This window comes from Pontibacter anaerobius (assembly GCF_026241195.1).
Taxonomy (GTDB): domain Bacteria; phylum Bacteroidota; class Bacteroidia; order Cytophagales; family Hymenobacteraceae; genus Pontibacter; species Pontibacter anaerobius.
On the sequence record NZ_JAPFQO010000007.1, the window covers coordinates 1 to 115,343 of the forward strand.

104 protein-coding genes and 2 tRNA genes (1 of these 106 running past the window's edge) are annotated in these 115,343 nt (G+C 52.8%); 39 read left to right on the top strand and 67 right to left on the bottom strand.

What is annotated here, in order from left to right:
- Window positions 1-161 precede the first annotated feature (161 nt).
- Together OO017_RS10675 and OO017_RS10680 are read right to left on the bottom strand one after the other, a co-directional pair.
- Window positions 162-2,519: an ABC transporter permease gene (locus tag OO017_RS10675; protein WP_266052478.1), complete on the bottom strand. Its 2,358-nt coding sequence runs from the start codon at window positions 2,517-2,519 to the stop codon at window positions 162-164.
- A 223-nt stretch (window positions 2,520-2,742) separates the two neighbouring features.
- Window positions 2,743-4,077: an alanine/glycine:cation symporter family protein gene (locus OO017_RS10680; protein ID WP_439651308.1), complete on the bottom strand. Its 1,335-nt coding sequence runs from the start codon at window positions 4,075-4,077 to the stop codon at window positions 2,743-2,745.
- Window positions 4,078-4,282: 205 nt separating this feature from the next.
- Here OO017_RS10680 and OO017_RS10685 point away from each other — a divergent pair, with 205 nt between their 5' ends.
- The 3 genes from OO017_RS10685 (at window position 4,283) to OO017_RS10695 (ending at window position 7,661) form a co-directional block, all read left to right on the top strand.
- Window positions 4,283-5,554, top strand: coding sequence for a cation:proton antiporter (locus OO017_RS10685; protein WP_266052480.1), 1,272 nt, complete (start codon window positions 4,283-4,285; stop codon window positions 5,552-5,554).
- A gap of 57 nt (window positions 5,555-5,611) precedes the next feature.
- Window positions 5,612-6,202 (top strand): alpha-ketoglutarate-dependent dioxygenase AlkB family protein, encoded by a 591-nt coding sequence (locus tag OO017_RS10690; RefSeq protein ID WP_266052481.1) that lies wholly within the window; start codon window positions 5,612-5,614, stop codon window positions 6,200-6,202.
- Between the two features lie 67 nt (window positions 6,203-6,269).
- Entirely contained in the window at window positions 6,270-7,661 is a 1,392-nt protein-coding gene (locus tag OO017_RS10695; protein WP_266052482.1) for an FAD-dependent oxidoreductase, read from the top strand.
- An 83-nt stretch (window positions 7,662-7,744) separates the two neighbouring features.
- Here the strand turns inward: OO017_RS10695 and OO017_RS10700 are convergent, their stop codons facing one another.
- Window positions 7,745-9,001: a PorT family protein gene (locus OO017_RS10700; RefSeq protein WP_266052483.1), complete on the bottom strand. Its 1,257-nt coding sequence runs from the start codon at window positions 8,999-9,001 to the stop codon at window positions 7,745-7,747.
- 221 nt (window positions 9,002-9,222) lie between these two features.
- Between OO017_RS10700 and OO017_RS10705 the strand changes: the two genes are divergently transcribed.
- Entirely contained in the window at window positions 9,223-9,723 is a 501-nt protein-coding gene (locus tag OO017_RS10705; protein ID WP_266052484.1) for a DUF4168 domain-containing protein, read from the top strand.
- A 79-nt stretch (window positions 9,724-9,802) separates the two neighbouring features.
- On the opposite strand, the gene OO017_RS10710 is transcribed toward OO017_RS10705, so the two are convergent.
- From OO017_RS10710 to OO017_RS10725, 4 genes are all read right to left on the bottom strand, one after another.
- Complete coding sequence (locus tag OO017_RS10710) at window positions 9,803-11,365, bottom strand: hypothetical protein (protein ID WP_266052485.1); 1,563 nt, start codon at window positions 11,363-11,365, stop codon at window positions 9,803-9,805.
- Window positions 11,366-12,225: 860 nt separating this feature from the next.
- The gene (locus OO017_RS10715) at window positions 12,226-13,314 is read right to left on the bottom strand and encodes an amidohydrolase family protein (protein WP_266052486.1); all 1,089 of its coding nucleotides are present in this window, start codon (window positions 13,312-13,314) and stop codon (window positions 12,226-12,228) included.
- Between the two features lie 105 nt (window positions 13,315-13,419).
- Window positions 13,420-13,965, bottom strand: coding sequence for a GNAT family N-acetyltransferase (locus OO017_RS10720; protein WP_266052487.1), 546 nt, complete (start codon window positions 13,963-13,965; stop codon window positions 13,420-13,422).
- A 3-nt stretch (window positions 13,966-13,968) separates the two neighbouring features.
- Entirely contained in the window at window positions 13,969-14,508 is a 540-nt protein-coding gene (locus OO017_RS10725) for a 3-hydroxyanthranilate 3,4-dioxygenase (protein WP_266052488.1), read from the bottom strand.
- A gap of 112 nt (window positions 14,509-14,620) precedes the next feature.
- On the opposite strand from OO017_RS10725, the gene OO017_RS10730 reads away from it, so the two are divergent.
- The 4 genes from OO017_RS10730 (at window position 14,621) to OO017_RS10745 (ending at window position 18,607) form a co-directional block, all read left to right on the top strand.
- Window positions 14,621-15,409, top strand: a complete 789-nt coding sequence (locus OO017_RS10730) for an SDR family oxidoreductase (RefSeq protein WP_266052489.1) — start codon at window positions 14,621-14,623, stop codon at window positions 15,407-15,409.
- A 231-nt stretch (window positions 15,410-15,640) separates the two neighbouring features.
- Window positions 15,641-17,083 (top strand): aldehyde dehydrogenase, encoded by a 1,443-nt coding sequence (locus OO017_RS10735; RefSeq protein WP_266052490.1) that lies wholly within the window; start codon window positions 15,641-15,643, stop codon window positions 17,081-17,083.
- 236 nt (window positions 17,084-17,319) lie between these two features.
- Window positions 17,320-17,622 (top strand): hypothetical protein, encoded by a 303-nt coding sequence (locus OO017_RS10740; protein WP_266052491.1) that lies wholly within the window; start codon window positions 17,320-17,322, stop codon window positions 17,620-17,622.
- A 121-nt stretch (window positions 17,623-17,743) separates the two neighbouring features.
- Window positions 17,744-18,607 (top strand): RelA/SpoT domain-containing protein, encoded by an 864-nt coding sequence (locus OO017_RS10745; protein ID WP_266052492.1) that lies wholly within the window; start codon window positions 17,744-17,746, stop codon window positions 18,605-18,607.
- A gap of 8 nt (window positions 18,608-18,615) precedes the next feature.
- On the opposite strand, the gene OO017_RS10750 is transcribed toward OO017_RS10745, so the two are convergent.
- From OO017_RS10750 to OO017_RS10765, 4 genes are all read right to left on the bottom strand, one after another.
- Window positions 18,616-19,422 (bottom strand): YybH family protein, encoded by an 807-nt coding sequence (locus OO017_RS10750; RefSeq protein ID WP_266052493.1) that lies wholly within the window; start codon window positions 19,420-19,422, stop codon window positions 18,616-18,618.
- A 198-nt stretch (window positions 19,423-19,620) separates the two neighbouring features.
- Window positions 19,621-21,852 carry a S9 family peptidase gene (locus OO017_RS10755; protein WP_266052494.1) on the bottom strand — a complete coding sequence of 744 codons (2,232 nt, stop codon included), beginning with the start codon at window positions 21,850-21,852 and terminating at the stop codon, window positions 19,621-19,623.
- A 709-nt stretch (window positions 21,853-22,561) separates the two neighbouring features.
- Window positions 22,562-24,103, bottom strand: coding sequence for an OmpP1/FadL family transporter (locus tag OO017_RS10760; protein ID WP_266052495.1), 1,542 nt, complete (start codon window positions 24,101-24,103; stop codon window positions 22,562-22,564).
- Window positions 24,104-24,130: 27 nt separating this feature from the next.
- Complete coding sequence (locus tag OO017_RS10765) at window positions 24,131-25,387, bottom strand: leucine-rich repeat flightless-interacting protein (protein ID WP_266052496.1); 1,257 nt, start codon at window positions 25,385-25,387, stop codon at window positions 24,131-24,133.
- Between the two features lie 195 nt (window positions 25,388-25,582).
- Here OO017_RS10765 and proS point away from each other — a divergent pair, with 195 nt between their 5' ends.
- The 3 genes from proS (at window position 25,583) to floA (ending at window position 28,725) form a co-directional block, all read left to right on the top strand.
- Window positions 25,583-27,061 carry a proline--tRNA ligase gene (gene proS / locus OO017_RS10770; protein ID WP_266052497.1) on the top strand — a complete coding sequence of 493 codons (1,479 nt, stop codon included), beginning with the start codon at window positions 25,583-25,585 and terminating at the stop codon, window positions 27,059-27,061.
- Between the two features lie 184 nt (window positions 27,062-27,245).
- Entirely contained in the window at window positions 27,246-27,719 is a 474-nt protein-coding gene (locus tag OO017_RS10775) for an NfeD family protein (protein ID WP_266052499.1), read from the top strand.
- Window positions 27,720-27,729: 10 nt separating this feature from the next.
- Complete coding sequence (gene floA / locus OO017_RS10780; protein ID WP_266052500.1) at window positions 27,730-28,725, top strand: flotillin-like protein FloA; 996 nt, start codon at window positions 27,730-27,732, stop codon at window positions 28,723-28,725.
- Between the two features lie 63 nt (window positions 28,726-28,788).
- On the opposite strand, the gene OO017_RS10785 is transcribed toward floA, so the two are convergent.
- The 5 genes from OO017_RS10785 to OO017_RS10805 all read right to left on the bottom strand — a co-directional run bounded on the left by OO017_RS10785 (window position 28,789) and on the right by OO017_RS10805 (window position 32,639).
- Window positions 28,789-29,196, bottom strand: a complete 408-nt coding sequence (locus tag OO017_RS10785) for a hypothetical protein (protein ID WP_266052501.1) — start codon at window positions 29,194-29,196, stop codon at window positions 28,789-28,791.
- 83 nt (window positions 29,197-29,279) lie between these two features.
- On the bottom strand, window positions 29,280-30,398 hold the full coding sequence (locus OO017_RS10790) for a redoxin family protein (protein ID WP_266052502.1): 1,119 nt from the start codon (window positions 30,396-30,398) through the stop codon (window positions 29,280-29,282).
- A 162-nt stretch (window positions 30,399-30,560) separates the two neighbouring features.
- Window positions 30,561-30,731 (bottom strand): hypothetical protein, encoded by a 171-nt coding sequence (locus tag OO017_RS10795; protein WP_266052503.1) that lies wholly within the window; start codon window positions 30,729-30,731, stop codon window positions 30,561-30,563.
- Between the two features lie 64 nt (window positions 30,732-30,795).
- On the bottom strand, window positions 30,796-31,542 hold the full coding sequence (locus OO017_RS10800) for a PKD domain-containing protein (protein ID WP_266052504.1): 747 nt from the start codon (window positions 31,540-31,542) through the stop codon (window positions 30,796-30,798).
- Between the two features lie 248 nt (window positions 31,543-31,790).
- Window positions 31,791-32,639, bottom strand: coding sequence for a hypothetical protein (locus tag OO017_RS10805; RefSeq protein ID WP_266052505.1), 849 nt, complete (start codon window positions 32,637-32,639; stop codon window positions 31,791-31,793).
- Between the two features lie 97 nt (window positions 32,640-32,736).
- On the opposite strand from OO017_RS10805, the gene OO017_RS10810 reads away from it, so the two are divergent.
- Together OO017_RS10810 and chrA are read left to right on the top strand one after the other, a co-directional pair.
- Window positions 32,737-33,720, top strand: coding sequence for an isopenicillin N synthase family dioxygenase (locus tag OO017_RS10810; protein WP_266052506.1), 984 nt, complete (start codon window positions 32,737-32,739; stop codon window positions 33,718-33,720).
- An 82-nt stretch (window positions 33,721-33,802) separates the two neighbouring features.
- Window positions 33,803-34,972, top strand: a complete 1,170-nt coding sequence (gene chrA, locus OO017_RS10815; RefSeq protein ID WP_266052507.1) for a chromate efflux transporter — start codon at window positions 33,803-33,805, stop codon at window positions 34,970-34,972.
- A 90-nt stretch (window positions 34,973-35,062) separates the two neighbouring features.
- Here chrA and rfbA read toward each other — a convergent pair whose 3' ends face one another.
- The 6 genes from rfbA to prmC all read right to left on the bottom strand — a co-directional run bounded on the left by rfbA (window position 35,063) and on the right by prmC (window position 41,440).
- Window positions 35,063-35,932, bottom strand: coding sequence for a glucose-1-phosphate thymidylyltransferase RfbA (gene rfbA / locus OO017_RS10820; RefSeq protein ID WP_266052508.1), 870 nt, complete (start codon window positions 35,930-35,932; stop codon window positions 35,063-35,065).
- 16 nt (window positions 35,933-35,948) lie between these two features.
- Window positions 35,949-36,974 carry an SDR family oxidoreductase gene (locus OO017_RS10825; protein ID WP_266052509.1) on the bottom strand — a complete coding sequence of 342 codons (1,026 nt, stop codon included), beginning with the start codon at window positions 36,972-36,974 and terminating at the stop codon, window positions 35,949-35,951.
- Window positions 36,975-36,995: 21 nt separating this feature from the next.
- Complete coding sequence (gene rfbB, locus OO017_RS10830) at window positions 36,996-38,045, bottom strand: dTDP-glucose 4,6-dehydratase (protein WP_266052510.1); 1,050 nt, start codon at window positions 38,043-38,045, stop codon at window positions 36,996-36,998.
- 2 nt (window positions 38,046-38,047) lie between these two features.
- Window positions 38,048-39,082 carry a UDP-glucose 4-epimerase GalE gene (gene galE, locus OO017_RS10835; RefSeq protein WP_266052511.1) on the bottom strand — a complete coding sequence of 345 codons (1,035 nt, stop codon included), beginning with the start codon at window positions 39,080-39,082 and terminating at the stop codon, window positions 38,048-38,050.
- 12 nt (window positions 39,083-39,094) lie between these two features.
- Complete coding sequence (locus tag OO017_RS10840; RefSeq protein WP_266052512.1) at window positions 39,095-40,384, bottom strand: nucleotide sugar dehydrogenase; 1,290 nt, start codon at window positions 40,382-40,384, stop codon at window positions 39,095-39,097.
- A 201-nt stretch (window positions 40,385-40,585) separates the two neighbouring features.
- Window positions 40,586-41,440, bottom strand: coding sequence for a peptide chain release factor N(5)-glutamine methyltransferase (gene prmC, locus OO017_RS10845; protein ID WP_266052513.1), 855 nt, complete (start codon window positions 41,438-41,440; stop codon window positions 40,586-40,588).
- A 227-nt stretch (window positions 41,441-41,667) separates the two neighbouring features.
- Here prmC and ribD point away from each other — a divergent pair, with 227 nt between their 5' ends.
- Both ribD and OO017_RS10855 read left to right on the top strand, forming a co-directional pair.
- Window positions 41,668-42,699: a bifunctional diaminohydroxyphosphoribosylaminopyrimidine deaminase/5-amino-6-(5-phosphoribosylamino)uracil reductase RibD gene (gene ribD, locus OO017_RS10850; protein ID WP_266052514.1), complete on the top strand. Its 1,032-nt coding sequence runs from the start codon at window positions 41,668-41,670 to the stop codon at window positions 42,697-42,699.
- A gap of 73 nt (window positions 42,700-42,772) precedes the next feature.
- Entirely contained in the window at window positions 42,773-43,255 is a 483-nt protein-coding gene (locus OO017_RS10855; RefSeq protein WP_266052515.1) for a free L-methionine (R)-S-oxide reductase MsrC, read from the top strand.
- 199 nt (window positions 43,256-43,454) lie between these two features.
- Here the strand turns inward: OO017_RS10855 and OO017_RS10860 are convergent, their stop codons facing one another.
- The 4 genes from OO017_RS10860 to OO017_RS10875 all read right to left on the bottom strand — a co-directional run bounded on the left by OO017_RS10860 (window position 43,455) and on the right by OO017_RS10875 (window position 47,483).
- Window positions 43,455-44,138: a phosphatidylserine decarboxylase family protein gene (locus tag OO017_RS10860; RefSeq protein ID WP_266052516.1), complete on the bottom strand. Its 684-nt coding sequence runs from the start codon at window positions 44,136-44,138 to the stop codon at window positions 43,455-43,457.
- Between the two features lie 117 nt (window positions 44,139-44,255).
- Entirely contained in the window at window positions 44,256-45,530 is a 1,275-nt protein-coding gene (locus OO017_RS10865) for a Glu/Leu/Phe/Val family dehydrogenase (protein ID WP_266052778.1), read from the bottom strand.
- Window positions 45,531-45,635: 105 nt separating this feature from the next.
- A complete protein-coding gene (locus OO017_RS10870; protein ID WP_266052517.1) occupies window positions 45,636-46,463 on the bottom strand; it encodes a phosphatidate cytidylyltransferase in 828 nt (275 codons plus the stop codon).
- 54 nt (window positions 46,464-46,517) lie between these two features.
- Window positions 46,518-47,483 (bottom strand): CPBP family intramembrane glutamic endopeptidase, encoded by a 966-nt coding sequence (locus OO017_RS10875; RefSeq protein WP_266052518.1) that lies wholly within the window; start codon window positions 47,481-47,483, stop codon window positions 46,518-46,520.
- Window positions 47,484-47,536: 53 nt separating this feature from the next.
- On the opposite strand from OO017_RS10875, the gene dusB reads away from it, so the two are divergent.
- The 3 genes from dusB to OO017_RS10890 all read left to right on the top strand — a co-directional run bounded on the left by dusB (window position 47,537) and on the right by OO017_RS10890 (window position 51,866).
- Entirely contained in the window at window positions 47,537-48,532 is a 996-nt protein-coding gene (gene dusB / locus OO017_RS10880) for a tRNA dihydrouridine synthase DusB (protein WP_266052519.1), read from the top strand.
- A 308-nt stretch (window positions 48,533-48,840) separates the two neighbouring features.
- Window positions 48,841-49,683 carry a DMT family transporter gene (locus OO017_RS10885; RefSeq protein ID WP_266052520.1) on the top strand — a complete coding sequence of 281 codons (843 nt, stop codon included), beginning with the start codon at window positions 48,841-48,843 and terminating at the stop codon, window positions 49,681-49,683.
- Between the two features lie 194 nt (window positions 49,684-49,877).
- A complete protein-coding gene (locus OO017_RS10890) occupies window positions 49,878-51,866 on the top strand; it encodes a Na+/H+ antiporter NhaC family protein (RefSeq protein ID WP_266052521.1) in 1,989 nt (662 codons plus the stop codon).
- A gap of 72 nt (window positions 51,867-51,938) precedes the next feature.
- Here OO017_RS10890 and OO017_RS20030 read toward each other — a convergent pair whose 3' ends face one another.
- Together OO017_RS20030 and OO017_RS10900 are read right to left on the bottom strand one after the other, a co-directional pair.
- The gene (locus OO017_RS20030; protein WP_266052522.1) at window positions 51,939-52,877 is read right to left on the bottom strand and encodes a GNAT family N-acetyltransferase; all 939 of its coding nucleotides are present in this window, start codon (window positions 52,875-52,877) and stop codon (window positions 51,939-51,941) included.
- 101 nt (window positions 52,878-52,978) lie between these two features.
- Window positions 52,979-54,160: a sensor histidine kinase gene (locus OO017_RS10900; RefSeq protein ID WP_266052523.1), complete on the bottom strand. Its 1,182-nt coding sequence runs from the start codon at window positions 54,158-54,160 to the stop codon at window positions 52,979-52,981.
- Between the two features lie 113 nt (window positions 54,161-54,273).
- Between OO017_RS10900 and hemA the strand changes: the two genes are divergently transcribed.
- Entirely contained in the window at window positions 54,274-55,557 is a 1,284-nt protein-coding gene (gene hemA, locus OO017_RS10905) for a glutamyl-tRNA reductase (RefSeq protein ID WP_266052524.1), read from the top strand.
- Between the two features lie 126 nt (window positions 55,558-55,683).
- Here the strand turns inward: hemA and OO017_RS10910 are convergent, their stop codons facing one another.
- The gene (locus OO017_RS10910) at window positions 55,684-55,992 is read right to left on the bottom strand and encodes an ArsR/SmtB family transcription factor (protein ID WP_025608763.1); all 309 of its coding nucleotides are present in this window, start codon (window positions 55,990-55,992) and stop codon (window positions 55,684-55,686) included.
- A gap of 121 nt (window positions 55,993-56,113) precedes the next feature.
- Between OO017_RS10910 and OO017_RS10915 the strand changes: the two genes are divergently transcribed.
- From OO017_RS10915 to OO017_RS10925, 3 genes are read left to right on the top strand one after another with little or no spacing between them, the layout of a single operon-like run.
- The gene (locus tag OO017_RS10915; RefSeq protein WP_266052525.1) at window positions 56,114-57,187 is read left to right on the top strand and encodes an anhydro-N-acetylmuramic acid kinase; all 1,074 of its coding nucleotides are present in this window, start codon (window positions 56,114-56,116) and stop codon (window positions 57,185-57,187) included.
- Window positions 57,188-57,244: 57 nt separating this feature from the next.
- Window positions 57,245-58,477 (top strand): Glu/Leu/Phe/Val dehydrogenase dimerization domain-containing protein, encoded by a 1,233-nt coding sequence (locus tag OO017_RS10920; protein WP_266052526.1) that lies wholly within the window; start codon window positions 57,245-57,247, stop codon window positions 58,475-58,477.
- Between the two features lie 15 nt (window positions 58,478-58,492).
- Entirely contained in the window at window positions 58,493-59,671 is a 1,179-nt protein-coding gene (locus tag OO017_RS10925; RefSeq protein WP_266052527.1) for a mechanosensitive ion channel family protein, read from the top strand.
- 337 nt (window positions 59,672-60,008) lie between these two features.
- On the opposite strand, the gene OO017_RS10930 is transcribed toward OO017_RS10925, so the two are convergent.
- Window positions 60,009-62,519: an AsmA-like C-terminal region-containing protein gene (locus tag OO017_RS10930; protein ID WP_266052528.1), complete on the bottom strand. Its 2,511-nt coding sequence runs from the start codon at window positions 62,517-62,519 to the stop codon at window positions 60,009-60,011.
- A gap of 187 nt (window positions 62,520-62,706) precedes the next feature.
- Here OO017_RS10930 and OO017_RS10935 point away from each other — a divergent pair.
- Window positions 62,707-62,781 (top strand) — tRNA-Val (locus OO017_RS10935).
- A gap of 184 nt (window positions 62,782-62,965) precedes the next feature.
- Here OO017_RS10935 and coaE read toward each other — a convergent pair.
- The 8 genes from coaE to OO017_RS10975 form a co-directional block, all read right to left on the bottom strand.
- Window positions 62,966-63,562, bottom strand: coding sequence for a dephospho-CoA kinase (gene coaE, locus OO017_RS10940; protein WP_266052529.1), 597 nt, complete (start codon window positions 63,560-63,562; stop codon window positions 62,966-62,968).
- Between the two features lies 1 nt (window position 63,563).
- Window positions 63,564-64,445, bottom strand: a complete 882-nt coding sequence (locus tag OO017_RS10945; protein ID WP_266052530.1) for a YbbR-like domain-containing protein — start codon at window positions 64,443-64,445, stop codon at window positions 63,564-63,566.
- A gap of 98 nt (window positions 64,446-64,543) precedes the next feature.
- Complete coding sequence (gene yajC, locus OO017_RS10950; RefSeq protein WP_266052531.1) at window positions 64,544-64,852, bottom strand: preprotein translocase subunit YajC; 309 nt, start codon at window positions 64,850-64,852, stop codon at window positions 64,544-64,546.
- A gap of 38 nt (window positions 64,853-64,890) precedes the next feature.
- Complete coding sequence (locus tag OO017_RS10955; RefSeq protein ID WP_266052532.1) at window positions 64,891-65,436, bottom strand: DUF1573 domain-containing protein; 546 nt, start codon at window positions 65,434-65,436, stop codon at window positions 64,891-64,893.
- A 20-nt stretch (window positions 65,437-65,456) separates the two neighbouring features.
- Window positions 65,457-66,455 carry an isocitrate/isopropylmalate dehydrogenase family protein gene (locus OO017_RS10960; protein WP_266052533.1) on the bottom strand — a complete coding sequence of 333 codons (999 nt, stop codon included), beginning with the start codon at window positions 66,453-66,455 and terminating at the stop codon, window positions 65,457-65,459.
- Between the two features lie 2 nt (window positions 66,456-66,457).
- Window positions 66,458-66,763 (bottom strand): YtxH domain-containing protein, encoded by a 306-nt coding sequence (locus OO017_RS10965; protein WP_266052534.1) that lies wholly within the window; start codon window positions 66,761-66,763, stop codon window positions 66,458-66,460.
- 86 nt (window positions 66,764-66,849) lie between these two features.
- A complete protein-coding gene (gene nusB / locus OO017_RS10970) occupies window positions 66,850-68,022 on the bottom strand; it encodes a transcription antitermination factor NusB (protein ID WP_266052535.1) in 1,173 nt (390 codons plus the stop codon).
- 194 nt (window positions 68,023-68,216) lie between these two features.
- A complete protein-coding gene (locus OO017_RS10975; protein WP_266052536.1) occupies window positions 68,217-69,317 on the bottom strand; it encodes a Glu/Leu/Phe/Val family dehydrogenase in 1,101 nt (366 codons plus the stop codon).
- 157 nt (window positions 69,318-69,474) lie between these two features.
- Here OO017_RS10975 and OO017_RS10980 point away from each other — a divergent pair, with 157 nt between their 5' ends.
- Both OO017_RS10980 and OO017_RS10985 read left to right on the top strand, forming a co-directional pair.
- Entirely contained in the window at window positions 69,475-71,259 is a 1,785-nt protein-coding gene (locus OO017_RS10980) for an ABC transporter ATP-binding protein (protein ID WP_266052537.1), read from the top strand.
- 136 nt (window positions 71,260-71,395) lie between these two features.
- On the top strand, window positions 71,396-71,806 hold the full coding sequence (locus OO017_RS10985; RefSeq protein WP_266052538.1) for a hypothetical protein: 411 nt from the start codon (window positions 71,396-71,398) through the stop codon (window positions 71,804-71,806).
- Window positions 71,807-71,817: 11 nt separating this feature from the next.
- Here OO017_RS10985 and OO017_RS10990 read toward each other — a convergent pair whose 3' ends face one another.
- From OO017_RS10990 to OO017_RS11020, 7 genes are all read right to left on the bottom strand, one after another.
- On the bottom strand, window positions 71,818-72,429 hold the full coding sequence (locus OO017_RS10990; protein ID WP_266052539.1) for a TetR/AcrR family transcriptional regulator: 612 nt from the start codon (window positions 72,427-72,429) through the stop codon (window positions 71,818-71,820).
- Window positions 72,430-72,519: 90 nt separating this feature from the next.
- Window positions 72,520-73,038 carry a GyrI-like domain-containing protein gene (locus OO017_RS10995; protein ID WP_266052540.1) on the bottom strand — a complete coding sequence of 173 codons (519 nt, stop codon included), beginning with the start codon at window positions 73,036-73,038 and terminating at the stop codon, window positions 72,520-72,522.
- Window positions 73,035-74,804 carry an ABC transporter ATP-binding protein gene (locus tag OO017_RS11000; protein ID WP_266052541.1) on the bottom strand — a complete coding sequence of 590 codons (1,770 nt, stop codon included), beginning with the start codon at window positions 74,802-74,804 and terminating at the stop codon, window positions 73,035-73,037. Before OO017_RS11000 ends, OO017_RS10995 begins: the two co-directional genes overlap by 4 nt.
- 753 nt (window positions 74,805-75,557) lie before the next feature.
- Window positions 75,558-76,865, bottom strand: a complete 1,308-nt coding sequence (locus tag OO017_RS11005; protein ID WP_266052542.1) for a cystathionine gamma-synthase family protein — start codon at window positions 76,863-76,865, stop codon at window positions 75,558-75,560.
- Window positions 76,866-76,893: 28 nt separating this feature from the next.
- Entirely contained in the window at window positions 76,894-77,643 is a 750-nt protein-coding gene (gene truA / locus OO017_RS11010; RefSeq protein ID WP_266052543.1) for a tRNA pseudouridine(38-40) synthase TruA, read from the bottom strand.
- A 76-nt stretch (window positions 77,644-77,719) separates the two neighbouring features.
- Window positions 77,720-78,121 carry a hypothetical protein gene (locus tag OO017_RS11015; protein ID WP_266052544.1) on the bottom strand — a complete coding sequence of 134 codons (402 nt, stop codon included), beginning with the start codon at window positions 78,119-78,121 and terminating at the stop codon, window positions 77,720-77,722.
- A gap of 211 nt (window positions 78,122-78,332) precedes the next feature.
- A complete protein-coding gene (locus OO017_RS11020; RefSeq protein WP_266052545.1) occupies window positions 78,333-79,532 on the bottom strand; it encodes a thiolase family protein in 1,200 nt (399 codons plus the stop codon).
- A gap of 67 nt (window positions 79,533-79,599) precedes the next feature.
- On the opposite strand from OO017_RS11020, the gene OO017_RS11025 reads away from it, so the two are divergent.
- On the top strand, window positions 79,600-80,100 hold the full coding sequence (locus OO017_RS11025) for a DUF4293 domain-containing protein (RefSeq protein WP_266052546.1): 501 nt from the start codon (window positions 79,600-79,602) through the stop codon (window positions 80,098-80,100).
- 625 nt (window positions 80,101-80,725) lie between these two features.
- On the opposite strand, the gene OO017_RS11030 is transcribed toward OO017_RS11025, so the two are convergent.
- The 4 genes from OO017_RS11030 to OO017_RS11045 form a co-directional block, all read right to left on the bottom strand.
- Window positions 80,726-81,481 (bottom strand): proline and serine-rich protein 1 family protein, encoded by a 756-nt coding sequence (locus tag OO017_RS11030; protein ID WP_266052547.1) that lies wholly within the window; start codon window positions 81,479-81,481, stop codon window positions 80,726-80,728.
- A gap of 522 nt (window positions 81,482-82,003) precedes the next feature.
- Window positions 82,004-82,210 carry a hypothetical protein gene (locus OO017_RS11035; protein ID WP_266052548.1) on the bottom strand — a complete coding sequence of 69 codons (207 nt, stop codon included), beginning with the start codon at window positions 82,208-82,210 and terminating at the stop codon, window positions 82,004-82,006.
- A gap of 12 nt (window positions 82,211-82,222) precedes the next feature.
- Entirely contained in the window at window positions 82,223-82,900 is a 678-nt protein-coding gene (locus OO017_RS11040; RefSeq protein WP_266052549.1) for an outer membrane beta-barrel protein, read from the bottom strand.
- A 265-nt stretch (window positions 82,901-83,165) separates the two neighbouring features.
- A complete protein-coding gene (locus OO017_RS11045; RefSeq protein WP_266052550.1) occupies window positions 83,166-84,335 on the bottom strand; it encodes an AIR synthase related protein in 1,170 nt (389 codons plus the stop codon).
- A gap of 151 nt (window positions 84,336-84,486) precedes the next feature.
- Here OO017_RS11045 and OO017_RS11050 point away from each other — a divergent pair, with 151 nt between their 5' ends.
- Window positions 84,487-85,044 (top strand): hypothetical protein, encoded by a 558-nt coding sequence (locus tag OO017_RS11050; protein ID WP_266052551.1) that lies wholly within the window; start codon window positions 84,487-84,489, stop codon window positions 85,042-85,044.
- 684 nt (window positions 85,045-85,728) lie between these two features.
- On the opposite strand, the gene OO017_RS11055 is transcribed toward OO017_RS11050, so the two are convergent.
- From OO017_RS11055 to OO017_RS11070, 4 genes are all read right to left on the bottom strand, one after another.
- Complete coding sequence (locus OO017_RS11055; protein WP_266052552.1) at window positions 85,729-87,678, bottom strand: CHU_0125 family OmpA-like outer membrane integrity protein; 1,950 nt, start codon at window positions 87,676-87,678, stop codon at window positions 85,729-85,731.
- A gap of 28 nt (window positions 87,679-87,706) precedes the next feature.
- Window positions 87,707-88,189: a hypothetical protein gene (locus OO017_RS11060; RefSeq protein WP_266052553.1), complete on the bottom strand. Its 483-nt coding sequence runs from the start codon at window positions 88,187-88,189 to the stop codon at window positions 87,707-87,709.
- Window positions 88,190-88,287: 98 nt separating this feature from the next.
- Entirely contained in the window at window positions 88,288-89,106 is an 819-nt protein-coding gene (locus tag OO017_RS11065) for a (Fe-S)-binding protein (protein ID WP_266052554.1), read from the bottom strand.
- 98 nt (window positions 89,107-89,204) lie between these two features.
- The gene (locus OO017_RS11070; protein WP_266052555.1) at window positions 89,205-90,578 is read right to left on the bottom strand and encodes a 4Fe-4S dicluster domain-containing protein; all 1,374 of its coding nucleotides are present in this window, start codon (window positions 90,576-90,578) and stop codon (window positions 89,205-89,207) included.
- A gap of 168 nt (window positions 90,579-90,746) precedes the next feature.
- On the opposite strand from OO017_RS11070, the gene OO017_RS11075 reads away from it, so the two are divergent.
- Window positions 90,747-90,822 (top strand) — tRNA-Phe (locus tag OO017_RS11075).
- Between the two features lie 179 nt (window positions 90,823-91,001).
- Here the strand turns inward: OO017_RS11075 and OO017_RS20035 are convergent.
- Window positions 91,002-92,105, bottom strand: a complete 1,104-nt coding sequence (locus OO017_RS20035) for a J domain-containing protein (protein WP_266052556.1) — start codon at window positions 92,103-92,105, stop codon at window positions 91,002-91,004.
- Between the two features lie 153 nt (window positions 92,106-92,258).
- On the opposite strand from OO017_RS20035, the gene OO017_RS11085 reads away from it, so the two are divergent.
- From OO017_RS11085 to OO017_RS11095, 3 genes are read left to right on the top strand one after another with little or no spacing between them, the layout of a single operon-like run.
- Complete coding sequence (locus OO017_RS11085; protein WP_266052557.1) at window positions 92,259-92,645, top strand: phage holin family protein; 387 nt, start codon at window positions 92,259-92,261, stop codon at window positions 92,643-92,645.
- Window positions 92,642-93,268, top strand: a complete 627-nt coding sequence (locus OO017_RS11090; RefSeq protein WP_266052558.1) for a hypothetical protein — start codon at window positions 92,642-92,644, stop codon at window positions 93,266-93,268. The genes OO017_RS11085 and OO017_RS11090 overlap by 4 nt, the downstream gene beginning before the upstream one ends.
- A complete protein-coding gene (locus OO017_RS11095; RefSeq protein WP_266052559.1) occupies window positions 93,258-94,022 on the top strand; it encodes a phosphoglycerol geranylgeranyltransferase in 765 nt (254 codons plus the stop codon). Before OO017_RS11090 ends, OO017_RS11095 begins: the two co-directional genes overlap by 11 nt.
- Here OO017_RS11095 and OO017_RS11100 read toward each other — a convergent pair.
- The 7 genes from OO017_RS11100 to panC all read right to left on the bottom strand — a co-directional run bounded on the left by OO017_RS11100 (window position 94,005) and on the right by panC (window position 99,968).
- On the bottom strand, window positions 94,005-94,931 hold the full coding sequence (locus OO017_RS11100; protein WP_266052560.1) for an AraC family transcriptional regulator: 927 nt from the start codon (window positions 94,929-94,931) through the stop codon (window positions 94,005-94,007). The genes OO017_RS11095 and OO017_RS11100 overlap by 18 nt on opposite strands.
- A gap of 159 nt (window positions 94,932-95,090) precedes the next feature.
- Complete coding sequence (locus OO017_RS11105; protein ID WP_266052561.1) at window positions 95,091-96,230, bottom strand: acyl-CoA dehydrogenase; 1,140 nt, start codon at window positions 96,228-96,230, stop codon at window positions 95,091-95,093.
- 219 nt (window positions 96,231-96,449) lie between these two features.
- The gene (locus OO017_RS11110; protein ID WP_266052562.1) at window positions 96,450-97,130 is read right to left on the bottom strand and encodes a zinc metallopeptidase; all 681 of its coding nucleotides are present in this window, start codon (window positions 97,128-97,130) and stop codon (window positions 96,450-96,452) included.
- A 14-nt stretch (window positions 97,131-97,144) separates the two neighbouring features.
- Entirely contained in the window at window positions 97,145-97,636 is a 492-nt protein-coding gene (gene rfaE2, locus OO017_RS11115; RefSeq protein WP_266052563.1) for a D-glycero-beta-D-manno-heptose 1-phosphate adenylyltransferase, read from the bottom strand.
- Window positions 97,620-98,663 (bottom strand): lysylphosphatidylglycerol synthase transmembrane domain-containing protein, encoded by a 1,044-nt coding sequence (locus OO017_RS11120; protein WP_266052564.1) that lies wholly within the window; start codon window positions 98,661-98,663, stop codon window positions 97,620-97,622. Before OO017_RS11120 ends, rfaE2 begins: the two co-directional genes overlap by 17 nt.
- A 9-nt stretch (window positions 98,664-98,672) precedes the next feature.
- Complete coding sequence (gene panD / locus OO017_RS11125) at window positions 98,673-99,020, bottom strand: aspartate 1-decarboxylase (protein ID WP_140622883.1); 348 nt, start codon at window positions 99,018-99,020, stop codon at window positions 98,673-98,675.
- 93 nt (window positions 99,021-99,113) lie between these two features.
- Window positions 99,114-99,968 (bottom strand): pantoate--beta-alanine ligase, encoded by an 855-nt coding sequence (gene panC, locus OO017_RS11130; protein ID WP_266052565.1) that lies wholly within the window; start codon window positions 99,966-99,968, stop codon window positions 99,114-99,116.
- A 137-nt stretch (window positions 99,969-100,105) separates the two neighbouring features.
- On the opposite strand from panC, the gene OO017_RS11135 reads away from it, so the two are divergent.
- Together OO017_RS11135 and glmS are read left to right on the top strand one after the other, a co-directional pair.
- Complete coding sequence (locus tag OO017_RS11135) at window positions 100,106-100,918, top strand: glycogen/starch synthase (protein ID WP_266052566.1); 813 nt, start codon at window positions 100,106-100,108, stop codon at window positions 100,916-100,918.
- A 294-nt stretch (window positions 100,919-101,212) separates the two neighbouring features.
- Entirely contained in the window at window positions 101,213-103,048 is a 1,836-nt protein-coding gene (glmS, locus tag OO017_RS11140; protein WP_266052567.1) for a glutamine--fructose-6-phosphate transaminase (isomerizing), read from the top strand.
- A 63-nt stretch (window positions 103,049-103,111) separates the two neighbouring features.
- Here glmS and OO017_RS11145 read toward each other — a convergent pair whose 3' ends face one another.
- Together OO017_RS11145 and OO017_RS11150 are read right to left on the bottom strand one after the other, a co-directional pair.
- Entirely contained in the window at window positions 103,112-103,687 is a 576-nt protein-coding gene (locus tag OO017_RS11145) for a hypothetical protein (protein ID WP_266052568.1), read from the bottom strand.
- A 776-nt stretch (window positions 103,688-104,463) separates the two neighbouring features.
- Window positions 104,464-105,141 carry a 3-hydroxyacyl-CoA dehydrogenase family protein gene (locus OO017_RS11150; protein ID WP_266052569.1) on the bottom strand — a complete coding sequence of 226 codons (678 nt, stop codon included), beginning with the start codon at window positions 105,139-105,141 and terminating at the stop codon, window positions 104,464-104,466.
- A gap of 48 nt (window positions 105,142-105,189) precedes the next feature.
- Here OO017_RS11150 and OO017_RS11155 point away from each other — a divergent pair, with 48 nt between their 5' ends.
- Window positions 105,190-105,570, top strand: coding sequence for a RidA family protein (locus tag OO017_RS11155; RefSeq protein ID WP_266052570.1), 381 nt, complete (start codon window positions 105,190-105,192; stop codon window positions 105,568-105,570).
- A gap of 610 nt (window positions 105,571-106,180) precedes the next feature.
- Here the strand turns inward: OO017_RS11155 and OO017_RS11160 are convergent.
- Entirely contained in the window at window positions 106,181-107,200 is a 1,020-nt protein-coding gene (locus tag OO017_RS11160) for a YihY/virulence factor BrkB family protein (RefSeq protein ID WP_266052571.1), read from the bottom strand.
- Window positions 107,201-107,390: 190 nt separating this feature from the next.
- On the opposite strand from OO017_RS11160, the gene gltX reads away from it, so the two are divergent.
- The 3 genes from gltX (at window position 107,391) to OO017_RS11175 (ending at window position 110,325) form a co-directional block, all read left to right on the top strand.
- Window positions 107,391-108,932, top strand: coding sequence for a glutamate--tRNA ligase (gene gltX, locus OO017_RS11165; protein WP_266052572.1), 1,542 nt, complete (start codon window positions 107,391-107,393; stop codon window positions 108,930-108,932).
- Window positions 108,933-109,065: 133 nt separating this feature from the next.
- On the top strand, window positions 109,066-109,431 hold the full coding sequence (locus OO017_RS11170) for a hypothetical protein (protein WP_266052573.1): 366 nt from the start codon (window positions 109,066-109,068) through the stop codon (window positions 109,429-109,431).
- Window positions 109,432-109,557: 126 nt separating this feature from the next.
- The gene (locus tag OO017_RS11175; RefSeq protein ID WP_266052574.1) at window positions 109,558-110,325 is read left to right on the top strand and encodes a TIGR00266 family protein; all 768 of its coding nucleotides are present in this window, start codon (window positions 109,558-109,560) and stop codon (window positions 110,323-110,325) included.
- A 735-nt stretch (window positions 110,326-111,060) separates the two neighbouring features.
- On the opposite strand, the gene OO017_RS11180 is transcribed toward OO017_RS11175, so the two are convergent.
- Together OO017_RS11180 and lptB are read right to left on the bottom strand one after the other, a co-directional pair.
- Window positions 111,061-112,578, bottom strand: a complete 1,518-nt coding sequence (locus tag OO017_RS11180; RefSeq protein ID WP_500797068.1) for a GH3 auxin-responsive promoter family protein — start codon at window positions 112,576-112,578, stop codon at window positions 111,061-111,063.
- Window positions 112,579-112,658: 80 nt separating this feature from the next.
- Window positions 112,659-113,390: an LPS export ABC transporter ATP-binding protein gene (gene lptB, locus OO017_RS11185; protein WP_266052576.1), complete on the bottom strand. Its 732-nt coding sequence runs from the start codon at window positions 113,388-113,390 to the stop codon at window positions 112,659-112,661.
- Between the two features lie 197 nt (window positions 113,391-113,587).
- Here lptB and OO017_RS11190 point away from each other — a divergent pair, with 197 nt between their 5' ends.
- Complete coding sequence (locus OO017_RS11190; RefSeq protein ID WP_266052577.1) at window positions 113,588-114,409, top strand: glycoside hydrolase family 25 protein; 822 nt, start codon at window positions 113,588-113,590, stop codon at window positions 114,407-114,409.
- Window positions 114,410-114,609: 200 nt separating this feature from the next.
- Window positions 114,610-114,822, top strand: coding sequence for a hypothetical protein (locus tag OO017_RS11195; RefSeq protein WP_266052578.1), 213 nt, complete (start codon window positions 114,610-114,612; stop codon window positions 114,820-114,822).
- A gap of 112 nt (window positions 114,823-114,934) precedes the next feature.
- Here the strand turns inward: OO017_RS11195 and recJ are convergent, their stop codons facing one another.
- On the bottom strand, window positions 114,935-115,343 hold the end of the coding sequence (recJ, locus tag OO017_RS11200) for a single-stranded-DNA-specific exonuclease RecJ (protein WP_266052779.1). The gene runs 1,298 nt beyond the window's last position; 409 of the gene's 1,707 nt are visible here — the last part of the coding sequence; its start codon lies off the right edge, out of view; it ends in the stop codon at window positions 114,935-114,937.

Sequence of the window (115,343 nt, forward strand, 5' to 3'; positions counted from 1 at the left end):
GGCTTCACCAACTCGCCTGTAAGGGACTTGCACCCTCTGGAATAATATGATACCTTTCGTATCAGGTGCCCATACTGGGCGCACACCACACCCATAAGCCAGCTACGCCGCCTTATGGCTAAGTACGTTAATACCGCTACAAAATTATAAAATCCTCACCTCTACTCATCACTCAAACACTGCGTTGGGTTTACTTTTGCTGCTTTTACGGCCTGCATGCCCACGGTAAACCAAGCTATAAACAGCGCCAGCAAGCCGGCTCCTACAAAGTACCACAGCTTCAGCTCTATTCTGTAAGCAAAGTTCTGCAGCCAATACGTTACAAGCAGGTAACTGGCGGGCAGCGCAATAAGTATGGAAATGAGCACCAGTTTCGAGAAGTCCACAGACAGCAGGTAGGCAATACTAAACTCACTGGCGCCCAAAACCTTCCGGACACCAATTTCTTTCAGCCTTCTTTCTGCGGTAAAGGTGGCCAAACCAAAAAGGCCCAGGCAGGAGATCAGGATGGCCAGCCCGGCAAAGTATTTCGACAGCACCGCCACCCGTTGCTCTGCTGCATACAGGCTCTCATAATCTTCATTCAAGAATTTATAGTCGAGCTCAAAACCCGGGTTATACTTTTCATGCAGCTCCTGCAGCTGCGCAATGGCCTCATTTTCTCTACCGGCTTCCATCCTGGCCATTACCTTCATGGCTTGTTTGGGCTCCAGCCTGAAAAACATGGGTTTTACCTGCTCATGCAACGATTGGAAGTGGAAATCCTTTACCACCCCGATAATCTTTTTATCCTCCCCCCACAGGTTTACCGTTTTACCAACCGGGTCTTGCATGCCCATAGTGGCAATGGCTGTCTCATTAAAAACTATTTTAGCCGTGTCTGTCGCAAATTCCTTTGAGAAAGCCCGACCTGATTTTATACTTATCCCCAGCGTCTCGATCATGCCGTAGTTAACAGCTACCGTCTGGAAAGCAACGTCATCGTCCGGGTTTTTCCCGGGCCACGTTAGCCCGATGGTAGAGCCAATGTCCCCAATGATACTGCCGCCGCTGGAGGCGTTGGTAATACCCGGGATCTGCCTCACCTCCGACAGGAAAGGCTCCAGGTTCTGCTGCACTTTGCCCTCTGCAGAAAAGTATACAATGTTGTCTTTGTTATAGCCCAGGTTCTTGGTCTGCACATATTCTATCTGCTTGTACACCACCAGCACTGCCACAATAAGTATAACCGAGAGCGTGAACTGAAACACAACCAACCCTTTCCTGGCCCACATTTCTCCGCCCAGACCCTCGAGCCTGCCTCGCAGCACCTCCGCCGGCCTGAAACCCGAAAGGTACAAGGCCGGGTAGCTGCCGGCCAGAAGCCCCGTAATGCAGGCAATACCGAACGCCCCCAACACGAACTCCGGGGCAAAGGAAAGCGCGAGCTGCTTGCCTGTTATCGCATTAAAAGGCCCTATGGAAAGCTCCACGATGGTGAGGGCAAGTATGAGCGCTGCAAACGCCATCAGCAGCGACTCGCCCAGGTAATGCATTGCCAATGACGCCCGGCTGGCTCCCAAAGACTTTTTTATGCCAACTTCCTTTATTCTTCTGGATGCTTTTGCCGTGGACAGGTTCATGAAGTTGATGCACGCGATCAGAAGTATAAACACGGCAACAATAGAGAAAAGCCGCACATACGCTATACGCCCCCCTGCCTGTACGCCATTCTCGTAGGTCCCATACAGGTACCTATCTGAATACGGCCGGATGAGCAGCGAAACATTAGAGGTCGGCAGCTTTTGCTTGATGAAGCCGGTAATTTTCTGGTTGACCTGGCCTGGGTCCACGCCTTCCGCTAACAGCAGGTAAGTTTCGGCATTGTGGTTGTCCCAGTGGAGGCCATCGCCAAGCATATCCTTAAACTCCTCGAACGAGGCTAAAAAATCGAACTGTTTGGAGGAGTTGGCTGGCACGTTTTTGAACACACCGGTCACGACCACGGGCTTTCCGAAGTGCAGGATCTGCCATTTTATCGTTCTGCCTACTGCATTGGTGGTGCCGAACAGCTTCATGGCGAGCTCCTCAGATATAACGATGGCGCTTTTGCCTGCCAGCACCTGCTCTCTGTTGCCATGCAGCAGCGGGTACGAAAAGACATTAAAGAAATCCTTGCTAACAAACTGCCCGGAGGCATTGATATGATGGTTGTCATCGGAAACGACAAACTTGTCCGGGATGATGGAGGAGCTGACGGCATACTTCACCTCCGGCACTTCCTCGGCCAGGGTCTCTGCCAGAAGCCCGGGGCCAGCCTCCATCGTCGTAACCCCCTCGGCATTATCGTGGTTGGTCATCACCTGGAAAAGCCTGCTGTCATTCTCATGAAACCCATCCACCGACAGCTCATCGCTTACCCACAGAAAAATGAGCAGGGCACACGCTAACCCTGACGACAGGCCGATCAGGTTTATAAAGAAGGTGCTTTTAAACCGTTTGAAGTTTCTGTACATCAGAAGGAGGCTGTGCCGGATCATAGTTTCTGCTTTTAGGAGGCGTGAACAGTTAATACAATGGCTTGGCGTTAGCCAACAAACGTGCCATGTAAAAATATGGCTTTGCTGCCTGTTACGCCAGATTATAAATCAGGTGCTGTTCGATATCAGACAGCAGAACGTACGATACCGAACAAAAGAATCGCCTATAGCTGGCATAAAGTATAAAACACCAGCTACAGGCGACAGCTTTTTACTTTTATACTTATACTTTTACCTGTTCCTCTCTAAACTCCCGCATCCTCCTGAAATAGTCTCTTGCGGCAGCCATCACCTTTGGCGATAGCAGCAACGCCGAGACCATGGTAGGGATGGCCATCATGGCATACATGCCGTCGATGAGGGCGATAACGGCTGTAATGGTGGCCGTGGCTCCAAATACGATGGTCGTGACGTAGAAGTAGTTGTACAGGTGCTTATACCTGGCTCCAAACAGGTAGCTGAAGCACTTGGTGCCATAATAAGAGTATGAGAAAAGCGAAGTAAAGGCAAAAATCATCACGCACAGCACCAACACGTAATTGCCAAAGCCCGGCATGGCATTGTTAAAGGCTGTGGCCGTCATGGTTACGCCGCTGGCCCCGGAGGTTTGCCACGTGCCCGTCAGGATAATGGCCAGGCCGGTGAGGGTGCAGACCACGATGGTATCGATGAAAGGCCCGAGCATGGCCACCAGCCCCTCCCGGATCGGCTCGTCGGTTTTGGCTGCGCCGTGCATCATGGAGGCCGTGCCGATGCCCGCCTCGTTAGAGAAAGCGGCCCGCCTTGCACCTGCTATAATAATAGCGCCCACAGCACCGCCCAGCATCGATTTAGCGGTAAAAGCATCAGTAAAGATCAGCGCGAAAGCATCAGGTATATTGGCATAGTTGGCAAACATGATGTAGAACACGGCCAGCATATAGAGTACCACCATGCCCGGCACCATTTTGCCAGCCACATGCCCAATGCGCTGTATCCCCCCGAAAATCACCATAGAAGTAATCAGCACCAGCGACAACCCGATGGTCAGGTTGGTATAGAACGGATCGCCGGAGCTAAGGCCGTTGGGCTCGAGCACCACCTCGCGTATCACCTGTGTCAGTTGGTTTGCCTGGAAAATCGGCAGGGTGCCGAACAAGCCCGCAATGGCGAAGAAGGCCGCCAGCGGCTTCCACTTTTTGCCGAGCCCCGTTTCGATCACATACATCGGTCCACCCTCCAGATGCCCTTTGCTGTCGTGGCCGCGGTACATCACCGACAGCGAGCAGGTAAAGAACTTGGTGGCCATGCCCACAAAGGCGCTCACCCACATCCAGAACAGCACACCCGGCCCCCCGATGGCAATGGCCACCGCCACACCACTTATGTTACCCATACCCACGGTGGCAGCCAGCGCTGCAGAAAGTGCCTCAAAATGGTTAATATCGCCTGGGTCATCGGGGTCATCATACCTGCCGCGCAACACATCTATGGCATGGCGCAGGTACCGGAACGGCAGAAATCCGGAGTAAAGCATAAAATAGAAACCGCCCCCCATCAGCAAAACCAGCAAGGGCATACCCCAGGCAGCATCACTGAACGCCACCAAAATTTCCTCTAATCGTTTCAAATTCTATAAATTAGGTTTTAGGAAGTATAAATATAGGCACAAAAGCCGAAAAACCGTATGTATGCTACAAGCTAGTGGCTACAACAAGTATAGCCTGTGTTGCTGCAGCACATGAGCGGGCTTTTAAGCCAGTTGCTACCAAAAAGAAAGCACCATGTCAACTTACATACTCGTCATCACCCTGGTGGGTCTGGCCGCCCTGTCTATGGCCTGGGTGCCTGCCTTGCTCAAGCGAACCGCTATATCATACCCTATCCTGTTTTTGCTGCTCGGCATGCTGATTTACCTGCTGCCCGCCGAGTTGCCCATCCCGGACCCGATCTGGCAGGAGAACTATGTGGTACATCTTACAGAACTGAGCGTGATCATCTCGCTGATGGGCACCGGCCTGAAGATACGACGCAAGGTAAACTGGCGGAACTGGCAGGTGCCGCTGCGGCTGGTCAGCATCACTATGGTTCTGTGCATTGCCGGCCTGGCGCTGCTGGGCTGGGGCGTGCTGGGCATGACGGCTGCGGCAGCCATACTGCTGGGCGCTGTGCTGGCCCCCACCGACCCGGTGCTGGCAGAGCAGGTGCAGGTAGGCCCGCCGAATGAGGAGGAAGAGGACGATGTGCGTTTCTCGCTTACCGCCGAAGCTGGCCTGAACGATGGCATGGCCTTTCCGTTTACCTGGCTGGCCGTGGTATTAGCCATTGCCGCCAGCGCCACAGACTCTGAGTGGCTGAGTAACTGGCTGCTGCGCGATCTGCTGTACCGCATCGTTTCAGGGGTGGTGATCGGCTTTCTGATTGGCCGTGGGCTGGCTTACCTTATTTTCCAGCTCCCTAAATTTACCCGGTTTCCTAAGGCGGAGGAGGGGTTTCTGGCGCTGTCGGCCACGCTGGTGATTTACGGTGTTACCGAGATGGCGCACGGGTATGGCTTTATTGCCGTATTTGTGGGCGCTATTACCTTGAGTAGCTGCGAGCCGGAGCACGAATACCATACCGAGATGCACGATTTTGTGAACCAGGTAGAGCATATCCTGATGGTAATCCTGCTGATGCTGTTTGGCGGCAGCCTGGTATTCGGCTTACTGGACAACCTTACCTGGCAGGGAGCGGCAGTGGGTCTGGTGTTCCTGTTCATTATCCGGCCAGTGGCGGGTTTGCTGGGTATGTTGGGCATCACCATGCCGCTGCGCGAGAAAATGGCGATCAGCTTTTTCGGCATCCGGGGTATCGGTTCGTTTTTCTACCTCTCCTTTGCCCTGGATAAAGTTACTTTTGCAGACGCTGACCAGCTTTGGAGTGTGGTGGGTTTTATCGTAACGGTTTCCATCGTTCTGCACGGTATCACGGCCACTAAATCTATGGGTTACCTCGATTCTCTTCGCAACCGCGGCAACCAAAAGCGCATGCCCCGCAAAGAGGAAAAGGTATAGCCGCCGGTTCTCGTTTTATAGTTTATACTTTGGACTTCATACTTTATACTTTGCCCCATGCACCCACAGCTACAGCCCCTGCACTTGCCCGATGCCGACGTATACTTTGCCCCTGATTTTATACCATCCCCGGAGAGCGATGTATACTTTGAGCGGCTGATGCGGAAGGTGAACTGGCAGCAGGAAAGTATAAAAATGTTCGGCCGCGAGCTGCCTATGCCCCGCCTCACGGCCTGGTACGGCGATAAAAGCTATACTTACTCAGGGTTGCAGAACAAGCCGCAGCCCTGGCTGCCCGTGCTGCTGGAGCTACGGCAGAAAGTGGAGCAGGCCACCGGCCACAAGTATAACAGCGTGCTGCTGAACCTCTACCGCACCGGCCAGGATAGTATGGGTTGGCACGCCGACGACGAGCCGGAGCTGGGGCCGCAGCCAAGTATAGCTAGCCTGAGCCTGGGTGGCGAGCGCCGCTTCGCCTTTAAGCACCGCACCCGCAAAGACCTGAAATCTGTGCCACTTATACTTTCTGATGGCAGCCTGCTACTCATGCAGGGGCCAACGCAGCACCACTGGCTCCACCAGGTCCCCAAAACCCCCAAAACAGTGCAGCCGCGCATCAACCTTACGTTTCGGGATGTAATTGCCTGAGGGGCTTGCCAAAGCGCTTCGGAAACCTTTACTTTACAATACACATGAGGCTCTGCCCTGATACACTATGACCGAGAGAAAGAACATCGCCATTATGGGAGCTGGTTTGGTCGGCTCGCTGCTATCTTTGTACCTGGCCAAACGCGGCCACAAAGTAGACTTGTATGAGCGACGACCCGACCTGCGCAAAAACACCCTGGATGGCGGCCGTTCCATTAACCTCGCCCTCAGCGACCGCGGCTGGCGCGCCCTCCGGGGTATCGGTATCGAAGAGGATGTGCGCAAAGTAGCCATCCCGATGCACGGGCGCATGATGCACGACGAGCAGGGCAACCTCACCTTCCAGCCTTACGGCAAGGAGGGGCAATCCATTTACTCGGTCTCTCGCAGCGGCCTGAATGCGGCCCTCATGAACCTATCGGAACCTAACCCGGACATCACCTACCACTTTAGCCGGCAGGCCACCGACGTTAACCTGCGCACTAACGAGGTGCAACTGCTCAACCTGGAAACCGGTAACCCCGAAAACATACAGCCAGACCTGCTCTTCGGGGCAGATGGGGCTTTCTCGGTGGTGCGCGGCGCCATGCAGAAGACCGAGCGCTTTAACTATGCGCAATCATACTTAGAGTATGGCTACAAGGAACTCTCGATACCGCCAACCGCCGCTGGTGGCTGGGCCATAGAGAAGAACGCCCTGCACATCTGGCCGCGCGGCAAGTACATGATGATCGCCCTGCCGAACATAGACGGCAGCTTTACCTGCACCCTTTTCTTCCCGTATGATGGGGAGCAGTCGTTCGCCGCCATCAAAAACGAAGCCGACCTGATGGCTTTCTTCACGGAGGTGTTCCCGGATGCGGTGTCGCTGATGCCTACCCTGGCCCAGGATTATTTCTCTAACCCGATCGGATCACTGGTTACGGTAAAGTGCTTCCCGTGGAGCTACGAGGGCAAGTCGCTGCTGATCGGCGACGCCTGCCACGCGGTGGTGCCTTTCTACGGGCAGGGCATGAACGCCGGTTTCGAAGACATTACCGTGCTGGACCAGATGCTGGATAGCTTTGAGGGCGATGACTGGGAAGCCCTGTTTGAGGCCTTTGAGCGCCGACGCAAGCCAAACGCCGACGCCATTGCCGACCTGGCCGTGATGAACTTCATCGAGATGCGCGACAAGGTGGCGGACCCGCGCTTTTTGCTGCGCAAGAAGATCGAGGCCCGGATATCGCAGCAGTTCCCGGACAAGTGGATCCCGCTCTACTCCATGGTTACCTTCACCGACCTGCCCTACTCCTACGCCCTCGAAACCGGCCAGCAGCAGGACAAGATCATGAAGAAGGTGATGAAGCACATCCAAAGTATAGAAGACTACGACAAACCGGAGGTGCAGAGGCTACTGGAGAAGCAGCTCGTGCAGAAAGAGAAACTGAAGAAGTATAACGCCGCGATGGAAGTATAGCCATCCGTTATGTCGAATAATCTTATGGGAACTCCGGTTTATACTTCTGGCTGGTTACAGCAAGTATAAACCGGAGTTTTTGATTAGAAGTAATAACCGGTGATAAAGGAAACAGTGCCGGTAGTAGAGGTCAGGCTGGAGTTTAAAGAGTTTACCCGCTCAAAGTTGTGCACATCAAGGCCGTACTCATACCTTATTTCTGCCGACATTTTACTTTTTCGCAGGTTATACAAAAAGCCGGCCCCGGCTATAATGCCTGTCTGCCTGTTGGTGATAAACTCTTTATCGTCTTTATTGCGCACCTCAGGTGTGCTCTCCGCTGTTCTTCTTACATACTGCATATGCTTTATCTCGCGGTCCTGGAAAAAATTTAAGGCGATGCCGGCATTAGCGTAAGGTTGCAATGTTTTGGAGTTAAACTCATGCCGAACAGCCAGGTTTAGCTTCACGGCAGACATGCTTATCTCCATCTCATTTTCATAGAGAGTCCCGAACCAGTCATAGGAATTCTGATCCTCGAAACCCGTTTTAAAATAGTGTGTTTCCAGCTGCAGCGATGTATACTCACTCACGCGGGGAGAACGCAGGTTTAGCAGCAGGCCCCCCACCGGATACGTAGTGGCCCCAAAGTCTGAGTGCTCCAGGTGCAGGTAGCTCTCATCTTTGGCCGAGAAGCTTAACGACGTGTGGCTAACTCCCACAGCCACCCCCAACTCGGCCGCAAACCATGGCTTGCTCTCCTTAAACACCACCACAGGCGCCCCCGGAGAGCATTCGTTATACTCTTTAATCAGTCTTATGAGCGAGCTTTGTGTCAGACTTACCCTTTCTATCTTCTCAATCATCGGGATGCAGTCATTCATGTACTTGTTCAGCGTGGCGATATGCTTGTTGGCACGGGTTCTGTGCAATACGCCATCCTCGCTGTAGTACTCTCTGAACTCATGCACCAACTCTTCTATCCCCAAACCTTCTTTCTCTACATAGAAAGCACCGTTTAAAGTATAAAGGTTGATTTTGCTGCGCACAAGCTCCTCCATAAACACTGTTGCAGAATCTTCTTGCACATACTTGCTGGCGTAGTACCTATCGTTGGGGAAGCCATAAGCCATAACATCCTGCGGGGAGTAGGATACCACTGCCGCAGCCTCTGCACTTTTAAACTTGCAGACTTTAGTACTGAGCATATTGGAGCGATAGTCTACCCAACCGCTCAGGGTGTCTCCGGAGATTAGTACAACAAAGCCCGGCTTGAAGTCAGACTGCGCCTGGATAGACAGAGGATAAAGGACCATTACCATAAAGAGGCAGGCCATCAGCAAAGTATAAGTTCGTTTCATAGGTTAAATTTTGTCCCGAATATATTTATATTTTTTTATTCTGGACACTGCACGTTAATCAATTATTCCCTCCCCGAAAAAAGCCGGAGCCTCTCAAAGCAGCCTGGCTTACGTGGGCTTACAACTATTTCTGTTTTCTGTGTGTATAAAGCAAGTAACACTAACTTAGGTTGGTGCCAAACTCATTTATATTCACACCTTTAACACAAATCCCTGACTCTATGAATTTTATGCAAAAACTAAAAGGCGCTGCCTTTGCCGCGCTTATACTTGGTGCTACCCTGGCAGCACCAGCCGCTGTGGCACAAGAAACTACACCGCAGCCCCAGCAAGCCCAGCCTCAAAATTTCTCTGACGCAGACCTGCAGCAATTTGCAGACGCCATCACACGCCTGATGGTGGTGCAACAAGAAGGCGAAAAAGCCATGATGGGCATCCTGGAGGAGGAAAAGCTGAGCGTGGATAAATTTAACCAGATGGCGCAAGCCCACCAGGAGCAGAAGCTGGACGAGGTAGGAGCCACCGCCGAGGAGATGGCCGCCTTTAACAGCGCAGCGCAGCGTATGATGGAAATGCAGCCTACCCTGCAAAAAGACCTCGAGGCCGCCATACAGCAGGACGGCATGACACTGGAGAAGTATGAGCAGATTATGATGGCTTATCGCCAGGACCAGGGCGTGCAGCAGCGCGTTGACCTGCTGATGCAGGAGAAACAGAACTGATTTTTTTAACCGACAAGTATAAAAATGGCCGCCAGCAAACACTGGCGGCCATTTCTGTATAAAAAAAACTATGGTCTGATTATTCCTGTACGGGTTCTAGCGGCTCCTGCCCGTGGGCAAACTCCACAATGCGGAACGTGCGGGCCTTGCGATCGTAGTAGCCGTAGTGCAGTTTATCGCCGTAGCGGTACACCGTCTGGAACTCCGGCTCTGGCTTTAGGTTACGCTCGTACTCCTCCACGCGCTCCTGCAGTACCTCTACCTCACCCTCCTGCTCTACTTTGGTCAGGCTGTTGGCATCCAGCACTGTGTGGAAATAAGTGCTTATACCCGGGCCTGTTGGCATGTTGCCGCCCTGCCCCCATGGATCATAGAAATAGCGGCTGTAGTACGGCGAGTTCAGGTAATAGCTCGGGATGTTGTAAGCCGGTGTCCAACGGCCCGGTATCAGCAACAATCCACGCGACGTGCGCACGTAGCGGTCCGGGGTGCGCACCATGCGGCTGCGGTCATCGCGGTTGCTGCGCTCTGTGGGTGCTTTATAAGAACCAATGGTAAGCTGCAGGGTGCTGTCGCTGTAGGTATCCACTGTAATGGCAGGTATACCGCTGGCCAGGTTCTTCATCACCTTGTCCTCCTTCTCTATCACCTCATACCCTGACGAGAACAAGCCGCCCGCACCACGCTGATGTACTGGCGTAGATTTCAGGGCTATCTCCTCTTTATCGGTATAAGTATACTCTTTCAGGGGCTCCAGTGTGTTGAAGTCGAAGGCCGCCAGCACAAACTTATCTTTCTCCAGGTTCACGCGGAACAGCTTGTCCTGGTGCAGAAAGGAGTTAAAGCTTGGCTCGTTGCGCTGGTTGATGGCGGGCAGCGTGCGGTACGCCGTTTTCCCGGTGCTCCAATCCAGCGTCAGGATTTCTGTTGTTGTTTCTTTAGACGGTTTACCACGCAGCGAGTACCCGTCGAAGATCATGTGCAGTTTATCTCCGCGCGAGTAGATCTTGCTGCGGTGATGACCCGTGAACACGTTGCGCTCCAGATCAGGGTGCACATAGATCATACCCGACTCACGGGCGTAGCGGTCGCGGGTGCGGGGCATCTCCTCGGCCTTGAACAACTTGTAATCCATGGTTGCCACGTTCTCGTCTGAGTCGCGGTACAGGTGCAGGTTGCTGTCTTTGTCGGTGTAGAGCATGTAAAAGTGATCCTCATCGCCAAAGCCGCCCACAAAGGTTACGTTGCGAGGCAGTTTCAACTGCACATCCTGCAGGCTTCGGAAAGCCCCCGTGTGGCGGTTAATGGCAAAGGGACGCACATACTCACGGCGGCCATTGGTATAGCGGCTGTAGAAGATGAATTCATCTCCTGTTACACGGGTGCCCATCACCTGCGGGTCTCTGGAGTGCCGGTACGGGATCTCGTGCTGTGCCAGCTTCTCCCCTGAAGGTGAGATCATCGCGAAGTTCAGGTTGCCGCCCTGGTAGAAGTATACTACCACGTTACCTTCGTCATCTGCCACAGATACGAGGTCCTCGGCGCGGTTCATGGGTAGTTCTATATGTGCGAACTCTTTCTGGGCATGTGCTGCCGTGGCAAAGGCACCCACTAAGAGCAAGCTAAAGAGTAGTTTACGCATAATTTTAAGGATGAATTGTATATGTTTACAACGAGCAAATATTTAGCCAAAGTATAAAATTTAACAGGCAGAACAATAGAATTCAGAGTTTCTTCTGTTGATGACTTTGTAAGGTTAGGGATTATGTTGTGGGAGCGAGAAGATTTATACTTTGCAGCTGGTAACGTTCGCTGTTCCGGATAGCCTTGTCCGTGTAAGTCATAGTTTATACTTGCGTTATACTTTAGCCGCTGCTTCCTTCAACCCTTCTGGCGCAAGTCTTCAGACTTGTGTCTTACAATGATGTTGAGTTTGTAACGCAACTGTAGCCATACTTTATACTTTGGCTATACTTAATACCTGCCTTTCCCGCTGTTCCGGACATCCCTGTCCGGAACCTTTTTGCCGCGGATTTCCAAATCCGCATACTTATACTTCCATAGCCGCTGCTTCCTTCAACTCGAAACAAGCTATCCTCTCTAGCTACCTTTTATCCTTAGTCTTACGAACCTAAAGTTTCATTTCTGGCTTTGGCTCCCTCCAGCCCGGGAGGGCTCGTCTTCCCGCATCGCGCTGGGACCTTTTCCTTTGCTCCTGCGTCGCAATGCCTCGCTGCCGCTCGTCACCGGAAAAACTCGCATAGGCGCTCAACGGAAAGACTGGGATCAGTTTTCGATAGCCATTGCTATACCACTTGAACCGGACTCCCTCTCCTGTTCTGGGGGTAGGGGCCCTCGAGAAAAGGAGAGGGTTGAGGAGAGGTCAAAATCCCCTCTCGGGAGGGGCCAGGGGTGGGTTAATCATTCCAAAACTCTAAACCTCCAGTAATGTGGCCAGGGGTGGTTAGACTCGGTTTTGCCGAAAGCCCTGACTCAGACAGCTTATACTTTCTGATCTTTTGAAAAATTTACGGAAGGGCTGATTTTCATAAACTGCTCGCGTTTCAGGTTTAGCCACTCCAGGGCAGTGCCGCTCAGCATGCGCTCCTTGGTGGCCAGGTCGTACGGCATAGACTCGATCAGCTTGCCGGGCTCCAGCTCACCCAGGGGGAACGGGTAATCGGTACCCAAGGCTATTTTATCGGCCCCCACTAAGTTTACCAGGTACTCCAGCGCCAGCGGGTCATGCACCAGCGAGTCGAAGTAGAATTTGCCTAGGTACTCGCGCGGGTTCACATTGTTATCCACGGCGCAAAGGTCGGGGCGCACCTCGAAGCCATGGGCAATGCGCCCGATAGTCGACGGGAAGGAGCCTCCGCCGTGGGCAAACGCTACACGCAGGTTTGGCAGCCGCTCAAAAACACCTCCGAAGATCATAGAGCAAATCGCTACCGTGGTCTCGGCGGGCATGCCCACCAGCCAGGGCATCCAGTATTTGCTTGTGCGGTCTTTGCCCAGCATATCCCAGGGATGCACAAAAATGGCCGCGCCTAAATCCTGCGCAGCCTCAAAAATGGGGAACAGCTCCGCCGCATCCAGGTTCTGTCCGTTGATGTTCGTGCCGATCTGTATGCCCGGCATGCCCAGCTCCGTTACACAACGCTCCAGTTCCTTTATCGCAAGTTCGGTGTCCTGCATGGGCACGGTGCCCAGTCCAACAAAGCGGTCGGGGTAATCGGCCACGATGCCGGCGATATGGTCGTTGAGGATCTGCGAGAGGTCATAGGTGTGCTCCGGCTTGGCCCAGTAGTTGAACATCACCGGCACGGTGCTCAGTACCTGCACCCCCACCTGGTGGTGGCTGCACTCGTGCATGCGTACTTTGGGGTCCCAGCAGTTGTCCTGGATCTCGCGGAAGAACTTGTCGTCCATCATCATGCGGGCGCAGCAGGGCTTGTGGTGCTCCAGCCGGATGAAACCGCCATATCCGTAACGCTCGCGCAGGTTTGGCCACGTGGCAGGCAGAATATGCGTGTGGATATCTATTTTCAGCAGGTTATCAGCAGTAAGTATGGGTTTCTTGTCTTCCATGGTAGTAGTAAACGAACGAAAATGCGGCTACACTGCGTGCGGCGCTGCAAGGCAATCCAACAAGATAAGCATTTTATACTTTGTACGCACTCCAGACGCCAATGCTTATACTTGCTGCCAGTCTTTCCGGAGCAGGCCAAAGTATAGCAGGTCTACAAACCTTCCAGCTTTGAACTCGCGCTCACACAGCCGGCCCTCTAAGGTAAAGCCCAGCTTGCGCAGCACTTGCCCGGATGCCTCATTGCCTCCTTCCACTTCGGCCTCGATGCGGTTCAGGCCCAGCTGTTCAAAGCCATACTTCAGCACAGCCGCCGCAGCCTCGGAAGTATAGCCATGGCCCCAGTACGGTGGCAGCATCCAGAAGCCTATCTCCGCTTTCCGATGCTCCGCCTCCAGGTTATTCAGGCCACAGGCGCCTATCGGCCGGTCATCCTCTTTCAGAGAAAAGCACCACCAGGCGCCAGTACCGCTCTCCAGCAAATCCTTGTAAAAAGACATCTGCTCCTGCTCTACCTGCTCCAGCGTATCAAAATGCACGGCATAGTACTTCGTCACCCGTCTGTCAGACAGTCCCTGAAGTATAAACTCGACATCTGCGGGCTGTATGAGCCGCAGACGGAGGCGATCTGTGGTCAGCTCTTGGTGGGGCATAGGTTACCTGGCTGCCTCGGCTGGCTTTGCCGGCGGCTCCATCACAGTGCCGCAGTTGTTGCAGGTGCGGTGCTCCAGGTTGTCCCAGAAGTGGCTCATAATCACAGGCAGCTGCCCTACTATATCGCTCACGTCGGCATACTCCTCGTACAATTTGTTGCCGCAGTTCTCGCAGAACCACAGGAAACCGTCCTTTTCGCCGGGCTTTCGGTAACGCTCTATTACCAGGCCCACGGTGTTGGTCGGGCGCTGCGGAGAGTGCGGCACACGCGGCGGCAGCAGGAAAATCTCGCCCTCCTTTATCGGAATATCCACCGGTTTGCCATCCTCAATGATCTTTAGCACAATATCCCCCTCCAACTGATAGAAAAACTCCTCCCCCTCGTCGTAGTGGTAATCCTTACGCGCGTTGGGGCCGCCCACCACCATCACAATAAAGTCGTCGTTGCCTTTAAAAACCTGCTGGTTGCCTACCGGGGGCTTCAGCAGGTGGCGGTGTTCGTCAATCCATTTTTTAAAGTTGAAAGGTTTTGCGATAGCCATAGTTTTAGTTTTGAGGTTGATTGTTTGAAAGTACGCATTTTCCGGCAAACATGGTAGCCTGCCACGCAAGTGTGGCTATGCTTCTTTGTGGGGATTTCCGTACATTTAGCCTATGGACTTAAACCTGAAGAACAAACGGGCCCTGGTGTGCGGCAGCACGCAGGGCATCGGCAAAGCAATAGCCATAGAACTGGCACAACTGGGGGCCAGCATCACCCTGATAGCCCGCAACGAGGAGAAGCTGCAGCAGGTAGCCCAGGAGCTGGACACGCAGCAGGGGCAGCAGCACGACTACATCATCGCTGATTTCGCTAACCCTTACGACCTGAACATACAAGTGCAGGCTTACCTAAAGGAGCAGCCGGAGGTGCACATACTGGTGAACAACACCGGCGGACCGGCGGGCGGACCAATCACCGAAGCCATTTCGGATGAGTTCATAGATGCCTTTCATCAGCACCTGATCGCCAACCACCTGCTGGCCAAAGCCGTTATTCCCGCCATGCAACAGGCAAAGTATGGCCGCATTATCAACATCATCAGCACCTCGGTAAAGCAGCCGCTGCATGGCCTGGGCGTGTCCAACACCATTCGTGGGGCAGTGGCCAGCTGGGCCAAAACCATGGCCAACGAGCTGGGTCAATTCGGCATTACGGTGAACAACGTGCTGCCGGGCGCCACGCGCACCGGAAGGCTGGAGTCCATCATCGAGAACAAGGCGAAGAAAACGTCCACGGAGGTGGATGCCATCGAGGAAAGCATGATGAAGGAAATACCGGCCCGCCGCTTTGCAGAACCTGAGGAAGTAGCCGCCGCAGCTGCTTTCTTGGCGACTCCGGCCGCGGCTTACATCAATGGCATTAACGTGCCGGTGGATGGCGGCAGGACGGGGTGTTTGTAATTGTTGATTGATAATTGTTATGGGTAGTTTAACCCCTCCCACGAGTTTTCAACTCGTAGTTTGCCATGACGGCAAGCTTTCAGCTTGCATTAAGCAATAGGAAGGTTATAGTTTATAACGCAAGCTGAAAGCTTGCCTCAAAAAGGGCCACAAGATGAAATCTTGCGGCAGAAATGGGTGGTTGGATTCCCATTCCTAATTCCTAATTTTTAATTCTTAATTGATTATCCCGTGAAGCTTCAGAACTACATAAACGGCCAACTGGTTGAGCCTGTGGCAGGGCAGTACATCGATAACTATAACCCGGCAACCGGCGAAGTATACTCCTGTATTCCGGACTCGGATGAGCAGGATGTGGAGCTGGCAGTGAAGGCGGCGCAAGCAGCATTCACTGCGTGGGCCAACACCACCGCCGAGAAGCGGGGCCGCATTCTGATGCGCATCGCTGACCTGATTGACCAGAACCTGGACCGCCTGGCTGAAGCCGAATCGATTGACAACGGGAAGCCACTAAAGCTGGCGAAAACCGTGGATATTCCGCGCGCCAGCAGCAACATGCGCTTTTATGGCACGGCCATCCAGCACTTCGCCTCCGAGGCGCATTACATGGAGGGCACCGAGGCCATCAACTATACCGTGCGCCACCCGCATGGTGTGGCTGGCTGCATCTCGCCCTGGAACCTGCCTTTATACTTGTTCACCTGGAAGATCGCCCCTGCCCTGGCCGCCGGCAACTGCGTGGTGGCCAAACCATCCGAAGTAACCCCCATGACGGCCTACCTGCTCTCAGAAATCTGCATGGAGGCAGGCCTTCCGGCTGGCGTACTAAACATCGTGCACGGTTACGGGCATAAAGTGGGCGCGGCTATCGTTTCGCATCCAAAGGTGCCGGTTATCTCGTTTACCGGGGGCACCACTACCGGAAAAAGTATAGCAGCCACGGCAGCGCCTATGTTCAAGAAGCTTTCGTTGGAGCTGGGCGGCAAAAACCCGAACATCATCTTTGCCGATTGCGACTTTGATAACGCGCTTTATACTTCTGTGCACTCGTCGTTTGCCAACCAGGGGCAGATTTGCCTTTGCGGCTCCCGCATCTTCATCGAGCGGCCGCTGTACGATAAGTTTAAAGAGGCGTTTGTAGAAAAAGTAAAGGCCTTGACGGTAGGCGACCCGCTGGAGGACGGCACCAAAGTAGGCGCGGTAGTATCGGAGCAGCACATGCAAAAGGTGCTCTCTTACATAGAACTGGCCAAAGAAGAGGGCGGCACCATACTTGCCGGCGGACACCAGGTGCAGGTGGAGGGACGCTGCGCCAAAGGCTGGTTTATCGCCCCTACCATCATCGAGGGCCTTTCAGCGGAGTGCCGCACCAACACCGAGGAGATTTTTGGCCCGGTAGTAACCCTCATTCCGTTCGACGCGGAGGAAGAGGTAATTGAGTATGCCAACTGCACCGCCTACGGCCTCTCCGCCACCATCTGGACCCAAAACCTGACCCGTGCGCATCGTGTGGCACACCAGCTGCACTCAGGCATCGTCTGGATCAACACCTGGCTCCTGCGCGACCTGCGTACGCCATTCGGCGGCATGAAAAGCTCCGGCGTTGGCCGTGAGGGCGGTTTTGAGGCGCTACGCTTCTTTACCGAACCGCAGAATGTTTGCGTGAAGTTGTAGCGATGGGGCCTGTACCTATCTATACCTCAATTGAAGAAACATACAGGCAGCTTCTTTTCATAGACAGGTACGTTGTTTCTATCTCAAACAGAAGAAACATACGGAGGGCGATTTTCTTTTTAGCGCTTACGTTGGCTTCCCTCCTGCTTTTCTTTTTTTCTGAAAATAATATTGGCGCAGTCGGGGTATTTGCGCTGCCGTTCTGGTGGGTTGGTTTTGGAATGTACCTGCTTTACTTGAAATGGAAGACGCATAAGCGCAGAACCGGCATCCTAAGGCAGCTTGCAGAGGACAGTGTGCAGGCGTTTACCACAAAGCCAGCTCTCACCTATACAGAGGAAGAGGTAAGTATAAGCTATGCTCAGAATGTAAACACCGTTAAGTGGAGTGATTTTAAGTCTTATCTGGAAGAGGAGGACACGATTTACCTGTTACAAGAGCACCCATACCTGGCCTGGTCATTCTCTGAAAAAGAGATAGGGGCCGCTGTTTTTAACCTGAAAGAGCTGGCCCGACAGAAGCTTCCCCTGCTAAAGTGAACGCAAGGTAATTCCGTGTAAGCATACTAGCCAAAAGTATACTTTCGCTAGTTAGCTGCAACATTTCGCGGCAAACCGGCTATACTTTGTGTGAGGGGCTTGTTGATACCCTCTCCTACTTATGCGCTCAGCCGGACGTTCACATAAAGCCGCCGTACCGTTTATACTTGCCCAGCTTCAGGTAAGTGAGGATGAGCTGCGCGCGCAGGGGCTGGAGGCAAAGACCCTAACTGCCATCTACAACGACTATACCAACCGCCTGCAGGAGCTGGAGGATATCGCCCAGTTGGTAACCACCACCCTGCGGCGGCAACAGGACGCGCACGCCGTGCGGCACCGGGTGAAGGAGCCGCTGCACCTGCTTAAAAAGATCATCCGCAAAAAGAAAGAGTACCCCGACAGGCACCTGGATGTCCATAATTACCTGGAGTATATCAATGATTTGGTGGGAGTGCGCACCCTGCACCTGTACAAGGAGGCCTGCCACAGCATTGGAGAGTACATACAGCAGGTATGGGAGCTGAAGCGGACGCCGTATGCCTACGTCAGCAATGAGCAAGCCACACGAACCAGGTTGTTTGCCGCCAGCCAGTACAATGTGATAGTTAACGACCGCGGGTACGAAGCCCAGCACTTTATCCTGAAAGTAAAGCCCAACCGGCAGCAGTACCTGGTAGAAGTGCAGGTAAAAACGCTGTTGGAGGAAGGCTGGAGCGAAATAGACCACTGCATCCGGTATCCCGACCATGAGCCCAATGAGCTGCTGAACAGGCTGCTCTGGCTCCTGGGCCAGTTTACTATGAAAGCGGATGCCGTAGCTTCCCAGATCCAGGCGCTTGCCGAGGAGCTGCACAAGTATAACCACCCACAAGCCCAGCCCGAGGTAACAGTTGCCCAGCTCCGCAGCCACATAGAGGCACTGCCCATAGATGAGCAGGAAAAGCAGTACCTGTACGCTTGCCTGGCCAAACAAACGGGTACTTAACCAATTGCTTACTTTTTGTCGGGCACCAGGTTATGTGCCACCAATGTCCACTGCCCGTCCAGCATTTTCCATACTTTCAGGTAGTGCCCCCTCTCCTCGCCTTTTTCGGAGGGTTGGGTGTAGCTGCCGTAAGTATAAGCCATGTCTGCGGCCGGCGAAAGCTCGTGCCCCAGGTTGGTATACACCACGTTAGCGGCCGGCTCTATACTTGCGTCTTTATACTTGTAGGGATACTCGCCATGGCGGTAAATCAGCGTCTCGGCAAAGTATGGCTGCACCTGCTGCACATCTTTCGTCAGGAGTTCCTCTTTTGCGCCCTTTGCTTTTTTAGATTTTGTGTTGGCAGGAATGGGCTGGTAGGTTTCTTCCTTCAGCAGATTTGGCGAGAAGGAGTTACCCATATCAATCGCCACTTTCCACTGCCCGTCCGGCTGCTTGCGCCACACCGACAGGTAAAAGCCTGCACCAACCGCTTTCTCGGCATCTGCACTTGGCTTGAGTTGGTAAGGCCCGGTGGTGTAACCCCAGTCCAGGGAGCTGGCGATGTCGGCGAAGGCAGGATACCAGCTAAGATAGGCTGTACTGGCAGGGGCGGCGGCATAAAGTTTATGTGCGTTGGTAGGCGTTGGGGCAAACACCAGCCCATCTTCGGCGAGGTGTTGCATAAAAGCATGGCTGATACCTTTTACCTCGGATGTGGCCGAGAAGGCGCGCTCAGCGTTGGACAGGCTTTCAAGGGCTTTGTCGCGGGGAGTATTTTTAGTTTGGTAAGCGCACAACAAAAGCGCCAGCAATAGAAATGCGGTATTCTTCATAGTTTTAAGTGATTTGTGTGGCAGGTAATAAGGCCAAATATAGCTGATATTATCACACCCATATCAGGCAATCACTTAAAATTTAAGCACTTACACCTTTGTTTATACTTTAAACCGAAGTTTTAAAACGGCAACCCCTGTAAAAAGAAAAGGCCCACCGTTTCCGGCGGGCCTTTTATACTTGGATTTATACTTTGCTTACTGGTTTACCTCGGTTGGGTTGATCAGCTTGCGCTCCAGGAAGTTCGTCATCATGTTAAAGCGATGGATGGAAGTTACGCCGCCTCCAACGCCGTGGTTACGGTTCGGGTAGTAGAAGCTCTCGAACTGCTTGTTGGCGCTGATCAGGGCATCCTGCATCGCTACCGCGTTCTGGAAGTGCACGTTATCATCGCCGGTACCGTGGATCAGCAGCAGGTCGCCCTGCAGTTTGTCGGCAAACATCAGCGGTGAGTTGTCATCGTAGCCAGCGGCGTTCTCCTGCGGTGTTTTCAGGAAGCGCTCGGTGTACACGCTATCATAGTATCTCCAGCTGGTAACCGGAGCCACTGAAATGCCGGCACGGAACACGCCCTCGCCTTTGGTCAGGCCCAGCAGTGTCATGTAGCCGCCAAAGCTATGGCCCCAGATGCCGATGCGGTTTTTGTCTACGTAAGACTGGTTACCCAGCCACTTGGCGGCGTCAATCTGGTCCTGGATTTCATACTTGCCCAGGTTGGCGTAAGTCGATTTCTTGAAGGCAGCGCCACGGGCACCTGTACCGCGGTTGTCCACGCTCACCACGATCAAACCTTTGTCGGCCAGCACCTGGTACCACAAGTAGTTCGTGCCGCCCCAGCTGTTGGTAACCGTCTGCGAGCCCGGACCACCGTAAACGAACATCAGCACAGGGTATTTCTTGTTCGGGTCGAAATCCGTTGGCTTGATCATCCAGCCGTTCAGCTTGGTACCGTCCGGCGTGTTCATGGTAAAGAACTCCTGCTTGGCCATGTCGTACTGCGCCAGCGTGTTCTTCAGTTTTTCGTTATCCTCCAGCACCTTTATCAGCTTGCCGTCTTTTGCCGTGTGCAGGCTAACAGTTGGCACCTCGTTGGCGGCAGAGGCATAATCCAGGTAATACTTGAAGTCGTTGCTCATGTTTACGCGGTGCGTGCCGGCTTCCTGCGTCAGGCGCTCTTTCTTTTTGCCTTTGCTGCTGATGCTGTACAGGTGGCGCTCCAGCGGCGACACCTCCGTAGACATGTAGTACAGGCGATCGTTTTTCTCGTCGTAGCCCACGTACTCGCTCACCTCCCAGTTGCCATTCGTGATCTGGCGCACCAGTTTGCCGCTCATATTGTAAAGGTACAGGTGGTTAAAGCCTTTCACCTCTGAAGAATGGATGAAGTGCTTGCCATCTTTCAGGTAAGTCAGGTCGTCGGTGATATCGATATAGGCTTTGTCCGTCTCCTTCAATACCACATCCGATTTTCCGGTGGTGGCGTTGGCATGCAGGATCTCCAGCGTGTTCTGCAGGCGGTTAAGTTTCTGGATAGAAAGCAGGTTCGGGTTGTTTGTCCACTTGATGCGCGGCAAGTAAATATCTTCTTCTTTGCCGGTGTCCATCTTCACGGTTTTGCCGCTGGCCACGTCATACACGGATACTTTTACCTTAGAGTTTGCCTCGCCGGCCTTCGGGTACTTGAACTTGTAATCCTCCGGGTAAAGATCACCCCACATCTGCATGTTAAACTCCGGCACGTTGGTCTCATCAAACGTATAGAAAGCGATCTTCTTTCCGTCTGGAGACCAGTGGAAGCCCTTCGCGAAGCTAAACTCTTCCTCGTACACCCAGTCGGCGTAACCGTTGATGATGGAGTTGAACTTGCCGTCTGTGGTGATCTGGGTCTCCTGCATGTTGCTCAGGTCCGTTACAAACATGTTGTTCTCACGGGCAAAGGCAACGCGCTTGGCATCCGGCGAGAAGGAAGCGTACAGCTGTTTGCCACCGTCGCTCAGCTTGGTCAGTTTTTTAGAAGCGATGTCATAGATGTAAAACTCCGCCTTGGAAGAACGGCGATAGATCTGCTCCGACTCCGTGGAGAACAGCACCTTCTGCTCATCCGAGGAGAACGTATAACCATCGTACTGGATAGGCTTGTCGCTGCCCTCCGGCACCAGGTTCTCGCCCTCGATAATGGTGTTTACCGGCTTCCCTGTGGTTACATCATACTTTACGATGTCATATACTTTGTTTTGCTCGTCTGGCACCTGCGAGCTGTAGTAACGGCCATCGTTCATCCAGTTCACCCCGTACACCGATTTGGCACGAAAGGTACCCTTCTGGTAGATGTCCTCCAGGGTGATGTCCTTTTTTTGCTGGGCCTGCGCCACAAACGCGAAGCACAGGAGCACGGCAGCCAAAAGGTTTGCTCTAAGTCTGATATGCATGTTTTTTGGTTTAGTTATAGTTTAGCTCCTCTAAGTTAGGAGAATAATATGGTTTCGCCATAAGTCTGTAGCCAAAACCATACCTGTAGCTGTTTTAGGGAGGTATTTATGCTTTTTTGCTGGTGTTGATCTTTGGTTTATACTTTGGCTGTTCCGGACATCCTTGTCCATGTAAGTCATAGATTATACTTTAGCCGCCGCTTCCTTCAACTCGAAACAAGCTATCCTTTTCTGCTTCTGTTCATCCTCAGTCCTACAAACCTATCGTTTCACCTCTGGCTTTGGCTCCCTCAAGCCCGGGATGGCTCGTCCTCGGGCATCGCGCTGGGAGCTTTTCCTTTGCTCCTGCGTCGCAATGCCTCGCTCGCGCTCGGCACCGGAAAAACTCGCATAGGCGCTCAACCCAAGGACTGGGATCGGTTTTCGATAGCTTCCGCTAACGGAGCTTGAACCGGACTCCCTCCCCTGTTCTGGGGGTAGGGGCCCTCGAGAAAAGGGGAGGGAAGGGGTGGGGTTATAATTCCCCTCCTCGGAGGGGTTAGGGGTGGGTTCATCACCTGCCGAAAGCTCCCCTCCTTGGTTAAGGAGGGGCAGGGGTGGTTGGATAATCGGCTGCTGAGCCAGCCCATCCACTAATCCTATAAATCTTGATTCAAAAAAAGGCAGCCCCTTCCGGAGCTGCCGCTTTTATACTTTATACCTGCTAAACTTAGAAATTCACGCCCACTGTCAGCATAACGGAGTTCTGTTTTTTGTCGATATTCAGCACAGGTTCGCCCGAAGTTTTAAGTGAGTAAGGCGAGTAAGATGTGCCGCTCACAAAGGGGGCATAACCTACATCTTGCTGTGAATGCACATAAGCCGCATCCACGTAGAAATTCTGCAGTCTTACCCCAGCCCCCACAGTATAGTTATGGGTTGGGCCATACTTGTAGTTGATAAATCCGGCATCGTAGCTGGAACCACCTTCCGGATCAGCATTATAAGCATAACCGGCACGCAGCCTGAACACCTCGTAACGGGCTTCTGCCCCGATCTTGTAGTTCACCACAGAGCTGTTATTGCTGGAAATGCCATCGTTGATATCATCAAAAAAGCCTCCGGAAGAGAAATCATCATCTTCCCTATACTTGGCGCTGCCGTAATTCACGAACTCCACATCGGCGGTAACAAAGCCATACTTACCGATAAAGTAGGCCACACCACCGGTAGCCTTAAACGGAGTTACCAAACGGTACGAGAACTGCCCCGGCACTTCAGCCGCCGTCTCTACGCCATCGTTAAACGTTGTGGAAATCCTGCGCTGGTAGTCGTCGTCAAAAGTATAGGCTGTTGGTGTCTGGATGCTAAGTCCAAGGCGAAGGGCATCTATCGGGCGGGCAATAAGGCCCACTTTCAGGTTAACGCCGGCACCTGAGGTCGAGAACTCATCCACATACTCCAGGCTGGTAAAAGGTGTGCTGGCATCGCCCTCAGCCTCGGTGTATATCTTCTCCTCCGAAAAATCCACCGTGACGATACCCAACGAGGCGCCTATATATAACCTGTCTTTGTAGCTGGTACCTACGCCAATATCGATCTGGTTCTGGGAGCCGGTTCTGATGATCTCTTCGCGCTGGCTTATACTTCCGATGCGCTCCTCCGCAAATACTTCTCCTTCTTCCGTCACATCAAAGAGGTAAGCGCCGTAACCCAATCCTTCCAGAGTTGTAAAGCCCGCATCGAACTCCTGGTCCAGGCTGGCCCTTGTACGGCCATTCTGTGCAGCCAGGTCAGCAAAATATTCTACTAAAGTTGGGTCTAGCGTACCGGACTGCGTGCGGTAAGAAGTATAGCGCTCGTTAAAGTTATTGAGCCTCGTAAATCCGATGCCGAAGGTTACGCCGCGCCAGTCGCTTTCATCGCTGTCTCCTTTCCGGTTAGATATGACCACGCCCAGCTGCGGAAACACAAAGTTGCTGTTGCTGCCTGTGGTACGCTCCCCAAGTATGGAGGTATTGTTAGAGATGGACTGAATGCCCGGGGAGATCGTGAACTCGGAGCGGCGGAACATGCCCAGGCCAGCCGGGTTGCCCGAGAGGCTGGAGATGTCGGCGCCCAGTGCTGTTTGCGCACCGCCCATACCTTGTATACGCGCAGTACCCGACACGCCCGTTTGGGAGTAGCGCAGGGCGTCTATCTCCGTTTGGGCAAAAGCAGTACCGCCCCAGCCCAGCAGTAAAGCCAGGCTGGCCAATAGTGTCTTCTTCATCTTTTATATAGTTTTTATACTATGCTGCTAATTGTTTCCTCTTGAGGGGCGACCGCCGCCACTGCTCCCCGATGATGATGATGAGTTACTGCTGCTGTTGCTGCTCCTGTCTATGCTAGGAGTTGGTGTGCTGCTTGGGCGGCTCTCGTAGGTGCGGCTCGGACGGCTCTCTATTGTGCGGCTTGGGCTGCTCCGCTCTATACGGGCAGGTTGGCTCCGCTCAATAGTTCGGCTAGGTCTGCTTCGCTCTATAGTACGGCTTGGCTGCTGGCGCTCGATGGTGCGGGTACGGATTTCGCGGCGCTGCTGCGGCTGCTCTGTTGAGCGGCTTGGTACATACTCGCGGGTTCTGCGGTTGCTACGGGTATTTTCTGGTTGGGCATTTTGCTGCTGTGGCTCCACGGTGCTTCTGCTGGAGCGACTTGGCCTTGCCGGCAACTCCTGCTTCGTTCCGCTAGCCGGTGAGACCGTGCTGCGGCTGCTGCGCGACTGCCGGCCTACCACGCCTTGGCTTTCCCCGGTACTTTCGCCGCGGTATACCCCATCTCTGGATGGCCTGCCGGTTACATTACCGTTTACCTGCGTGTTGCGGCTATCGCGTGGGCCATACTGTACTTTGTTAACTTTACCAATTACCACCGGCCTATCGTTGTACCAGCTGTAAGGATTGTGATGGGCATAGTAACCCCTGTGCAAGCCTCTGTAATAGCCATTATAGTAGCCATGTCCGTAGCTGCCAGGCCACCAGTTGCTGTAGCCATAGTATGGGGATCCGTAGAAACCATTACCCCAACCATAACTGAAGCTGATGCTCACGCCGGTTCTGAAGCGGGCATTGTTCCAGAAGGGATCATAGTAAAAAGGATCGTAATAGAATGGATCGTAGAAAGGATCATAGAAGGCGTAACTCGTACGGCGCGGCACATAGGCTGAGCCCCAGTACGGGTCCACATACGAATAGTCGGGGCGGTACCAGTTGTCACGCGCATCATAGGCACGGCCATCGTAATACTCATCACCGGAGTAATTCTGCGTTATGTTACTCTCGGAGTATTCCGGATTAAGCACCTCGCCCTCGGCAAGCGCCGCCTCCTCGCTGCGGTTCTCGTACTGCTGGTAAGCCTGCGCCGGTTGTTGCGCGGCCGGCTCCACGTACACTGTCTGGTCTGATGAGCTGTAGTACATATCGTCGTACTCCGACGATTGCATAGCAACAGGGCTGCTACAGCCTACAGCCAGCAGGGCAAGCACGGGGGCTACGGTAAATAAAGTATATTTTTTCATGGCCTTCTGCTGATGATCTGTGGGTATTAACTTCTTCTATATCAAAGATAAGCACAAATGGAGCAAAACCTTATCTATAGTTTATAATATTAACGTAATTTTGAACCGGAACGATGCCCGGATACTATATATCTGAACAACAAAATTTGTTCCAAATTCAATACAATACTGACATTTAAGATAAATTAAAGTAAAATGAGCAAAGGGTTACCTAAAAGAAGCGAAGATTACTCGCTGTGGTATAACGAGCTGGTGAAGAAGGCAGGCCTGGCAGAGAACTCGGCCGTGCGCGGGTGTATGGTGATCAAACCTTACGGCTATGCCATCTGGGAGAAGATGCAGCGTGTGCTGGATGACATGTTTAAGGCTACTGGCCACGAGAACGCTTACTTCCCGCTGTTTGTGCCCAAGAGCTTGTTTGAGGCCGAGGAGCAGAATGCTGAGGGCTTTGCGAAAGAGTGTGCCGTGGTAACCCACTACCGCCTGCAAACCGACCCCGACAAGGCCGGCAAGCTGCGCGTAGACCCAAATGCCCGGCTCGAGGAAGAACTGATCGTGCGCCCAACCTCTGAGGCCGTGATCTGGAACACCTACAAAAACTGGATTCAGAGCTACCGCGACCTTCCTTTACTGATAAACCAGTGGGCTAACGTGGTGCGCTGGGAGATGCGCACGCGCCTGTTCCTGCGCACGGCTGAGTTCCTGTGGCAGGAAGGGCACACGGCCCATGCCACTGCTGAGGAAGCCATTGCCGAGACGGAGCAGATGCTGGAAGTATACGCTACTTTTGCCGAGCAATACCTGGCCCTGCCGGTAATCCGCGGCCTCAAAACGCCGAATGAGCGCTTCGCCGGCGCTCTGGAGACGTACTGTATCGAAGGTTTGATGCAGGACGGCAAGGCGCTACAGGCAGGTACATCGCACTTCCTGGGCCAGAACTTCGCCAAGGCCTTTGATGTGAAGTATGCCACGAAAGATGGCGGGCTGGAGCACGTATGGGGAACCTCCTGGGGTGTGAGCACGCGTTTGATGGGTGCGTTGGTAATGGCACACTCGGATGATGAAGGCCTGGTGTTGCCTCCGAAGCTGGCCCCTATCCAGGTGGTGATTGTGCCAATTTACAAAGGCGAGGAGCAGCTGGCCCAAATCTCGGAGAAGGTGAACCAGCTGAAGCGCGAGCTGCTGGCCAAAGGCATCAGCGTGAAGTTTGATGACCGCGACACCGAGCGCCCGGGCTTTAAGTTTGCCGAGTGGGAGCTGAAAGGCGTGCCGGTGCGCATCGCCATCGGTGCCCGCGACCTGGAGAACGGCACCGCCGAAGTGGCCCGCCGCGACACCAAGGAGAAAAGCACCCAGCAATTCGCCACCCTGGCAGACTACATCCCGGCCCTGCTCGATGAGATCCAGGAGAACATCTACAGCAAAGCCCTGAACTACCGCGAGGAGCACACCACCAAGGTAGACTCTTACGAGGAGTTTAAGCAGGTACTGGAGACCAAAGGCGGCTTTATACTTGCCCACTGGGACGGCACCCCTGAAACCGAAGAGCGCATCAAGGAGGAGACGAAGGCCACTATCCGCTGCATCGCCCTGAACACGCCTGAGGAAGACGGCGTGGACATGGTAACCGGCAAGCCAAGCAAGCGCCGTGTATACTTTGCAAAGGCCTACTAATGCTTTGTTACCTGTTGCTCGTTACTAGGTATTCGTAACCTGCAGCAGCGACTATACTTTTACAGCGCCACTTCCCTGACCGGAGGTGGCGCTTTTGTTTTTAGAGGGGTTTATACTTTGGCGGCAACTATTCTAATAAATCATGAAGAAATTGCTATATTGTACACTATAACACCTAAGCCCTATGCTACTGGATTGGATTACAGTGATTGCGCTTATTGGCATTGGCCTGCTACTCATCATAGTGGAGCTGATATTCGTACCAGGCACCACGGTGGTGGGGATAATTGGCTTTGTACTTACAGCCATCGGGGTGTGGATTGGCTATGCCGCACTGGGCACCAACATCGGCCACATCATACTTGCTGCCACCGTACTTATTGGTGGCCTTGCCTTTTTCTACAGCTTCCGGTCAGACAGCTGGTCGCGCTTTGCCCTGAAGGAGCAGAACCGGGGCCGCGTGAACGAAGAGTACCAGCATACGTTGGCTGTGGGCGAGGAAGGCATAACTGTTTCGGCCTTGCGGCCGCAGGGCACTGCCTTGTTTGCCGACCAGCACCACGAGGTACAGACCAATGGTGAGTTTGTAGCCCCCAACACCTCTATTCGCATTATCAGACTTAACCAAAATAAGATCATCGTAGAAGCAATCTCCTAACCTAACCCTAATGGAAAACCTAACCCCCATTTTTCTTATAGCAGGCGGCATTATCCTGCTCATCATCTTTTTATACTTTGTGCCGATCAGCCTCTGGATCACGGCGCTCTTCTCGGGCGTAAAAGTAGGCCTCCTGGAGCTGGTGTTCATGCGCATCCGAAAGGTGCCGCCAAGCCTCATCGTCAACTCTATGATCAACGCCACCAAGGCAGGTATCGACGTAACCACCACTGAGCTGGAAACACACTACCTGGCTGGCGGAAACGTGCCGAACGTGATCAAAGCGCTTATCTCTGCCGACAAGGCCAATATTCCGCTATCGTTTAAGCAGGCCACCGCCATCGACCTGGCAGGCCGTAACGTATTTGAGGCGGTAACCACCTCTGTTAACCCGAAGGTGATCAACACGCCTAACGTGGCCGCTGTGGCGCAGGATGGCATACAGCTGATTGCCAAGGCCCGCGTAACGGTGCGTGCCAACATCATGCAGCTGGTGGGCGGCGCCGGCGAGGAAACCATACTTGCCCGCGTGGGTGAGGGTATTGTAACCTCCATCGGCTCGTCGGGCTCGCACAAGGTGGTGCTCGAGAACCCGGACATTATCTCGAAACTGGTGCTGCAGAAGGGCCTGGACGCCGGCACAGCCTATGAAATCCTCTCGATTGATATTGCCGACGTGGACGTGGGCGAGAACATCGGCGCCAAGCTGCAGATAGACCAGGCCAACGCCGACCTGAAAGTGGCGGAGGCCAAGGCAGAGGAGCGCCGCGCCATGGCCGTAGCCGTAGAGCAGGAGATGAAGGCCAAGGCCCAGGAGGCGCGCGCTAACGTGATCCAGGCAGAGGTAGAGGTGCCGCAGGCCATTGCGGCGGCCTTCCGCAGCGGCAACCTCGGCATTATGGATTACTACCGCATGCAAAACATTCAGTCGGACACCGACATGCGCAACAACATCGCCAACCCGGGCCAGGGAGGCGGAGGCAGCAGTGGCAGGCCGAAAGAGTAAAAACAGCGAGGGCCGCTTTCAAATGAAGGCGGCCCTTGCTGTTTATTAACAGTGACTTTATACTTAGTCCTGTTGGTTTAACGCCCGGATTTTCTCTATTAACTCATTTCGCCGCACTGATACGAAACTGTAGTTCACACCTTCTCCAGTGGTTATTTCTATCCCAAAAGGGAAAACCCACATCCAAGGCTTCTTTTCCAGGATTACAGTATCCCTTAGGTTGATAACAGTGCTGTCTTGCCCGTTTAAGTATAACGCCCCAAAGTATGGGGAAGGGATAAAAATCAGCTCATCCGCCGTAGCAACCACGCGTCCTTTTGCTGGCCATACTTTAGGAGCTTTCCGGTATAGCTCTACATGCTTCTGCTCCATCAGTATGTCTATGTCTGAGGAAGTATAAGTTGGCATCTTTTGGCTGCAACTCATCAAGGCCAGTAACATCAGTAGTCCCGTTAGTCTTACAGTTCCCATTACAATTTGTATTCACCTTCCCGATAAAAAACGCCCTGATGCCGGTTTAGATAGACAATGGCAAGTCATTTCTTTAGAAAAGCTTAATAGTACCGCCCGATTTTCTCCACGATAGCCTTCTTCATCTCGTATGGCACAATAGAGCCTTGCTTGCGGTAGAGCACCTTGCCCCCCGGCTCAATTAAAAGTGTATAAGGCAGCGCCCCCTGCCACTCCGGGTCGATGGCTTCGATAAGCTTATACTTGTCTTCGGAGTTGAAGAGGTAGTTTTTGTTGGAGGCCTCTAGTTTCTTCAGGGCGGCCAGCGCCTTGTCCTTTTTGTCGGGCTTGTCGGCGCTGATGGTGATGAACTCGAAGTCGCGGTTGCGGTACATCCGGTTGATGTCAACAAAGTCTGGCAGCTCCTGCACGCAGGGGCCGCACCAGGTAGCCCACACATTTACCAGACGTACTTTATCCGTGTTGTTTTGCAGCAGGGCCTTTAGGGCCGGCTCGTCAATCAGCTCCAGCGTCACCTCTTCTTTCGCCCACTGCTCCCTTGCCCGCTCGGCCAGTGCTCTTTTATCAGCCCACTTTATAGAGCAGCCGAACGTCTTTGTTGTGGCAACAGGTACCGGCTTACCGGCCAGCAGGGCATCCAGCGCTTTGCGTGTATCCTCGGCGTTGGCAGAGCCCGGTTTCTCGGAGCTGTCGAGCCGGCCGTTGTACTGCAGCTTGCGCTGCTTGTCGAAAAGGAACACGTGCGGCGTGGCAGCCGGCCCGTACGCCATCGACATTTTCTGCGTCTCTCCATCATACAGGTAAGGGAAGTTATAGCCTTTTTCCTTTGCCCGCACTTTCATCTCCTCAAAGCTGTCGCCCATGTCGCTGTAGCCCAGTTCGTCGAGGCTCACCGCCTCCGGATCGTTGGGCGACACCGCTACCACGGCCACTCCTTTGTCTTTGTAATCTTTGGTTAAGGCAATGATACGGTCTTCGTATGCCTGCGCTGTGGGGCAGTGGTTGCAGGTGAATATAATGGCCAGCACCTTGGCGTCGTTAAAGCTTTTCAGCGTGTAGGTTTTACCGTCTGTGCCCGGCAGACTGAAATCAGGCGCCGGAGCCCCTATCTCCAGCGGCTTGGGGTCGGCGGCAAAGCCTGTTGCGGCCAGCAACAGCATGTATAACAGCAGAAAGCATTTTAGCAAAACAGATTGTGCCATAGTTATCTCTTTTAAGTTATCTATATAAATTTTAAATAAATCTTTAATTAATACCTAATATAGGTATTAATATGCTCTCTTCCAACTCCGGCACGCACTCCTACAGACGCAGAAATTAGCTTTCCGCCATAGCATACCTGCAAAACAAAAATCGCCCGCACCTTAAGTTTGGCGCGGGCGATCAGCTACATGCGGTATGAGTAAAATGCTTAGGCTTACATGCTTCTGCTCCATCAGCACCTGTTTGCCTGAGGAAGTATAGGCAGGCATTTTGAGGCTGCAGCCCGGCAAGGCCAGCAACATCAGTAGTCCCGTTAGTCTTTCAGTTGTCATGCAAGTTCTCCCAGCTTTCCCATAATAACCGTACTAATTCAGCGCAACAATGCGCAGAGTTGATCTATGGCAACTCTGCCTTGAACTTCACCAGAATATGAGAGCCCCAGTTGTCGTTACCACGCTGCTGTGTATAGTATCCTTCTTTTGCTGCTTTATCGAGGTAAAAATGACTGCTACCTCCTGCAACTATATTGTGGGCGATTAGCCGATCAGCTTTATCTTCGGTTTGGTCAAAGAATTTGAAGAACGGTTCGAAGGTATAAGGCGAGTATGGCCTCCCCAGCAGAATCCGATCCACGGCAAAGGTCAGCGGCAGGTCTTCTCTGGTAACCGCAGGGCGCACGTCACTCTTGAAGATTACCTGTTCTTTATTGTTCTCAATGGCAGAAACCTGCAAGTATACATCCGGGTTGCCTTCCGAAGGCGCTCCAGTGTCGCCTCCCTCCAAAGCATAGTTTTCGAAGTAGCTCAGCAACTGCACCTCGTAGGCATATAGCCGCGCCACCTTTACCTCCTTTTCAGTCGTTTTTGCAACGCCTGCGGTATACGTTGTCAGGGTAATAGTATAAGCACCTGGCTCCGTATACGTAAACGAATCAGGCTCCCGCTGTGTAGAGGTTGTTCCGTTACCGAAGTCCCAGTGGTAACCATCTGCTTCGCTCACGTCTTTGATGGTGACGTACTCTTCTGTAGTGTAAAATTCATCCGGGATGGTAAACTCAGGAGCAGGCACCACTAATTTTTCTTCTTTATCGCAGGAGAAGAGTACCCAAGCCATCAAGAAAATCAGGAGAAAGTTCTTTTTCATTGCTAAGTTAAGGATTAGGCTGGAGAAGTAAGAGGTAAAGGATGACTGGCTTAGACCGCTGAATAGTTAAATATCTTTAGCACAGGCGATTCGAATATATTAACAATTTCACATATAGTAACATATCCAGATGAAATATTTTTACCTTACCTACACCCCTAAAGCCACAATGCTGAATTACCAAAATAAAAATCCCGCCCCTATACTTTAGAGGCGGGATTTTATACTTTCTACGTTGTAAGTCTTTGCTACTGCGCCTTCAGCGTGAAGGTTCTCTCTACGCTGTTAAATGGACCAGGCAGCACATTGCCGTTATTGTCTACCAGCTCCAGCTTAATCTTGTTCTCACCCATTGGCAGGCCTTCCATAATGTATGGCATCCAGCGGTCCAGCATAAACTCGGTGCCGTTTATAGTAGCGCGCACTTTGTTGCCTGTGGTGGAGAGGTTAGTATTCACCAGATAGAAGTCCAGCATCACCTTTTCCGTTTCATTAGGCCCCACATACTCACCTTTCGGGCGGCTGTAGAACATGTGCGGAGCATTCTCGTCAAACTCCATCGTTTCGGTTGGCTTACCTACGGTTACCTTGCGCAGGTCATAGGCGCCTTTATGCTTCAGGCTCTCGTGGTAAGAACGCGAGATGAACGACAGGATCACGTGCTCTCCTTCCGTCAGGTCTTTAGAGAACTCGGTCTCATAGTGGGCCGTGTAAGGCTCGTTATCCACAATGTTATGGATGTGCTGCCCTTGCTGCGAGTTTGCCATGTGCTCGGCATTTGAGTGCGGCGTCATGCGGGTCAACTGGAAGTTAGACAAGGTATAGTCAAACTGAACCGGCCCCGGCTCCACCACTCCTCCTGCAGGCGGCGTGTTGAGGCGCAGCTGCGACTCAGGGTATTTCTGCGAGTTGTCGAACGCGTAAACGCGCAGACCGTTCTTACTCATAACAGCGCCTGAAGGGCTTGGCCCTCCAGACACCCTAGATGTTGCGGCGGGTGTTTGATTTTCGGCTTCCTGCGTCTGGCGTGCGGTATCACAGGCCGAGAAACAGAGCATCAGGGCCGAAGCCATCAGTAGGTACGTTTTTTTCATCATTATTCGTTAGGTTAGCGATGTAGCTAATTTAGTAATTTTTCTTCGTATATTGCGAACTACGTGAACATCACGAAAAAGTATACGCTAAAAATTATATATGAGCGAGATTTTGTTTGACGAGATTCCTTCTCTCGACCTGGCGGATTTCACTTCTGGAGATGCTGAGAGAAAGGCTCAATTTGTTAAGCAGCTAGGCGAAGCCTACCAAAACATCGGCTTTATTGCCCTGCGTAACCATGGCCTCAGCGATGAGTTGACTGAAAAGCTTTACGCGGCCACAAAAGAATTCTTCGCCTTGCCAGATGAGGTGAAGCAAACGTATGAGAACCCGGAGCTTGCAGGCCAGCGCGGTTATGTAGGCAAGGGAAAAGAGAAAGCAAAGGGGTTTAACACCGGCGACCTGAAAGAGTTCTACCACGTAGGCCAGGAGCTGAGCGATATTCCGGACAGCGACCCAATCAAAGCAGAATACCCTGCGAACATTTTCCCGACCGAAGTACCGGCATTTAAGGAGGTTACCCTGGAGGCGTACCGCAAGCTGGAAGCCGCAGGTAAGCAGGTGCTGCGCGCCATCGCCGTACACCTGGGGCTGGAGGAGAACTACTTTGATGAGAAGGTCAAGTATGGCAACAGCATCCTGCGCCCTATCCACTACTTCCCGATCGAGAACCCAGACAGTGTTCCTGCCGATGCGGTGCGCGCTGCCGAGCATGGTGACATTAACTTGATCACGCTGCTGATGGGCGCCAGCGCCGACGGTCTGCAGGTGCTTCGCCGCGACGGCCAGTGGATTCCGATCACCGCCCTGCCAGAGCAGGTGATCGTGAACGTGGGCGACATGCTGGCGCGTTTAACGAACAACAAGCTGAAGTCTACCATCCACCGCGTAGTAAACCCGCCGCGCGAGCTGATGCATACTTCACGCTACTCTATCCCGTTCTTCATGCACCCACGCTCCGAAATGGACCTGACCTGCCTGGAGAGCTGTATCGATGAGCAGCACCCGAAGGCTTTCCCGGATGCCACCGCAGGTGAGTACCTGAACGAGCGCCTGGTAGAACTTGGCCTGAAAAAAGCCTAATACAAATAGGCACATGCATCTGTAAACATAATAGAGAGAGATGGCTTTAAAGCTGTCTCTCTTTTTTTATTTTTATGCCACCATGAGTTTGCGCTACTACATCTTCCTGAAAGACGTGTTGCTGCTGGCCCTCACTGCGTTTGGTGGGCCACAGGCGCATATTGCCATGATGTTTAAACTGCTGGTGGAGAAACGCCGCTACCTTACAGAGCAGGAACTGATTGAGTTAAACGCCCTCTGCTCCATCCTCCCCGGGCCTACCTCTACCCAAACGCTCACGGCCATTGGCTACAAGATTGGGGGACCTAACCTCGCCTACCTTACCCTGCTGGTCTGGATATTGCCTGCGGCCACCATTATGGCCGTAGCCGCCGTTACGATCTCTTACCTGCAGGGGCAGGGTGTATCGCTCAGCTTTTTGCGGTACATACAGCCTATGGCGGTAGGTTTTGTGGCCTATGCTGCTTATATGATCAGCTCAAAGGTGGTGCACACCAAAACAGCTGTGTCGTTGATGGTGATTTCAGCTATACTTGCCTTCTTCTTCCATTCGCCGTGGGTTTTTCCTGCACTGCTGATAGCCGGAGGCGCCGTGACGGCCCTGCGCTTTAAGCAGCACCCCCGGGAGCAGAACAAGAGCCTCCACATCCAGTGGGCCAATTTTATACTTTATGTGGCGGTGCTGGTGGTTGCCGCCTTGCTGGGTGCCTATACTTCGTCGTTGCCGGTGCGCTTGTTCGAGAACTTCTACCGTAACGGCAGCCTCGTTTTTGGGGGCGGACAGGTACTCATCCCGCTGCTCTACTCCGAGTTTGTCGATTTTAAAAGCTACCTGACCGGCGAGGAGTTCCTATCGGGTTACGCCATTGCCCAGGCGCTGCCGGGGCCAACCTTCTCGTTCACCTCTTTTGTGGGCAATCTGGCCATGCGCGAGTATGGTATTGCGGGCCAATTTTTAGGTTCCTTTGTGGCCACGGTAGGTATCTTTCTGCCCGGCACGTTCCTGATCTTCTTCGTAATTCGCTTTTGGGATGAGCTAAAGAAGTACAGGGTGATCCGCGCCTCCCTGGAAGGGATCAGCGCCGTAAGTTCCGGCATGGTGGTGGCCGCGGCCATACTTCTCTACCAACCCATCGAAAACACCCTGCTCAATTTCGGTATCGTACTGGCAACTTTCAGTCTGCTCATGTTCACCAAGATACCCGCGCCGGTGCTTATACTTACGGGGCTGCTGCTGGGGTTTGTGTTGTAGGCGCGATACCTGGCTTTGCTTTTACCTTACTATACTTCCCGGAAAAGTGTAAGCAAAAAAAGAGGCAGTCTTTCAACAGCCTCTTATACTTTACCTCTTTTCCTTCAGAATCCTGAGCAGGTACTCCCCATAGCCGCTCTTGCGCAGCGGCTCTGCCGCCGCCCTAAGCTGCTCCTCATCAATAAAGCCCATGCGCCAGGCCACCTCCTCGATGCAGCCGATCTTGAGCCCCTGCCGCTCCTCGATCACCTGCACAAACGTGGCTGCCTGCATCAGCGACTGGATCGTGCCCGTGTCGAGCCAGGCCGTGCCGCGGTTGAGGATGCCTACCTTCAGCTTGCCCCTTCTCAGGTACTCCCTGTTAACGTCCGTGATCTCATACTCACCCCTTGCACTCGGCTCCAGGCTCTTGGCGATGCTGACTACCTCGTTGTCGTAAAAGTATAAACCAGGCACGGCGTAGCTGCTCTTAGGCTCTGAGGGCTTCTCCTCTATCGAGACGGCCTTCATATCCCTGTCGAACTCCACCACCCCGTAGCGCTCCGGGTCTGTGACGTGGTAGGCATACACCACGCCCCCGTCCGGGTCGGCGTTGGCCTGCAGGAGTTTGCTCATGCCTGAGCCGTAGAAGATGTTGTCACCGAGCACCAGGGCCACCTTGTCAGAGCCGATAAACTCCTCGCCGATCACGAAGGCCTGCGCCAGGCCATTCGGTGTCTCCTGCACCGCGTAGCTGAACCGGCAGCCGATGCGGGAGCCATCGCCCAGTAGGCGCTTGAACAGGGGCAGGTCATGGGGCGTGGAGATGATCAGGATCTCGCGGATGCCCGCCAGCATCAAAGTAGACAGCGGGTAGTAGATCATCGGCTTGTCGTAGACCGGCATGAGCTGCTTGCTCACGGCCAGCGTCAGCGGGTGCAGCCTGGTGCCGGAGCCGCCCGCCAGTATGATTCCTTTCATCTCCTTTTATACTTTGTTACTCCGCCGTGGCGGCTTTGGTGTCTCTGTAGATAAACTCCTGGTTCTGCTCAAACCACTCGAACGTACGCTGCAGTCCCTCCTGTATCCTTACCTTCGGGTCGTAGCGGAGCAGGTGCTGTGCCTTGGAGATATCGGCCAGGCTGTCGCGGATGTCTCCGGCGCGGTCAGGGCCGTGCACCGGCTCCACGTCGGCACCTGCTGTCTCCCTGAGGATGTGGAACATCTGCAGCAGCGAGGTTCTGTCGCCCACAGCGATGTTGTAGACCTGGTTCACTGCCTCCCGGTTCTCCACTAGCGCCGCCCTGATGTTGGCCTGCACGCAGTTCTCCACGAAGGTGAAGTCGCGCGTCTGCCCCCCGTCGCCGTTGATCTTCGGCGGGCGGTTATGGATCAGCGCGTCGATAAACAGTGGAATCACGGCTGCGTAGGCGCCGTTCGGGTCCTGCTTGGGGCCGAAGATGTTAAAGTAGCGCAGCCCGATGATCTCCATGCCGTAGGTCTTTCCGAACACGTCCGCGTACAGCTCGTTGGCGTACTTGGTCACGGCGTAAGGCGAAAGCGGCTTGCCGATGCGGTCCTCCACCTTCGGCAGCTCCTTGCTGTCGCCGTAGGTAGACGAGGAGGCGGCATACACGAAGCGCTTCACGCTCTGGTCCTTCGCTGCCGTGAGCATGTTCACAAAGCCGCCCACGTTCACGTCGTTGCTCGTGATGGGGTCGTTGATGCTTCGGGGCACGGAGCCGAGCGCCGCCTGGTGCAGCACCACGTCCATCCCGGCGCAGGCGTCCATGCAGGTCTGCACGTCGCGTATGTCGCCCTCCACCAGCTCGAAAGCCGGGTTATCCAGAAACTGCTCGATATTCTTGCGGTAGCCGTTGGAGAAGTTGTCCAGCACACGCACCTTGCCTACGTTATACTTCAGCAGGTATTCTACCAGGTTAGAGCCTATAAACCCAGCGCCTCCTGTTACCAGGAACGACAGGCTCTCCAGCGGTTTTTCGTGGAATGGGGAATCGTACATATTGTAATTAAAATTCAAATCTTATCGATGGGTATACTGCTGCTCGTAGTAGCTCTGGTAGTTGCCCGAGGTCACGTTCTCGAGCCACTCCGGGTTCTGCAGGTACCAGTCAATTGTCTTGCTCAGGCCCTCCTCAAAGGTCACAGACGGCTCCCAGCCCAGCTCATCCATCAGCTTAGAGGAGTCGATGGCGTAGCGCAGGTCGTGGCCGGCGCGGTCCTTCACGAAGGTGATCAGCTTCCTGGAGTGGCCCTTCTCGCGGCCCAGCTTCTCGTCCATTTGGTCGCAGAGCAGGTGGATCAGGTCCAGGTTCTTCCACTCGTTCACCCCGCCGATGTTGTAGGTGTCGCCCACCCTGCCCTCATGGAAGATCACGTCGATGGCGCGGGCGTGGTCGAGCACGTAGAGCCAGTCGCGCACGTTCTCGCCCTTGCCGTACACCGGCACCGGACGCTCGCTTTTGATGTTGTGGATGGCCAGCGGGATGAGCTTCTCGGGGAAGTGGTTCGGGCCATAGTTGTTGGAGCAGTTCGATATCTTCACCGGCAGCCCATAGGTATGAAACCAGGCGCGCACGAAATGGTCGGAAGAGGCCTTGGAGGCCGAGTACGGGGAGCGCGGGTCGTAGGCCGTCTCCTCGGTGAACAGGCCGTCCTCGCCCAGCGAGCCGTACACCTCGTCGGTGGAGATGTGGTAGAACAGGTGCCGCTGTAGGTCATCCGCCCAGTGCTTTCGGGCTGTGTTCAGCAGGTTCACCGTGCCGATCACGTTCGTCTGCACGAAGGCCAGCGGGTCGGAGATGGAGCGGTCCACGTGCGACTCGGCCGCCAGGTGGATCACCGCATCGAACTTATAGGCAGAGAAGATCTCTTCCAGGAAGGCCGCATCCACGATGTCGCCCTTCAGGAAAGTATAGTTCTCCCGCTCCTCGATGTCGGAGAGGTTCTCGAGGTTGCCAGCGTAGGTCAGCTTGTCGAGATTAAAGATCTGGTAGTCGGGGTACTTGGTGACGAACAGGCGCACCACATGTGATCCGATAAAGCCAGCCCCTCCTGTAATTAATATTTTCATACTTATACTTTCGTTTTCTGAAGAGACAGCTGCCAGTCCCAGGCGCTTTTCATAGCTTCCTCCAGGGTACTGGTGGTTTTAAAGCCTAGTTCTTTGGTGGATTTGGTTACGTCAGCGTAGATCTTCGGCACATCGCCGGCGCGGCGCGGGCCTACCTTGTAGTTAAGCTTCTGTCCGGACGCCTTTTCGAACGCATGAATAGCCTCCAGCACGGTGTTGCCTGTGCCAGTGCCTACGTTAAAGAATTCTATACTTTCAGCCTTCCCTTGCAGCAGGCGCTCTACCGCCACCACGTGCGCCTTTGCCAGGTCCACCACATGGATGTAATCGCGCACACACGTGCCATCCGCCGTATCATAATCATCCCCAAAAACGGTAAGTTCTTTGCGAATACCCGCTGCAGTCTGTGTGATGAATGGCACCAGGTTATTCGGTACGCCAAGCGGCAACTCCCCAATTTTGGCAGAAGGATGCGCCCCGATCGGGTTAAAGTAGCGCAGTGCCGTGGCCCTGATATTGCTGTCGCCGCTGTTGGCCAGGTCCGTCAGGATCTCCTCGCATACTTTCTTGGTATTGCCATAAGGCGAGTTGGCCTTCTGCACCGGCGTCTGCTCGGTTACGGGCAGCTTGTCGGGAATGCCGTACACGGTGCACGAGGAGGAGAAAACCAGGTTGGGCACTTTAAACTCTTCCATCACCTGCAGCAGCGTTACCAGCGAACCCACATTGTTATGGTAATACTTCAACGGCTCATTTACAGACTCTCCCACTGCTTTATAGGCCGCAAAATGGATAACGCCCTGGATATTCTGCTCCAGTTCAAACACTTTGCGCAGGGCTTCTATATCTGTGCAGTCAATGCGGTGGCATGGGATGTGGCGGCCAAGTATGGCGGCAATGCCCTCCAATGCGCTCTCCTCGGAGTTCGAGAAATTGTCTATAATCACCGGTTCATAGCCAGCCTCCACCAGCTCCACCACCGTGTGAGAGCCGATGTAGCCAGCGCCGCCAGTTACCAGTATCTTTCCGTTTGCCAAAAGTCTATAGGTTTATAAGCTCTTATACTCGATTTCGCTGATCTTATTGCGGTAAATGCCTTTCAGGTCTATCAGGATAGGTGCACCGTTCATGATGGACTTAAAGTAAGCCTCATCCAGCTCCATGTAGGCTTTATGTGGCACGGCTACCACTGCGGCGTCATAGTCTTTGCCAGCCTCTTCCACCAGGCCAAAGCCATACTCGTGCTGTAGTTCCTCTGAGCTGGCATAAGGGTCCACCACCTCCACGTTCACGCCAAAGCTCTGCAGCTCACGGATCACGTCTACCACCTTCGAGTTGCGGATGTCCTCCACGTTCTCCTTAAACGTGGCACCCATTACCAACACCTTCGTCTGCGAGATGTTCTTGCCGCGCATGATCATCATCTTCACCAGTTTGTTGGCGATGTGCGCGCCCATGGTGTCGTTGGTGGTGCGGCCGCTCAGGATCACTTTGGCATCGTAGCCCAGCGCCTTTGCCTTGTAGGTCAGGTAATAAGGGTCCACGCCGATGCAGTGCCCGCCAACCAGGCCTGGAGAGAAGCGCAGGAAGTTCCATTTAGTACCCGCAGCCTCCAGCACCTCGTAAGTGTTGATGTTCATCCTGTCAAAGATGATGGACAATTCATTCATCAGGGCGATGTTGAGGTCGCGCTGTGTGTTCTCGATCACTTTGGCAGCCTCGGCTACTTTTATGGAAGAGGCGCGGTGCACGCCCGCATCAATCACCAACTCATACACTTTGGCGATCTCCTCTGCCGACTCCGCATCGCTTCCGGAAACCACTTTCACGATCTTGGCCAAGGTATGCTCCTTATCGCCCGGGTTGATACGCTCCGGAGAGTAACCCACTTTAAAGTCCTCGCCGAATTTCAGGCCCGACTCGCGCTCCAACACCGGCACGCAGTCTTCTTCGGTGCAGCCAGGGTATACTGTAGACTCAAACACCACGAAGTCGCCTTTCTTCAGCACTTTACCTACTGTGGTAGAGGCCGAAAGCAGGGGTTTCAGATCAGGCTGAGCATAGTTGTCAATCGGCGTCGGTACGGCCACGATGAAGAACTTCGCCTCACGCAGCACGTCCAGGCTGTCTGTGAACTCGATGTCGGCTCCCTCAAACTCGCTGCTTTCCAGCTCACCGCTCGGGTCTATGTGGTTACGCATCATCTCCACGCGCTTCGAGTTGATATCGAACCCGATCACCTTAATTTTTTTAGCGAAGGCCAGCGCGATAGGCAACCCTACATAGCCTAAGCCAATCACTGCAAGTTTGGCTTCTTTGTTTAGTATTTCCTGGTACACGTTATGTATAGTTTAAATGTGTTGCAAGTTCTATCATTTCGGCTGAGCAGCCAGTTTGTGAGCAAAACGGGCTTTTATACTTCTCCATTGCTTTGCAACCGCTTTTTTAAGCAGCCACCGGGCAGTAAACAGCCAATTTTACCACAAAAGTACAATTTTAACTATTACTTTGGATAATTCCGATTGATTTTTCCGCCGGAGCTACTTTACACCCCGCACCATACGGTCTTTGCCGAACAGGTCCTGCACCACCTGCGCCTCTTTGAAGCCAGCCTCCAGCAGCAGCGCCCGCACCTCCTGCCCGTAACGCTCGTTTATCTCAAAGTATAAGGCTCCGCCCTTTTTCAGCAGCTCCAGCGCCACCTCCGTTATCCTTCTATAGTATTTCAAAGGGTCCTGGTCGGGCACGAACAGCGCCAGGTGCGGCTCGTACTGCAGCACGTTCTCCCGCATCTGCAGCTTCTCCTGTTCCAGCACATACGGCGGATTGCTCGTGATGATATCAAGAGAAGCGGGTTTTATACTTGGCACCGGCTCAAAAATATCCGCCTGCAGCCACTCTACCGGCAGTTTATACTTTGCGGCATTGGTTCGTGCCACCTCCAGCGCTCCCTCCGACACCTCCAGACCGTATACTTTTGCGCCTGCCAGGTTCGATGCCAGCGCCACCGGAATGCATCCGCTCCCGGCGCAGATATCCAGCACCTGCAACCCCTGCTGCCCTTTGTGCTCCTGCAGCACCATCTCCACCAGTTCCTCGGTTTCGGGGCGCGGAATCAGCACCCGCTCATCCACCTGCAGCTCCAGGCCGTAAAAGTGCACCACGCCCAGCACATACTGCACCGGCTCCTGCTGCTGCAGCCTGGCCACTATCTGCTCTACCTGCGCCTCAAGCCCCGGCGCAACCTGCTCCTGCTGCGCCAGCGACAGCTGCATGCGGTTTTTCTGCAGCACATGCTCCAGCACCAGCTGGGCTATACTTCCTGCCTCTGGCTCGGGGTACGCCGCGTTTATACTTTCCCGGATGCGCTCCTGCAACTGCTTGATTGTAGCCACGTCTGTACTTTCTGTTGATTTAGGTATCTTTGCAAAAATAGAACTTTCTGGGTTAGAAATTTAAAAGGTTAAAAAGTTAGAAAGTGATGCTCTATTATTTACGGAGCGAGCACCATAGCTTGAAAAGCCTGAAATCTTTGCTCCGTTGGTGTTTTGCTACCATTTTTGAATGCCTTCTTGCTTTAACTTTTTAACCTTTTAAATTTCTACCCTTCTAACTCTCCATTATGTCCGACGAAAAGTACATGCGACGCGCCCTGGAGCTGGCCCAACTGGGCGGTGGCCATACTTCACCAAACCCCATGGTGGGCTGCGTGGTGGTGCACGAGGGGCAGATCATCGGCGAGGGCTGGCACCAGAAGTATGGCGGGCCACACGCGGAGGTAAACGCCATTGCCGCCGTGGAGGACAAGCGCCTGCTGCCCCGAAGCCGGGTGTACGTAACGCTGGAGCCCTGCTCGCACTATGGCAAAACGCCTCCATGCGCCGACCTGCTCATCAGCCACGGCGTAAAGGACGTAGTAATCTGCAACACTGACCCCAACCCGCTGGTGGCCGGGCGCGGCGTCCGAAAGCTGTTTGATACGGGCGCACAGGTGAAGGTGGGTGTGCTGGAGGACGAGGGCCTGGAGCTGAACAAGCGCTTCTTTACTTTTCATACACAGAAGCGGCCGTTTATACTTTTAAAGTGGGCTGAGACCGCAGATGGTTTTATAGCAGCGGCCAACTACCAGCAGGAGCAGATCAGTGGCAAGCTGGCGCAGCGGCTGGTGCACAAGTGGCGCTCCGAGGAACAAGCCATACTTGTGGGCAGCCGCACCGCCCTCTACGACAATCCCCGCCTGAACACGCGCCTGTGGCACGGCCCAAACCCACTGCGCCTGGTCATCGACAAGCAGCTGCTGTTGCCCGGGCATTTGCACCTGTTCGATGGCAGTCAGCCAACGGTGGTTTACACTTACAAGCAGCAGGAAAACCGCGATAATTTATACTTTGTGCAAATGCAGGAGGACCAACCCATACTTCCGCAGATCATGGAAGACCTGCACAGCCGCAATGTGCTGTCGGTGATGGTAGAGGGCGGCACGTTTCTGCTGGAGAGCCTGCTGCAGGCCAACCTTTGGGATGAGGCCCTCGTGTTCAAGAGCCTGCACAAAACCATTCCGGCAGGTATAAAAGCACCAGGTATGGCATTTGGCCAGCTGCAGCGCATCCAAACTTTAGGCCCGGATCAGCTGTTGCACTACCGGAACATGTAACAATTATCATTAATCATTTACCAATACATCAGCACATTTACTCATTCTGAAATCACACATTCAAAATTTATACATGGCCGAATCATTAATCATAGACACTGCTCTCAGCAAAGAGGAAAAATACAAAGCGCTGCTTCCGCAGATAGAAGCCCTGACTTCAGGCGAGACCGACCTGATTGCCAACATCTCGAACTTGGTGGCCGCACTGCGCCAGGGCATGGGCTTCTTTTGGGTAGGCGTATACTTTAACAAGGAAAATCAACTGGTGCTGGGTCCGTTCCAGGGGCCGATCGCCTGCACGCGCATCCCTTACCACAAGGGGGTTTGCGGCGCCTGCTACACACAGCAGAAAACTATTCTGGTGCCGGATGTCGAGGCTTTCCCGGGCCACATCGCCTGCAGCAGCGACTCTAAATCCGAAATCGTGTTGCCTGCCATGAAAGACGGCGAGGTAAAGCTGGTACTGGACGTGGACAGCGACAAGCTGAACGATTTCGACGAAGTGGACCAGCAATACCTGGAGCAGCTGATGAAACTGGTGGAGAGCTGGTATTAATTTCGTTATTGGTTATTCGTTGGATATGCCTGCCGCAAGTTTAGCGACGCGTACTTGCGCCAGGTCAAAATAGACGCAAAATTTTGCGTCTCTACGAATCCTGCTCATCCACTGATCCTGTAAAACCTGATTCAGACAAAAAAAGCCGCTGCAGTTTATACTTGCAGCGGCTTTTTGTTTTATACCTGGTTGATGAGGCTTACCCAAACAATGTCGGCGGCGGTGTCTTCAGCTGGGCGATAACCGTCTGGCCACCCTTGGTTTTCTGGCCGAGTTCGGCCTTTATCTCAGTATCAAGTGGCACGAAGATATCCACGCGGGAGCCGAATTTGATGAAGCCGAACTCCTCGCCCTGGCTCACCTCATCGCCCTCGCTCACATACCACACGATGCGGCGCGCCATGGCTCCGGCAATCTGGCGGAAGAGCACCTCCGGACCAGCCGTAGACTCCACCACCACCGTGGTGCGCTCGTTCTGCGTGCTCGACTTAGGGTGCCAGGCCACAAAATAATTGCCCGGGTGATATTTGAAATACTTTACGATACCGGATACCGGGTTACGCGTGATGTGCACGTTGATCGGCGACATGAAGATGGAGATCTGCTTGCGCTTGTCCTGGAAATACTCCGGCTCCTCCACCTCCTCAATCACCACCACTTTACCATCGGCCGGGGCTATGATCAGGTCTTCGTGCAGCAGCAGGGTGCGGTAAGGGCTGCGGAAAAACTGCAGGATCAGCAGGAAAAGAACGGCTGACACGCCGGAGAATATCCTGTTAAAGGTATCGTTCTCAGCGTTAAAATTGTAGAGCAACAGGTTCAGCGCTACAAGCGCCAGCAATGTAAAAAATAATATCTTCCGTCCTTCCTTGTGAATTTTCATCCGTTTTTATGTTTGCCGCAGGTACTTTAAACTCATAAAAGCCCATCCAGTTACGTGGATGGGCTAATACCTGCTTCAAAATTATATAATCTTTCGATTATTCTTCTAAAAAATATTTTAGAAGCCGCCGCGGTACTTATAAGTCATGGCAACTTTGTCGATTGCCACGATGTAAGCCGCGATACGCATTGGTACGTTATACTTTTGCGAAGCGGCGTAAACGCGCTCAAAGGCCTCGTTCATGATACGCTCGGCACGCTCGTTTACGCGGTCCAGCGTCCACTTAAAGCCCATGCGGTTTTGCACCCACTCAAAGTATGACACGGTTACACCGCCTGAATTAGCCAGAATATCCGGCACTACCATAATGCCTTTCTCGTTGATGATATTGTCGGCCTTGTAAGAAGTAGGGCCATTGGCACCCTCTACAATCAAGCGGGCCTGGATCTTATCCACGTTGTGAATCGTGATCACGTCTTCCACGGCAGCCGGCACCAACACGTCCACCTTAGAAGTCAGCAGGTCGTCCGGGTTCATCTGCTCTGCTCCTTTAAAACCTTCCAGGCGACCGTTGTGCGCGTTCTTGTACTCAATTGCCTCCTCGATGTCGATACCATTGTCGTTCCAGTAAGCACCGCTCACGTCGCTCACGCCAAGAATCTTCACGCCGCGCTCTGCCATCAGTTTGGCGGCCCAGGCGCCCACGTTGCCGAAGCCCTGTACCGCAGCTGTAGACTTGCTTGGGTCCATGCCCAGTTTATCCATAGCGGCCAGCGCCGACACCATTACACCACGGCCGGTAGCCTCTACGCGGCCCAGTGAGCCACCCAGCACCAGCGGCTTGCCGGTTACCACAGCGTGCTCCGTAGAGCCTTTTGTCTTAGAGTACTCGTCCATCAGCCAGGCCATTTCGCGAGGGCCCGTGCCCATGTCCGGGGCAGGAATATCGCGGTCCGGGCCGAAGATATCCAGCAGGGCCGAAGTATAGGCTCTTGTCAGACGCTCTATTTCACCGGCAGACATAGAATACGGGTCGCAGATGATACCACCCTTGGCACCACCGTACGGGATATCCACCACGGCGCACTTCCAGGTCATCCAGGCGGCCAGCGCCTTCACCTCGTCCAGGAACACATCCGGCGCATAGCGCACACCGCCCTTAGACGGGCCCAGGATGGTGGAGTGAATTACGCGGTATCCTTCAAACACACGCACCTTGCCATCGTCCATCGTAACAGGCACATTCACGATTACCTGACGCGTCGGAGACTTCAGCACGTTGTATACTTCCTCATCCAACCCCAGCACCTCAGCCGCTATATTAAAACGCGACATCATCGACTCAAAGGGATTTTCTTTATCCTTGATCGGAGCTGGCTCTTTGTATAACATCATCTACTCTTAATTTTATTAGTGAGTACTTAATCAGTTAATTTAATTCCGGGGTAAAGTTGAGAATTATACACACAACCTCCTAAAGGCGGGCTACAAAATTTTTTAGAAGATTTTAAGGAAGGCCACGATAAACGGAATCACCATCAGCAGGCTGTCGAACCGGTCGAGCAGCCCCCCATGGCCAGGCAGCAGAGTACCAGAGTCTTTCACACCCAAACTGCGCTTCAGCATCGACTCTGAGAGATCGCCCAGCACCCCGAAAATGGCCACAATCACAGCTACCCCTACCCATTGGTATACCTCCAGATCGGCGAAAAGATACGACAGGCCGTAGCCTACCAGCACCGTAAGCAGCGCACCGCCTGCCCACCCCTCCCAGGTCTTGCCCGGCGAGATGCGCTCGAACAGCTTATGTTTCCCGAAGCTCTTGCCAAAGATGTAGGCGCCCGTGTCGGCGGCCCAGATGAGCAGCATCAGCCCAAGTATGGGTTGCCAGCTATAGCCATCATTCAGGAAGCCCAGCAGGTGCAGCAGCCCGAAGGGGCCAGCCACGTAGGCCACGCCCGTAAGCGTAAAGGCAATATTGGTGAAAGGCTGCGGCTTTTTGCGGTACATTTCGGCGATAAACACCAGAAACAGCAGCGGCAGCGAGAGGTAAAGCAGTTCGGCAGGTACCAACTCTTTCTGCACCAGGAACATGGAGGCAAAAAACACACTGCTAAGCAGAAGCCCCAGTGGCCGGTTAGGCCGTATGCCCTGTACGCCTACCAACGTATAAAACTCGGAGACACCCAGCAGGGTGAGCCCCAGGAACAGCAGAAAATAGGTCCACTCGCTGAACCAGATGCCGCCTATAAACACTGCTGCGCCCAGCACCCCTACTATGATCCGTTGATTTAAATTACTGAGGGTTGATAGCTTGTTACTCATGTACAGGAGTTGTGTCGGCAGGGCGACAAGTGTAAGGGTTAGGGTTTGGTTTCTTTATTCTAGGTCTTCTGACACGCCGGCCTCCGCCACACGTGGGTGACGCAAAGGCAAACGGGCAAATGCCTGGTAAAGGAAATAGATAATGACCGCACTTACCAGCACCGATAGCGTGATACTGTACCACGGCATTGCCTCAGTACTCTCAATATCGGCGTCAATGGCGCGTGTCTGCTGCAAGTATAGCAGAAAAACGGTAAACCCGTTGTTCACGAAGTGCGCCACGATCGGCACAATAATACGGCCCGACCAAAAGTATAAATATCCGAACAACGCACCAAGTATGGCCCGTGGTAAAAACCCGAAGAACTGCACGTGTATCGCCGCGAAGATGATACCCGTTACCCAGATGGCCACGTGTATATTGCCGAACCACCGGAAGACCTGCCGCTGCATAATGCCCCGGAAAACCAGCTCCTCGCCCACGGCAGGTATAACGGCAAAAATCACCAGGCCTATCAGCAGCTCGGGCAAAGAGTTAAATTGGGCGATAAGTTTGGTGAGTTCGGCCAGCTGTTCCTCCTGCGCCCGCGCCCAGCGCTCAAACCCATCCATAAAATCCGGAAAATTCAGGTTAGCATTCCAGTTGATGATGACCGAGTTGGCCGGCATAATGGCAATGATCAGCAGGCCGGTGAGCAGCACCAGCAGCCACGGCGAGGGCACTTTCGGGTTCAGATAGTCATCCAGCTTAAGGTGGAGCGAGAGCAGCAGGAACAGCGGCGCCACGATAAAAGCGAAGAACTGCAGCACCCCCTGCAGCAGCAGCATCACGCCTGCCCCCTGCGGGTGCTCGGCGGGAGCGGAGGCCACGCCCGCCAACTCAATAAAGCTTATCCCAAAGATCAGGTTTGCCAGAATGCTCACCACAAACATAGCTACAAAGTAGCCGCCGGCCATGTAAACTAACAGCAGTAACAATACCCAACTTGGGTGAAGATCTTTCGAGATGAAACCTTTCATAGGGAGAATTAGGTTTAATTGGCGTAAATTTACGCGAATAATTAAATTTTGCTTTGGTAAAGATTGCTAACATAGAGTTAGGGGAGTTTCCGTTGCTGCTGGCACCGATGGAGGACGTGAGTGATCCGCCCTTCCGCAAAGTATGCAAGGCCAACGGTGCCGACCTCATGTACACAGAGTTTATCTCCTCTGAGGGTTTGATACGTGATGCCGCCAAAAGTGTGCAAAAACTCGACATTTTCGACTACGAGCGCCCTATCGGCATCCAGATTTTCGGTTCAGACATTGAGTCCATGCGCGAGGCGGCGATCGTGTCGGCACAGGCCGGGCCGGACCTGATCGACATCAACTATGGCTGCCCTGTAAAAAACGTGGCCTGCAAGGGAGCGGGTGCGGCTTTGCTGCGCGACATCCCGAAGATGGTGAAAATGACCGAGGAGATCGTGAAGGCGACTAACCTACCGGTTACCGTAAAGACGCGCCTGGGCTGGGACGAGGACACCAAGTATATAGTAGAGACGGCGGAGCGCCTGCAGGACATCGGCATAAAAGCGCTAAGTATACATGGCCGCACACGCGTGCAGATGTACAAGGGCGAGGCCGACTGGAGCCTGATTGCAGAGGTGAAGAACAACCCGCGTATGCACATCCCGATCTTCGGCAACGGCGATATCGACTCGCCGCAAAAAGCTGTGGAGTACCGCAACAAGTATGGCGTGGACGGCATTATGATCGGCCGCGCCAGCATAGGCTACCCGTGGATCTTCAACGAGATCAAGCATTATATGGCAACCGGCGAGATCTTGCCGGGACCAACCTTGGAGGAGCGCGTGGAGGTTTGCCGCCAGCACTTTACGCACTCGCTGGAGTGGAAAGGCGACAAACTGGGTATTTTTGAGATGCGCCGCCACTACACCAACTATTTCCGCGGGTTGCCGCACTTCAAGCCGCTGCGCATGAAACTGGTGCAGTCTGAAGACATACAGGAGATCTACGACACGCTGGATGAGATTGCCCAGACCATGAGCTATGCGGAGGTAGAAAGGTAGACTGCCGCCTCCGTTATACTTTTTCAATCCCCTGCCGCATTCGGCCGGGGATTATTCTTTTGGGCAACAAGTATAAATCCGCAAGAATCGGGTTGAAAGTGTAAAGCCGTTTAGCTATTTGCCTTTGTTAAACCACTGTTCCTGACAGATTATAAATAGACCTTACGGCAGGCAAACAAATCTGCCGCCCCGATGCTTATTTTTGTGGCAACACCATACTTTGTAACCTTTTAACACTCCAGACTATCAAAACTGCTACTAAACCCGCCGCACAAGACACTTCGACGCCAGCCCTGGCCTGGCTCCTGGTGGTTATACTTGCCCTGATCTGGGGCACCTCGTTTATACTTATCAAGAAGGGGCTGGTGGTTTACTCCTCGGATGAACTGGGCGCCCTGCGCATGGTGATCGCCTGCGCCGCGCTTTTGCCGTTTGCCATAAAGCACATGCGCAAAGTGGAGCCAGGCAGCTGGAAGTTTTTACTGGGCAGCGGTCTTTTGGGCAACTTCTTCCCAGCCTTCCTGTTTGCCTACGCCGAAACGCGCCTGGCCAGCGGACTGGCCGGTGTACTCAACTCCCTCACGGCGCTGTTCACGCTACTGGTGGGCGCCATCTTCTTCAGCCAGTCCATCACCTGGATGCGCATGCTCGGTATTATTATCGGCATAGTGGGCACGGCTGTGCTCATTTTCTCCGGTAACGGCAGCGCAGACCTGGATAACAAATACTATGGCCTGTACATTGTGTTGGCCACAATCTTCTACGGCGGCAGCGTAAACATTATCAAGCACCGGCTGCATGGCATTAAACCCATCGCTATCTCCAGCCTGGCGCTGCTAACGGTAGGGCCAGTATCGTTGGTGTACCTGCTAAGCACCGACTTTTTCTACAAGCTGCAGCATGTGCCGGGAGCCTGGGAGGCGCTCATGTACATCGCCATACTTGCCGTGTTCAGCACCGCCATCGCGCTTATACTTTTCAACAAGCTCATCCACATATCCACCACCCTCTTCGCCAGCTCCACCACCTACCTGATTCCGATCGTGGCGCTGATGTGGGGCGTGCTGGACGGCGAAACCATCGAGCTGTGGCATTATATGGGCATGGTGGTGATCCTGGCAGGAGTGTTTATCGTGAACAGGGCAAAGTAACTACGTGTTGCACAGGCAAAAACAATCATCCGGATTTCCCTTCAAGTATAACCAGCCCACTTTATACTTCTCTTTTGCCGCTGCTGCACTTTTGCTGGCCTGCACAGTGTAGGCGCTACCGTGCGGTACAAACATTTCTGAGTTTCCTAATTCTTTTCTATCTTAGGGAGTTTACAAACCCGTCAACATTCTGAATGAAGCTTTACAAGCCCCTCCTGAGCCTCCTGTTGCTCCTGCTGCTATCGGTGCAAGCCATGGCGCAAGACCTGGTTTCCAAAGAAGACATTGAAGAACTACAGCTACAGGCTATAAACGACACAGCCTTTACCCTGCGCACCGTTACAGAAACGGGCAACCTGATGAAGTATAGCGGCGTGCTGCCGTTGCGCATTAACGGGGAGCTGCAGGAGTCCGAGTTTACCGACGGCGAAACCACCTTCTCTCTTCCCGAAAGTGCCGACCTTGTACAGGTTAGCGCCAACATGGGCACCCATACCCTGGCCCGCCTCTACCGCATGGATGTGGAGGAGGAGCGCGGTGTGCGCGAGTTCCCGATGTGGCTGTCCATACTGCCGCCGCTTATCGCTATTGTGCTGGCGCTTATCTTCCGGGAGGTGCTGCTGGCGCTTTTCGCCGGCATCTGGATAGGTGGCTTCGTGATTTACGGGCTCTCCTTTAAATCTATTTTCACGGGCTTGCTGGCCGTAGGCGACACGTACCTCATGGAGGCCCTCACCGACGGCGACCACGTTTCGGTAATTATTTTCTCGATGTTGATCGGGGGCATGGTGGCCATTATTTCCAAGAACGGCGGCATGGCCGGCGTGGTGAACCTGCTTTCGCGTTATGCCAAATCGGCTAAAAGCTCGCAAGTGGTAACCTGGGTTCTGGGCGTGGCTATTTTCTTTGATGATTACGCCAATACCCTGATCGTGGGCAACACCATGCGCCCCGTAACCGATGGCCACCGCGTGTCCCGAGAGAAACTGGCTTACATAGTAGACAGTACCGCCGCCCCTGTGGCCGCCATCGCCTTCGTAACCACCTGGATTGGGGCTGAGCTGGGCTACATTAAAGACGCAGCCGCCAGCTTGGGTATTGAGGAAGGCGCATACTCTATGTTCTTCCACTCGCTGGAGTATGCTTATTACCCGGTGCTCACGCTGGTGTTTATGCTGATGCTGATCCTGATGAACCGCGATTTCGGTTCCATGCATAAGGCCGAGGTAAGAGCCCGCACCACTGGCGAGGTATCCGCAGTTCGCACCGACCGCGCCGGGCAGGAGAAGCAGCAACAGGAAATGGCCGAGTTTGAGCCGATCGACGAGACCCGCACCCGCGCCATTAACGCGCTGCTGCCCGTGCTCACCGTGATCGGGGGTACCATGATTGGCCTGCTCTACACGGGTTACAGCCCGGAAGTATGGGACGATGCCGGCATCGGCTTCCTGCGCAAGCTCTCCATCACCATCGGCGACTCTAACTCGTACACTGCCCTAATATGGGCCTCTTTGAGTGGCGTGATCGTGGCCATTGCCCTAACGGCAAGCCAGCGCATCATGAGCCTTACCGAAACGATGGAGTCTTTGGTGGTTGGGTTCAAAACCATGCTGCCGGCCATACTTATACTGGTACTGGCCTGGTCTCTGGCGGCAGTAACGCAGGAGCTGTACACGGCGGAGTATTTAACCTCGCTGTTCTCAGGCAACATATCCCCGCACTTCCTGCCGGAGATCACCTTCTTCCTGGCGGCTGTTATTGCCTTCTCGACAGGCTCCAGTTGGGGCACCATGGCCATACTTTACCCACTCATGATGCCGGCGGCCTGGTACGTGTGCCAGCAGCAGGGCTTAAGTATGGAGGAGACGATGCCGATCATTTACAATGTGATATCGGTGGTGCTGGCAGGCTCCGTTTTCGGCGATCACTGCTCCCCTATCTCCGATACCACCATCCTGAGCTCGCTGGCCTCCGGCTGCAACCACATTGACCACGTGAAGACACAGCTGCCTTACGCCCTCACGGTGGCCCTGGTAGCCAATATTGTCTGCACCAACCTCTCCTCCTTTGGGGTGCACTGGCTGCTGGTTTACGCCATTGGCGCCGCCATACTTTGGGGACTGATAAAACTCCTGGGCAAGAAAAACGAAGTAGAGGTTGTACCTGCCGCAGAGGTGGCCTAAAGTAAAAGTATAAAAATAGCGCGGCTGCCCTGGTTCGGGGCAGCCGCGCTATTTTTATACTTGTCTGTGGCCTCACTCATCCAGGCTCAGCTCATAAAAGTCGTGCACGATGGCGCGGGCTCCATAGCTCTCCTTGTTCCGCACCAGCCCCTCGTTCAGGTACTGCCCCTGCTGCTCCGTAGAAATCCCGAAGCTGAAATATGATTTCCCATGGTATACCTCTGTCAGAAGCCAGTCCAGCAGCACATCCAGCGCATGTGCTTCTCTGCCTTTGTCGGAAGTGGCAATGTACTGCGAGTGCGCCACAGCAGCCGTTTCGTAAACTAACACCCCGGCCAACAGCTCGCCGGCATCCGTAGCAGTGTAAAGCTTGATGTTATCTGGAAAGCGACTGGCTAGCAGCTGCATCTCTTCAGCCGTGTGCACGGGAGCCGTGTTATACTTCTCCTTTAGCAACTTCGCCTCCAGGTCAAGAAAGCTTTTGTAATCCCCTGACAGCCCCACCTGCAGATTCATCCGTTTCCCCTGCGACAGGCGCCACCTCCTGTCTTTGCTATACTTGGCAGCTCCTCCTATGGCGATCACAGAACTGGCATCCCGCCGGAAAAGTATGGCTCCGTGTCGGAACAGCGCGTAAAGGTCTTCCTCGGCAGGCAGCTGATGGTAGATATGCGGGATCGCTTTATAAAGTATACTTTGGAAGCTTCCTGCCTGAAAGTATGATTTCATGGCCTGCACCACCTCCAGCATCAGCGCGGCTTTCATACCTTTGTCTGTGATGAAGCCGCCGTAGCTCAGGCCACCGTGACTCTCTACTCGCTGCCCCGCCTCGTTCGCCGGCAGCAGCGCCACTAACCTGCCCTTGTGGTAAAACAACAGCGAGTGATCCGTGAACCTGTCGGCGTGGTACTCCATGTAATCACGCAGCAGCAGAAACGTGCCGTTCTTCGACGCCCGCACAAACGCATCCCATTCAGGTTTATACTTTGCGCTATACTTTACTACCTCCACAGACCGGTGATTAAGGGGATTTTTCTGATTTATTATAACTTCTGCCTGAATAGTGATTCTTATAACAAGTACGATCGTTTATAACTGCAGATCCTGATCGATTAACGATTCAGCACAATTCTAAAAGTGGTGCCCTTGCCCACCTCCGACCACTTCACATACAGCCGGCCGTCGTGATAGTTATCGATGATGCGCTTGGCAAGTGCCAGGCCTAAGCCCCAGCCACGCCTTTTGGTGGTAAAACCGGGCAGGAATACCGAGTCAACCTTACTTTTAGGGATACCTTTACCCGTATCGGTAATATCCACCGCGATGCTGCTCTTGCCCAGCAACACCAGCTGTATGTTTATACTTCCGCGGCCCTCCATGGCATCCACGGCATTTTTGCAGATGTTCTCGATCACCCAATCGTAGAGCGACACGTTGACCTTAGCTGTAATGTCGGGCGCAAAAGCAGTCTCTACCGAGAAGGCCACCTTGCGCGAGATACGGTTCTGCAAGTAGTTAATGGCATTCTCCGTCACCTGCAGGATGTTCTCGTCACGCAGCGCAGGCACCGAGCCGATGTTGGAGAAACGCTCCGTGATGATCTCCAGGCGCCGTACATCCTTGCCCAGTTCCTCCAGTATCGGCTCGTTCTCGAACTTCGGGTTGGCCTTGATGTACTCATACCAAGCCATCAGCGACGACAGGGGCGTGCCCAGTTGGTGCGCCGTTTCCTTGGCCAAACCCACCCATACCCTGTTCTGCTCGGCACGACGCGAGTAACTGAAGACAAAGTATGCCACCAGCGCAAAGCAGGAAATAACGATCAGCTGCACATAAGGGTAATAGCGCAGCTGCGAGAGCAGCTCAGAGTCCTTGTAAAACACGTAGTTGACAGAGCCCTCCGCCCAGGGCACCACGATCGGCTCGTGCTGCTCCTTCATCTTCTCAATCTCGCCCTGCAGGTATTCGTTTATTTTATCAGGCTTATCCGAAATGTTTTCCGGGATATTTATGTTCTTAGAATCGAGAATATTCTCGTTTTCATCTGTCAGGATAACGGGGACGGTAGTGTTGGATGACAGAATCTCCTCCTCGATGAACACGATATTGTCGTCGCTGGGGGCGTTGATCATGTAACGCAGGCCCTTGGCGTAAAGCTGCACCAACTCCTGCTCCCGCTCCGATAACTTGCTCACAAGTATATTGGTATAGGTAATGGTGGCGGCACCGATGATAAGGGCAATGATAACAACAACAAGCTTTATCCTGTTCTTCTGGGAGTAGATGGGAATCATGCAGTAAACACGTAATTTATTTGAAATTAGTATAAATTAAACATAGAGGGCAAGTAAGTTTCATTTTAAAAATTAGAACTATACCTTTGCACTTTAGTAGAACCCACGTTATTATGCTTCAGAACTTTAAAGCAATCAGCCTGTCGTATAAGAAAGCGCCGCTGGATATCAGGGAGCTGATTGCCTTAGATGAATCCTCGTGCAGACTTTTCTTACAGACCCTCAAGGGCTTTATACAGGCTTCTGATATACTCGTTTTATCAACCTGCAACCGCACCGAAGTATACTACAACTCCGATAACGACTACAGCAAAGAGATTGTAAAGCTGCTTGGCATTACCAAGGGCATCGAGAACATCTCCCAGTATCTTGACTATTTCACCATCCTGAACGAGCATGACGACGCGGTACAGCACCTGTTCAATGTATCGATGGGACTCGAGTCGCAGGTGGTGGGCGATATGCAGATCTCGAACCAGGTGAAGACGGCTTACCAGTGGAGCGCCGACAACGAAACCGCCGGCCCTTTTCTGCACCGCCTGATGCACACCATCTTCTTCACCAACAAGCGTGTGGTGCAGGAGACCTCTTTCAGAGACGGGGCTGCCTCCACCTCGTATGCCGCCATCGAGCTGATTGAGGAACTGACCGCCGACATCACGAACCCAAGTATACTGGTGGTTGGTTTGGGGGAGATCGGGGCCGATGTGTGCCGCAACCTGAAAGACCTGGGCTTTAAGAACGTAAAGATCACCAACCGCACGAAGGCCAAAGCCCTGTCGCTTGCCGAGGAGTGCCAGATGGAGATACTGCCGTTCGAGGAGATTGTACAGGGCATGAAGGAGGCGGATGTGATCATCTCTTCCGTAGCCCGCGAAACGCCTTTCTTCACCAAAGAAATGGTAAAGCGCCTGGATGTGCTAACGTTTAAGTTCTTTATTGACCTTGCTGTGCCGCGCAGCGTGGAGCCGGAGGTAGAAAGTATACCCGGAGTCTTGCTCTATAACATCGATACCATCCAGAATAAGGCTTCTGAGGCCTTACAGCGCCGCATTAACTCAGTGCCGAAGGTGAAGGAGATCATTGCTGAGTCTATGGAGCAGTTCAACGACTGGTCCAAAGAGATGATGGTGTCGCCGACGATACAGCGCCTGAAGGGTGCGCTGGAGACTATACGCCAGGAGGAGATGGCCCGCTATGTGAAGAAGCTGGGTCCGAAAGAGACAAAATTAGTGGATAGCATCACCAAGTCTATGATGCAGAAAATCATAAAGCTGCCGGTGCTGCAACTGAAGGCGGCCTGCAAGCGTGGCGAGGCAGAGACCCTCATCGACCTGCTCAACGACCTCTTCAACCTCGAAAATCAGCCCGCAGAAGCAGATCAGAAATTCGAGTAAACAGCCTCTTTTTTTTAGTAAAAAAACAACTGAGGCCTCCGCAAATCTCTGCTTAAGAGATGCACGGGGGCCTCAGTTGTTTCTTCCACTGGCCAAGAATAACCGCACCATGGTGCAGGCTTATGCTTATATATCAATGCAGCATTCTTCCAGACAATCAATCACGTCGATCAATTTCGGGATGGCCAGTGAGTAGTAAATCTTGGTTCCCACTTTGAAAGACGAGAGCACGCCCTTGTCTTTTAGTGTAATGAGGTGCTGCGATGCAATAGCCTGGGGAAGGTCTAACTGTTTATAAATCTCTGTAACAGTCATTTTATCCTCTTTTCCGAGCAAATCCACAATCGCCAGTCTTTTGGGGTGTGCCAGTACTTTCAGCATGGCTGCCGCCTTATCTATCTTCTTCGATTCAACTCTTGACAACAAACTTTTCATAATTAAAATTATACCTAACAGTTTCTACAATTCATTTTTCAATCCTATTCATAATAAGATATATACGGAGCCTGCACTATTTGGCTGAAAATCATTGGCGTGCTTTTATTATTTTTGGCCAATGGATACTTCTTATCATGTAATCGGGCTAATGTCAGGGACGTCGCTCGATGGCCTCGACATTGCCTACTGTAGATTTACGTACAAATCTCAAAATTGGATATATGAGATACTAAATACTACTACATTACCATATACCGATGAACTAATTGACTCCCTCCGTGGTGCCGAGACGGCAACCGCCCTGGAACTGGTGGAGCTGGACCACGCCTTTGGCAGGTTTATGGGCCAACAGGTTCATGAGTTTGTACAACAACACGAAATACACCCTGATTTTGTTGCCTCGCATGGCCACACCATTTTTCACCAGCCCGGCAAGCACATCTCGCTGCAGCTCGGGCACGGGGCCTACCTGGCCGCCCATGCACAGCTGCCGGTGGTCTGCGACTTCCGCACCCTCGACATCGCTTTGGGCGGGCAGGGCGCACCGCTGGTGCCCATCGGCGATGAGCTGCTGTTCGGCAACTATGACTACTGTGTAAACCTGGGTGGCATAGCCAATGTTTCGTACGCGCAGCGCAACACGCGGCGGGCTTTTGATACCAGCGCCTGCAACATGCTGCTGAACACGCTGGCTAACAGCTTAGGCATGCCCTATGATAATAACGGTGACCTGGCCCGCTCAGGTTCCCTGCAACACAATCTGTTAGAAGCACTTAACTCCCCATCCCACTTCTCCACACCTCCTCCCAAATCGCTGGGTAAGGAGTGGGTGCTACAGTATAGCCTCAAAAGTATAGAAGAGAGCCAAGCCTCCGTAGCCGATAAACTCCACACCGTTTGCCACCACATTGCCCAGCAACTGCGCCAGGCGCTGCCGCTGCTGCACGAGGGGCGGCACCGTGTACTACTAACGGGCGGCGGGGCGTTTAACGCATACTTGGTGGAGCAAATAAAACAGCAGCTGGGTGCGCAGTACGAGGTGGAGGTGCCTGCGCCGGAGGTGGTATCGTTTAAGGAAGCGCTAATATTCGCCTTTTTGGGCGTGCTGCGCTGGCGCGGCGAACACAACTGCCTTAGCAGCGTAACCGGGGCCAGCCGCAACAATACAGGCGGGGCCATCTACCTCTGCTAAGCCCGAGCTAAATTTTGTACCTTTGCGCAACCCTTAAACCACAACAGATAAACTGGAATGAAAGACTTACTCGAAAAGTTTGAGAACAAGAGACCTGAGATAGTTTTTGAATGGAAAGACCCTGAGACCGAGGCCGAAGGATGGGTGGTGATCAACTCGCTGCGCGGTGGTGCGGCAGGAGGCGGTACGCGTATGCGTAAAGGCCTGGACAAGCGCGAGGTGGAGTCATTAGCGAAGACCATGGAAGTGAAGTTCACCGTGTCCGGCCCTTCCATTGGCGGCGCCAAATCCGGCATCAACTTCGATCCGGCAGACCCACGCAAGCGCGGTGTGCTGCAGCGCTGGTACAAGGCCGTTATCCCGCTCCTCAAAAGCTATTACGGCACCGGCGGCGACCTGAACGTGGATGAGATACACGAGGTAATCCCGATAACAGAGGATTATGGCCTGTGGCACCCGCAGGAGGGTGTAGTGAACGGCCATTTTAACGCCTCCGAACCGCAGAAGATCAATAAGATTGGCCAGTTACGGCAGGGTGTGGTAAAGGTGATCGAGGATCCGCACTTCTCGCCTTCCACGGCTCGCAAGTATACCATTGCCGACATGATAACAGGGTATGGCGTAGCTGAGGCCGTGCGCCACTACTACGACATCTGGGGAGGCCAGTTTGAGGGCAAACGCGCCATTATACAGGGCTGGGGAAACGTGGGTGCAGCAGCAGCCTACTACCTGGCTTCTAAGGGCGTAAAGATAGTCGGCATCATTGACCGCGCCGGCGGCCTGATAAAGGAGAGCGGCTATACTTTTGAAGAGATCACCGACCTGTTCCTGAGCCGACAGGGCAATGCCCTGAACCCGGATACGCCAGGCATACTTTCGTTTGAGGACGCCAACAACCGTATCTGGGACCTGTCAGCGGAGATATTCATACCTGCCGCTGCCTCCAGGCTCGTAACCCGCAACCAGGTAGACCGCATGATCCAGAGTGGCATGGAGGTTATCTCCTGCGGTGCCAACGTACCGTTCCAGGATCCGGAGATCTTCTTCGGCCCAACCGGCGAGTTTGCTGACCGCAACCTGTCCGTTATACCCGACTTTATAGCCAACTGCGGCATGGCGCGTGTGTTTGCCTACCTGATGGAGAGCGAAGTGGAGATCACGGATGAAGCCATCTTCAGCGACACCTCCAACACCATCCGCACGGCTCTGGAGAAATCGCATGAGAAGCAGGTGCAGATAACAGAGATCGCCAAAACCAGCTTTGAGATTGCCCTGAGCCAGCTGCTCTAACTATAGTTTATGCTTATGAATCTGGAAGAGTTGCTTAACAGCGGTTGGTTACGCCAGGAGTTCCTCGGAAATTCTGTGGCGGAGTATGCCCTGACTGCGGTTATCCTGTTGGTTGGGTTCATCTTTAAAACCATGTTCTCCCGCCTGATATCCGGGTTGGTGTACAGGCTTGGCAGCAGGTTCTGGCCGGAAGCACAACTGCCTGAGTTCAGGCGCCTGCTTGTGCAGCCGCTGGAGGTGCTCCTGTTCCTCATCTTTTTATTCTTAGCCTTTCAGGTGCTGGATTACCCGGTAAAGCCGGATGACCTTCAGGAGAGCGACCCTTTTCTGAAAACCTTCCTGTTCCGCACCTACCAGGTATTCGTGATTGTGGCGCTAACATGGGCTTTGCTGCGCTTCGTGGACTTTGTGGGGCTGGTTTTCACTTACCGCACCGAGAGAACCGCCTCTAAGCTGGACGACCAGCTGGTTCCGTTCTTTAAGGATTTCACGAAGGTGATGGTGGTGATCTTCTCCTTCCTGGTAATGCTGGGGTCGGTGTTCGGGGTGAATGTTACGGGTTTGGTGGCAGGCCTCGGTGTGGGTGGCCTTGCCATTGCCTTTGCCGCCAAAGAGAGCCTTGAGAACCTGCTGGCCTCCTTCACCATCTTCCTGGACCAGCCCTTTATGGCCGGCGACCTGGTGCAGGTGGGCGAGCTGATCGGTGTGGTGGAGAAAGTGGGCTTTCGGAGCACACGCCTCCGCACCCTGGAGAAAAGCTTCGTGACGGTGCCCAATAAGCTGATGATCGATAAGCCGCTCGATAACCTGACGCTGCGCACCTTCCGCCGGGCCAAGTTCGACGTGAACCTCACCTACGATACCACTTCCGAGCAGATACGCGCCATTACCCGCGATATTCAGGAGTACATTGACCAACATCCGCGCACGAACCAGGATGGCCGTGTGCGCTTCCTAAACTTGGGGGCCCACTCTAAGGATGTAATGGTGCTGTACTATGTGGATACCATGGACTGGAATGAATACATCGATATCAAAGAGGAGATCAACTACAGGATTGTAGAGATCGTGGAAAGCCATGGCGCGGAGTTCGCCTTCCCGACCCAGACGCTGTACCTGCAACAGACACAGGAGAAGGGCACACCGCAACCACCCTCAGAGAAGCCATACTTTGGAGGCTCAGACTTAGAATAGCTAAAATAAAAAAGCCGGAGAAGCTCCGGCTTTTTTTTCACCCTTATATCTTAAATTCTTCTGAATTACAGTGTTGCGGTTATGTCATCATCTTAACCAAATTGGGAAAACTATATCCCTGTAAACCTAAATCCTTAAGCGCTGCAAGTACTGTTTCCTGCAGATTTGATTTCTTAAACGGTCTGCTTTAGCCATAGTTACAACCAAAGTATAACTTTTACCTTATACGGCTCTTATTTTAAGGTTAACAGGCCATATGAGTGAGTAAAGAGATAGAATTTTTTAAGGATATTTACTCTTTCTTATTAAATTCTGCCCTTTGCGGGAACTTTACGCCTTAATTAAAGTCAAAATACTCTCCTTCCTGTAGCTCCACTTCTTTCTCTTTTTCCTTTGGCTTTTTGCCCCGCAGCAGGTCTCGCAGCTCCTGCCCCTCCTGCTTCAGATCAGTTTTTATCTTCTGCCTTACGCGCTCATCGTCGTAAGCAATTTTAAAGTCGCTCTCGCTGCCTTTCAGCGTCAAGAAGAGGTTGCTGCTACCGGCGTCAGGGTCTTCCGCCACCATGCCGAAGCGGGCATCCTTATCAGGGCGCCGGCTACTGAAGAGCGGTAGCTTTATTTTATAGTCCATCAGCTGATCGAACGTATGCGTACCCGAGATAGACACCACCGGCGCCGCAGACAGGTTAGAGCGAATATCCATCTCTGGAATATAGATGGTGCCCTGCTGTATCCAGAAAGAGTTGTGCAGCTCGGCAAAGTGCATGTTGGCCAACTCTGTGCGTTTCACAAAGGCGGACATCTTCTGCATGGGCGGGAAGTTGATGAGCTGCCCGTTCCGTACCGTAGCCTCAATCTCTGCCTGCAGTAGGTTAGTCTTAGGGTTTAGCTGGCTGTCGAAGTATACATCCGACACGATGTTGGCTGTAAGCAGGCCGCGCAGGTGCCGCTCCTCTATAAAGTTCTGGTGGAAGTTCTCGAACACGTAAAACAGGCTGTCTACGCTCATGCTGTTAAGCTTGGCGGCAGTGCTCAGCTTGATATGGTTGTTGGTGCGGGCATCCAGATTACCCCGCACGGCAAAATCCCCGCCAATGGCCCGAAACGAGATGTTTGGAGTAGAGACCACCTGGTTCCGTAGCTTTACCTCCCCCCTGATACCTTTACCCCTGAACCTTCTGAACCGCAGCCTGTCGATGGAGGCGCTGAGGTCGAAGGCGATATCCGGGGAGATGATCAGCCTGTAGCTGTCGCCGGTACGAGCCTGTTCCGGGGTATTCAGTTCCTCACTCAGCAGCTGGTCAAAGTTAAGGTAGCGGCTCCTGAAGTCGGCCTCCACCAGCAGGCGCTGGTTCTTCAGGATCAGCCAGGCCATCACGTTCTTAAACATCCCGTTTATGGCAAAGTCAGACTCGCCCAGCTTGCCCTTAAAATCAGACACGGCCACATCGTTGTGCTTAAACATGAAGTTGCCGGTGAGGTTGCTCAGCGGTAGCGGGAGCTCCTGCAGTGTAAGCGACACGTTGTGCAGCGTAATGTCGCCGGTGGTGTTGAGGGTGCTGTTGCCGGGCCGCGCCTTAAACTCGTTCAGGTTACCGGAAAAGGCGATGCGCACATCTGCCAGTCCGCTGCCGCTGCGCACTTCCTCTATCTTGGCGAGCCCCAGCACATAGCCCACATCTAACATGCCCTGCACATCGAAAGCGATGAAAGGGTTATCGAAGTTGCTATACTTCAGGTTACCCTTAAACGGCCTGCCGTTCAGTACACCGTTAAGTTCTTTCAGCTCCAGCACCGAGGTAGCGGCATTTTGCTTTTCGCCATTCGTAAAGCTGCCCGTCAGGTAGATCTTTTCCACGCGCTGCTGCACATCAGGGTGGAAGAACGAGGCATCGCGGGCCCCGAAGCTGAAACTGACCCGTGGTGTGTGCCTGCCGGAAGCTTTGCCCTTCACGGTGCCATTAAAGTATACCTCTCCCTCGCTGCGGTACTGCCTAAACTCCTCCGTCATACTTTGTGGCAACAGCGAGAGCAGCGATTGTATGTTGGTGTTCTTGCCTTTCAGTTGCAGGTCCAGCTCCGTGGCATCCTTGTAGGCAATGGCACCGCCCACCTCGTAGGCCGCCTCCTCTACCTGCACCACCGATGGCTGAAGCGCAATGGTCTGCGCCTGCCGGTTTATACTTAGCCCCGAGTTCAGGTTAACGCGCTTGCCTTTGAAGTACTCTCCGGTGCCGATTTTAATTGTCTGGATGGTTGCCTGCCCCTCGGCCTCAATGTCGATGGTTTCAGGGGAGATGGCAAGGGCCGCGGCCAGTTGGTGCGCTTCCACCTCATACGTCTGCTTCAGCTGCTGATCGATGTAGTGGATGGCCACCTCCTTCAGGTTTATACTTTCCAGGTCGAATGAGAACTCCTTGTCATCAGCGGCAGTGGAGTCTGTGGCGATGATCTCATAGTTAACTCTTCCGTCGGGCAGCACCTTCACGTACACCTCGCCCTGCTCCATGTAAAACTGCTTCACGCTGTACTCGCCGCGCAGCACATCCCACAGGCTAAAGGTAAAGTACAGCTTGTCGGCTCGCGCCAGCGACTCCTCGCTGTCCTCCAGCCCCTCATGTACGTTCACCTCGTCCAGCGAAACGGCTACCTGCGGAAACTTTTCGAAGAGCGAGAGCGAAATCTGCCGCACATCCACCTTTGTTTTGATGTGCTTGTTCGCCTCTGCCACAAAAAGCTCGATTATTTTATCCTGATATGTGTACACAAGCGCCAACGCCAAGCCCAGTGCCGCTACCACAACAGCAACTCCATAAAATAGCACTTTTCTTACCACTCTTTTTCTCACTTGGCGAAAGTTCAGATTTATAGCACCTTATAAAACCTAAAGGTACAGTAGTAATAACACGTTGGCAATAGAAGACTGACGATGAAAAAAAAATTAAGAAATTTTTAGCAGATGTTTTGCAGTCTCAAAAATAACCTCCATATTTGCATCATCAAACGGGGACAAAAGGTCAACGAAAACAAAAAACGGGGTGTTAGCTCAGCTGGTTCAGAGCACCTGCCTTACAAGCAGGGGGTCACTGGTTCGAATCCAGTACGCCCCACATAAGGACAACTGCAAAGTTGTCCTTATTTTATATCCATACTTTTCTACTCCGGCTCCCACAGCCCTTATTTTTTAGCATTAGCTATACTTTACCAACGCGTTCGCATGGAGCATAGTATGCCTCTCCTGCTGCCGCGCAGGCAACAAGTTTATTACTCGCAGAATCAAGGGTTTATTTATACTTAGGCACCTGCCTTAGCGAACTGCTCGTGTAGGGCAAGCACCTGCGGGATGATCAGCTGCTTGTCGTCGTTATAGATGATGTGCTGGGCCCGGCGCATTTTCTCCTCCTCGCTCAGTTGACGGCCTATGATGGCGCGGATGTCGGCCTCGGTGCGGTGCGTATCGCGTTTAAGCAGGCGCTTAATACGCAGCTCCAGCGGTGAGTATACGGCTATCACTTCATCCATCTGCCTCCACGACTCCGACTCGAACATCAGCGCAGCCTCCTTCAGCACATAAGGCTTTCCGGCATGCGAGGCGGCCCATACTTCAAAGTCCTTGCCCACGTGCGGGTGTACCAGGCTATTGAGTTGCTCCAGCCGCTGCGGGTTATTAAATACTACGCCAGCCAAGTACCCACGGTCCAACTCCCCGGCCTCGGTAAAGGTTTCGGGGCCGAAAGCCTGCAACAGCTCCTGCCGCAGTGCTTTGTTGTGGTGCATTACCCACTTGGCACGGCTATCTGCATCATACACAGGCGCACCAAGCACGGCAAACAAACGGCTTACTATGGATTTACCAACCCCTATGCCGCCGGTTATACCTATCTTCAACATACTATTGTCTGGAAATTTTGATGCGGTTAGGCCACACCTGCACATTGCGTATGCCACGAGGTTTCTGTACCAGCTCCGGCACCAGTGTAGAGTCGATGGGGTTGAACTTGTTGTAGTTGAGTACTACTTTAAAAGCAGAGCGGTTCAGCGTGGCCATGGAGTCTTGCAGCACCTGGTAACGCAATACCACAATTGGAGGACGCAGGCTTAGCGCCACCCCCGCCGGCACGTTTACCAGCTCAGGCAACAACTGCCGCTCCTCCGCCACAAGGCTCTTCACGTTCACGATCACCTGCGCCTCCTCCACATTCGCCTCTACCAGCGATTTATAGTTGTAGTTAATCGGCACAGGTATTTTTGATGGCTCCGCCAGCGTCTGCTCCTCTGGCAGGCGCAGCAGAAAAGGGTTCGGCAGGCTGTCTATCAGAGACGATGGCCCGGTAAACGTAATGCTGTCGGGGTTAATCCGCACTGAGCCGACTATGGCATGCTGGTTGTCTGTCAGTTTTTGGGTTGGATCCAGGCGCAGGGCTATACGCTTTCTTACTTTGGGGTCGAAATCGAAGTAAATGGTGTCGGTAACCACAAAGTTAAGCTGAAGGCCATCGAGGGCATTCACGAGCGATGGGCGCAGGGCTGAGCCCAGCAGGTAATTGTTGCGCGGCAGGTCACGGATGTACACCTCGGCGGGCTGCACCTCCAGCCTCAGGCTCTTGCGCAGCAGCTTCCAGCCTTTGCCGGTCACGTTAATGGCCACCTCCTGGGGCAGTGGCTTAATGGGAATAAGTTCGCTCTCGTCGTACACAAACCGGATAGGGTATGAGGTTTGGGTACTATAGCTTTTGTTCAGGGCATTAAGAAGCCAGAAGGTTGAGGCCGCCACAAAACAAAGCAATACTACTCGCCAGTATTGCTTTGTCCGTGGCTGGAATGGCCTCATAAACCATAAGGCTATATTTTTTACTCCCTCTAAAGGCAATGTTAGGATACGTTTTGCACCTTCATGGTAGCTTCCATGGAGACGGCAGATTTATCAAATGTCAGGCGAACGCCTTTGTCCACTTCTAACGTAATGGTATCGTCGTCTATTGCAATCAGCTTGCCGTGCATACCGCCTATGGTTACCACTGTCATGCCTTTTGTCAGCTCCTCACGAAACTTCTTCTGGTCACGCATCTTTTTCTGCTGCGGACGGATCATGAAGAAGTAGAACACAAGGATAATGGCCCCGAACATAAGCAGCTGAGGCAGCATGCCGCCATCCGGAGTCTGAAGAAGTATAGTATTCATGGTTAATGTATTCTCTTAATGAGCTCAGTGAGTTTTAATTAGTTGCGGCGTACCGGGCCGTCAGAACCAGCTGTTGGAATGCTGTTGCCCTGCACATTACCCTTCATGGCTACACGAACGATGTTTGGCTGCGTGTTTGCACGAATGGTAACCGTAGGCTGCTGCTGCCCCATTTTACCGGTACTGTTAAACTTAACTGCCACTGTGCCTTTTTCGCCAGGGGCAACAGGTGTCTTCGTCCACTCCGGCACAGTACACCCGCAGGTAGCGGAAGCGCTCTCGATCACAAGCGGCGTGCTGCCGGTGTTCGTGAACTCAAATGTGTGCTCTATGGTCTCACCCTGCTTAATGGTGCCGAAATCAAACTCTGTCTGCTCAAACGTCATTACCGGAGCGTTCTCAGCGGTTGCAGCCTCGCCCTCAGCAGCAGTTGCTACCACGTTCGGGTTCTCGATTGGCTGCACAGGAGCTTCTGCTGCTGTAGTGTTCTCAGCCACCGTATCGTTTCCGGCCTGGTTACTATCGCAGCTTGTAGCGAGCATTGTAAGGGCCATACCTGCTACCAGAAAAAGATTCTTTTTCATAATCAGTATGCTTTAAATGGTTAAAGTTTTGAAATGATGTTCTGCGCGAACTGCATGGTGTTTGCCTTGCCGCCAAGGTCGCCGGTGCACTCTTCTTTGTTAGCCAGTGTAGCTTCCAAAGCTGCCTCAATACGGTTAGCCTCGTCCTTCAGGTCAATGTGGTGCAGCATCATGATGGCAGAGCGCAGCAGTGCCGTTGGGTTGGCAATGCCTTTGCCGGCAATATCCGGGGCAGAGCCGTGAACAGCCTCAAAAATGGCCATCTCGTCGCCAATGTTGGCACCGGCCACTACGCCAAGTCCGCCTACCAAGCCAGCGCACAGGTCAGACAGGATATCACCAAACAGGTTAGTCGTCACGATCACGTCGAACTGCTCTGGCTTGGCCACCAGCTGCATACACATGTTGTCGATGATCTTGTCATCGGCCTGGATGTGCGGGTACTCTTTCGCAATAGCGTTGAACTCGCCCAGGAACATGGCACCGGCGCTTTTCAGGATATTGGCTTTGTGCACAGCCGTTACTTTTTTGCAGCCATGCTTATCAGCATAAGCAAAAGCGGCACGGATGATTTTCTGGCAACCCACACGCGTTAAACGGGCTACGGAGTCAGAAATCTGCAGGCGCTCATCAAACATCTCCAGGCCAGAGTAAAGGCCTTCGGTGTTCTCGCGGAACAGCACGGAGTTTACGTTATCGAAGCGTGTTTCAATCCCTTTGGTGGTTTTGGCCGGCCTAACGTTTGAATAAAGGTCAAACATCTGCCGCAGCTGCACATTTACGCTTTTAAAGCCTTTGCCCACCGGTGTGGTGATCGGGCCTTTTAAGGCAACTCTGTTTTTTTCAAGAGAAGCGATCAGCGTGGCCGGAATTAGCTCGCCGATGGCATCAAAAGTGGTTTGCCCAGCATTCTCCTCTTCCCAGGACACGGGCACGTTCGCTGCACTAAAAATAGTTTTTACAGCTTCTGTGATCTCAGGACCTATCCCGTCGCCGGGTATCAGGGTTACTTGTTTCATGTTTACAGTTCTTTCCTGCTATTTATTTCGTTAATGAGTGAGTCTACATCACCAAGCAGCTTCTCAGCTTTTTCCTTTGCGTCCTGTATCACGCGCTGCCCCTCAGACTTAGCAGTGGTAGGCATGCTGTCGCCTTTGGCGATAAGCTGCTCCAGCAGGTCAGAAAGGGTGTCACGGTACTTCTCCAGGCGGTAGCTCAGCCAGTATCGGGTCTCGCGCCCTTTCTCAGGGGCGAAAAGTATACCGGTCACGGCTCCTACTGCGGCGCCGGAAACAAAAGCCAGCAATGCACTTGTCTTTTTGCTCATAGTTTCTGTATGCTTAATTATCTCGGATACAAACTTTTCCTCTTCTACGGAGAAAGCGCTACAAAGGCCATTTTAGCGGCGTAAGCTTACTTGTTGTCAATCAGACCACGGCCAGACTTGCGTATATCGCCTTTGGCTGTCAACTCCTGTGCCATCTTATCCAGCACACCGTTGATAAACTGCTTACTCTTTGGGGTGCTGTACAGCTTCGAGATCTCGATGTACTCATTGATGGTAACTTTTACCGGTATGCTGCGGAAGATGTGCATCTCGCTAAGAGCCATTTTCAGGATGATCTTATCCAGCAGGGCCACGCGCTCCACGTCCCAGTTCTTCACGCTGTCCGCGATCATGGCCTCATACTTCTCGTCCTGCTCTACCGTCTGGAAGTATAAATCCTCGAAGAAGGCTTTATCGTCCTCCCAGTTAGCCGAAAGGTCCAGCAGCTGCTTTTCTTCCTCGGCTTCCTCACCAAAAATCTTGATGGTTTTGTTTACCAGGCTTCTTACAATCGATTTGTTCTCTACCCAGTTCAGGTCTTGCTCCTCAAACAAAGATTGTAAGTTTTTTTCTTTAAAGATAATGTTTTTGAAAATATGTTTCACCACCTCAGCGTCCTCTTCCAGGGTGTGCTCGGGCTGGCTGACATAGCTCAGGAAAACCTCGTCTTTCTTCAGGATGTTCTTGTAAACGGCCCGGATCTCGCTGATGTCGGAGCCCCAGCTAATGTTGCGGCGGATAATACTGTCCTGATATGATTTGCTGTGCAGCAGGCGCTGCACTACTTTGTTGCACAGGAAGGCAGTGGTATCGGGGCCTTCGGAGGCGGTAAAGCGGTTGGCTTTCTTCTCTTCCTCCTCCTCTATCAGGCTCACGATCACCTCCAGTATCTGCAGGGTGCCCAGGTAGTGGTCGTAGATGCGCTCCACGGCACCCAGCATCTGGTTACCGTAGTACTTAAAGTCTTTTTTGGTGGCGTTGTTGTAGAACGCAATCGCTCTGTTCACCGCGTCAATGGCTTCCTTGTCGGCACCTTCGGAATCGTATTCCTGCTTCTCGTACCATTCCTTGAACATCAGCGTGGCCATTTGCCTCTTGCCTTCGAGTAGCTTTTTGTCCTGCACCTCCATAGAGTTGAGGTCCGGCGCAAAGTCCTCGTTTATCTGGTCTAAGGCCAGCAGATAGTCTGAACCTACGGCTTGCTGATAGGCATAGATCGCCTGCATCGCCTTAATTCGTAGTGTTCTGCGGTTGAGCATATTCTTATTTTAAAGAGCGTGTTTTGGGTAAAATATACTTGTTTGGGCATGGAGCCCGGTAAAATCAGTGTTTGCCTGCTATGTAAAAGCGGATCGGGCAGGCTATAGTTCCGCAGTATGAGGGCGTAAAGCAAAAGTGCCACAGGTTAATGTAGCACTTTTGTGTTTAACGCAATCAGTTCATTGCTGTTATCTTAGTAAGTAGAGCGTACTTTGCCGATGCTCTCGATACGCTTCTTAGCCATTTTCACGGCGGCAGCCTGGTTGTGGATGCCCTCCTTCTCGGCGAGTTCGAAGATATCCAGTGTATAACCGTAGATACGCTCTGTCTGGGCATAGGCACTTTCGCGGTTATAGCCAGTAAGCTCAGAGTACACGTTAATCAGACCACCCGCGTTGATCAGGAAATCTGGCGCGTAAACAATGCCTTTCTCTATCAAAGCAGGCCCATGCACACGCTCATCGCGCAGCTGGTTGTTGGCAGAGCCCGCAATCACCTGGCACTTCAGGCGGTTTAAAGTATCGTTGTTAACGGTACCACCCAGTGCACACGGAGAGTATATGTCCACGTCCAGGTCATAGATCTCATCCATGCCTACCACTTTGGCACCATACTTCTCAGACACCTCGCGCAGGCGGTCTTCGTAAATGTCGGTGATAAAGATCTGGGCGTTCTCTTTGGCCAGCAGCTCTACCAGGTAACCACCTACGTGGCCAACACCCTGTACAGAGATTCTCTTGCCTTCCAGCGAATCGGAGCCAAAGGCTTTCTTAGCAGCTGCTTTCATGCCCATGTAAGTGCCATATGCTGTAACCGGAGATGGGTCTCCGCTACCGCCCATAGACTCAGGCAAACCGGAAACGTGCTCTGTTTCCATGCGGATATATTCCATATCCTTGGTCGTCATCCCTACGTCTTCGGCTGTGATGTAAGCACCATTCAGGTTCTTTACAAAGCGGCCGAATCTGCGAAGCAGCGCTTCGTTCTTGTCTTTCTTGGCATCGCCGATAATCACGGCCTTGCCACCACCCAGGTTAAGGCCAGAGATCGCCGCCTTGTAGGTCATGCCTCTGGACAAACGGAGTACGTCATCGAGGGCTTCTGCCTCAGAAGCGTAAGACCACATACGGGTACCACCCAACGCCGGGCCAAGCACGGTGTTGTGTATACCGATGATAGCTTTCAAACCAGTTTCTTTGTCATGGCAGAAAACAACTTTCTCGTGGTTGTGTTCTGATATCTGATCAAAGACTGATTTGTCTTTTTTCACTTCAACTTCTTTTAATTCCACCATTGATAGTTTTGATTAGGGGTTGTTCTATCTTTGTGAAGGGGGGAGGCAAAAAGATCGCCCTCTCCGTTTCGCGCTGCGAAATTAAATCTTTTTTTGGTTATTTCAATTTGCGCGAGCTATCTCTGCGTAAAAGCGCAAAAGGCATCAAGTTCTGACTGTGAAATCGTTACGTTACTTAAATAAATACCTTCTCAAGTATAAATACAGGCTCCTGCTGGGGCTCGTGTTTACCATCATCTCCAACTTCTTCCAGATACTGCCCGCGCAGGTGGTCAGGCATGCTTTTAACCTTATTAAAGAGGGGATAAACCTGCACGGCCTGTTTAAGGGCATGGGGCAGCAGGAGGTGGTATACGACATCTTCTCCAGAAGTATACTGGTGTATGGCGTTATCATACTTTTAATGGCGCTGCTGCGGGGCGTGTTCCTGTTCTTTGTGCGGCAAACCATCATCGTGATGAGCCGCCTGATAGAGAACGACCTGAAGAACGAGATTTACGAGCATTACCAGAGCCTGCCGCTCAGCTTTTACCGCCGCAACAACACCGGCGACCTGATGGCCCGCATCTCGGAGGATGTGAGCCGCGTGCGCATGTATCTGGGGCCGGCTATTATGTATGGCATTAACCTGGTTATACTTTTCCTAATGGTGATCCCCTACATGCTGTCGGTAAACGTGAAGCTGACACTGTATACGCTGATCCCGCTGCCCATACTTGCCATCAGCATTTACTACGTCAACAACATCATCCAGCGCAAGTCCGATGAGATACAGCGCAGCCTCTCGGGCATCACCACCTTTGTGCAGGAGGCGTTTTCGGGTATCCGGGTACTGAAGTCTTTTGTGCGCGAGGACGACTCGCATAGCAAGTTTACGGATGCCAGCAACACCTATAGGGACAAATCGCTGGAGCTGAACTTCGTGAATTCGCTGTTCTTCCCGCTGGTGCTGTTCCTGGTGGGCCTGAGCACGATCATTACCGTGTACATCGGTGGCCAGGAGGTGATTAACGGAAGTATAACCACCGGTAACATCGCCGAGTTTATCATCTACGTGAACATGCTGACCTGGCCGGTTACCTCGCTGGGCTGGACGGCCAGCCTGGTGCAGCGCGCCGCCGCCTCGCAGGAGCGCATCAACGAGTTCCTGCACACCCAAAACAACATCGTGTCCCGTAAGAACGTCGGCAAGGAGATCATGGGCGATATCCGGTTCGAGAACGTGGACTTTGTGTATCCTGACACGGGAATCCATGCCCTGAAGGGTGTGTCGTTTGACATCAGGCATGGCGAAACGCTGGCCGTGATCGGCAACACAGGCTCGGGCAAGAGCACCATTGCCAACCTGCTGCCGCGCATGTACGACGCCACCGGCGGCCGCATACTGATTGACGGCGTGGATGTGCGCGATTATAATATCAATAACCTGCGCAGCCAGATAGGCTACGTGCCGCAGGACGTGTTCCTGTTCTCCGACTCCATCCGCAACAACATAGGGTTTGGTTTGCCAAGTATAACCGAGGAGCAGATGGTGCAGGCTGCCAAAGATGCCGACGTGTATGAGAACATCGAGCGCTTCCCGGAAGGGTTTAATACCAAGTTGGGCGAGCGCGGCATCACGCTTTCGGGCGGCCAGAAGCAGCGGGTGTCTATCGCCCGGGCATTGGTGCGCGAGCCAAGTATACTTATCCTCGACGATTCACTGTCGGCCGTAGACACCAAAACCGAGAACGCCATACTTAACAGCCTGCGCCGCATCATGCAGAACCGCACCAGCATCATCATATCGCACAGGGTATCGTCGGTAAAGCTGGCGGACCGCATACTGGTGCTGGATGATGGCGCGATTGTGCAGCACGGCTCGCACGAGGAGCTGATAAACCAGGATGGCCTGTACAAACAGCTTTACGAGCGGCAGCTGCAGCAAGAAGAATCAGAATAAATTTACCGATTTCCAGATACCTTTAGCCATTTCTGTGGTTCCGAAAGCAGGTTGCGGGATTTTTTTAGTGCGAAATCTGTTATGCTTACGTATAGCAAATTTACGATCACTTTTGTACCCCCTAAACTTTCTGCATATGGCTATCGACTTACAGCAAATAGGTAAACGCTTCAGGTTTTACACCAATCTGAAAGAACTGGAAATGGAAGACCTAAAATCTATAACCGGCAGCGACGAAGAAACCCTGAGCAACATTATACACGGCCGCAACATTGTGCTGGATGAGCTGGTGGCTATTGTGAAGAACTTCTGCGACCTGAACCCGCAGTGGCTTATTTACGGCGAGGGCAGCATGTTCAGACCAATGGATGAGGATGGCCATTGCCAGGAGAATCACAAAGGCCTGCTGAAAAAAGACAAGGCTGCTTACCTGAAACAGATGCAGGATATGCTGATAGAGCTGGATGCCGCCGAGGTGGCGAAAGGCCATAAACCAGACATAGATGCCTTAAAGGCAAAGTTAGACCAAATGAAGGCGGCGCAATAAGCGCCGTTTTTTTATGCCTTCGCCGCAATCCCATTAAGTATAAGGTTGATAGTATAGAGCACATCCCGCTCGATTTTCTCAAAATCAATGGAGGGAAGCTTGTGGAAATCGGCGCGCTGGAACTCCTCGAACTGGATCAGGTCTTTGACCACCATCATGGAGTAGCCCACCCGCTCGGCCTCGCAGGGGATGAACACGCCCTTGGCAATCCCCTCCTTTATCACTGTGGCGTAGTAGTTCGTCTCCTTGCCCCGCGACTCCCGGAACAGCTCCTGGAACATGGCCCGCGTCTCGATAAGTACCTTAATGGAGATGGTATGCTCCGAAACGATTTCCTGGTAGTAGCGCAGCGAGGACTGGATGTATAACAGCAGGCGCTTGTGCGGGTTGGGCTCGTGCTCGGCCAGCTGCTTGATGTGCGAGAGCCTGGCCCTCCACTCCTGCGAGAAGGCCTCGATGTAGAGCAGCTCCTTGCTTTTGTAGTAGTAGTACAGCGAGGGCTTTTTCATCCCAATGGCCGCGGCAATATCGTCGAGAGTGGCTTTGCTGTAGCCCAACCTGCCGAACACGCTTTTCGCTGCCTCTAAGATCAGCTCTTTTTTAGCCTCTGCTTTCTTGCCCAAAGTATAAATGCTGTGGTTATGAGAAGTTGATGAAGTATAAATCCTCTCTTCCCAAAGATATAGTATAAATCTATACTTGCAAGTATACTTCTACTCCTTTACCGGCACTTCCAGCACGCCTTTATCGTCCTCCGGGAACCACTCCACGTAGAACTCCTCCAGCTTTAGCTTTTCCTCCTTGGCATAGTCGAACACGGCGGCATAAAGTTTTTTGGGCAGCAGGGCTATACTTGCGGTTGCCTCGGCACGAACCACCTGGCGGCCACCCGGCACCGTGCGCAAGGTATAACCAGCCGGCAGTTTAGCCGTGGAGTCCGGAATGATGATGCCGATGAAAGCCCGGATGCTGTCGCCGCTCTTGTCCGGGTCGTTGTAGTAGATATTGGCCGGGTGCCCCTGCAGCGCTTTGTCCTGCAGCACCTCCGATACCCGCTGGAAGGCCTGCCCCATGGCTTCATCCTCCACAGAGCCCTCGAACGGCTGGCCGGCCACATACATAGTTTCGGAAGTGGTAAGGGTAACATCGGGGGCTGCAAAACCTCCCAGGTAAGTATAAAACACCAGCAAGACAATGGCAAAGCCTGCCACTACGTAGAATAGTTTTTTCATTGGTCGATCATGTTCTTGTACTGCATCTGGTACAGCTGCGCGTAGTAGCCGTTTTTCTCCAGCAATTCTTCGTGGTTGCCCATCTCCTTCAGCTCGCCGCGGTCCAGCACAATAATTTTATCCGCTTTTTGGATGGTGCTGAGGCGGTGCGCGATAACGATGGAGGTGCGGCCGTGCATAAGCTGGTCTATGGCGTACTGTATCAGTTCCTCGGTTTCGGAGTCTACGCTGGAGGTGGCCTCGTCCAGGATGATGATTTCGGGGTTGTAGACCATCGCCCGCACAAACGAGATGAGCTGGCGCTGGCCCACCGATAGCGTGGCCCCGCGCTCCATTACCTGGTAGTGCAGCCCTCCCGGCAACCGCTCAATGAACTTGCGGGCGCCCACCAGGTCGGCGGCGTGCCACATCTGCTCCTCGGTGATGGCCTTGTTGCCCAGGCTGATGTTGTCGGCGATGGTGCCCGAGAACAGGAACACGTCCTGCAGCACCACGCCGATGTGGTGGCGCAGGACGCTCAGGTCGTACTCCTGCAGGTCGTGGCCATCCACCACAATATGCCCTTTGTTGATCTCGTAGAAGCGGTTTAGCAGGTTGATAACGGAGGTCTTTCCGGCACCGGTGGCACCCACAAAAGCCACCGTCTCGCCGGCCTTCACCTCAAAAGACAGGTCGCGCAGCACCCAGTCTTCCTCTTTGTAGGCAAACCACACGTTCTCGAAGCGCACGTTGCCTTTTATCTTCTCCGGGGCGTAGCTGCCGTTGTCCGGGATCATCTCCTTGCTATCGAGCAGGCGCATGAGGCGCTCGGTGCTCACCACGCCCAACTGCAGCGTGTTAAAGCGGTCGGCGATCATGCGGATCGGGCGGAAGAACATCTGGATGTAAAGTATAAACGCCATCAGCGTGCCCAGTGTGATGTCATTCTCAATCACCCCGTAGGCGCCGTACCACACCAGCAGGCCCAGGCCCGCCGCCCCGATGATCTCGGCCACCGGGAAGTAGACGCTGTAGTACAGAACCGAGCGGATGTTGGCGCGTGTATGCTCTTTGTTGATCTCCTTGAACTTCGCCATCTCGCGCTCCTCGTTGTTGAAGATCTGCACGATGCTCATGCCGGTGATGTGCTCCTGCACAAAAGAGTTGAGCCGCGCCACCGCCGTACGCACCTCCTGGAAGGTGTTCTTTATCTTCTCCTTGAAAATATAGGTGCTGATGAGCATGAGCGGGAACGTGGAAAGACTCACCAGGGCCAGCTCCCAGTCGATGTAGAACATGAAGCCGAGGATGAACACCAGCTGCAGGATATCGCCGATCATGGCGGCCAGGCCCTCGCTGAACACGTCGGAGAGCGTCTCCACGTCTGACACGTTGCGGGTTACGAGCGTGCCGATGGGCGTGCGGTCGAAGAACTTGAGACGCAGGTCCAGGATGTGACGATAGAGCTTGATGCGGATGTCGCGGACCACGTGCTGGCCCAGCCAACCGGCGAAGTAGGTATGGAGATACTGCACGATGGCATGCACCACCAGCAGCACGCCCAAGATCACGAACATGCGGTTCAGGCCTTCCCAGTCGTTGTTCAGAATCTCGTGGTCTACGGTGTACTGGATGAGGAACGGCCGCACGGCGGCCAGCACGGCCGAGGAAAAGGTCAGGAACACGATAAAGTAGAACGTCCTGATGTAGGGCTTCACAAAGGTGAAAAGCCGCTTCAGCACGTCTGAGTCGAATACTTTGCCGCTTTGTTTAGGTGTATCTTCCAAAAGTATGCTTCTGCTTTAAGTATGGTTAGGGCTGTCTCCTCTTTACGAGCGCTACTGTTTAACCGATTGTAAAGTTAATGGTTTTGGATCAGGATTCAGGGATGCGTATGATTTATACTTTGATTACGGCTTCCTAGAGTATACTTTGGCTGTACTTGTTAGCTGCTGTTTCTCCCTTCTGGCGCAAGTCTCCTGACTTGTGCCTTACAATGATGTTGAGTTTGTAACTCAACTGTAGCCATACTTTATACCTGTCAATTTATACTTTAGCCGCTGCTTCCTGCAAATTGACACAAGTTATCCTACCGCTGTTCCGAACATCCTTGTCCGGGACCTCTCTGCCGCGGACTTCCAAATCCGCATACTTATACTTTTATAGCCGCTGCTTTCTTTAGCTTGAAGCAAGCTATACCTTCTAGCTACCGTTTATCCTCAGTCTTACAAACCTATCGTTTCATCTCCGGCTTTGGCTCCCTCACGACCGGGAAGCCTCGTCTTCGGGCATCGCGCGGTGTACATTTCCTTTGCTCCTGCGTCGCAATGCCTCACTGCGTTCGTCACCGGAAATCTACAAGGCGCTCAACCCAAAGACTGGGATTGGTTTCGATAGCCACCGCTGACGGAGCTTCGGCAGAACTCCCCTCCTTGGCCAAGGAGGGGCCAGGGGTGGTTGGACCCAGCGGCAGTCAAAAACAAAAAAGGCCGGGACTGTAGCAGCCCCGGCCTTTTCCATACTTGCAGTAAAGTTATACTTTATACTTCGGCTTCTACGGCTATGGCTACTTTAGCCAGCGCCTGCTCAATGTCCGAGATGATGTCCTCCGGGTGCTCCACGCCTACCGAGATGCGCACCATCCCCTCTCCGATGCCCATTTTGGCGCGATCCGCCAGGCAGATATCCGAGTGCGTCATAGAGGCTGGGTGCTCGGCCAGCGACTCAGTGCCGCCTAAACTTACCGCCAGTTTGATGAGGCGAAGGCTGTTCAGGAACTTGAAGGCCTCTTTCTCGCCACCTTTCAGGTCGAACGAGATCATGGAGCCGGCGGCGGTGCACTGCTTCTCGTAAATAGCCTGCTGGCGCGGGTTGTCCTGCAGGTCCCCGAGGTAGTAAATTTTCTCTACTTTCGGGTGCTGCTTCAGGTAACTGGCCACTACCTCCGCGCCGCGCGACTGGGCCTCCATGCGTATTTTCAGTGTCTCCAGGCTGCGCATCAGCATCCAGCCCGTCCACGGGCTTGCCATGGAGCCAGCAAAGGTGCGCATGCCCTTCACCTGCTTCATCAGCTCGGAAGAACCGGCACAGGCTCCGGCAATCAGGTCGGAGTGGCCGCCGATGTACTTGGTGGCAGAGTATAGCACCAGGTCAGCACCGTGCTTGAGCGGGTGCGAGAACACCGGCCCCAGGAACGTGTTATCCACGGCCACCACCACTTTTTTATCGGCAGTAGAATGCTTTCTGGCCAGCGCCACACACTCCTCGATATCTACCAGGTGGTTCGTTGGGTTGGCAGGCGTCTCCACATATACCATCGCCAGTTTATCGGCCGCGCCGGATTCTTCCAGCAGCTGCGCGATCTCCTCTCCAGTGGCACAAGCTTGGAAACCTATACTTTGGATGCCGAACTTCGGCAATATGTTCTTGATGTAATAATCGGAGCCGCCGTAAATAGGCTCACTGTGCAGGATCACGTCGCCGGGCTTTAGCAGGGCCAGCAGCGTGGTGCTGATGGCGGCCATCCCGCTGGCAAACACTGCCGCTTCCTCGGCACCGTCCCAGAAGCGGAGGCGGTTCTCCAGTATCTCCAGGTCGGGGTTGTTGAGGCGGCTGTAGATCAGGCCCAGCTGCTCTTCGGCGTTCTTCTCGCGCAGACCGTAAGCCAGCTCAAAAAAAGCCTTGCCCTCTTCGGCACTCTTAAAAACAAAGGTGGATGTCTGGTAAATGGGTGCTTTCACGGCCATCTCTGACCACTCAGGATTGTATCCGTAGCTCATCATCAAGCTTTCCGGCCGCACGTGCTTTCCGTTCAGATGCGGGCCCAGATGGTCCTCTTCTAGTTGCATAAGGTTAGTTTTTTGGGTTATAGGTTGATTAGTTTTGTATAAATAGTTCAGGTGGATACGCTACTTTGGCCAGGAACAAGCCTTCCGATGGGGCCGCCCCGCTGGATTTGCTCCTATCCTGGCTGGCCACGATCTGCTCAAACTGCTGCACCGTCAGCTTGCCACGGCCCACATCCACCAGCGTGCCCACCACCAGCCGCACCATACCTCTCAGGAAACGGTTGGCCCGGATGGTAAATTGTAGCTCCTCACCCTCTTGCCTCCATACCGCCTCATACATGTTGCAACGGTAGTGCTTGGTGTCGCCTTTTACTTTGCTGAAGGTAGTAAAATCCTCATACTTTAACAGTATGGCTGCGGCTTCATTCATTTTCTCCACATCCAGAGGGCGGTTGTGGTACCAGGCATGGTAGCGCTTAAAAGGATTTTTGCGAAGCGTGACGTGGTAATGGTAAGTGCGTGCGAAGGCATCGTAACGGGCATGCGCCTCGGGCTGCATCGGGTACAAGCTAACAGCGGAAATATCTTCCGGAAGTATGCGGTTGAGACGATAGATAACATGCTGCGGGTCCAACTCCTGCTGCGCGTTAAAGTGCACAAATTGCTGGCTGGCGTGCACACCTGTGTCGGTGCGCCCGCTGCCCGTGGTGGCAATCGGTTCGCGCAGCACCTTGCTCAGGCTATCTTCCAGCACCTCCTGCACCGACAGGGCGTTTGGCTGCACCTGCCACCCATGAAACCGGGTTCCGTCGTAAGCTATCTCTAAAAAATACCTCATATACAAAGGTATAAAAAATCCCCGCACAAGCTTTGCGCATGTGCGGGGATAAGGGTGTGTGTAAAAAAGTTAGGTATTACTGATTCTGAGTCTGGGTTCGTTCCCGGATTATATCGCCAATCGTGCGCCCGCTATTGTCGCGGCCTCGGTCATCTCCCCTACGGCGCTGCTCCTCACGGCTTCTCTCCCAGCGCTCGTCATCTCTTCTTCTATCCTCGTCCCTTCTTCTGTCTTCGTCACGGCGTCTGCTCCAGATATCGTCATCATCATGATCCGCGTCTTTGTGGCGCTTCTTATATTCTTTCTCGTACTCTTTCTCCCGCTTCCATTCGGCGTGGGCACGGTGCTTCTTCTCTACAAAGGATGGTTTGCCTTTGGCTTTCCCTTTTCCGTTGCCATTACCGTGGCTATCAGCCAGTGCGGCCTGCCCGGCAAATACAGAAGATAGTATAAAGGCGATTGCTAGTAACTTTTTCATAAGCTTGTTCTTTAGGTTCAGTTGTGTTTATGCAAAGCGGGTGCCAAAAAGAAAACACATTATCCAAACAGATTAAAATCAACCTGTTATAAATAAAAAAAGAGGCCTCTCCTGCTGCGGAGAAGCCTCTTTTAATCTTAATTTATACTTCCCTTCTGTTGTTGGCAAAGTATGGATTGCCACTGCAGAAGTATGGAAGGCAAGGGTGTTTTTATACTTTCTCGTAAATCACTGCTACGCCCTGCCCCACGCCTACGCACATGGTAGCCAGGCCATACTTTACATTATCGCGGCGCTTCATCTCGTGCAGCAGGGTGGTGGAAATACGCGTGCCGCTGGCCCCCAGCGGGTGGCCAATGGCTATAGAGCCTCCGTTCACGTTCACGATATCCGGGTTGATGCCCAGCTGCTGTACGCTTGGCACAGCCTGCGCGGCAAACGCTTCGTTAATTTCGGCCAGGCCGATGTCGTTTATACTTAGGCCTGCGCGCTTCAGGGCTTTTTGGGTGGCGGGCACAGGGCCTATGCCCATATGGGCCGGATCTACGCCAGCCACGGCCGCCGACACCACGCGCGCCATTGGCGTCAGGTTGTAGCGTTTCAGCACCTCCTCGCTCACGATCAGAGAAACGGCGGCCCCATCGTTTATGCCCGATGAGTTGCCAGCCGTAACAGAGCCTCCTTTCTTAAAGGCAGGGCTCAGCGAGGCAAGCTTCTCCACGGAGGATAGCCTTGGGTGCTCATCTGTATCGAAAACAATGTCATAGGCTTTGCGCTGCGGGATGTGCACCGGCACAATCTCATCCTTAAACTTTCCGGCTTCGGCAGCAGCTTTATACTTTAGCTGGGAGCTGTGCGCAAACTCATCCTGGGTTTCACGTGAAATGCCGTAACGCTCCGCCACGTTCTCCGCTGTTTCGCCCATGGCAAACGGGTAGTGCAGCTGCGAAAGCTTTTCGTTGGTGAATCGCCAGCCGATGGTCGTGTCGTATATTTCGGGAGTGCGGGAGAAGGCGGTCTCGGCCTTGGCCATCACAAACGGGGCGCGGGTCATGCTCTCCACGCCGCCGGCCAGGTATACGCCACCGTCGCCGCAGCTAATGGCACGGCTCGCGTCGATGATGGACTGCAACCCGGAGGCGCAAAGGCGGTTCACGGTAACGCCGCCAATCTCCATTGGCAAACCGGCCAGCAACAGCGCCATACGCGCCACGTTGCGGTTATCCTCCCCGGCCTGGTTGGCTGCCCCCATCACCACGTCCTCTATCAGGGCAGGGTCCAGGTTGGGGTTGCGTTCCACGATCGCCTTCATCACCAAGGCCGCCATATCGTCGGGGCGCACAGTGCTCAGGCTACCGCCAAATTTACCTACCGGTGTTCTTAGTATATCAACTATGTAAGCAGTGTTCATCTTAATTTTAGTTTTTACAGGTCTTTGCCTAATTTTGCATCTCTTTGCAAGATAATTTAACCATCACATGATACAAAGAATTCAAACCGTATTTCTGGCCCTACTGGCCATTGCCCTGATCGCGATGCTTTTTCTGCCGCTGTGGTCTAAAACCGATCCTACCACCGGCGAGGAGGTTGTGCTCACTGCCTGGAACCTGAAATCATACTTCCTGACGGAGCAGGGGGAGCCGGGCTCGGCGGGCAGCGTGCCGCAACAGGGCACAATTGCCATCGGTATGCTGGCCATTGCCGCCGCTGTTATTGCCATTTATGAGATCTTCCAGTACAAGAGCCGCCTGAACCAGATGAAACTCGGCCTGCTGAACACGCTGCTGATCGTTGCGACCCTCGGCACCATGCTGTACTATGCGTACTTTGTGGGCGCAGACCTGGTGCTGCCCGGTGAAAAAGGCACTTACGAGGCGGGCTTCTTTATGCCGCTGCTGGCTTTGGTGCTTAACTCCCTGGCCAACCGCTTTATCAAGCGCGATGAGGATCTGGTGAGGTCTGTGGACAGGCTGAGATAGGAAGTATAAAATATTGATAAAGGAAAGGCGGGTGTTGCTTCGGCAGCACCCGCCTTTCCTTTATACTTTGACTATCTTTACTTAGCCGCTGCTTCCTTTAACCTGGTACAGGTTATACTTTCTAGCTACCGCTTACCCTCAGTCTTACAAACCTATTGTTGCATCTCCTGCTTTGGTGCCCTCAAGGCCGGGAGGCCTCGCCTTCGGACATCGCGCTGTGTTCCCTCCTGCCTACGCTGCGCTGCGGCTGCTCAGCAAGCTGAGCACCGGATCTCACAAGGCGCTCAATTCAAAGGCTGGGATCAGGTTCGATAGCTGCTGCCTTTGCTACTGAGCAAGTGTGATTCCCCTCTCGGGAAGGGTTAGGGGTGGGTTTTATAATTCTGCAGTTAAGAACAGAAAATATGAAAGTTATACTTCTAAATCAGTAATTACAGGCTCCCCTCCTTAGCTAAGGAGGGGCAGGGGTGGTTGGAACCGGTACTGCAAATCTCCCTCTCCTCTTCTCAGCAAGACATTTTATAACAGGCAAAAAAGAGCGGCACAGGTATAACCCGTGCCGCGCCCAAAATTTCTCACCGTAAATTTTACTCTTACATGCTAACTTTTCACTTTTAAAATTCTTTTATCTTCTCCGCCTTGCATAATCCTCCAGTTCCCGCACGCTGCTATCGAACTTAAACTCATCGTAGATGTAGTAAAAGTGCTCCTGGTCACAGAGGTAGTCGTAGGCATACTTGGCAAACTCTACGCGGGTGCTCTCGTGGTCGAACTGCCGCAGCATGCGCTTCAGGTCGTCGGCCATGATGCTGTTTCCTCGCAAGGCGTCGCGGGCTATACTTAGTTTGGTGCTCTCGAAGTCGCGGTGGCGGATGGCCTCTATGGCGCGATCCAGCTCACGGCCTGAGAGCAGGTTTCGGCAGCTACCGTAGTAGTCGTCACGGTAACGGTCGTCATATCGATCATCATAACGGTCGTGGCCGCAATGGTCGTCGTGGCGGTGGTGGTCCGGGTAGCGTGGCCGTGGCACAGGCACTACAACCGGCCTTAGCGGCACTTCGCTGATGAGCTGCAGATAGGCCTTACCGCTGCGCCCTATGGTACGCACGCCGTAACTAGCCTCCACCCCATGCGGCAGGACTACCTTCTGCCCCATCTTATACATGCCGTGCCGGCTTCGCACGCGCAACTCTATGTAGTGTTTGCCCGGCCGCACATGGTCCAGGCGCACAAAATTGGTGGCGGTGCGGTTTACCAGGCGGCCATCAATCTCGACCTGGAAATACTCCCCTCGCTCGGCGGTGAAGGTAAGTATGGAGCTTTGTGCCCAAACCGGCAGCGCCAGCAGCACAAACAGAAACGGTAGTAGAAGCTTTCTCATGGCAAGTATAGGTTTTTGCTTATACTTGCCTGTAACCAATTATTGTGCCAGTTTGGTCTACTCGAGTCTGTAGTTTAAGCCAATACCAACAGAAACTGGCTTATGATTCAGAATAGCGCCTCGGCTATGCAGGCTTCTGTACAGGAACATGCCATCCACAAAAATATCCAAGCGTTCACTCATCCTATAATTCGCCGAAAGGCCTGCTGTAGCCACTACATTTATAGAGGCATGCTCTTCTTTATAAAGTTCTGTAGTTTCACCATCCAGGCTTTCTGTGGCCCTTGCTTTGATGTGGCCAATCACAGGAGCCAATGTAGTGTTAGCGTATACCTGAAGCCTTTTATAAGGATTAAAGGGGCTAAACTTCAACGTGAAAGGTACTACTAACGCCTGGATGTTTTGGGTTTGCCTTGTTTCATAATGACTGCTATCTGCCAAAACAAACCTAGTACCGTAGGCAGCAGCCTCGTTGGCACCGTATCCTAAACCGGCTTGTATAGTTGCTCTTTTGGATAGTCTCTATCCATAATGTATGTTTAAGTACGGCATAACGCCCGCCATCACTTTATACTTAGCTTTTCCAGCAACATAGTAACCGGTGGTGCTTACGCTTGCCCCTATGAAGGATTTACCTTCAGTGGAGTTTGTGTCAGAGGCAGGGGCCTGTTGTGCCACAGCGGCGAACGAGGACAGCAGCAGCAGAAGGGTCAGGAAATTGGTTTTCATATCAAACTTATCTTACTTCTCCCGCCTCAGGTTAAGATTGTAGTTTAGACCTGCTCCCACTGATTTACCTTCATAAATACTGCTTGAGCGCGGTTCGAAGAAAAAGTTCTTGTAGAACAGGATGCCATCAGCATAAAGGTCTATCCGCTTATTGAGCCTGTAGTTGAGCGTTAAGCCTGCCGTGGCAACCAAATCAAACGTATAGAATTTTTCATCATAGAGAACTGTGATATCTTCATCATAGGTTTCTGTAGCCCTTGTCTTCATGTGGCCAAAAACAGGAGCAAGCGAGGCGTTAGCATATAATTGCAGCCTCTTGTATGGGTTAAAGGGCGTCCATTTCAAGGTTAAGGGAGTAACTACCCCGCGGATACGTTGGTATTTATGGAAATTCCCATATTTACCATTCGATACAGCTGTCGTGTACCCGTTTATTTCATTGGCACCATAGCCAAGCCCAATTTGTATGGCTGTTCTTTTGTTTAGCCTATACCCAAAATTAACAATCACAAATGGCTTTATAGCACTAAAGGACTCGTGCTTGAGCTCCCCCATTATCGGGTATGACGTGTTGCTTAATCCTACCCCTACGAAGAATTTATTATCTGTAGAATCTGGATTAGAAGCTTGCTGCGCCACAGCGGCGAACGAGGACAGCAGCAGCAGAAGGGTTAGGAAGCTTGTTTTCATTTAAGGTATGGCGAGAGGAACAGAAAAACTTAGTATCCATAAACATACCTACCTAAAAGTATAAACACAAGGTACTTTCTGGGGAATTTGTCACATGGGTTTTAGCTTATTTTAGCCTACTTTATACTTTATAAAGTGCCATAACAACTCGCGATCATACTTTCTATCCGGCATTTTCCCGGTGTTTTGTCACATCAGACCCGGAAAAAAGAAGCGCCACAGGTGCTGTACCTGTGGCGCTTGCAAAGTATGTTCAAAGTATAATTTAGCCTTCGTAGTAGAACTCGCCGTACGGGCTGCGGATGGTGAGTTCGTTGGCCTTGCTCTTCTCCACGCGGCCGATGACCTGCGCTTCCACGCCAAAGCTTTTCGAGATGTCAATCAGATCCTGCGCATGCTCCTCCGGCAGGTAAATCTCGAGGCGATGCCCCATGTTGAAGACCTTATACATCTCCTTCCAGTCGGTGTGGCTCTGCTCCTGAATGATGCGGAACAGCGGTGGCACCGGCAGCAGGTTATCTTTAATAATATGTACCTTCTCGGTGAAGTGCAGCACTTTGGTTTGGGCGCCTCCGCTGCAGTGCACCATGCCGTGTATGTGCGGGCGGTGCTGCTTCAGAATCTCCATCACGATAGGCGCATAGGTACGCGTCGGCGAGAGCACCAGTTTGCCCACCTCTATGCCTGTTTCCTTGTCTACATCCGTCAGGCGCTTGTTACCGGAGTACACCAGGTCCACAGGCAGCTCCGGATCGTAGCTTTCGGGGTAAGAGGCAGCCAGGTATTTATGGAACACATCGTGGCGGGCCGAGGTGAGGCCGTTGCTGCCCATGCCGCCGTTGTACTCGGTCTCGTAAGTGGCCTGCCCGTAAGAGGCAAAGCCCACGATCACGTCGCCGGGCTGTATGGTGTGGTTCGAGATCACCTCGTCGCGGCGCATGCGGGCCGTCACTGTGCTGTCCACAATGATGGTGCGCACCAGGTCGCCCACGTCGGCTGTCTCGCCGCCCGTGCTGTAAATGCCCACGCCGTTGTCGCGCAGCATCTGCAGCACCTCCTCGGTACCGTTTATAATGGCGGCAATCACCTCACCCGGGATCAGGTTCTTGTTACGCCCTATGGTGGAGGAAAGCAGGATCCTGTCCGTGGCACCCACGCACAGCAGGTCGTCGGTGTTCATCACCACGGCATCCTGGGCAATGCCTTTCCACACGCTAAGGTCACCGGTCTCTTTCCAGTACATGTAGGCTAGCGATGACTTGGTGCCGGCCCCGTCGGCGTGCATGATGGCGCAGTAATCCTCGTCGCCGGTCAGGATGTCGGGGATGATCTTGCAGAAAGCTTTCGGGAAAAGTCCTTTATCGATGTTTTTGATGGCGTTGTGCACATCCTCCTTAGAGGCGGATACGCCGCGACGCAAATATCTGTTTTCCATAGTTTCAGGATGATTTGCCTACAAATTTAACAAAGGGAACGGCATTCCCGACAGCAGCGGCCATTTTTATACTTTAAAAGATGAGAATTGCAACGGCTCGGGAAGTATGAGGGTCAGTTACATAGATGTATCATCATAAAACAATGTATCTATGAAAACGAAACTGCTGTTCCCGCTGCTGGGCGCCCTCTCCTACTTCGCTGGGCCTGCGCTGGCCCAAACCGATGATGTCCCCTCCTCAAAACCGCAGGCCGTTGCGCCCTATAAAACCTCCCTCGGCTTCCGCACCACCTGGGGCGGCCCGTCGGGCATAGACTCTGAACTCCGCCTGAAACATTTTGTAGGTCCGCAGTCGGCACTGGAGTTGCAGGTGGGGCAATGGCATTACCAGCGGGCTTACCAGGCCTCGCTGCATTACCTGTGGCAGCCGCAACTGCTCACCTCCAGCCGCCTGAGGCCATACGCCGGACTGGGCATTGGAGCCGTGGGCGGCTCCCGCGACAGGTTTAACGAGAAGCAGGACATGGAGGTTGGCGCCATGCTACTTGCCTCTGTGGGCATAGAGTATACATTCCCGAGGTTGCCGCTGGCTATTTCAGTTGATTATCGCCATATGATGCTTGGCCTTAACACAAACAACTTCGAGTATTTTGGCCACTCCCGCATAAGCACGCTGGGGGTTGGGCTGAAGTATACTTTCGGGAAGTGATTTACACTTTGGGTCCGAATCAGGATTTTAAGGTTAACAGGATTTTATTCAACACGGGTCCACCCCCCCTGCCCCTCCTTGTTTAAGGAGGGGAGTTTCCGGCAGGTGTAACCCCCCCCTAGCCCCTCCGAGGAGGGGAATTGATCTGAAACTCCGTCAGCGGTGGCTATCGAACTGTTCCCAGTCTTTCCGTTGAGCGCCTTTGGAGTTTTTCGGTCCCGAAGGGATTGCAAAGCGACAGCGAGCAAAGAAAAGCTCCCAGCGCGATGCGGGAAGACGAGCCCTCCCGGGCTGGAGGGAGCCTCAGCAGCAGCTAGCAAGGATAGCTTGGTTCAAATTGTAGGAAACAGCGGCTAGGGAAGTACAAAGTATGCGGACTAGGAGTCCGCGGCAGAGAGGTTCCGGACAGGGATGTCCGGAACAGCGGGAAAGGCAAGTATAAAAGTATAGGCAAAGTATAAAGTATGGCTATAGTTGCGTTACAAACTCAACACCATAAAATGACACAAGTCTGGAGACTTGCGCCAGAGGGGAGAAGCAGCGGCTAACAAGTACAGCCAAAGTATATACTCTAGGAAGCCGTAACCAAAGTATAAATCATACGCATCCCTGAATCCTGATCAAAAAAAAGAGCCGCACAAGTATAAAACTTATGCGGCTCCCGCTTTTGTAGCGCTACACTGATTACTCCTGTATACGTACCACTTTAAATTCGGTGCGGCGGTTGCGCTGATGTTGCTCTTCGGTTTTGGCGTTCTTCACCACCGGGCGGCTCTCGCCGTATCCTTTTGCCGTGATGCGCGAGCGGTCTATGCCTTTCGAGATGATGTACTCCACGGCAGACTCGGCGCGGCGCTGCGACAGGTCCTCGTTGTACACATCGGATCCACGGGCGTCAGTGTGCGAGCTTAGCTCTATGGAAATTGCCGGGTTATCTTTCAGAATCTGCACCAGCTTATCTAACTCCACGGCGGCGTCCGGACGGATATTGGCCTTATCGAAGTCATAGAAGATGTTCTCCAGCACGATGGCTTTCTCCTTCACGATCTCGTTCAGCACCAGCGTAGCAGTCAGGCGCACCTCGTTCATCGGATCTTTCAGCTCACTCTGCGCAGGCATTTTACCTACTGTGGTAACACGCTGCCGTGCAGTAAAGAAACCTGGTTTCTCCGCCACTACAGAGTAGGTAGAAGCCGAGTCGAGCGGGAAAGAGAATTTGCCCTCGGCATCGGTACTGGCCATGGCTATTTGCTTGCCTGCCTCGTCCTGAAGCGCTACGGTATTGTTGGGTACCGGGGTTCGCTGCTTGGCGCCTTCGCGCAGCTGGTACAGCGTGCCGTCCACGAAGAACTTCACCAGCTTGCGGTCGCTGCGCACAAAGCGGTACAGGTCGTCGCCGCCTTTACCGCCCTCGCGGTTAGACGAGAAAAAGCCAAACTGCTCATTCACAAAGTACATTCCAAAATCATCGCCCGGCGAATTTACAGGCCTTCCCATATTCACCGGCTTACCGTTCTCGATGCGGAACAGGTCGAGGTTGCCCAGACCCGGCAAGCCATCAGAAGCAATATATACCGTACCATCCGGCCCTACCGATACAAAGCTCTCGTTGCCTGCCGTGTTGATATCCGACCCAAGGTTCTCAGGGGCCGTAAAGCGGCCATTGTCATCTAGCGTCGATTTGTAGATATCTGTACCTCCCAAACCGCCTCTGCGGCTGGATGAGAAGTATAGCGTTTTGCCATCCGGTGTAAATGCTGGAGACGAATCCCATGCTTCAGGATCGTTTATACTTAGCAGCTTCGGTTCGGTCCAGCCACTGGCGCGGCGGTTCGACACAAACAGATCCACGTTGCTGCGGCCTTTCTTAGTACCCTCGTTGCCACGGGCAAACACCATGGTAGCGCCCTCGTTGGTAAAGGTGGCAAAGGCCTCGTGCAGCTCCTCATTATTAATGCTTTCATACTTGTGCACGGCGCCTCCCATCTCTGCGGCAGAGTCGGTTAGGGTGGTGGTGTAGATGTTCAGAAAACCCTCGCCATTGCCCAGGTACTCTTTGCCGGGACCGCGTGTAGACGAGAAAATCAGTTCGTTATTAAGCACGTGTGGCGCAAACTCTGAGCCCTCGGTGTTCAGCGCCTCCAGGTTCTGCACCTTAAAGCGCTCGCCCAGGCCCATTATCTCATCCAACTGCTGCAGGTTCTCCAGCTCGCGCACCGCCATGGAGCGCAACTGCGGGCTGGTAGCTACCTTCACGTACTCACCCATACGGCGCAGCGCCTCCTCATACTTGCCGTTTGCCTTCAGGGCCAGCGGGTAGTAAAAATAGGCGTCCTCTTTGCGGTAGTTGGCATCCAGGGCAGCTTTATAGTATGGTTCGGCCTCGGCCAGGCGGTTAGAGCGGCGGTAGGCTTCTGCAATCTTATAGTTCACCTCTCCGGCATTTCCGGATTTGCCCAGCGCCTGCTTGTAGAACTCAATGGCCCGCTCATACTCCTCCTGCCCAAAGCGCTTATCGCCTTTTGCCAGGTATTGGCTTGCACCGCAGCCACTTAGCAGCAGCAGGAGCAGCACTATAAAACCGGTTTGTTGCAGTTGTTTCGCCAGGGGCTTTAGTGGAAGCATGTTGTGCATGAACAAGTATGGTTAAGGTTATGCCGGATCAGAAATAGCGGGAGAGCCAACTGTTGCCTGCCGGCCTTGGCCATGCCTGCTGCAGCTCACCGTAATTGGTTATAAGCGTATCAAAGTATAACGTATTCTTGTCAATGTCGCCAGCGGCAAGCTTGCTTTTCAGCTCCGGCATACTTACCAGCTCTACCTCCCCCTCCTTCTGGAAAGCCAGCTGCGTGCGGTCCATAAAAGACACACCCAGCCGCTGCTCCAACTCCCGCACAAACCTTACCGAGGCATCTATGGAGCACCCGCTGGCCGCAGTGGCCTCCTCGTTGTTGGCCAGCACCAGAAAACGCCCGTGCAGCAGCGCCGCTGACGCCTGCAGTCCTTTTCCGTGGCTGCTCCACTCTGTAGCAAAACGCTCCAGAACCGGCTTTATTTCAGTCTGCTCCGCCTCCGTCAGGGGTCTGCTGGCCTGGTAGATCCAGATGCGCGATTGCGGGGGCAGTTGATCAAACGGAATATACATAGTGATTGTTAATTGTAAGTTGTTGGTCGCTGCGCGTTAACCAACCCATCAAGTGTAAACCCAACGGCTAATATCGCCCGCAATCCAACAATAAGGTGTTATTTCGATAATCCCTCTGCCTGCGCGATAAGCTCAGCGATATCGAAGACTTTTACGCTTTCCTCCTGCTCCTTGTTCTTTACGCCATCATTCATCATTACCATACAAAACGGGCAAGCTGTGGCGATCACGCCATTTCCGGCCCCAAGCGTGGCCAGGGCCTCTTCTGTTCTTTCTATGTTGATGTCTTTTTTTCCTGGCTCAGGCTCCTTAAACATTTGGGCACCACCGGCACCGCAGCAAAGACCGTTAGCACGGCTGCGCTTCATCTCCACCAGGTCAGCATCCAGGGCGGCCAGCACATCGCGCGGCGCTTCATATATATCGTTGGCGCGGCCCAGGTAGCAGGAATCGTGGAAGGTGATGCGCTTGCCCGTGAAAGCCTCGCCGCCTTGTACTTTCACTTTCCCCTCGTTAATCAGCTGCTGCAGGAACGTGGAGTGGTGGATCACCTCATAGTTGCCACCTAAATCAGGGTACTCGTTTTTGATGGTGTTGAAGCAGTGTGGGCAGGCCGTCACGATCTTCTTCACGTTGTAGGCATTCAGCACCTCTATGTTGGTTAGCGCCTGCATCTGGAACAGGAACTCGTTGCCGGCACGCTTGGCTGGGTCGCCGGTGCAGCTTTCCTCTGTACCCAGTACGGCATACTTTACGCCCACATGCTCCAGAATCTGCACAAAGGCACGGGTTACTCTTTTATAACGGTCGTCGAAAGCACCGGCACAGCCTACCCAAAAAAGGATTTCGGGCTCTTCGCCATTGGCCGCCATTTGAGCCATGGTAGGCACTTTCACTAATCTCTTATTCTCTTCCATCTGATTATTTGTAAACGGCAAAGGACTGATTGACAAAAGACAAAGGAATCAAGTCCATCATCATGTGTCTGTTGCCCTATGTCTAAAAATTCTTTTCTCTAGTTTTTTGAAGGCACATACAGTTCATCAGCCCAGTTAAAGCGGTCGGCTGGTGAGAAGGCCCATGGTGCACCGTTGTTTTCGATGTTGGTGAACATGGCGTTCAGCGAAGCTGGCGCGGCAGACTCCTCCAGTACCAGGTAGCGGCGCAGGTCCATGATAGTGGACAGCTGGTCTATATTAACCGGGCAGGACTCCACGCAGGCGTTGCAACTGGTGCAGGCCCACAGCTCCTCCGGCGTAATGTAGCCACGCAGCAGGGTTTTCTCCTCCGTCACTTCCACGCGCTCCACGCCCATTTCTTTATAGTGATTTGGCTTGAAGATAGCCGGGTGCTCGCCCTTCTCCTCCATGCGGTCGCGGGTGTCCATCACGATCTTGCGCGGCGACAGTAATTTGCCTGTTATATTGGCCGGACAAACTGAGGTACAACGGCCACACTCCGTACAAGTATAAGAGTCCATGAGCTGCTTCCAGGTCAGGTCCTCCACATCCTTCGCCCCAAAACGCTGCATCACCGGGTTGCCCTCGGCGTCTACCTCTGGGGCAGGCGGCTGGTAGCTAGGGTCCAGCATGGCTTTGATCTCGTGCGTAATGGCCGGGTTAGTCGTGAACTTACCCTTTGGCAGCAGCTTAGAGTAATACACGTTCGGGAAAGCCATGATGATATGGAAGTGCTTGGAGCTTGGCAGATAATTCATGAAGGCAAGTATACCCAGAATATGGAACCACCAGCCCACGCGGCCGATCACATGCAAGGTATCCGGGTCGCTGCCCAACACATTAACGAACATGGAGCTTACCGGGAAGGCACCGGCTAAGTGTGCGCCTCTCAGCTCTGCCAGTTTCAAGTCAGAAATATTAAAGGCAAACAGAGCGATCATCAGCACAATCTCCGTGATCAGGATAAGGTTTGCATCCAGTTTAGGCCAGGCACGCATCTCTACGCCGTTTGCCAGGCGCGGCACGTGCGTCACGTTACGTCTCCACAGGAAAATAACGCAGGCAATGATTACCAGCGCTGCCAGTATCTCATTTACCGCCATCAGTCCGCTGTACAGGATGCCGGCAAAGCCCAGAATGCGGTGCGTTCCGAAAATACCATCAATCAGGATCTCCAGCACTTCAATGTTAATCACCAGGAAGCCCACGTACACGAACAGGTGCAGCACAGCCGGCAGCATACGCTTAAACATTTTCTGCTGCCCAAAAGCCACCAGTAAAGTTTTGTTGATGCGCTCCGATGGGTTATCAGCCAGTTCCACGTCACGGCCGATCAGAATATTCTTGCGGATCTTGCGGATTTGCCAGACAAACAGGCCGATGCCAATGGCGGCCACAATTAAAAAGACAATGTTCTCTATTCCTATCACGGCAATTTATTCGTTATACATACTAATTTATAGATAAAGATAGTAGAATCTTGAGAAAGATGTACGCCTGCGCACTTTTTAAAAATATTTTTCTCGCGAATGTTTGCTACTTAAAAGTTAGTTACTACTTTTGCATACCCTTTCGAAACAAGGGGCACAACAAGAGCTGGTGATGTAGCTCAGTTGGTAGAGCAAAGGACTGAAAATCCTTGTGTCGTTGGTTCGATTCCAATCATCACCACCAGCTTAAAAACCCTCACTTTACCGGTGAGGGTTTTTTGTTTTTATCCCCCTCTCTGGTCAGGCTCTCCCTATACTTTAATCCCGCACCAGCGGTTATGCAGCAACCCCGCCTGATGCTCTGGCCCACCGAGGCACGTGCGCCATACTTTGCCGCTTATGCCCAACCTCCACAAAAAATGATTACGGCTGGCACCTGGCCCGCAGCTCCAGCAGCGCTGCGCTGTACCCCAGGTCGTAGGCCTTGTAAAAATGCGCACAGGCAGAGTCGGGCTGCTGCTGCTCCAACTCAGTGCGGCCCAGCAGATAATACAAGCGGCCGTTCTGCTTATCGGCTATCAGTGCGGCGCGGTAGTCTTGTTCCGACTGCCCCCATTGCCCCAGTTTATAATATGCAAATCCCCGGAACGTCAGCCCCTCCACCTGCTCGGGGCCGGTGGTGCTGTTGCGCAGAAAAGTGGTCAGGTCGGCAATGGCAGGCTCATAGTCCTGCAGGTAGAAAAGACGCACCTCGCCCCGCTTCAGGTGGGCATGCCAAAGCCTGTCGTTTAGCTCAAGCGCCTTGGTCAGGTCTTGCTCGGCCTGCCGGTATTTTGCCAGCTGCTGCAGGCTGCGCCCACGCATGTAGTATACCTGTGCCGATGGCTGCTCCTGCAGCGAGATCGTCTTGTTCAGGTCCTGTAACGCCGAGGTATAGTTCTCGTACACATCCAACTCAATCATGGCACGGGCCTCATAGGCGGCCGCCTTGTCCGGTATAAAATGAATCGCGTCTGTGAGGAGACGATGGGCACTTGTGTACTTGCCATCCGCTATGTAGGTCAGGGCTGTTTTATACTTGTCCTCCCCGGCAATATGGTCCATAACGGTTTTGAGTAGCAGGCTGAAGAGAATAAGGCCGCTGGCAAAGGCCAGTGTAATATACCAGTCTTTACGCGAGAAGCTGTAGCTCTTGGCCTGGCGCTTTTTGTAATGCCGCTCCGACACGCCGGCGGGCTCGCGGGTGGTATAGTGCCTCGGCTCGTAGCGTCTTGGCTGGTGCTGCATAACGGCACGCTGGTGCTGCTCGCGCTGGTACTGCAGCCGAAGGTCGTAGAGGGCGCGCTTGCTCGGGTTAGACAGCACCTGATAGGCGGAGTTCGCTTGCTTAAAGAGCTCCTCTGCAAGCAGGTTGCCGGGGTTCTTATCCGGGTGATACTTAAAGGCGAGCCGCTTGTACGCCGCCTTAATCTCCGCCGCCGTAGCCGTTTGGCTAACACCTAATACTTGGTAGTGGTTATGGTTCAAGCAGGTATCAATCTTAGAAGATCAGTCTTAAATTTAACTAAACCTATACAATTAACCTCAAAATCCGTACTACAGTTTTATCAAGTTATACTTTACGTAAATTTTTTAATCTACCCTCGTATACAGAACAAGTTAAAAAAAAGCTAAAAAAACATGGCTCTACAACAAGAAGATAACGGAACTCGCGAAAAGGCGCCTCATCTCATGGAGAACCTGATGGGGTATATTGATACCCGCATAGACATTATACGGCTGGAGATCCAGGAAAAACTGAAAGCCGCTTTAGTTGGCACCATGCACGGCGTTCTACTGGGGGTTATCGCCTTTATGGTCCTTATCTTCGTGAATATTTTCCTGGGCCTGCTGCTTAACCACCTCCTCGATAGCTCTTTCTGGGGCTTTGGCATTGTGGCGTTGTTCTACATAATACTCTTAGTTATACTTGTAGTGGGCCTGGATAAAAAGATCTTCCAAGGTGTGGCCGATAAGGCTTTTGACAATACCATCTATAAATCAGACAAACGAGAACCACACGTATGAGCGAATTAAATAACCCATTGTTTGACAACGAGCGCGACTTTTTGGAGCGCCAAAAGGAAGAGTATAAAAGGGCACTGATGGGCGACGTTGACCAGATCAAGTCGCAGGGGCAGGAAATAGGCAAAAAAGCGGCCATTGCGGGCGGCGTACTGTTTGCAGGCTGGCTGGTGAAGCGCGTTTTCTCCGGTGGCAGCAAAAAAAAAGTAAAGGCCTCTAAGAAAGTAAAGGGCGGCAAAAAGGGCAAGAACGACCAGAAAGGCACTTTTGTAGCCGCTGCTTACCCGGTTCATACTTCTACCCCGCTTATCAACTACGACTCTTATGTGCATGAGCAGGAGGATGGCTATACGCTATCGTCAGAACGCATGCCCCATGCCGACCACGGCACGGAGGACGTAAAAAAAAAGCCTGAGCCATTCCTGACCTCAAAGCTGAGCAAAGCTTTGCAACAGCAGGTATTGGCGCTATTGGTTATGTATGGCACCAAAAAGCTGGAAGAATACTTAAACAGTGTCTCTGAAAATAACGATATTGCAGCTAAGCCTACTGCTACTGAACCTGTGGCAGAGGTTACTGAGCTAGAGACAACTGAGTATATCGTTCCGGAGAAGGATGCCATTTAACAAAAACCGCCCAAGACCACAATTTAACACAGGCAGGAAGCACTTTGCCGTGCTGCTCGACCCCGACAACCTGACGGAGGCTTCTTGCCTACACCTCATTGCCCTGAGCGAGAACCATGCCGTGGACTTTTTCTTTGTTGGCGGCAGCCTTGTCACCTCCCAGAACCAGGCCGGCATCATCCACCTCCTGAAACAGCACAGCAACGTGCCGGTTATACTTTTCCCGAGCAGCAGCCAGCACATCGACATGCAGGCAGACGGTATTCTGCTACTCTCCCTCATCTCGGGCCGCAACCCGGATTTCCTGATCGGGCAGCATGTTATCTCGGCCCCCATACTTAAGGCAAGCCAGCTACAAGTATACCCAACTGGCTACATGCTGATAGATACCGGTCGCCAAACCACCGCCTCTTATATGAGCGGCACCACACCTATACCTTACGACAAACCGGCCATTGCCGCCTGCACCGCTATGGCCGGCGAACTGCTGGGGCTACAGTACATTTACATGGATGGCGGCAGCGGAGCCATGAAGCCTATTTCCGCAGAGATGATCACAGCCGTACGCGAGGCCGTGGAGCTGCCGGTTATAGTTGGAGGAGGAATCGACACTACTGAAAAGGCTATAGCTACTCTCGATGCCGGCGCCGATGTGATCGTGATAGGAAATCACATAGAAAAAAACCCCGGCTTTTTGGCCGAGGTCTCTTCTCTTGTTGCTTCGTATAACGTTGCCTTAGATGTTCATCGCTGATTCGCGACGGCGCATCTTACCGGCAGGTATACCAAACATCATCTTAAAGCGGCGGCAGAAGTAAGCCGTGTCTTTGTAACCGACTTCTTTACCGATCTCGCGGATGCTTTTCTTGGTAGTGCGCAGCAGGAACACGGCACGCTCCATACGCTGGTACTCAATGTAATCCTGTGGGTTAATACCGGTCAGCATTTTGAAGTACTGCCCTACATAATCCTCAGACACATTGGCCACGTTAGAAAGCACTTTGTTAGACAGGTCGCCACCCAGGTTCTCCTTGATGTAGTTGAACAGGTCAATGAGGCGAGGGTCCTTAAAGTACGTGCTGTTTGTTGCCAGTTGCTCCACAAACATTCTGTTCTTCAGGATGTGGCGAACGATCTCCACCACGATCTGCTCAGTGTACAGGTTGATCAGGCGCTCTTTGCCTGGCAGCTCCTGCATGTTCTCCTCCACCACTTTAATTACCAGGTTGGCAAGCTTGGTGTTGTTAGAGATAAGGAATGCAGGCAGATCCAGCGATGCAAAGAAGTTAACCGAATCAAACACTTTGGCTTCGAAGCTCACATAGCTGTGGCTTTCCTCCGCGTCACCGATCAGGTCCAGGTCGTTGTTGCTTCTGAAGAACTTCTCTCTGTTCGTGATCAGGTCGTCATTGGTGATGGACTTTCCTTCACCAGACGGGCCATAGGTAACTTTGGTGCTTCGGCCGCCAGGCACAAATAGAAGTTCCCCTTCTTCTACCGCCTGCTCCTCGTCACCGAAAAAGATACTGCCCTTGTGCAGCAGGATCAAATTGTTACCAACATCGTAGTAATTGCGCACCGTAAACGGCTGTTGCAACACCAGATTTTTAGCCTTAATGAACCGCACCCCAAGCGACTCAATAATCTTATTGTAATCTTCCATGTGTGTTACCAACTAACTTTTATACTATAAACCCTTTAATTTTCGCCTAAAGCTAAGACTAATCTTTATAAACTTCAAAACTAATTTTAAAATTTATTTTAATTCAATAAAGACTATCTATAGCTCAATTCACATGGAAACAGCATTTTAAGCCTGATCTTACTTAAGCAGCTCTCTCGAAATTACTATTTTCTGTATCTCAGAGGTACCTTCGTAAATTTGGGTGATCTTAGCATCACGCATCAGGCGCTCCACATGGTACTCTTTCACGAAACCGTAACCGCCGTGAATTTGTACTGCTTCCACGGTTGTTTCCATAGCTACTTTAGAGGCAAACAGTTTAGCCATCGCGCCCGACTTACCGTAATCACGGTGTTCATCTTTGTCATAAGCGGCCTGAAGGCACAAAAGGCGGGCAGCCTCGATATTTGTTGCCATATCGGCCAGTTTAAACTGAATAGCCTGGTGTTTGGCGATCTCCACGCCAAATGCCTTGCGCTCCTTAGCGTATTTCAAGGCCAGCTCCATAGCTCCAGAGGCGATACCGAGTGCCTGTGAGGCAATGCCGATGCGTCCTCCAGCCAGTGTTTGCATCGCAAACTTAAATCCGAAGCCATCTTCTCCTATTCTGTTCTCTTTTGGTACTTTTACGTCAGAAAACATTAAAGAGTGGGTATCTGAGCCACGAATTCCTAATTTATTTTCTTTTAGTCCAACTTCGAATCCTTCCATATCGCGCTCCACAATTAGCGCGTTAATGCCACGGTGGCCTTTTTCTGGGTAAGTTTGTGCAATTACAAGGTAAACGGAAGCAGTGCTGCCATTCGTGATCCAGTTTTTTGTGCCGTTCAACAAATAGTAATCGCCCTTGTCTTCAGCCGTAGTGCGCTGAGAGGTGGCATCAGACCCGGCTTCAGGCTCAGAAAGACAGAAAGCGCCGATAATCTCACCAGTGGCCAGCCTTGTCAGGTATTTCTGTTTCTGCTCCTCGGTACCGAAGTTCTCCAGGCCCCAGCACACCAGCGAGTTGTTTACTGACATTACCACAGATGCAGAGGCGTCTACTTTAGAGATCTCCTCCATCGCCAGGACATAAGAGATCGTGTCCATGCCGCCGCCGCCATACTTAGGGTCTACCATCATGCCCAAAAAGCCAAGCTCCCCCATTTTCTTGATCTGCTCAGCCGGAAACTTCTGGTGCTCATCACGCTCTATAACGCCTGGCAACAGCTCTGTTTGTGCAAACTCGCGGGCGGCAGCCTGCACTGCCAAATGTTCCTCTGTTAGTTGAAAATTCATGTTTGTTATCTAAAAGACGATATTTGATTAATTTTAATTCCGGTGCAAAACTATGAAATTAAGTTGCATTAATTCAACCCGATATTCTAATAATTGTTGTGATAGGCCCACGGTTTGTTCATATTTAATTAAATCAGGGTATGGAAACAGGCAAAAAAAAGCGCTGCCAGTGCAAAGCAACGGGCAGCGCTAGTGTAATCAGGCTATATTAAGCATGGCTTAATCGCGACGGCCCATCAGCAGCGATACATAATATAGCAGTGTGGCCAGCGAGCCAAGCGCAGCTACCACATACGTTAGGGCGGCCCACTTCAGCGCGTCTTTTGCCATGGCGTGCTCCTGCGTGGTCACGATTCCCCGCTGGTCTATCCAGGCAAGGGCACGTTTGCTGGCATCGAACTCAACCGGCAGCGTGATAAAACTGAACAGTGTAGTAAGACCGAACAGCGCCACCCCGATTGCCAGCGGCACCGGTGTAGTCTGTATCATCAGTATACCAATCAGGATGACCCACTGCATGTAGCGCGAGGCTATACTTAGCGCCGGCACCATGGCCGAGCGGAACTTAAGAAAAGCATAGGCTTTGGCGTGCTGCACGGCGTGGCCGCATTCGTGGGCGGCTACGGCGGCGGCGGCGGCACTGCGCGCCTCATACACGTACTCGCTCAGGTTCACCGTTTTATCCGAAGGGTTGTAATGGTCTGTCAGGCGACCTGCCACCGACATGACCTTCACGTCCGTGATGCCGTTGTCGCGCAGCATCATCTCCGCCACCTCACGGCCACTCAGGCCAGAGCTAAGCGGCGTCTGGGAGTATTTCTTAAACTTACTTTTAAGGCGGGCACTTACACCCATACTTATCAGCATGAATACGATACCAATAAAATATATTCCGAGCATGGTTTTAGTTTTAGCTATTTAGGATTACTGTTGTTCTCTATTTTCTTTACGATGTTTGTGGTGGAGTAGCCTTTTACGAGCGGCACGGTCTTTACGGCTCCGCCCCGGGCCTGCACTACCTCGTGCCCCACAATCTGCTCCACCGTGTAATCATCGCCTTTTACAAGTATGTCTGGCTGCACGGCTTCGATCAGTTGCAGGGGCGTATTTTCATCAAATAGCACTACGGCATCCACAAACAAAAGGGATGCCATAACGCGCGCGCGTGACATTTCGTCCTGCAGTGGTCGGCTGGGCCCTTTTATACGGCTAATGGAGGCATCGGTGTTCAAGCCCAAAACAAGCTTATCGCCGAGTTGTTTGGCTTTCTCGAGATAATCGACGTGGCCCAGGTGCAGCAGGTCGAAGCAACCATTGGTGAAAACGATTTTCTGGCCCTGGGCACGCCAGGCTTGCACCTGCTCCAGCAGTTGCGGAAGGGTATAGATCTTATCCTTTGAGTTCATGTGCTTTGGAAGAAGTATGGCTTTGCGCTGTAACCGGCTTTGCACGGCCCAGCATACTTGCTATAAAGCTAATCACTCCCATTACAACTACCAAAAGTGTTTGCGAAGTATGCGCCAGCAGCGCATAGGCCATACCGGCCTCTTTGGGCACCCCGTAGAGCAGCAGCGTGGCCTGCACCATTAGGTGGTACACGCCGATACCGCCCTGCACCGGCGCCGCCATGCCCAGCGTACCCGCCAGCAGCACAGAGAGTGCGGCGCCCCAGCCAAGCCCGGAAGTGGCCGGCAGCGCGTAGAACACGGCCAGGCTCATGCCATAGTACATTAGCCACACAAATAAAGTATGGCCCCAGAAAGCCAGTTGGTTATCCAGTCTTGTGACACTGAACACACCCTGCAGCATACCTTTTGCAAAACGCACCGCCTTTCGGAAGTACACGTTCTTGCGCAGCAGGCTCAGGTAACGCAGCCCTACAAATAGCAGCACGACCACCAGGACCAGTATCACCCAGAACGCCCAGTACAAAGGGCTTATACTTTGCTCCAGGTTGGTATACTTGTCTGTAAAAAGGCTGAGGAAAAAGTCGCGTATACGGCCAAACTCTACCAGGAAGGTAAGCCCCACCACCACCAGCAGCATCACCATGTCAATAATGCGCTCTGCTATTACGGTGCCGAAGCCCGTGTTGAGCGGCAGGTTATCGGAGCGGCGCAGCATGCTGCAGCGCACCACCTCGCCCATGCGTGGCAGCACGAGGTTGGCCAGGTAGCCCAGCATCATGGCATTATAGGTATTGGCAAGCGGCGGGTTATAGCCCGTAGGCCTGATCTGCATTTGCCAGCGCAGCGCGCGGCTCAGGTAAGCCAGCACGCCCATCACCACCGACACCAGCACCCAGGCGTAGTCGGCGCTTTGGAACTCTGCCCACATTCTCTGAAAGTCCAGCTCCTTTAGCGCGTACCACATCAGAAATGCGGATACGCCCAGCAGCAGGACATACTTCAGAAACGAAAGCAGTTTATTCATGCAAAGGAATTATACCAGGCGGTTGTGCTGGTCCGGAAATACAAGTGTAGGCGTGTGGCTTTTGGCGTCTTCGAACTTGATACTGCAGTAGGAAATGATGATCACCACATCCCCTACCTGCACTTTTCGGGCCGCCGGGCCGTTCAGGCAGATGGTGCCGGTTCCGCGCTCTCCCTTAATCACGTAAGTTTCGAAGCGTTCCCCATTGTTGATGTTCACAATCTGCACTTTCTCATTCTCCACGATGTTGGCGGCGTCCATCAGGTCCTCATCAACGGTGATGCTACCAACATAGTGCAGTTCGGCCTGAGTTACCTTACAACGGTGGATTTTGGATTTTAAAACCTCAATATACATGGTGTAATTTGTAATGGAGCGCAAAGTTAGACAATTGGCTGCATAATAACTACCAACGCCAACAGCAGGTTCCTGTATCTGCCTCCAAACAATTTATACTTCGTTTAGATTCACAAGAAGGTTATCGATCAGGCGGACAGAGCCCACGAAGGCGGCAATGCAGAGGGCCACCTCCTGCCCCGGCTGAACCTCTGCCAGCGGCTGCAGGGTATCCGGCTCCACTATCTCGAAGTATTCCAGCTCCACCTGGTCTTCACCGGCCAAAAAGGCTTCTACGGTCACTTTTATAGTATAAACTGGCTTCTGCCCCAGTTGATCTTTGGCCAGCTGCAGCGCACGGTGCAGTATGGTTGCCGTCTGCCGCTGCTTCTGGTCAAGGCGCTTGTTCCGCGATGACATAGCCAGCCCATCCTCCTCGCGGATGGTTGGGTAGCGCACCACCTCCACATCAAAGTTTAACGCCTGCACCAGTTGCTTTACAATGGCTACCTGCTGCAGGTCCTTCTGCCCGAAGTAGGCGCGGTGCGGCTGCACAAAGTGGAACAGCTTGCTCACGACGGTGGCCACCCCGTTAAAATGCCCCGGGCGGTGTTCACCCTCCATCACGGCTTCCAGCGGCCCGAAACTAAACTGCAGCAGCGACTGTTGTACATATACCTCCTCGGCTTGTGGGGCAAAAAGGACGTCGCAGCCAACCGATTTCAGCAGCTCGATGTCTTTCTCCATGGTGCGTGGGTATAACTTATAGTCTTCCGGGTTGTTGAATTGGGTGGGATTCACGAAAATACTGCAAACAGTAACATCGTTCTCCTGCGCAGAAGCGCGCAACAACTGCAGGTGCCCCTCGTGCAGGGCACCCATGGTTGGCACAAAGCCAATGCGCTTGCCGCTGCAGCGCAACGCCTTCATATGGTCCCGGATGGTACTAACCCGCTCTATAACTTCCATGTTGGTGGTGTGTTGTGTTAAGGCAACTGTAAAGCTGGCAAAACTAAGTTATAACGTTTTAAATTGAAAATCAGAATAAAAAATACTAATTTTGCACGTCCCATTACTGTTGCTTATTAAATTTTAACTACATACCCATGTCAAAATTGCGAATCCTATACGCCGCCACCGAGATCAATCCCTTCCTTCAAACCACGAAAGTAGCAGAGTTTTTACAGACGCTGCCGCAGGGTATGCAGGAACGAGGGATGGAGATCCGCATTTTTGTTCCGCGGTTCGGCCTGATAAACGAGCGCAAAAACCGTTTGCATGAGGTGGTTCGCCTTTCTGGTATCAACATCGCCGTGGGTGACGACGAGAAACCATTGGTAATTAAAGTAGCTTCTATCCCGAACGCGAAGCTACAGGTTTATTTTATTGATAACGAAGACTACTTCCACAGAAAGTCAGTTTTTGTTGACAAGAACAACAAGTTTCACCAGGATAACGACGAGCGCGCTATCTTTTTCTGCAAGGGTGTGCTGGAGACGGTGAAAAAGCTGGGCTGGGCGCCAGATATCGTACATTGCAACGACTGGATGACAGGCCTGATACCGATGTACCTGAAAACCACGTACAAAAAGGACCCTATCTTTAAGGACTCCAAGTCGATGTTTACCGTATACAACAACAGCTATACCCATAAGTTTAGCGAGGATTTGCTGGAAAAGGTAAAGATGCTGGATATTGACGACAGCATGCTGAAGCACCTGGAGTCGGCTGACACGAACGGCTTTATTAAATGCGGCATGGAGTACGCCGATGCTGTGATCAAGACAAACGAGGACTTCAGCGATAACATCAACGCCTTGTTTAACGACTTCATGAAGAAGAAGAGCATCAGCACAGTTTGCGCTGACGACACTTTACTGGATAATTACTACAATCTGTATAACGAATTAAGCAAATAACTTTGATTTTCTTTTGTCCCTTTTTTGCACTTTGCGTAAATAATATAAGTGTAAGGGGCATTCCTTAAAGAGGAGGAATACAACAATATTACAAGAGGCTGCCACTTATATTACATTTATGTGATATAGTGGCAGTCTTTTTTATTACTAGTTAAACACTTGACAACAAGCCATTTGACTTGACAATTGCCGTCAAAAACACAATGCCAAAGAATAGAAGTTATAGAGATATATAAGAAATAGGTACATTTGCAGTTACCTATGTGTTTCTATGAGAGAAAATAAAGAAATTTTATGTGTGGAATTGTAGCTTATGTTGGGCATCGGGAAGCGAGCCCAATTATCATTAAGGGCCTGAAAAGGCTCGAGTACAGAGGATACGACAGTGCGGGCATCGCGCTAATGAACGGTGAGCTGAACGTTTACAAAAGAAAAGGCAAGGTAGCCGAACTGGAGGCATTTATTGCCGAGCAGGACACGCACGGCAACATTGGCATGGGCCACACCCGCTGGGCTACCCACGGTGAGCCGAACGACGTGAATGCGCACCCCCACTACTCTACCTCCCGCAACATCGCCATCATCCATAACGGCATCATCGAGAACTACGCTTCGCTTAAGAAGCTCCTGGTCGAGAAGGGCCATACTTTCCAGTCGGATACGGACTCAGAGGTGTTTATCAACCTGATCGAGGACATCCGCACGAATAACAACTGCACCCTGCCGGAGGCGGTAAGACTTGCCATGCACGAGGTGGTGGGCGCTTATGCCATCGTGGTGTTGGCAACCGACAGCCCTAACCAGCTGATTGCGGCCCGTAAGGGTAGCCCGCTGGTGGTGGGTATCGGCGAGGGTGAGTATTTCCTGGCCTCTGATGCAACCCCGATCATTGAGTACACAAACGAGGTAGTATACCTGAACGACTACGAACTGGCGATCATCAACAACGGTGAGCTGGATATCCGCACTAAGGAAGACGTGAAGCAGACGCCTTACGTGCAGACGCTGGAGATGGAGCTGGAGTCTATCGAGAAGGGTGGCTATGAGCACTTCATGCTGAAGGAGATCTTTGAGCAGCCGCGCTCTATACTTGACAGCATGCGCGGCCGCATGATTGCCGAGAGCAACCACCTGATGATGGCGGGTATCCGTGAGTTTGAGAATAAGTTCGTGAACGCCAACCGCATCATTATTGTGGCATGCGGCACCTCGTGGCATGCCGGCCTGGTGGCTGAGTACCTGATCGAGGACCTGGCGCGCATACCGGTAGAAGTTGAATACGCTTCTGAATTCCGCTACCGCAACCCAATCATCAACGAGAAAGACATCGTAATCGCTATCTCGCAGTCTGGCGAAACGGCGGATACACTGGCGGCGCTGGAACTGGCAAAGTCTAAGGGCGCTACTATTTTCGGTATTTGTAACGTGGTAGGCTCTTCTATTGCCCGTGCCACTGACGCAGGTGCTTATACACACGCCGGACCAGAAATTGGTGTGGCCAGTACAAAGGCCTTTACGGCACAAGTAACCGTTCTGACGCTGATCGCTATGATCATCGGCAGCAAGCGCGGTACACTGGAGACCACCAAGCTGCGTGAGCTGATGGTAGAACTGGAAACGATCCCGAACAAGGTGGAAGAGGCACTGAAGCTGAACGAGCAGATCATCGGCATCTCGGAGCAGTACAAAGATGCTACGAACTTCCTGTACCTGGGCCGTGGCTACAACTTCCCGGTTGCCTTGGAAGGCGCGCTTAAGCTGAAGGAGATCTCCTATATACATGCCGAGGGCTATCCTGCCGCAGAGATGAAGCACGGACCAATCGCACTGATTGACGAGCAAATGCCAGTAGTGGTAATCGCCACTAAGGATAGCTCTTATGAGAAGATCGTGTCGAACGTGCAGGAAGTAAAGGCCCGCAAGGGTAAGATCATTGCCATCGTAACGGAAGGCGACACCACGATTCCGGCTATGGCTGACCACGTGATCGAGATTCCGGAGACAAGTGAGCACCTGATGCCGTTGCTGTCTGTTATTCCGCTGCAGTTACTGTCTTACCACATCGCGGTTATGCGCGGCTGTAACGTTGACCAGCCCCGCAACCTGGCTAAATCTGTGACGGTAGAGTAATCTGCAAAGTATAAAAACAGAAAAGGGAGCTAGGTGTAGCTCCCTTTTTTTGTATCCTGCCTTTTAGTTTCGGTTGTAGGCTAATGTGTCCAGAAACAGCTGTATCACTTTGTGATCCTCGTTGTTATACTCGGTGTTGAGCATGGTGACGAATATTATACCTTCGTTATCGCCGCCCAAGGCTGCCACAGTGTAGTGCTGCACATCGCTGCCATACTTCAGTTCCACTGATTTGCCCCTGGCCTGTTGCCCGGACTTTAATCTGCGCTCAAAAGGCGCTTCAGTTACCGTATACCCAAAGCTTACTTCCTCATTGGTCATTTCCTTCAGCATCAGGTCCACGATTTCTGTTGGGTTCATGGTCTTGTACTTCTGTAGCAGTATGCCGTTGCCACTAGCCGTTAGCAGCGTTATCTGCTCCAGATCCGGGTCAGGCGAGGTGAATGCAGGATGCAGACCCTGGGGATACTGCAGCGACACCCAGTCGTCCTGGTAAGTAAGTATCTCCTTCTGCTTAACCGCCACCGTAACCTCTTTGCCGTTGGCGAGCTTTAGTTTATACTCTTTGCCTAAGGCGATGTCTGTGGTTTTGCCATTGATGGTAAGTTGGTAGTTGGCTGTCTCGTTAACTTGCGCCATGGCTCCAGCGCCTGTCAAACATAGTAATAGAGCGAGTAAAGTTGTTTTCATCGGGTTATGGTAAAGTATAAATGCTCAAGATAAGGAATGCGCTTTCAATATAGAAATGTAGAGGTATTAAAATAAGAAAGTTGAGTGTGTGGATTTATACTTTGGTGTAGGGTACACTTTCATAGCCAATGCGGCTCTCTACACCTTCTGCGCAAGTCTGAAGACTTGTATCCTTTTTATAGTGTTGAGTTTGTAACTCAACTGTAGCCATACTTATACTACTTGCTGTTCCGGACATCCCTGTCCGGAACCTTTCTGCCGCGGATTTCCTAATCTGCAATACTTTACACCTGTCCATTTATACTTAGCCGCCGCTTCCTTTAACTGGACACAAGCTATTCTTTCTAGCTAACGCTTATCCTTAGTCTTACATACCTAAAGTTTCATCTCTGGCTTTGGCTCCCTCCAGCCCGGGAGGGCTCGTCTTCCCGCATCGCGCTGGGACCTTTTCCTTTGCTCCTGCGTCGCAATGCCCTCACGGGCACCGGAAAAACTCGCATAGGCGCTTAACGGAAAGACTGGGAACAGATTTCGATAGCCGCCGCTGATGGAGATTCAGCAGAGCTCCCCTCCTTGGATAAGGAGGGGCTAGGGGTGGTTGGATGATACAACTGGCGGAGCTTGAACCAAGTGCCCTCCTCGGAGTGGCCAGGGGTGGGTTAACACTTTCGTAGGAACAAGCTGCGATCGATCTGCGCGATGCTAGCAGCAACGGAGCTTATACTTTAAAAGCTCTCCCCTTTCAGATACTTAGTTTTCAGAAGCGGGCAAATCTTGTAGCGCTCATCCCTGGTATCTTCATATACCGCCTGCAGCACTCGGTACACATGCTGCACGCCGATCTGGTTGGCCCATTCAAAAGGTCCTTTCGGGTAGTTGGTACCGAGTTTCATGCCTAGGTCTAAGTCGCTTATGCCTGCTGTTTTCTCCTGTAGCGTGTAACAGGCCTCGTTGATGATCATACAGATAATGCGGGGCGTCACCATACCTACTCGATCCTCTACCAACAAGTACTCCGTACCCAACGCCTGGCATACTTCCTGGAGCTTCTCCTCACAGCTCTTGTCCAGCAGACTTACCTCCAGCACAGGTCGGTTAAAGAGCGTGGGCAGTCCGTTAAAGCCGATTAAAGCACAGGGATGCTCCAGGCCAGACTCTTTTGCCAGAGCGGCCAACTGCAACGTAGGGGCGTTGCAGAACACCACCTGCCCCGGTGCATATAGGCTCAGGCGCTCCGGCTGCTCGTGCAGCAGGAAGTCGAACACCACGTCTGAGGGTTTCAGCTGTTCATCTGCCGGGCTGTGGCTTTGCAGGAAAGTATAGCTGATACCATCCCTCTCCTCCTGAAATTTTTGCTTGAACTCGGTGGCCATTTCCGGGCCAGACAAAACAACAATGTGCATATTTTCTGTACTTTTGATGGTAAAGATACAAACTAAAACCAAACCTTTATGGCACATACGATCATCAACTCTTCCAAGGCTCCTGCTCCTATCGGCCCATACAGCCAGGCTACTTTAGCAAACGGAACATTATACGTATCCGGACAGATTGCGCTGGATGCGGAGAGCGGCAATCTGATAAACGACAGCATCGAGAACGAAACGCACAAGGTAATGCAGAACCTGCAGGCCATACTTGCCGAGGCTGGCATGGACTTCAGTAACGTACTTAAGTGCACCATTTTCGTGAAGGACTTAAACAACTTCGGTAAGATTAACGAGACATACGGCAGCTACTTCGCCAGTAACCCACCCGCTCGCGAGACCGTGGAGGTAAGCCGCCTGCCAAAGGATGTGAACGTGGAGATCTCCTGCATCGCCACAAAATAACCACTAAGGCAAGTTGTACTTTAGCACAGGCCGGGGAAGTATGGCATCCCCGGCCTGTTGTGTTTTTATACTTTATCCAGCTACTCAGCAGACGGTTGTCATCCCCTAGCCCTTCCCGAAGTCAAAATTTAGAAACAGGGAACGATGAACCCACCCCTGGCCCTTCCCGAGAGGGGATTCTCAGGAAACGATTATCCAACCACCCCTGCCCCTCCTTGACTAAGGAGGGGAGCCTGTAGTTACTGATGTTGAAGTGTAAGTTTCATCGTTAGGGATGGATGTCATCAGCAAAAGTGTTAACCCACCCCTGGCCCCTCCGAGGAGGGGAATTGATCTGAAGCTCCGTCAGCTTTGGCTATCGAATCTGTTCCCAGTCCTTGGGTTGAGCGCCTTTGGAGTTTTTCGGTCCCGAAGGGATTGCAAAGCGATAGCGAGCAAAGAAAAGCTCCCAGCGCGATGCGGGAAGACGAGCCCTCCCGGGCTGGAGGGAGCCAAAGCCAGAGATGAAACTTTAGGTATGTAAGACTAAGGATAAGCGTTAGCTAGAAAGAATAGCTTGCTTCAAGTTAAAGGAAGCGGCGGCTAAGTAAAAACCTAAAACTCCTCCCCTCTAAATATTCGCTCCTTTGGCGGCATCCGTGTCGCTAGTCGGCTCCTGCTCCTCCTCCGGCTCACCGTATACTTCGCGCTCGTGCTTACCGGGCTCTGCGTTCACTGCCGAGTTGCCTACCTCTACCTCCTGCCGTATCACTCGCACGGCGTACTCTGCCGGGTATATGTTGTGGCCATACTTGCGCGAGTAAACAAACGTGAACACTGCCCCGAAAAAGATGATCTGCGAGGTGAAAAACACCCAGGTAAGTATAACCACCACCGAACCCGCCGCACCATACACCGACCCCACATCGTTCTTGCCCAGGTAAAAACCGATCAGGCCCCGGAATAGCACGAACAGCAGCGAAGTTACCAACGCGCCCACACCCACGTCGCGCCACTTTATCTTGGCATCCGGCAGAAACTTATAGATGCAGGCAAACAGGAACGACATTAGCAGAAAAGCCGATACAAAATTGCCCACGTGCAGCACATACACAATCCAGCCTGAGAAACGCGCCGTCAGAAAGTCGCCGATGGCCACAAGTATGGTATTGGCCAGCAGCGAGAGCAGCAGCACAATGGCAATGGTCAGGATCATGCCGAAGGAGAGGATACGGTCCAGCACCAGCTTTACGTAGCCGCGCTTGGGCACCGGCTTTACATGCCATATCTCATTCAGAGAGTCTTGCAAGGAGATGAAAACACCCGTTGCGGCTATAAAAAGAGCGAAAGCACCCACGATCGCCGCCAGGTTAAAGGCCCCAAACTCATTTACGTTCTCCACCATCTTCTGCACCGAGTAGGCCCCTTCCGTACCGATCAGCTCTTTTATGCGGTAGTAAATCTCACCTGACACCGCCTGCTCGCCGAAAAAATAACCGGCGGCGCTGATGATAATGATGAGCATGGGCGGCAGCGCAAAAATGGTGTAGTATGCCAGGGCTGCTCCCTTTTGGAAGGAGTTATTATCAATAAATTCGAGGGAGGCTTCCTTTAAAAGTCCCCAGATCAACCATGCGCGCTTCTTTACCATTCTGTGCGGCTTTTTCTTACTTGCTGATACGCAATCGGCCCATTATGTTTATACTATGTAGGCCTAAAGCCTGCCAGGCACCGCTATAGTTTGTGTTTTGCAACGCGCGCAGCATTTTACCGTTACCGAAACGATACTTTATTTTGTACCTTTGCAGCAAATTTGAACGATCTGAATCAGACAACCATACATGGAAAGAGAAGTTAGAGTACGCTTTGCCCCAAGCCCAACCGGGCCTCTCCATATCGGTGGTGTGCGCACTGCCCTTTACAACTACCTGCTGGCCCGCAAAACCGGCGGCAAAATGATCCTGCGCATCGAGGATACCGACCAGAATCGCTTTGTGCCGGGTGCCGAGGATTACATCCGCGAGTCGTTGGAGTGGTGCGGCATTGAGCTGGACGAGAGCCCCTGGAAAGGTGGCCCCTACGCACCTTACCGCCAGTCGGAGCGCAAGCCGATGTACATGCAATATGCCCAGCAGCTGATTGACGCTGGCCATGCTTATTACGCGTTTGATACGGCCGAGGAGTTGGAGGAAATGCGTGAGCGCCTGAAGGCCGCCAAAGTGGCCACGCCGCAGTACAACGCCATCACCCGCATGACCATGAAGAACTCCCTCACCCTGCCAGAGGATGAGGTGAAGCAGAAACTGGAGAGCGGTGAGCCGTATGTAATCCGCCTGAAAGTGCCGCGCAAAGAGGAGATCCGCCTGAAGGACCTGATACGCGGTTGGGTAATGGTGCACTCTTCTTCTGTGGATGATAAAGTACTCATGAAATCGGACGGCATGCCGACCTACCACCTGGCCAACATCGTGGACGACCACCTGATGAAGATCACGCACGTGATCCGTGGCGAGGAGTGGTTGCCGTCTGCGCCGCTGCACGTGCTGCTGTACCGCTACCTGGGCTGGGAAGACACCATGCCGGAGTTTGCCCACCTGCCCCTGCTCCTGAAGCCGGACGGAAACGGCAAGCTGAGCAAGCGCGACGGCGATAAGCTGGGCTTCCCGGTATTCCCGCTTCGCTGGCAGGACCCGAACACAGGCGAGGTATCCTCAGGCTACCGTGAGAGCGGCTACCTGCCGGAGGCTTTCGTGAACTTCCTGGCTTTCCTGGGCTGGAACCCGGGCACCAGCCAGGAGATATTCTCGATGGAAGAATTGGCAAACGAGTTTACCGTGGAGCGTATCGGTAAGTCCGGTACCCGCTTTGATATTCAGAAGGCCCGCTGGTTTAACGAGCAGTACCTGCGCGCTAAGCCAGACAGCGAGCTAGCAGGCTACCTGATCAAGGCCCTGGAGGAGCACAGCCTTACCACCACACCGGAGAAAGCCGAGAAAATCGCTGGGCTGATGAAGGAGCGCGTATCGTTTCCGCAGGATTTCTGGCAGGAGGCCAAGTACTTCTTTGTGGCTCCGGAGGAGTATAGCGAAAAAGTGGCTTCCAAGAAGTGGAACAGCCAATCGGTAGCCGTTTTCGAGGATTTCAAGAACGAGCTGCCATCGCTGCCGGACTTTAACGCTGCCGCGGTTAAAGAGCTGCTGCTGTCTGTTCTGGATCGCCACGGCATGAAGATCGGACAGGTGATGCAGGCGCTGCGCCTGGCCGTAACCGGCGCTGAGGCAGGCCCGGACCTGATGGAGATCATCGAGGTGATCGGCCGCGAGGAGACCATCCAGCGCATCGAAACCGCCATCAGCAAGCTGAGTAGTTACACATCCGCATAAAGTATAAAAACCATACTTACGTAAGAGAGGCTGGCCCTGTGGCTAGCCTTTTTTTATTGCCCCTTGTCCCCGTCCTGCAACAAATTACACCTGCCTCGCTTATACATCAAAGTATAACCACACGAGAAACACCATGGCTAAGAATAAAAAAGAGAGCAAAAGCGATAAAAAGAAATCACGGGTGCACAAGGATCTGGAGGGGTTTGAGATCAAGGTGAACGAGCACGGCGAGATCATATCCAACTACAGCATCGACAAGATAAACGAGTTCCTGAACCAGAACGTGGACGATAAGAAGCTGATGAAGCGCGATGCCGCCGAGAAGGCCAAGCGGGAGGAGGAGGAGGCTTTTCATGTGGAGGAGAGCGAGGAGACAGAGGAAACAGACGAGGACTTTGTGCGCAACACCAACGCCGTGTCTGACGAGGAGGACGACAAGAGCCTGCCTAAGACCCGCCGCCGCAAAAAAGGCGAAGAGGAGGAGGATGAGGAGGATTAGTGCTACTTCCGATTCAATAAAGTACATAGAGGCAGAAGAGGAAGCGGCCGTGCATAGGATCCCTCTTCTGCCTTTGTTTTTAATTTTTAGCTATCTTAGAACCATCACTAACCCAAGACTACAACTATGAGAAACTCACACGAAATCGACTACAAGATTTTTGGTAACGACATTCAGGTACTGGAGATAGAGCTGGACCCGAACGAGACGGTAATAGCCGAGGCTGGCGCCATGGTGTACATGGAGGAAGGCATCGACTTCGAAACAAAGATGGGTGACGGCTCTAACCCCAGCCAGGGCTTTTTCGGGAAACTGGTATCGGCAGGCAGCCGTTTGATTACAGGCGAGTCGCTGTTTATGACGCACTTTACGCACCGTGGCCACGGCAAGAGCCGCGTGGCCTTCTCAGCCCCATACCCTGGCACGATTCTCCCGATTGACCTCAGCACCACCCGCAACAGCACACTCATTACGCAGAAAGATGCGTTTCTGGCGGCGGCTTTGGGCACCAAGCTCAGCATCCACTTTAACCAGCGCCTGGGCTCAGGCATCTTCGGCGGCGAGGGATTTATACTTCAGAAAATGCAGGGAGACGGCCTTGCCTTTGTGCACGCCGGCGGTACGATAGTGGAGAAGCAGCTGAACAACGAGACACTACGTGTAGACACGGGCTGCGTGGTGGCCTTTGAGGAAGGTATAGACTTCAGTGTGCAGCGCGCCGGTGGCTTAAAGTCGATGATCTTTGGCGGGGAGGGACTGTTTCTGGCCACCTTGCGCGGCACCGGCCGTGTGTGGCTGCAATCCATGCCGGTGAAGAAGCTGATCGAGGCGCTGATGCCGCGCGGCGAGAATGCGAATAAAGAAGGTGGCTTTATGAGTAGTTTCCTGGAGTAGAAAGCACAGATTTATACTTTAGCAACAGAGCCCCGGCAGGTTTATACTTGCCGGGGCTACTGTTTTATACTTTCCAGTAATGCGGCCTTAGAGTCGTAGTGCGGGCAGGTAGCAACCTGTCTGTGCGAAGGTGTAAACCCACCCCTAACCCCTCCCGAGGAGGGGAATTTCACCTCTCCCCAGCCCTCTCCTTTTCTCGAGGGCCCCTACCCCCAAAACAGGAGAGGGAGTCCGGTTCAAGTGGTATAGCAATGGCTATTGAAAACTGATCCCAGTCTTTGGGTTGAGCGCCTTTGGAGTTTTTCGGTCCCGCGAGAGCGGGATTGCAAAGCGATAGCGAGCAAAGAAAAGCTCCCAGCGCGGTGCCCAAAGACGAGCCCTCCCGGGCTGGAGGGAGCCTCAGCAGCAGCTAGCAAGGATAGCTTGGTTCAAATTGTAGGAAGCAGCGGCTAGGGAAGTACAAAGTATGCGGACTAGGAGTCCGCGGCAGAGAGGTTCCGGACAGAGATGTCCGGAACAGCGAAAGTATGAATGGACAGGTATATCGTATGGCCAAAGCATAAACGATGGCTCTCCGAGCCAGTTGAGTTACAAACTCAACACCCTAAAAGGACACAAGTCTGAAGACTTGCGCCAGAAGGGGAGGTAAAGAAAATATAAACTGGCAAGTATGGGTACGCGGATAAGGATGCCCGGAACAGCGGAGGGGCCGGACATCCCCTATCCGGAACCTTTCTACAGCCCATTCACCTGCATGATCTCCTCCAGGTACACGCGGGTATTGCTGAGGCGCGGCACTTTGTTCTGGCCGCCCAGTTTGCCTTTGTGGCTGAGCCAGTTCAGGAACGTGCCTTTCGGGGCGGAGTGTACAAGCGGGGCCTGCAGGGCGATATCGTTCTGGCGTTTGGCATCGTAGTCGGAGTTTACCTCACGCAGCTTCTCGTCCAGTACTTGGGTGAAGCGCTTCAGGTCGTTTGGTTCTTTTTCAAACTCGATCAGCCACTCGTGCCCACCGCGCTTGTCGCTCTCCAGGTAAACCGGTGCTGCCGTAAAGTTAGAGATAACAGCCCCGGTAGCGCTGCAGGCGCTGGTAATGGCCTCCTCGGCATTCTCCACGATCACTTCCTCGCCAAAGGCATTGATGAAGTGTTTAGTACGCCCAGAAATCTTGATACGGTACGGGCTTAGGCTGGTAAAGCGAACTGTATCCCCGATCTTGTAGCGCCACAGGCCGGCATTGGTCGAGATCACCAGGGCATAGTTTTTCCCTAGCTCCACCTGGTCCAGCGTCAGGGTGGTAGGCTGCTCCTCGTCAAACTGATCCATCGGGATGAACTCATAATATACGCCGTAGTCCAGCATCAGCAGCATTTCATCCTCGGTGCCTGCCTGGTCCTGTATGCCGAAGAAGCCCTCCGAGGCATTGTATACTTCCAGGTAGTTCATCTTATCCGACGGAATGATATCGCGGAACAGCTGGCGGTACGGGCCAAAAGCCACAGCCCCATGCGTGAAAAGCTCCAGGTTTGGCCAAACTTCCAGGATATTGCTCTTGCCCGTCTCAGCCAGTATGCGCTTCAGCAACACGTAGGTCCAGGTGGGCACGCCGCTCAGGCTGGTCACGTTCTCCTTCACCGTCACCTCCACCATCTTCTCTATCTTCTCCTCCCACTTGTCCATCAGGGCGATTTTGAGCGGTGGGGTACGGATGGCCTCGGCCCAGATCGGCAGGTTCTGCATGATCACCGCCGACACGTCGCCGCAGCTTACATTGGCGTTTAGTTCGCTGGGGTGATGGCTGCCGCCAATCGAGAGGCCTTTGCCGGTGAACAGCTTGGTGTCAGGGTACAGGTTCACGTAGATGGAGAGCATATCCTTGCCGCCCTTGTAGTGGCAGTCTTCCAAAGACTCCGGGCTGACGGGTATGAACTTGCTGCGGGCGTTGGTGGTACCCGATGATTTGGCGAACCACTCGATCTTGGAGGGCCACAACAGGTTCTGCTCCCCCTTCATCACCCGCTCAATGTATGGGTACAGGTCTTCGTAGGTACTGATGGGCACCCGCTCCTGGAACTCACGTACGCTCAGTGTATCACTGTAGCCATACTTCTTACCCCACTCCGTGCCCTTGGCCGTGCTGATCAGGTCCTGAAACAGCTCCAACTGCACCTCATGCGGGTACTTACGAAACAGATCAATGTCATGGATCCGCTTCTTCATCACCCACGTAATAATTGAATTTATTATCTCCAAGGTAAATTGGCTAAAGGGTTAAACAGCCTTTCCTTATACTGCATTTGCAAACATTAGCCTTGTAATATACCTACTAAAGACTAGATCTTTCTCTTTAATTCGAAGTGTTTGCCCAGGTATACCCGGCGCACCTGTTCGTCGGCGGCCAGTTCTTCGGCAGTGCCTGCTTTCAGTATCTTGCCCTCAAACAGCAGGTAAGCCCGGTCGGTAATGGAAAGGGTCTCGTTTACGTTGTGGTCGGTGATGAGGATGCCGATGTTCTTGTTCTTGAGCTTGGCCACGATGCTCTGTATCTCCTCCACGGCAATAGGGTCTACGCCGGCAAAGGGCTCATCCAGCAGCACGAACTTGGGGTCTACGGCCAAGGCACGGGCAATTTCGGTGCGGCGGCGCTCACCGCCACTCAGCACAATGCCTTTGTTCTTGCGCACGTGCGTGAGCGAGAATTCCTCCAGCAGTTCCTCCACCTTCTCGTGCTGTGCCTGCTTCGGCAAATTCGTCATCTCCAGCACCGACAGGATGTTCTCCTCCACCGTCAGCTGCCGGAAAACCGATGCCTCCTGCGCCAGGTAACCTACGCCACGTTGGGCACGCTTATACATGGGCAGGTCGGTTATATCCTCCTCATCCAGGAAGATCCTTCCGGAGTTTGGCTTTACAAGGCCCACGATCATGTAGAAAGAGGTAGTCTTACCGGCTCCGTTCGGGCCTAAAAGCCCCACAATTTCGCCTTGGTTTACCTCCACGCTCACATCATTTACAACGGTGCGGGATTTATACTTCTTTATCAGGTGTTCGGCTCTCAGTATCATCGTGGCTAAATTACGCATAAAGCCGGCATCCTGCAACGTGCATGCCAGTTAGCAAAGCTCCATATTACACTTTATATATATTAGAAGATTACTATTAAAATAAAATCAACAAACTATATAATCCTTATTATCAGGTATTGTTTGATGTAAGATTAATATTTAATTTGATACACGCTTACAATCTACAACCTTACTTTATGACATTACATTTACTCCTTTCAGCCTGCCGGAGGCTTGCCTTCTCGGGCCTGTTGGTTTGCGGCAGCATAGCTGTGGCAGCAGCCACGGGTACCGACAACAATAACCCTAAAGCCGCTTCTGCTAGCAATAGCAGCAACAGTGCTGCCGTAGTGAGGGGAATTGATGTTTCGAGATGGCAGAAAGAAGTAGACTGGGATATGGTAAGTCAGTCAGGTGTATCCTTCTCGTTTATAAAGGCCACGGAAGGAGACTACAAGCAGGATCCATTCTTTGCCCGCAATTGGGAGGAGACGAAGCGCCATGGCATCAAGCGCGGTGCCTACCATTTCTATAAGCCTGAGATTCCGGTAGCAAGACAGGTAGAGCTGTTTACAAGCACGGTAACGATTGAACCCGGTGATCTGCCTCCTGTGCTTGACCTGGAGGTGATGGACAGGGAGCTTACCCCTGAGCAACTGCGCAAGGATGTGCGTACCTGGCTGGAGGCGGTAACAGCACACTACGGTGTGCGCCCGATCATCTACACCGGCCAGAACTATTACCGCCGTTACCTGAAGGGCTACTTCCCCGATTACCACTTCTGGATTGCCCGCTACAGCGACGTAAAGCCTGATATTCACCACACCGACAGCTGGATGTTCTGGCAGTTCACCGACCGCGGCTCTATTGCCGGCATTAACTCAGCCGTGGACATTAACTTCTTTGCCGGCGACTTCGAGCAGCTGAACCTGCTGTGTGTGCCGGAGTTCATGGCCCATAACCGCTACGACCGCGAAAGCCCGCTTTCGCAGCTAAAGCACCTGCAGCCACTGCCGTAAGTATAGGTTTATACTTCAGTTAAAGAATTTATACTTTTAATAAACGAGAAGGCTCCTTTACCGGGAGCCTTCTCGTTTGTATAGCCTACTGCATTTATTACATGTAATTTATAGCCGTATAGCCAAGTGACGGCTACTTTTATATTAAAATTAAACTATATCTATTAGGTTCAAGTATGACTTTGAAAAGCCATATATAGATGTTGAAACTGAAAAACGCTCCCTTCACTAAAACAAAACAAAAGAAGAAACTAGAAAAGTTGGATATCCACGACTTCTCCGACTTAAGCCTTGAAGAAAGGACATTCAGGAGAACTCTTGAATGGGGCGCAGCGGCTATATCACTTGTACTTTCTGCACTAGCCTTATACCTCATTGGTGGAGTAGAGGTGTTGATGAGGCTGATCACATAGTGTAACAGAAATTTCTCCTCCTTATTGATTACTTCACGCTACTCCTAGTAATGAGTAGTTACCCCCCGTATGAACCAGAAGCAAAGCATTCAAAGCTGGTCATGAGCCTTTTTTATTTTATGCGGATGTCTTTGATGCGGAGCTGCAGCGTAATGACGCCCCGGAAGATGTTTTCCTCAATTGTATAACATACATCAAACGGAATGCCTTTGCTGATCCTGTCATAATAATCGCTGAGGCCGAAACCGATCGCGTCGATACTGGTGAAGCCGTCCTGCGTCAGGCGCAGTTTCAGGTGTGAGTCGCCCACCACACGCACGCTGCCGGTATCATACACGCACTCCGACACAAACACAGGGCGCATGTTGCCGGGGCCGAATGGCTCCATCTGCCGCACAATGTTGTAAAAGTTACGGGTGATCTGCTTCAGGTTAAGCGGCGCGTCTATCTCGATCTGCGGGATCTTCTGCTCTGCGGTAATGGTACTGGCCACCACTTCCTCAAACCGCTCTCTAAACGCC

Excerpts from the sequence above, each read along its gene's own strand:
- OO017_RS10675 (WP_266052478.1), bottom strand. The coding sequence starts at position 2,519 with ATGATCCGGCACAGCCTCCTTCTGATGTACAGAAACTTCAAACGGTTT.
- OO017_RS10680 (WP_439651308.1), bottom strand. The coding sequence starts at position 4,077 with ATGCCCTTGCTGGTTTTGCTGATGGGGGGCGGTTTCTATTTTATGCTT.
- OO017_RS10685 (WP_266052480.1), top strand. The coding sequence starts at position 4,283 with ATGTCAACTTACATACTCGTCATCACCCTGGTGGGTCTGGCCGCCCTG.
- OO017_RS10690 (WP_266052481.1), top strand. The coding sequence starts at position 5,612 with ATGCACCCACAGCTACAGCCCCTGCACTTGCCCGATGCCGACGTATAC.
- OO017_RS10695 (WP_266052482.1), top strand. The coding sequence starts at position 6,270 with ATGACCGAGAGAAAGAACATCGCCATTATGGGAGCTGGTTTGGTCGGC.
- OO017_RS10700 (WP_266052483.1), bottom strand. The coding sequence starts at position 9,001 with ATGAAACGAACTTATACTTTGCTGATGGCCTGCCTCTTTATGGTAATG.
- OO017_RS10705 (WP_266052484.1), top strand. The coding sequence starts at position 9,223 with ATGAATTTTATGCAAAAACTAAAAGGCGCTGCCTTTGCCGCGCTTATA.
- OO017_RS10710 (WP_266052485.1), bottom strand. The coding sequence starts at position 11,365 with ATGCGTAAACTACTCTTTAGCTTGCTCTTAGTGGGTGCCTTTGCCACG.
- OO017_RS10715 (WP_266052486.1), bottom strand. The coding sequence starts at position 13,314 with ATGGAAGACAAGAAACCCATACTTACTGCTGATAACCTGCTGAAAATA.
- OO017_RS10720 (WP_266052487.1), bottom strand. The coding sequence starts at position 13,965 with ATGCCCCACCAAGAGCTGACCACAGATCGCCTCCGTCTGCGGCTCATA.
- OO017_RS10725 (WP_266052488.1), bottom strand. The coding sequence starts at position 14,508 with ATGGCTATCGCAAAACCTTTCAACTTTAAAAAATGGATTGACGAACAC.
- OO017_RS10730 (WP_266052489.1), top strand. The coding sequence starts at position 14,621 with ATGGACTTAAACCTGAAGAACAAACGGGCCCTGGTGTGCGGCAGCACG.
- OO017_RS10745 (WP_266052492.1), top strand. The coding sequence starts at position 17,744 with ATGCGCTCAGCCGGACGTTCACATAAAGCCGCCGTACCGTTTATACTT.
- OO017_RS10750 (WP_266052493.1), bottom strand. The coding sequence starts at position 19,422 with ATGAAGAATACCGCATTTCTATTGCTGGCGCTTTTGTTGTGCGCTTAC.
- OO017_RS10755 (WP_266052494.1), bottom strand. The coding sequence starts at position 21,852 with ATGCATATCAGACTTAGAGCAAACCTTTTGGCTGCCGTGCTCCTGTGC.
- OO017_RS10760 (WP_266052495.1), bottom strand. The coding sequence starts at position 24,103 with ATGAAGAAGACACTATTGGCCAGCCTGGCTTTACTGCTGGGCTGGGGC.
- OO017_RS10765 (WP_266052496.1), bottom strand. The coding sequence starts at position 25,387 with ATGAAAAAATATACTTTATTTACCGTAGCCCCCGTGCTTGCCCTGCTG.
- proS (WP_266052497.1), top strand. The coding sequence starts at position 25,583 with ATGAGCAAAGGGTTACCTAAAAGAAGCGAAGATTACTCGCTGTGGTAT.
- OO017_RS10775 (WP_266052499.1), top strand. The coding sequence starts at position 27,246 with ATGCTACTGGATTGGATTACAGTGATTGCGCTTATTGGCATTGGCCTG.
- floA (WP_266052500.1), top strand. The coding sequence starts at position 27,730 with ATGGAAAACCTAACCCCCATTTTTCTTATAGCAGGCGGCATTATCCTG.
- OO017_RS10785 (WP_266052501.1), bottom strand. The coding sequence starts at position 29,196 with ATGGGAACTGTAAGACTAACGGGACTACTGATGTTACTGGCCTTGATG.
- OO017_RS10790 (WP_266052502.1), bottom strand. The coding sequence starts at position 30,398 with ATGGCACAATCTGTTTTGCTAAAATGCTTTCTGCTGTTATACATGCTG.
- OO017_RS10795 (WP_266052503.1), bottom strand. The coding sequence starts at position 30,731 with ATGACAACTGAAAGACTAACGGGACTACTGATGTTGCTGGCCTTGCCG.
- OO017_RS10800 (WP_266052504.1), bottom strand. The coding sequence starts at position 31,542 with ATGAAAAAGAACTTTCTCCTGATTTTCTTGATGGCTTGGGTACTCTTC.
- OO017_RS10805 (WP_266052505.1), bottom strand. The coding sequence starts at position 32,639 with ATGATGAAAAAAACGTACCTACTGATGGCTTCGGCCCTGATGCTCTGT.
- OO017_RS10810 (WP_266052506.1), top strand. The coding sequence starts at position 32,737 with ATGAGCGAGATTTTGTTTGACGAGATTCCTTCTCTCGACCTGGCGGAT.
- chrA (WP_266052507.1), top strand. The coding sequence starts at position 33,803 with ATGAGTTTGCGCTACTACATCTTCCTGAAAGACGTGTTGCTGCTGGCC.
- rfbA (WP_266052508.1), bottom strand. The coding sequence starts at position 35,932 with ATGAAAGGAATCATACTGGCGGGCGGCTCCGGCACCAGGCTGCACCCG.
- OO017_RS10825 (WP_266052509.1), bottom strand. The coding sequence starts at position 36,974 with ATGTACGATTCCCCATTCCACGAAAAACCGCTGGAGAGCCTGTCGTTC.
- rfbB (WP_266052510.1), bottom strand. The coding sequence starts at position 38,045 with ATGAAAATATTAATTACAGGAGGGGCTGGCTTTATCGGATCACATGTG.
- ribD (WP_266052514.1), top strand. The coding sequence starts at position 41,668 with ATGTCCGACGAAAAGTACATGCGACGCGCCCTGGAGCTGGCCCAACTG.
- OO017_RS10855 (WP_266052515.1), top strand. The coding sequence starts at position 42,773 with ATGGCCGAATCATTAATCATAGACACTGCTCTCAGCAAAGAGGAAAAA.
- OO017_RS10860 (WP_266052516.1), bottom strand. The coding sequence starts at position 44,138 with ATGAAAATTCACAAGGAAGGACGGAAGATATTATTTTTTACATTGCTG.
- OO017_RS10865 (WP_266052778.1), bottom strand. The coding sequence starts at position 45,530 with ATGTTATACAAAGAGCCAGCTCCGATCAAGGATAAAGAAAATCCCTTT.
- OO017_RS10870 (WP_266052517.1), bottom strand. The coding sequence starts at position 46,463 with ATGAGTAACAAGCTATCAACCCTCAGTAATTTAAATCAACGGATCATA.
- OO017_RS10875 (WP_266052518.1), bottom strand. The coding sequence starts at position 47,483 with ATGAAAGGTTTCATCTCGAAAGATCTTCACCCAAGTTGGGTATTGTTA.
- OO017_RS10890 (WP_266052521.1), top strand. The coding sequence starts at position 49,878 with ATGAAGCTTTACAAGCCCCTCCTGAGCCTCCTGTTGCTCCTGCTGCTA.
- OO017_RS10900 (WP_266052523.1), bottom strand. The coding sequence starts at position 54,160 with ATGATTCCCATCTACTCCCAGAAGAACAGGATAAAGCTTGTTGTTGTT.
- hemA (WP_266052524.1), top strand. The coding sequence starts at position 54,274 with ATGCTTCAGAACTTTAAAGCAATCAGCCTGTCGTATAAGAAAGCGCCG.
- OO017_RS10910 (WP_025608763.1), bottom strand. The coding sequence starts at position 55,992 with ATGAAAAGTTTGTTGTCAAGAGTTGAATCGAAGAAGATAGATAAGGCG.
- OO017_RS10915 (WP_266052525.1), top strand. The coding sequence starts at position 56,114 with ATGGATACTTCTTATCATGTAATCGGGCTAATGTCAGGGACGTCGCTC.
- OO017_RS10920 (WP_266052526.1), top strand. The coding sequence starts at position 57,245 with ATGAAAGACTTACTCGAAAAGTTTGAGAACAAGAGACCTGAGATAGTT.
- OO017_RS10925 (WP_266052527.1), top strand. The coding sequence starts at position 58,493 with ATGAATCTGGAAGAGTTGCTTAACAGCGGTTGGTTACGCCAGGAGTTC.
- coaE (WP_266052529.1), bottom strand. The coding sequence starts at position 63,562 with ATGTTGAAGATAGGTATAACCGGCGGCATAGGGGTTGGTAAATCCATA.
- yajC (WP_266052531.1), bottom strand. The coding sequence starts at position 64,852 with ATGAATACTATACTTCTTCAGACTCCGGATGGCGGCATGCTGCCTCAG.
- OO017_RS10955 (WP_266052532.1), bottom strand. The coding sequence starts at position 65,436 with ATGAAAAAGAATCTTTTTCTGGTAGCAGGTATGGCCCTTACAATGCTC.
- OO017_RS10960 (WP_266052533.1), bottom strand. The coding sequence starts at position 66,455 with ATGAAACAAGTAACCCTGATACCCGGCGACGGGATAGGTCCTGAGATC.
- OO017_RS10965 (WP_266052534.1), bottom strand. The coding sequence starts at position 66,763 with ATGAGCAAAAAGACAAGTGCATTGCTGGCTTTTGTTTCCGGCGCCGCA.
- nusB (WP_266052535.1), bottom strand. The coding sequence starts at position 68,022 with ATGCTCAACCGCAGAACACTACGAATTAAGGCGATGCAGGCGATCTAT.
- OO017_RS10975 (WP_266052536.1), bottom strand. The coding sequence starts at position 69,317 with ATGGTGGAATTAAAAGAAGTTGAAGTGAAAAAAGACAAATCAGTCTTT.
- OO017_RS10985 (WP_266052538.1), top strand. The coding sequence starts at position 71,396 with ATGGCTATCGACTTACAGCAAATAGGTAAACGCTTCAGGTTTTACACC.
- OO017_RS10995 (WP_266052540.1), bottom strand. The coding sequence starts at position 73,038 with ATGAAAAAACTATTCTACGTAGTGGCAGGCTTTGCCATTGTCTTGCTG.
- OO017_RS11005 (WP_266052542.1), bottom strand. The coding sequence starts at position 76,865 with ATGCAACTAGAAGAGGACCATCTGGGCCCGCATCTGAACGGAAAGCAC.
- truA (WP_266052543.1), bottom strand. The coding sequence starts at position 77,643 with ATGAGGTATTTTTTAGAGATAGCTTACGACGGAACCCGGTTTCATGGG.
- OO017_RS11015 (WP_266052544.1), bottom strand. The coding sequence starts at position 78,121 with ATGAAAAAGTTACTAGCAATCGCCTTTATACTATCTTCTGTATTTGCC.
- OO017_RS11020 (WP_266052545.1), bottom strand. The coding sequence starts at position 79,532 with ATGAACACTGCTTACATAGTTGATATACTAAGAACACCGGTAGGTAAA.
- OO017_RS11025 (WP_266052546.1), top strand. The coding sequence starts at position 79,600 with ATGATACAAAGAATTCAAACCGTATTTCTGGCCCTACTGGCCATTGCC.
- OO017_RS11030 (WP_266052547.1), bottom strand. The coding sequence starts at position 81,481 with ATGAGAAAGCTTCTACTACCGTTTCTGTTTGTGCTGCTGGCGCTGCCG.
- OO017_RS11035 (WP_266052548.1), bottom strand. The coding sequence starts at position 82,210 with ATGAAAACCAATTTCCTGACCCTTCTGCTGCTGCTGTCCTCGTTCGCC.
- OO017_RS11040 (WP_266052549.1), bottom strand. The coding sequence starts at position 82,900 with ATGAAAACAAGCTTCCTAACCCTTCTGCTGCTGCTGTCCTCGTTCGCC.
- OO017_RS11045 (WP_266052550.1), bottom strand. The coding sequence starts at position 84,335 with ATGGAAAACAGATATTTGCGTCGCGGCGTATCCGCCTCTAAGGAGGAT.
- OO017_RS11050 (WP_266052551.1), top strand. The coding sequence starts at position 84,487 with ATGAAAACGAAACTGCTGTTCCCGCTGCTGGGCGCCCTCTCCTACTTC.
- OO017_RS11055 (WP_266052552.1), bottom strand. The coding sequence starts at position 87,678 with ATGCACAACATGCTTCCACTAAAGCCCCTGGCGAAACAACTGCAACAA.
- OO017_RS11060 (WP_266052553.1), bottom strand. The coding sequence starts at position 88,189 with ATGTATATTCCGTTTGATCAACTGCCCCCGCAATCGCGCATCTGGATC.
- OO017_RS11065 (WP_266052554.1), bottom strand. The coding sequence starts at position 89,106 with ATGGAAGAGAATAAGAGATTAGTGAAAGTGCCTACCATGGCTCAAATG.
- OO017_RS11085 (WP_266052557.1), top strand. The coding sequence starts at position 92,259 with ATGGCTCTACAACAAGAAGATAACGGAACTCGCGAAAAGGCGCCTCAT.
- OO017_RS11090 (WP_266052558.1), top strand. The coding sequence starts at position 92,642 with ATGAGCGAATTAAATAACCCATTGTTTGACAACGAGCGCGACTTTTTG.
- OO017_RS11095 (WP_266052559.1), top strand. The coding sequence starts at position 93,258 with ATGCCATTTAACAAAAACCGCCCAAGACCACAATTTAACACAGGCAGG.
- OO017_RS11100 (WP_266052560.1), bottom strand. The coding sequence starts at position 94,931 with ATGGAAGATTACAATAAGATTATTGAGTCGCTTGGGGTGCGGTTCATT.
- OO017_RS11105 (WP_266052561.1), bottom strand. The coding sequence starts at position 96,230 with ATGAATTTTCAACTAACAGAGGAACATTTGGCAGTGCAGGCTGCCGCC.
- OO017_RS11110 (WP_266052562.1), bottom strand. The coding sequence starts at position 97,130 with ATGCTCGGAATATATTTTATTGGTATCGTATTCATGCTGATAAGTATG.
- rfaE2 (WP_266052563.1), bottom strand. The coding sequence starts at position 97,636 with ATGAACTCAAAGGATAAGATCTATACCCTTCCGCAACTGCTGGAGCAG.
- OO017_RS11120 (WP_266052564.1), bottom strand. The coding sequence starts at position 98,663 with ATGAATAAACTGCTTTCGTTTCTGAAGTATGTCCTGCTGCTGGGCGTA.
- panD (WP_140622883.1), bottom strand. The coding sequence starts at position 99,020 with ATGTATATTGAGGTTTTAAAATCCAAAATCCACCGTTGTAAGGTAACT.
- panC (WP_266052565.1), bottom strand. The coding sequence starts at position 99,968 with ATGGAAGTTATAGAGCGGGTTAGTACCATCCGGGACCATATGAAGGCG.
- OO017_RS11135 (WP_266052566.1), top strand. The coding sequence starts at position 100,106 with ATGTCAAAATTGCGAATCCTATACGCCGCCACCGAGATCAATCCCTTC.
- glmS (WP_266052567.1), top strand. The coding sequence starts at position 101,213 with ATGTGTGGAATTGTAGCTTATGTTGGGCATCGGGAAGCGAGCCCAATT.
- OO017_RS11145 (WP_266052568.1), bottom strand. The coding sequence starts at position 103,687 with ATGGCGCAAGTTAACGAGACAGCCAACTACCAACTTACCATCAATGGC.
- OO017_RS11150 (WP_266052569.1), bottom strand. The coding sequence starts at position 105,141 with ATGCACATTGTTGTTTTGTCTGGCCCGGAAATGGCCACCGAGTTCAAG.
- OO017_RS11155 (WP_266052570.1), top strand. The coding sequence starts at position 105,190 with ATGGCACATACGATCATCAACTCTTCCAAGGCTCCTGCTCCTATCGGC.
- OO017_RS11160 (WP_266052571.1), bottom strand. The coding sequence starts at position 107,200 with ATGGTAAAGAAGCGCGCATGGTTGATCTGGGGACTTTTAAAGGAAGCC.
- gltX (WP_266052572.1), top strand. The coding sequence starts at position 107,391 with ATGGAAAGAGAAGTTAGAGTACGCTTTGCCCCAAGCCCAACCGGGCCT.
- OO017_RS11170 (WP_266052573.1), top strand. The coding sequence starts at position 109,066 with ATGGCTAAGAATAAAAAAGAGAGCAAAAGCGATAAAAAGAAATCACGG.
- OO017_RS11175 (WP_266052574.1), top strand. The coding sequence starts at position 109,558 with ATGAGAAACTCACACGAAATCGACTACAAGATTTTTGGTAACGACATT.
- lptB (WP_266052576.1), bottom strand. The coding sequence starts at position 113,390 with ATGATACTGAGAGCCGAACACCTGATAAAGAAGTATAAATCCCGCACC.
- OO017_RS11190 (WP_266052577.1), top strand. The coding sequence starts at position 113,588 with ATGACATTACATTTACTCCTTTCAGCCTGCCGGAGGCTTGCCTTCTCG.
- OO017_RS11195 (WP_266052578.1), top strand. The coding sequence starts at position 114,610 with ATGTTGAAACTGAAAAACGCTCCCTTCACTAAAACAAAACAAAAGAAG.